92 protein-coding genes and 1 riboswitch (1 of these 93 only partly in view) are annotated in these 115,343 nt (G+C 68.2%); of the genes, 40 read left to right on the top strand and 52 right to left on the bottom strand.

Translation table 11 applies throughout. The annotated features are described in order from the left end of the window. The first annotated feature begins 312 nt into the window (after positions 1–312). Both ACFFGN_RS23445 and ACFFGN_RS23440 read left to right on the top strand, forming a co-directional pair. A complete protein-coding gene (locus tag ACFFGN_RS23445) occupies positions 313–858 on the top strand; it encodes a hypothetical protein (protein ID WP_380051306.1) in 546 nt (181 codons plus the stop codon). Positions 859–1,075: 217 nt separating this feature from the next. Then, positions 1,076–1,306: a hypothetical protein gene (locus ACFFGN_RS23440; protein ID WP_380051304.1), complete on the top strand. Its 231-nt coding sequence runs from the start codon at positions 1,076–1,078 to the stop codon at positions 1,304–1,306. Positions 1,307–1,418: 112 nt separating this feature from the next. Here the strand turns inward: ACFFGN_RS23440 and ACFFGN_RS23435 are convergent, their stop codons facing one another. Together ACFFGN_RS23435 and ACFFGN_RS23430 are read right to left on the bottom strand one after the other, a co-directional pair. Further along, the gene (locus ACFFGN_RS23435) at positions 1,419–2,594 is read right to left on the bottom strand and encodes a S1 family peptidase (RefSeq protein ID WP_380051302.1); all 1,176 of its coding nucleotides are present in this window, start codon (positions 2,592–2,594) and stop codon (positions 1,419–1,421) included. A gap of 206 nt (positions 2,595–2,800) precedes the next feature. After that, positions 2,801–4,141 carry an alpha/beta fold hydrolase gene (locus tag ACFFGN_RS23430; RefSeq protein WP_380051300.1) on the bottom strand — a complete coding sequence of 447 codons (1,341 nt, stop codon included), beginning with the start codon at positions 4,139–4,141 and terminating at the stop codon, positions 2,801–2,803. Positions 4,142–4,473: 332 nt separating this feature from the next. On the opposite strand from ACFFGN_RS23430, the gene ACFFGN_RS23425 reads away from it, so the two are divergent. Further along, positions 4,474–4,803: a DUF3817 domain-containing protein gene (locus ACFFGN_RS23425; RefSeq protein WP_380051298.1), complete on the top strand. Its 330-nt coding sequence runs from the start codon at positions 4,474–4,476 to the stop codon at positions 4,801–4,803. Positions 4,804–5,102: 299 nt separating this feature from the next. Continuing rightward, positions 5,103–5,195, top strand: a riboswitch (glycine riboswitch). Positions 5,196–5,270: 75 nt separating this feature from the next. After that, positions 5,271–6,641 carry an L-serine ammonia-lyase gene (locus ACFFGN_RS23420; RefSeq protein WP_380051296.1) on the top strand — a complete coding sequence of 457 codons (1,371 nt, stop codon included), beginning with the start codon at positions 5,271–5,273 and terminating at the stop codon, positions 6,639–6,641. Positions 6,642–6,768: 127 nt separating this feature from the next. On the opposite strand, the gene ACFFGN_RS23415 is transcribed toward ACFFGN_RS23420, so the two are convergent. The 4 genes from ACFFGN_RS23415 to lysX form a co-directional block, all read right to left on the bottom strand. Further along, positions 6,769–7,128, bottom strand: a complete 360-nt coding sequence (locus ACFFGN_RS23415; RefSeq protein ID WP_380051294.1) for a hypothetical protein — start codon at positions 7,126–7,128, stop codon at positions 6,769–6,771. Continuing rightward, complete coding sequence (locus ACFFGN_RS23410) at positions 7,125–7,718, bottom strand: TetR/AcrR family transcriptional regulator (RefSeq protein ID WP_380051292.1); 594 nt, start codon at positions 7,716–7,718, stop codon at positions 7,125–7,127. Before ACFFGN_RS23410 ends, ACFFGN_RS23415 begins: the two co-directional genes overlap by 4 nt. Positions 7,719–8,201: 483 nt before the next feature. Then, a complete protein-coding gene (locus ACFFGN_RS23405) occupies positions 8,202–9,164 on the bottom strand; it encodes a hypothetical protein (RefSeq protein ID WP_380051290.1) in 963 nt (320 codons plus the stop codon). A gap of 153 nt (positions 9,165–9,317) precedes the next feature. Then, complete coding sequence (gene lysX / locus ACFFGN_RS23400; RefSeq protein ID WP_380051288.1) at positions 9,318–12,656, bottom strand: bifunctional lysylphosphatidylglycerol synthetase/lysine--tRNA ligase LysX; 3,339 nt, start codon at positions 12,654–12,656, stop codon at positions 9,318–9,320. An 82-nt stretch (positions 12,657–12,738) separates the two neighbouring features. Between lysX and ACFFGN_RS23395 the strand changes: the two genes are divergently transcribed. Further along, entirely contained in the window at positions 12,739–13,488 is a 750-nt protein-coding gene (locus tag ACFFGN_RS23395; protein ID WP_380051286.1) for an alpha/beta fold hydrolase, read from the top strand. 20 nt (positions 13,489–13,508) lie between these two features. Here ACFFGN_RS23395 and ACFFGN_RS23390 read toward each other — a convergent pair whose 3' ends face one another. The 4 genes from ACFFGN_RS23390 to ACFFGN_RS23375 form a co-directional block, all read right to left on the bottom strand. Then, complete coding sequence (locus tag ACFFGN_RS23390) at positions 13,509–14,738, bottom strand: ROK family transcriptional regulator (protein WP_380051284.1); 1,230 nt, start codon at positions 14,736–14,738, stop codon at positions 13,509–13,511. Positions 14,739–14,840: 102 nt separating this feature from the next. Further along, positions 14,841–17,750, bottom strand: coding sequence for a helix-turn-helix transcriptional regulator (locus tag ACFFGN_RS23385; RefSeq protein ID WP_380051282.1), 2,910 nt, complete (start codon positions 17,748–17,750; stop codon positions 14,841–14,843). Between the two features lie 142 nt (positions 17,751–17,892). Continuing rightward, positions 17,893–18,141, bottom strand: coding sequence for a hypothetical protein (locus ACFFGN_RS23380; protein WP_380051280.1), 249 nt, complete (start codon positions 18,139–18,141; stop codon positions 17,893–17,895). Further along, positions 18,138–21,041, bottom strand: coding sequence for a type 2 lanthipeptide synthetase LanM family protein (locus ACFFGN_RS23375; protein ID WP_380051278.1), 2,904 nt, complete (start codon positions 21,039–21,041; stop codon positions 18,138–18,140). Before ACFFGN_RS23375 ends, ACFFGN_RS23380 begins: the two co-directional genes overlap by 4 nt. A gap of 430 nt (positions 21,042–21,471) precedes the next feature. On the opposite strand from ACFFGN_RS23375, the gene lanKC (ACFFGN_RS23370) reads away from it, so the two are divergent. The 4 genes from lanKC (ACFFGN_RS23370) to ACFFGN_RS23355 are packed head-to-tail and all read left to right on the top strand — an operon-like array spanning position 21,472 to position 26,992. Further along, entirely contained in the window at positions 21,472–24,015 is a 2,544-nt protein-coding gene (gene lanKC, locus ACFFGN_RS23370; RefSeq protein ID WP_380051276.1) for a class III lanthionine synthetase LanKC, read from the top strand. Further along, a complete protein-coding gene (locus ACFFGN_RS23365) occupies positions 24,005–24,556 on the top strand; it encodes a flavoprotein (protein WP_380051274.1) in 552 nt (183 codons plus the stop codon). Before lanKC (ACFFGN_RS23370) ends, ACFFGN_RS23365 begins: the two co-directional genes overlap by 11 nt. After that, a complete protein-coding gene (locus tag ACFFGN_RS23360) occupies positions 24,553–25,800 on the top strand; it encodes an MFS transporter (RefSeq protein ID WP_380051272.1) in 1,248 nt (415 codons plus the stop codon). The genes ACFFGN_RS23365 and ACFFGN_RS23360 overlap by 4 nt, the downstream gene beginning before the upstream one ends. Beyond that, entirely contained in the window at positions 25,793–26,992 is a 1,200-nt protein-coding gene (locus ACFFGN_RS23355; protein WP_380051270.1) for a JmjC domain-containing protein, read from the top strand. Before ACFFGN_RS23360 ends, ACFFGN_RS23355 begins: the two co-directional genes overlap by 8 nt. A 195-nt stretch (positions 26,993–27,187) precedes the next feature. On the opposite strand, the gene ACFFGN_RS23350 is transcribed toward ACFFGN_RS23355, so the two are convergent. Further along, on the bottom strand, positions 27,188–27,766 hold the full coding sequence (locus tag ACFFGN_RS23350; protein ID WP_380051268.1) for a TetR/AcrR family transcriptional regulator: 579 nt from the start codon (positions 27,764–27,766) through the stop codon (positions 27,188–27,190). A gap of 123 nt (positions 27,767–27,889) precedes the next feature. Between ACFFGN_RS23350 and ACFFGN_RS23345 the strand changes: the two genes are divergently transcribed. The 3 genes from ACFFGN_RS23345 (at position 27,890) to ACFFGN_RS23335 (ending at position 31,419) form a co-directional block, all read left to right on the top strand. Then, positions 27,890–29,419: a carboxylesterase/lipase family protein gene (locus tag ACFFGN_RS23345; RefSeq protein ID WP_380051266.1), complete on the top strand. Its 1,530-nt coding sequence runs from the start codon at positions 27,890–27,892 to the stop codon at positions 29,417–29,419. 113 nt (positions 29,420–29,532) lie between these two features. Beyond that, positions 29,533–29,712: a YegP family protein gene (locus tag ACFFGN_RS23340; protein WP_380051264.1), complete on the top strand. Its 180-nt coding sequence runs from the start codon at positions 29,533–29,535 to the stop codon at positions 29,710–29,712. Positions 29,713–29,961: 249 nt separating this feature from the next. After that, on the top strand, positions 29,962–31,419 hold the full coding sequence (locus tag ACFFGN_RS23335; RefSeq protein WP_380051262.1) for an NAD-dependent succinate-semialdehyde dehydrogenase: 1,458 nt from the start codon (positions 29,962–29,964) through the stop codon (positions 31,417–31,419). A 165-nt stretch (positions 31,420–31,584) separates the two neighbouring features. Here ACFFGN_RS23335 and ACFFGN_RS23330 read toward each other — a convergent pair whose 3' ends face one another. The 9 genes from ACFFGN_RS23330 to ACFFGN_RS23290 form a co-directional block, all read right to left on the bottom strand. Further along, a complete protein-coding gene (locus tag ACFFGN_RS23330) occupies positions 31,585–32,556 on the bottom strand; it encodes a MarR family winged helix-turn-helix transcriptional regulator (RefSeq protein WP_380051260.1) in 972 nt (323 codons plus the stop codon). A 30-nt stretch (positions 32,557–32,586) separates the two neighbouring features. Further along, positions 32,587–33,054, bottom strand: a complete 468-nt coding sequence (locus ACFFGN_RS23325; RefSeq protein ID WP_380051258.1) for a DUF1877 family protein — start codon at positions 33,052–33,054, stop codon at positions 32,587–32,589. A 113-nt stretch (positions 33,055–33,167) separates the two neighbouring features. Further along, positions 33,168–34,376 (bottom strand): glutathionylspermidine synthase family protein, encoded by a 1,209-nt coding sequence (locus ACFFGN_RS23320; RefSeq protein ID WP_380051256.1) that lies wholly within the window; start codon positions 34,374–34,376, stop codon positions 33,168–33,170. Then, entirely contained in the window at positions 34,376–34,804 is a 429-nt protein-coding gene (locus ACFFGN_RS23315; protein ID WP_380051254.1) for a hypothetical protein, read from the bottom strand. Before ACFFGN_RS23315 ends, ACFFGN_RS23320 begins: the two co-directional genes overlap by 1 nt. Next, positions 34,801–36,156: an APC family permease gene (locus ACFFGN_RS23310; RefSeq protein WP_380051252.1), complete on the bottom strand. Its 1,356-nt coding sequence runs from the start codon at positions 36,154–36,156 to the stop codon at positions 34,801–34,803. Before ACFFGN_RS23310 ends, ACFFGN_RS23315 begins: the two co-directional genes overlap by 4 nt. A 31-nt stretch (positions 36,157–36,187) precedes the next feature. Next, entirely contained in the window at positions 36,188–36,868 is a 681-nt protein-coding gene (locus ACFFGN_RS23305; protein ID WP_380051250.1) for a polysaccharide deacetylase family protein, read from the bottom strand. A gap of 349 nt (positions 36,869–37,217) precedes the next feature. After that, on the bottom strand, positions 37,218–37,745 hold the full coding sequence (locus ACFFGN_RS23300; RefSeq protein ID WP_380051248.1) for a GNAT family N-acetyltransferase: 528 nt from the start codon (positions 37,743–37,745) through the stop codon (positions 37,218–37,220). 82 nt (positions 37,746–37,827) lie between these two features. Continuing rightward, on the bottom strand, positions 37,828–40,296 hold the full coding sequence (locus ACFFGN_RS23295; RefSeq protein WP_380051246.1) for a glycoside hydrolase family 2 protein: 2,469 nt from the start codon (positions 40,294–40,296) through the stop codon (positions 37,828–37,830). Positions 40,297–40,420: 124 nt separating this feature from the next. After that, a complete protein-coding gene (locus tag ACFFGN_RS23290) occupies positions 40,421–41,041 on the bottom strand; it encodes an SGNH/GDSL hydrolase family protein (protein WP_380051244.1) in 621 nt (206 codons plus the stop codon). 201 nt (positions 41,042–41,242) lie between these two features. Here ACFFGN_RS23290 and ACFFGN_RS23285 point away from each other — a divergent pair, with 201 nt between their 5' ends. Then, positions 41,243–42,259 (top strand): LacI family DNA-binding transcriptional regulator, encoded by a 1,017-nt coding sequence (locus ACFFGN_RS23285; RefSeq protein WP_380051242.1) that lies wholly within the window; start codon positions 41,243–41,245, stop codon positions 42,257–42,259. 266 nt (positions 42,260–42,525) lie between these two features. On the opposite strand, the gene ACFFGN_RS23280 is transcribed toward ACFFGN_RS23285, so the two are convergent. After that, a complete protein-coding gene (locus ACFFGN_RS23280; protein WP_380051240.1) occupies positions 42,526–44,649 on the bottom strand; it encodes a molybdopterin-dependent oxidoreductase in 2,124 nt (707 codons plus the stop codon). A 66-nt stretch (positions 44,650–44,715) separates the two neighbouring features. Then, positions 44,716–45,321 (bottom strand): TetR/AcrR family transcriptional regulator, encoded by a 606-nt coding sequence (locus ACFFGN_RS23275; RefSeq protein WP_380051238.1) that lies wholly within the window; start codon positions 45,319–45,321, stop codon positions 44,716–44,718. 77 nt (positions 45,322–45,398) lie between these two features. Between ACFFGN_RS23275 and ACFFGN_RS23270 the strand changes: the two genes are divergently transcribed. From ACFFGN_RS23270 to ACFFGN_RS23260, 3 genes are read left to right on the top strand one after another with little or no spacing between them, the layout of a single operon-like run. Next, entirely contained in the window at positions 45,399–45,971 is a 573-nt protein-coding gene (locus ACFFGN_RS23270) for a hypothetical protein (RefSeq protein ID WP_380051236.1), read from the top strand. A 9-nt stretch (positions 45,972–45,980) separates the two neighbouring features. Then, the gene (locus ACFFGN_RS23265) at positions 45,981–46,613 is read left to right on the top strand and encodes a Pr6Pr family membrane protein (RefSeq protein ID WP_380051234.1); all 633 of its coding nucleotides are present in this window, start codon (positions 45,981–45,983) and stop codon (positions 46,611–46,613) included. After that, on the top strand, positions 46,613–47,260 hold the full coding sequence (locus tag ACFFGN_RS23260; protein ID WP_380051232.1) for a class I SAM-dependent methyltransferase: 648 nt from the start codon (positions 46,613–46,615) through the stop codon (positions 47,258–47,260). The genes ACFFGN_RS23265 and ACFFGN_RS23260 overlap by 1 nt, the downstream gene beginning before the upstream one ends. A 103-nt stretch (positions 47,261–47,363) precedes the next feature. Here ACFFGN_RS23260 and ACFFGN_RS23255 read toward each other — a convergent pair whose 3' ends face one another. Further along, positions 47,364–48,035, bottom strand: coding sequence for a transglycosylase family protein (locus ACFFGN_RS23255; protein ID WP_380051230.1), 672 nt, complete (start codon positions 48,033–48,035; stop codon positions 47,364–47,366). A 695-nt stretch (positions 48,036–48,730) separates the two neighbouring features. Between ACFFGN_RS23255 and ACFFGN_RS23250 the strand changes: the two genes are divergently transcribed. Beyond that, the gene (locus ACFFGN_RS23250; protein ID WP_380051228.1) at positions 48,731–49,294 is read left to right on the top strand and encodes a response regulator transcription factor; all 564 of its coding nucleotides are present in this window, start codon (positions 48,731–48,733) and stop codon (positions 49,292–49,294) included. On the opposite strand, the gene ACFFGN_RS23245 is transcribed toward ACFFGN_RS23250, so the two are convergent. The 7 genes from ACFFGN_RS23245 to ACFFGN_RS23215 all read right to left on the bottom strand — a co-directional run bounded on the left by ACFFGN_RS23245 (position 49,273) and on the right by ACFFGN_RS23215 (position 60,221). Then, on the bottom strand, positions 49,273–50,964 hold the full coding sequence (locus tag ACFFGN_RS23245) for an ATP-binding cassette domain-containing protein (RefSeq protein ID WP_380051226.1): 1,692 nt from the start codon (positions 50,962–50,964) through the stop codon (positions 49,273–49,275). The two genes, ACFFGN_RS23250 and ACFFGN_RS23245, sit on opposite strands and share 22 nt — an antisense overlap. Beyond that, positions 50,961–52,571, bottom strand: coding sequence for an ABC transporter ATP-binding protein (locus tag ACFFGN_RS23240; RefSeq protein WP_380051224.1), 1,611 nt, complete (start codon positions 52,569–52,571; stop codon positions 50,961–50,963). Before ACFFGN_RS23240 ends, ACFFGN_RS23245 begins: the two co-directional genes overlap by 4 nt. Next, positions 52,571–54,517, bottom strand: a complete 1,947-nt coding sequence (locus tag ACFFGN_RS23235; protein WP_380051222.1) for a prolyl oligopeptidase family serine peptidase — start codon at positions 54,515–54,517, stop codon at positions 52,571–52,573. Before ACFFGN_RS23235 ends, ACFFGN_RS23240 begins: the two co-directional genes overlap by 1 nt. 85 nt (positions 54,518–54,602) lie before the next feature. Beyond that, entirely contained in the window at positions 54,603–54,734 is a 132-nt protein-coding gene (locus ACFFGN_RS23230) for a SapB/AmfS family lanthipeptide (RefSeq protein ID WP_380051220.1), read from the bottom strand. A 3-nt stretch (positions 54,735–54,737) separates the two neighbouring features. After that, positions 54,738–57,266: a class III lanthionine synthetase LanKC gene (gene lanKC / locus ACFFGN_RS23225; RefSeq protein ID WP_380051218.1), complete on the bottom strand. Its 2,529-nt coding sequence runs from the start codon at positions 57,264–57,266 to the stop codon at positions 54,738–54,740. 1,107 nt (positions 57,267–58,373) lie between these two features. Further along, on the bottom strand, positions 58,374–59,234 hold the full coding sequence (locus ACFFGN_RS23220) for a catalase family protein (protein ID WP_380051216.1): 861 nt from the start codon (positions 59,232–59,234) through the stop codon (positions 58,374–58,376). A gap of 141 nt (positions 59,235–59,375) precedes the next feature. Next, on the bottom strand, positions 59,376–60,221 hold the full coding sequence (locus tag ACFFGN_RS23215; RefSeq protein ID WP_380051214.1) for a class I SAM-dependent methyltransferase: 846 nt from the start codon (positions 60,219–60,221) through the stop codon (positions 59,376–59,378). Between the two features lie 71 nt (positions 60,222–60,292). On the opposite strand from ACFFGN_RS23215, the gene ACFFGN_RS23210 reads away from it, so the two are divergent. Together ACFFGN_RS23210 and ACFFGN_RS23205 are read left to right on the top strand one after the other, a co-directional pair. Continuing rightward, entirely contained in the window at positions 60,293–60,712 is a 420-nt protein-coding gene (locus ACFFGN_RS23210; protein WP_380051212.1) for a LysR family transcriptional regulator, read from the top strand. Between the two features lie 164 nt (positions 60,713–60,876). Beyond that, positions 60,877–61,350, top strand: coding sequence for a LysR substrate-binding domain-containing protein (locus ACFFGN_RS23205; protein ID WP_380051687.1), 474 nt, complete (start codon positions 60,877–60,879; stop codon positions 61,348–61,350). On the opposite strand, the gene ACFFGN_RS23200 is transcribed toward ACFFGN_RS23205, so the two are convergent. The 4 genes from ACFFGN_RS23200 to ACFFGN_RS23185 are packed head-to-tail and all read right to left on the bottom strand — an operon-like array spanning position 61,316 to position 64,353. Further along, a complete protein-coding gene (locus ACFFGN_RS23200; protein ID WP_380051210.1) occupies positions 61,316–62,365 on the bottom strand; it encodes an ABC transporter ATP-binding protein in 1,050 nt (349 codons plus the stop codon). The genes ACFFGN_RS23205 and ACFFGN_RS23200 overlap by 35 nt on opposite strands. Next, entirely contained in the window at positions 62,362–63,174 is an 813-nt protein-coding gene (modB, locus tag ACFFGN_RS23195; RefSeq protein WP_380051208.1) for a molybdate ABC transporter permease subunit, read from the bottom strand. The genes ACFFGN_RS23200 and modB overlap by 4 nt, the downstream gene beginning before the upstream one ends. Next, positions 63,171–63,911: a molybdate ABC transporter substrate-binding protein gene (modA, locus tag ACFFGN_RS23190; protein WP_380051206.1), complete on the bottom strand. Its 741-nt coding sequence runs from the start codon at positions 63,909–63,911 to the stop codon at positions 63,171–63,173. The genes modB and modA overlap by 4 nt, the downstream gene beginning before the upstream one ends. Before the next feature lie 49 nt (positions 63,912–63,960). Next, positions 63,961–64,353 carry a TOBE domain-containing protein gene (locus ACFFGN_RS23185; protein WP_380051204.1) on the bottom strand — a complete coding sequence of 131 codons (393 nt, stop codon included), beginning with the start codon at positions 64,351–64,353 and terminating at the stop codon, positions 63,961–63,963. Positions 64,354–64,627: 274 nt separating this feature from the next. On the opposite strand from ACFFGN_RS23185, the gene ACFFGN_RS23180 reads away from it, so the two are divergent. Both ACFFGN_RS23180 and ACFFGN_RS23175 read left to right on the top strand, forming a co-directional pair. After that, positions 64,628–66,553, top strand: a complete 1,926-nt coding sequence (locus tag ACFFGN_RS23180; RefSeq protein ID WP_380051202.1) for an acyl-CoA dehydrogenase family protein — start codon at positions 64,628–64,630, stop codon at positions 66,551–66,553. Positions 66,554–66,649: 96 nt separating this feature from the next. Further along, positions 66,650–67,270, top strand: coding sequence for a hypothetical protein (locus ACFFGN_RS23175; protein WP_380051200.1), 621 nt, complete (start codon positions 66,650–66,652; stop codon positions 67,268–67,270). A 395-nt stretch (positions 67,271–67,665) separates the two neighbouring features. Here ACFFGN_RS23175 and ACFFGN_RS23170 read toward each other — a convergent pair whose 3' ends face one another. The 4 genes from ACFFGN_RS23170 to ACFFGN_RS23155 form a co-directional block, all read right to left on the bottom strand. Next, positions 67,666–70,215, bottom strand: coding sequence for a bifunctional FO biosynthesis protein CofGH (locus ACFFGN_RS23170; RefSeq protein WP_380051198.1), 2,550 nt, complete (start codon positions 70,213–70,215; stop codon positions 67,666–67,668). Positions 70,216–70,287: 72 nt separating this feature from the next. After that, positions 70,288–70,782: a DUF2867 domain-containing protein gene (locus ACFFGN_RS23165; RefSeq protein WP_380051196.1), complete on the bottom strand. Its 495-nt coding sequence runs from the start codon at positions 70,780–70,782 to the stop codon at positions 70,288–70,290. 161 nt (positions 70,783–70,943) lie between these two features. Next, positions 70,944–71,492 (bottom strand): TetR/AcrR family transcriptional regulator, encoded by a 549-nt coding sequence (locus tag ACFFGN_RS23160; RefSeq protein WP_380051194.1) that lies wholly within the window; start codon positions 71,490–71,492, stop codon positions 70,944–70,946. Positions 71,493–71,856: 364 nt separating this feature from the next. Continuing rightward, entirely contained in the window at positions 71,857–73,488 is a 1,632-nt protein-coding gene (locus ACFFGN_RS23155; protein WP_380051192.1) for a GMC oxidoreductase, read from the bottom strand. Positions 73,489–73,630: 142 nt separating this feature from the next. Between ACFFGN_RS23155 and ACFFGN_RS23150 the strand changes: the two genes are divergently transcribed. The 5 genes from ACFFGN_RS23150 (at position 73,631) to ACFFGN_RS23130 (ending at position 79,573) form a co-directional block, all read left to right on the top strand. Further along, the gene (locus ACFFGN_RS23150) at positions 73,631–74,314 is read left to right on the top strand and encodes a TetR family transcriptional regulator (RefSeq protein ID WP_380051190.1); all 684 of its coding nucleotides are present in this window, start codon (positions 73,631–73,633) and stop codon (positions 74,312–74,314) included. Then, on the top strand, positions 74,311–75,915 hold the full coding sequence (locus ACFFGN_RS23145; RefSeq protein ID WP_380051188.1) for an MFS transporter: 1,605 nt from the start codon (positions 74,311–74,313) through the stop codon (positions 75,913–75,915). Before ACFFGN_RS23150 ends, ACFFGN_RS23145 begins: the two co-directional genes overlap by 4 nt. After that, the gene (locus tag ACFFGN_RS23140) at positions 75,912–76,208 is read left to right on the top strand and encodes an MTH1187 family thiamine-binding protein (RefSeq protein ID WP_380051186.1); all 297 of its coding nucleotides are present in this window, start codon (positions 75,912–75,914) and stop codon (positions 76,206–76,208) included. Before ACFFGN_RS23145 ends, ACFFGN_RS23140 begins: the two co-directional genes overlap by 4 nt. Positions 76,209–76,385: 177 nt before the next feature. Beyond that, the gene (locus tag ACFFGN_RS23135; protein WP_380051184.1) at positions 76,386–78,152 is read left to right on the top strand and encodes a glycoside hydrolase family 3 protein; all 1,767 of its coding nucleotides are present in this window, start codon (positions 76,386–76,388) and stop codon (positions 78,150–78,152) included. Positions 78,153–78,283: 131 nt separating this feature from the next. Then, positions 78,284–79,573, top strand: coding sequence for a ThuA domain-containing protein (locus ACFFGN_RS23130; RefSeq protein ID WP_380051182.1), 1,290 nt, complete (start codon positions 78,284–78,286; stop codon positions 79,571–79,573). An 88-nt stretch (positions 79,574–79,661) separates the two neighbouring features. On the opposite strand, the gene ACFFGN_RS23125 is transcribed toward ACFFGN_RS23130, so the two are convergent. Next, positions 79,662–80,534, bottom strand: a complete 873-nt coding sequence (locus tag ACFFGN_RS23125; protein ID WP_380051180.1) for a bile acid:sodium symporter family protein — start codon at positions 80,532–80,534, stop codon at positions 79,662–79,664. Between the two features lie 115 nt (positions 80,535–80,649). Between ACFFGN_RS23125 and ACFFGN_RS23120 the strand changes: the two genes are divergently transcribed. Continuing rightward, positions 80,650–81,720 (top strand): WD40/YVTN/BNR-like repeat-containing protein, encoded by a 1,071-nt coding sequence (locus ACFFGN_RS23120; RefSeq protein ID WP_380051178.1) that lies wholly within the window; start codon positions 80,650–80,652, stop codon positions 81,718–81,720. A 177-nt stretch (positions 81,721–81,897) separates the two neighbouring features. Continuing rightward, entirely contained in the window at positions 81,898–82,692 is a 795-nt protein-coding gene (locus ACFFGN_RS23115; RefSeq protein WP_380051176.1) for an endonuclease/exonuclease/phosphatase family protein, read from the top strand. 317 nt (positions 82,693–83,009) lie between these two features. Here the strand turns inward: ACFFGN_RS23115 and ACFFGN_RS23110 are convergent, their stop codons facing one another. The 8 genes from ACFFGN_RS23110 to ACFFGN_RS23075 all read right to left on the bottom strand — a co-directional run bounded on the left by ACFFGN_RS23110 (position 83,010) and on the right by ACFFGN_RS23075 (position 92,643). Beyond that, on the bottom strand, positions 83,010–84,260 hold the full coding sequence (locus ACFFGN_RS23110; RefSeq protein WP_380051174.1) for a hypothetical protein: 1,251 nt from the start codon (positions 84,258–84,260) through the stop codon (positions 83,010–83,012). After that, entirely contained in the window at positions 84,257–85,153 is an 897-nt protein-coding gene (locus ACFFGN_RS23105; RefSeq protein ID WP_380051172.1) for a carbohydrate ABC transporter permease, read from the bottom strand. Before ACFFGN_RS23105 ends, ACFFGN_RS23110 begins: the two co-directional genes overlap by 4 nt. 12 nt (positions 85,154–85,165) lie before the next feature. Continuing rightward, the gene (locus ACFFGN_RS23100) at positions 85,166–86,056 is read right to left on the bottom strand and encodes a carbohydrate ABC transporter permease (protein WP_380051170.1); all 891 of its coding nucleotides are present in this window, start codon (positions 86,054–86,056) and stop codon (positions 85,166–85,168) included. Position 86,057: 1 nt separating this feature from the next. Further along, positions 86,058–87,458 (bottom strand): N-acetylglucosamine/diacetylchitobiose ABC transporter substrate-binding protein, encoded by a 1,401-nt coding sequence (ngcE, locus tag ACFFGN_RS23095; RefSeq protein ID WP_380051168.1) that lies wholly within the window; start codon positions 87,456–87,458, stop codon positions 86,058–86,060. An 82-nt stretch (positions 87,459–87,540) separates the two neighbouring features. Continuing rightward, on the bottom strand, positions 87,541–88,224 hold the full coding sequence (locus ACFFGN_RS23090) for an N-acetylmannosamine-6-phosphate 2-epimerase (RefSeq protein WP_380051166.1): 684 nt from the start codon (positions 88,222–88,224) through the stop codon (positions 87,541–87,543). Then, positions 88,221–89,141, bottom strand: a complete 921-nt coding sequence (locus ACFFGN_RS23085) for an N-acetylglucosamine kinase (protein ID WP_380051164.1) — start codon at positions 89,139–89,141, stop codon at positions 88,221–88,223. The genes ACFFGN_RS23090 and ACFFGN_RS23085 overlap by 4 nt, the downstream gene beginning before the upstream one ends. Further along, positions 89,138–91,801, bottom strand: coding sequence for a PLL family lectin (locus ACFFGN_RS23080; RefSeq protein WP_380051162.1), 2,664 nt, complete (start codon positions 91,799–91,801; stop codon positions 89,138–89,140). Before ACFFGN_RS23080 ends, ACFFGN_RS23085 begins: the two co-directional genes overlap by 4 nt. 101 nt (positions 91,802–91,902) lie before the next feature. Further along, complete coding sequence (locus ACFFGN_RS23075; RefSeq protein ID WP_380051160.1) at positions 91,903–92,643, bottom strand: GntR family transcriptional regulator; 741 nt, start codon at positions 92,641–92,643, stop codon at positions 91,903–91,905. Positions 92,644–92,852: 209 nt separating this feature from the next. On the opposite strand from ACFFGN_RS23075, the gene ACFFGN_RS23070 reads away from it, so the two are divergent. Further along, positions 92,853–93,521 carry an SIS domain-containing protein gene (locus ACFFGN_RS23070; protein ID WP_380051158.1) on the top strand — a complete coding sequence of 223 codons (669 nt, stop codon included), beginning with the start codon at positions 92,853–92,855 and terminating at the stop codon, positions 93,519–93,521. A 138-nt stretch (positions 93,522–93,659) separates the two neighbouring features. Next, entirely contained in the window at positions 93,660–96,737 is a 3,078-nt protein-coding gene (locus ACFFGN_RS23065) for a glycoside hydrolase domain-containing protein (RefSeq protein WP_380051156.1), read from the top strand. A 504-nt stretch (positions 96,738–97,241) separates the two neighbouring features. On the opposite strand, the gene ACFFGN_RS23060 is transcribed toward ACFFGN_RS23065, so the two are convergent. Next, positions 97,242–98,567: a glycoside hydrolase family 36 protein gene (locus tag ACFFGN_RS23060; RefSeq protein WP_380051154.1), complete on the bottom strand. Its 1,326-nt coding sequence runs from the start codon at positions 98,565–98,567 to the stop codon at positions 97,242–97,244. A gap of 698 nt (positions 98,568–99,265) precedes the next feature. Here ACFFGN_RS23060 and ACFFGN_RS23055 point away from each other — a divergent pair. The 3 genes from ACFFGN_RS23055 to ACFFGN_RS23045 all read left to right on the top strand — a co-directional run bounded on the left by ACFFGN_RS23055 (position 99,266) and on the right by ACFFGN_RS23045 (position 102,083). Next, a complete protein-coding gene (locus ACFFGN_RS23055) occupies positions 99,266–100,747 on the top strand; it encodes a C40 family peptidase (protein ID WP_380051152.1) in 1,482 nt (493 codons plus the stop codon). A gap of 162 nt (positions 100,748–100,909) precedes the next feature. Next, positions 100,910–101,143: a hypothetical protein gene (locus tag ACFFGN_RS23050; RefSeq protein WP_380051150.1), complete on the top strand. Its 234-nt coding sequence runs from the start codon at positions 100,910–100,912 to the stop codon at positions 101,141–101,143. 73 nt (positions 101,144–101,216) lie between these two features. Further along, on the top strand, positions 101,217–102,083 hold the full coding sequence (locus ACFFGN_RS23045; protein WP_380051148.1) for a GNAT family N-acetyltransferase: 867 nt from the start codon (positions 101,217–101,219) through the stop codon (positions 102,081–102,083). A gap of 165 nt (positions 102,084–102,248) precedes the next feature. On the opposite strand, the gene ACFFGN_RS23040 is transcribed toward ACFFGN_RS23045, so the two are convergent. The 4 genes from ACFFGN_RS23040 to ACFFGN_RS23025 form a co-directional block, all read right to left on the bottom strand. Next, complete coding sequence (locus ACFFGN_RS23040) at positions 102,249–103,706, bottom strand: alpha/beta hydrolase (RefSeq protein ID WP_380051146.1); 1,458 nt, start codon at positions 103,704–103,706, stop codon at positions 102,249–102,251. 348 nt (positions 103,707–104,054) lie between these two features. Further along, positions 104,055–105,071 carry a YdcF family protein gene (locus ACFFGN_RS23035; RefSeq protein WP_380051144.1) on the bottom strand — a complete coding sequence of 339 codons (1,017 nt, stop codon included), beginning with the start codon at positions 105,069–105,071 and terminating at the stop codon, positions 104,055–104,057. Between the two features lie 85 nt (positions 105,072–105,156). Then, positions 105,157–107,085: a zinc metalloprotease gene (locus ACFFGN_RS23030; RefSeq protein ID WP_380051142.1), complete on the bottom strand. Its 1,929-nt coding sequence runs from the start codon at positions 107,083–107,085 to the stop codon at positions 105,157–105,159. 76 nt (positions 107,086–107,161) lie between these two features. Continuing rightward, positions 107,162–107,650 carry an inorganic diphosphatase gene (locus tag ACFFGN_RS23025; RefSeq protein WP_380051140.1) on the bottom strand — a complete coding sequence of 163 codons (489 nt, stop codon included), beginning with the start codon at positions 107,648–107,650 and terminating at the stop codon, positions 107,162–107,164. A gap of 50 nt (positions 107,651–107,700) precedes the next feature. Here ACFFGN_RS23025 and dacB point away from each other — a divergent pair, with 50 nt between their 5' ends. From dacB to ACFFGN_RS22990, 7 genes are all read left to right on the top strand, one after another. Beyond that, entirely contained in the window at positions 107,701–109,068 is a 1,368-nt protein-coding gene (gene dacB / locus ACFFGN_RS23020) for a D-alanyl-D-alanine carboxypeptidase/D-alanyl-D-alanine endopeptidase (RefSeq protein WP_380051138.1), read from the top strand. 112 nt (positions 109,069–109,180) lie between these two features. Continuing rightward, positions 109,181–110,257, top strand: a complete 1,077-nt coding sequence (locus ACFFGN_RS23015) for an Rv3626c family coenzyme F420 biosynthesis-associated protein (RefSeq protein ID WP_380051136.1) — start codon at positions 109,181–109,183, stop codon at positions 110,255–110,257. Positions 110,258–110,327: 70 nt separating this feature from the next. Beyond that, complete coding sequence (gene tilS / locus ACFFGN_RS23010; protein WP_380051134.1) at positions 110,328–111,311, top strand: tRNA lysidine(34) synthetase TilS; 984 nt, start codon at positions 110,328–110,330, stop codon at positions 111,309–111,311. A gap of 4 nt (positions 111,312–111,315) precedes the next feature. Continuing rightward, positions 111,316–111,867, top strand: a complete 552-nt coding sequence (hpt, locus tag ACFFGN_RS23005; protein ID WP_380051132.1) for a hypoxanthine phosphoribosyltransferase — start codon at positions 111,316–111,318, stop codon at positions 111,865–111,867. A 390-nt stretch (positions 111,868–112,257) separates the two neighbouring features. Further along, positions 112,258–114,276 (top strand): ATP-dependent zinc metalloprotease FtsH, encoded by a 2,019-nt coding sequence (gene ftsH, locus ACFFGN_RS23000; protein ID WP_380051685.1) that lies wholly within the window; start codon positions 112,258–112,260, stop codon positions 114,274–114,276. Then, the gene (gene folE, locus ACFFGN_RS22995) at positions 114,277–114,849 is read left to right on the top strand and encodes a GTP cyclohydrolase I FolE (RefSeq protein ID WP_380051130.1); all 573 of its coding nucleotides are present in this window, start codon (positions 114,277–114,279) and stop codon (positions 114,847–114,849) included. A 107-nt stretch (positions 114,850–114,956) separates the two neighbouring features. Further along, positions 114,957–115,343, top strand: the start of a protein-coding gene (locus tag ACFFGN_RS22990; RefSeq protein WP_380051128.1) for a S1 family peptidase. The gene runs 759 nt beyond the window's last position; the window shows 387 of its 1,146 coding nt (coding positions 1–387); its start codon is at positions 114,957–114,959; its stop codon lies off the right edge, out of view.

Here is a 115,343-nt window from a genome sequence, read left to right as displayed (position 1 = left end):
CCGGTCCGGATCCGCCTATCCCCAGCGGATCCGGGCCGGTGACGGCGGACCCCGCCTGCCGTACTGTCACGGTCATGAGCGACCTGCGGTTCATCGGACTCGGGACGCTGATGATCATGATCGGTCCAAAGATCGGCGGCTTCGACGTCTCGCCCGATCCCATCGGCTGGCTCCTGGTGGCCATCGGACTCGGCCGGCTCGCACGCCGGGATGAGGCCTTCCAATCCGCCAAGATGATGACCGGGCCGGCTCTTCTCTTCTCGCTGACGCGATGGAGGTCGGCCGGACCCTGGTGGGCCGTATCGTCATGGGATGAGTGGACTGAAGGTAGCCGGGTTGGGGATGGTGGTCGTCCTGGTGGATTTCCGCTTGGCGGGGTTCGATCTGCTGGCCGACATCGTGGGCTGGATTCTGGTGTACGCCGGCCTGGGGCGCCTGGGTGCCGGGTTCTTCCGGGCCAAGCTGGCTGCCGGGATTGGCGGGGTGGTGTCGCTGGGGCAGTTCGCCCGGTTCGAGGGGAGCTCGGCGCAGCTCTTTTCGATCATCGAGCTGATCGTGGTCACGGCGGTGGTCGTACTGACGTGTACCGCGCTGATGTGGGTGGCGGCGAACGCCGATGACGAGCGGACCGTCACGTCGGCGAGCCAGGTGCGCTCCGCCAATCTGCTCACCACCATGGTCATTCTGGTGGTCGGCTTCTTGTCCGGCGGCCGAACGATCGAGGTCGGTGGCGGCGGGGGCCTGTTCATCGTGCTGCTCGCGGCCGTGGCGTTCGCGGCGTCGCTGTGGTTCATCTTCCTGCTGTGCGGTGCGGCAGACCGGCCCTACCTGCAAAGCCGGCGCCGAGCGGAGCCATGAGGACCTGACCCTGGTCGCCGAACGCGTCCGTAATTTAACGGAAAGTAGTTGCGAACTATTTCCTCAAAAAAGTCGTCACAACTAGTAACGCGAGCGTGCTTCGGCACGATATAGCGAGCGGGGGAGGGTCAAACTCGGCCCGGCGCGTGGCAGTGGGGGGCCGCGGTCCACGCGCCGGCCGGGCTGGCCCCGTTTTCACGACCGGGGGATATTCCAGATGAACCTGCGTGTGCGGGTCGTCCACTGCTCTTGGCTGGGCGACTACCACTGGTATGCCGATATCGACGACGCGGATGATCCGCAGCCCGATGACCCGTTCTGGTACAGCGACGGGTGCGCCAGTCAGGCCGAGGCGCTCGAACTGGCCTGTGCCCAGCTGGCCGAACTGACCGAGCGAGTTGAGCGTGGCGCCCGGCTCGAACGCGTCCTCGAGGCCCAACTCGTCTGACGGGCTGGAACTAGCTCGCGCCCGGAGGATGCTGAGTGGCGGCTCAGAACCCTCGCGGGCGCGAGTGGCTTGCAGTGCCCGGCTGGCTCGCTGGCCAGGGTCGGGCGGGGGATCAGCCCAGGGTCAGGCTGACGCCGTAGTAGTTCGCCGCGTCGACGACGGGCTGGTAGAACGAGTACGACCCGGTCGCGTTGTGGCCCTGGTTGAAGCCACAGTCGTGGCCGTCGTTCGGGCCGCCGGAGGTCATGCCCTGCGCGACGGTGCCGGAGATGTACGCGCCGCCCGAGTCGCCACCCTCGGTGCAGACGGTGGAGCGGGCCAGGCCGCTGGTGCGGGTGATGCTGCCGCCCGCGCCGCCGTAGTTGACGGTCAGGTTGTACTGCGAGATCCGGCCACAGGTCCAGCCCGTGGTGTTGCCGGCCTTGCAGATCGTGGTGCCGACCGGCGCCTTCGACGAACCGGTGACCCGGGTCGTGGTGCCGTTGCGGTTGTCGATGTAGCCGCGGCCGACGTCTTCGGCGTCGATGTCCATCAGACCCATGTCGACGCTGGCCTGGCCGGTACGGAAGCGGGTGGCGATGCCCTTGCCGATGTGCGTGCCGAAGCGGTCCACGATGTCCGGGAAGCCCTCGACGCAGTGGCCGGCGGTCAGCAGCACATTGTTGCCGTTGCGGAAGCCCGGGAAACCGAGCGAGCAGTTGGTGCCGGGCACCAGGTCCATGATCTGGCCGCCGATGACGTCCGCGGTGGCCGTCAGCGTGACCGAGTTGGTGCTGACGTCGACACCCGGGATCGCCTTGAGCTGCTTGACCAGCTTGGCGGTGGCCGGGGTCTGCTTGCCGGGCATCAGCACGACCTGCAGGCGGTCGGTCGGCAGGTCGGCGCCGATCGACTGGACCTGGTTGGACTGGGCGGCGAGCTTCTCGACGCGCGCCTGCAGCTTGGCCAGGGCCTTCTCGCCGCGGGCGACGGTCCGCGGGGTCAGACCGTTCGCACGGGCGACCTTGGCGGCGGCCTCCGAGTGCACGTTCACGACCAGTTGGCGGGCCTCGTTGAAGAAGGCGCCGTCCGTGGCGGTCTTGGCCTTGTCCAGTGCACCGGCGAGCTTGTGCTCGGTGTCAAGGCGGGCCTTCGCCTGGCTGGGGGAGATGCCCCAGTCCTCGGCGAGAACCTCATAGACTCCGTCGACCTTGTCGGCGGGCGGAGCCGCAGTGGCTGCCTGTACGGGCACGAGGGCGGTAAGGCCCAGTCCCAATGACAGGGCTGCGGCTGCGATGGATCTACGCATGGGTCACGTCCGATTCCTCTGGTGGCCTGCCTCAAGGCCACGGTGAGGAAGATGGTTGATGCTACGGATGATGACCACAAGCGAACGGAACGTAATGGTTGCCCTGCTCGGGCCCGGTCAAGGGAAAGCCTTCGCCAACTGCGACCGGGCCGAGCCGAGCGTGAGGGTCACCCTGTGTTCATCAGGAATAAACCTAGGGTGATCCCTCAGCTCGCGGGTTCGACCGCCGGACAGTGCAGGCCGCGCGCAGGCACGACTTGATCGATCAAGTAGTTGTCGATCAAGGCCTTCGAACAAGGGGAGCTGTTGTACGTCCCGTGGCCCCAGCCGTCGTACGTCAGCAGGACGCCGTGGCGCCCGAGCTGACGCGCGACGGCGGTCGCCCAGTTGTACCCGGCAACTGGATCGTGCAGCGCGTTCGTTACCAGCAACGGAATCTCCGTGTGTACGTCGAGCCGATGCTGCGGGTTACCGACCTTGAGGGGACTGCCGAGGCAAGTGGACACGGCGATCAGCCCGCCCGGGTACTTCATTTCCGGCGCGATCCGGGCCATCCGGCGTTGGTGCCGGGCGTACTCGGTATAAGTGCGTACAGGCAGGTTCCAGTCCTGGCAGAACACCAGCATCGGGTTCTGCCCGAGGCCCGCCGGGGTGTTCGGCTCGACTACAGGCGGCTTACTCGTCTCAAGCGCCTGCAGGGCCGAAGCGAGCTGCGGCCATGACGGGTCCTTCAGGAACTTCGTAGCGAGGAAGCTCAATGTGTACGGCGTGAGGGCCTGCTTGGGGTCTCGCGGGTTCGGAAGCTCGCCACGATCCGCACGGGCTAGGAGGTCTGCCCACAGCTTGCGGATGTCGCCCTCGTGCAGGACGCAGGACGTCGTACGGCCGCACCACTTCACGAATTCGTCGAACGAGTCCTGGGCGGACTCGGCCTGCGTATTAAGGAACTCCCGGGTGTTGAGGCTGTGGTCGACCGTTGACTCCAGTACGACCGCGCGAACCTTCTGCGGGTACTCCTCCGCGTACTGCGAGCCAAGCATCGTCCCGTAGGAACTGCCGTGGAAGGTCAGCTTGTCGTCGCCCAGGGCCTTACGGATGGCTTCGAGGTCTCTAACCGTTTGCAGCGAGTCCAAGTGCTCGAAGATCGGCCCAGTGTGTTTGCGGCAGTCCTTCGCGAGAAGCCGGTTGTACGCGATGGTGGCGTCGTACTGGGCCTGGCTCTTGATAATCGGTGAAGGTGCCTTGGCGAGTAGAGCCGCCGAACAGCGCACCGGGTTGCTTCCGGCGACTCCTCGCGGGTCGAAGCTCACGATGTCGAAGTGCCGCCGCAAGTTGTCGCTGAAGCGCCCGACGCCTTCGCGGACTCGGTAGACCCCGGAGTCGCCCGGGCCGCCCGGGCCGAATACCAAGGATCCGACGCGTGCCGCCTTGTCGGTCGTCGTACGACGGGCTAGCTGGAGGCCGAACGTCGGACCGCCGGGGTTGTTCCAGTCGACTGGGACTTCGAGAGTCGCGCATTGGGGTGCGGGGCGGTCGTTCTCGTTCACCGGGCAATCCCGCCAGACCAGCGGGCGTGAATCACGCACGGCGCTAGAGGCCAGGGCGCCGGCGGAGGCCGGGCCGCCGCTGGGGGCGGGGCTGCGGGCTGGGACGGGTATGACGCCGGTGGGCGCGTTCCCGGGCGCGGCGGAGGCTGGAGGGACCAAAACGCCCGCGGCGACCAGGCCAGTGGCGGTCGCGAGGAGGAGGGCTTTCACAGCGGAAATGTCCTTCGATTCGAGGGGGAACGGACCCTCTCGATCCTCGGTGCCGGTGGTCTTCACCACATCCGGGCTGACCCTCGTGGGTCCCTGGCGCCGCCCCGGTAAGGTGCTGGGTGATGACCGAGACAGCGCAAGCCCCGCAGACCACCGGTGCCACCCGGCATGCCACCTGGTTCCGTGCCGTCGCGATCGCCGAGGCGATCTCGTGGACCGGCCTGCTGATCGGCATGCTGTTCAAGTACGTGCTGTCGGACAACGAGATCGGCGTGAAGATCTTCGGCCCGATCCACGGCGGCATCTTCATCGCCTACGTGATCACCGTGCTGGCCGTGCGCCGCCCGCTGCGCTGGAGCTGGCCGATCACCCTGGCCGCGCTCGCCGCCAGCATCCCGCCGCTGTTCACCTGGTTCTTCGAGCTCTGGGCCCGCCGCACCCACCGCCTCTGAACCACCCATCCACCCAGCGGCCAACGCTGCCGGGATCACGGCCCACCTTCTCCTCCCACGAGTGGTCGCGTACGAACGCGTCCACTCGGGTGCGGAGGTCGTTCGCCGTGCACGCCTGAACCAGGCTTCCGCGAGTGGTCGCGTTTGCACGCGTCCACTCGCAGGGTGCTGGGGTGGACCGGCTGGTGAAGGTTGACCCTCGAACCGGTGAAGGGCGGTCCTGGCGGATTGACGCGCCGGTCGGACGCGCCGTACCGTCGCGACAGAATTCCAGTTCGTACAACTGCAAAGCAGCCGCATGAACCCGAGCGGGAGAGACCCGGACCAGATCCGGGCGCCGTAGGAGCAACTCTCCCCGAGAATCTCTCAGGCACCTTCACCGCCCGGGCTAGGCACCTCTGGAGAGCTCCGGCTCGACAGAGCGGGGAGGCACACCGACCGGTCAAAGACGACCAGAAGGAACCTCCGTGGCGATCAGCGTTTTCGACCTTTTCAGCATCGGGATCGGCCCGTCGAGCTCACACACCGTGGGCCCGATGCGAGCCGCCCGCACCTTCGTGGCCGGCCTGACGGCCGACGGCCTGCTCGCCCGGACGTCGGCGGTGGAGTCACAGTTGTTCGGCTCCCTCGGCGCGACCGGGCATGGGCATGGCAGTAACAAGGCGGTGCTGCTCGGCCTGGAGGGGGAAGACCCCGAGACGGTCGACACCACCACCGTCGACGACCGGGTGGCGGCGATCCGCTCGACCGGGCGGTTGCGCCTCGGTGGCGAGCACGAGATCGCCTTCCAGGAGAACCACCTGATCATGCACCGCCGCAAGGCTCTGCCGTACCACCCGAACGGTATGACGTTTCTGGCCCGCGACGCCGCCGGGGAGGTGCTGCGCGAGCGCACGTACTACTCGGTCGGCGGTGGTTTCGTGGTGGACGAGACCGCGGCCGCGGGGGACCGGATCGTGCCGGACCGTACGCCGCTGAAGTACCCGTTCCTGAGTGGCGCCGAACTGCTCCAGCGGTGCCGCGAGTCGCATCTCTCGATCAGCGAGGTGATGCTCGCGAACGAGCTGGCCTGGCGAACGCACGAGGAGATCGAGGCGGGCCTGCTGCGGATTTGGCAGGTGATGCAGGACTGCGTTCGCGAGGGGTGCGAGACCGAGGGGGTTCTGCCGGGCGGGCTGAAGGTGCCGCGCCGGGCGTATGCGCTGCACAAGAAGCTGAGCGATGACCGGTACTCGGTGGATCCGCTCAAGGTGATGGACTGGGTCAATCTGTTCGCCCTTGCGGTCAATGAGCAGAACGCGTCCGGTGGCCGGATCGTGACGGCGCCGACGAATGGTGCCGCGGGCATCATTCCGGCGGTGCTGCACTATTACCGGCGGTTCGTGCCGGGGGCATCGGAGGAGGGCGTGGTCCGGTTCTTGCTGGCCGCGGCGGCGATTGGCGTTCTTTACAAGGAGAACGCCTCGATCTCCGGGGCTGAGGTGGGCTGCCAGGGCGAGGTCGGCTCGGCCTGCTCGATGGCGGCGGCCGGTCTGTGCGAGGTGCTGGGTGGTACGCCGGAACAGGTCGAGAACGCGGCCGAGATCGCGATGGAGCACAACCTGGGTCTGACCTGTGACCCGGTGGGTGGATTGGTCCAGATCCCTTGTATCGAACGGAACGCGATGGCCTCGGTGAAGGCCATCAACGCCGCCCGAATGGCCATGCACGGCGATGGCAAACACGTCGTCACCCTCGACAAGGTCATCAAGACCATGCGCGAGACGGGCGCCGACATGAAGGTCAAGTACAAGGAAACCTCCCGCGGCGGCCTAGCCGTCAACGTCATCGAGTGCTGACCCTCGCGTCGGACGGCGGGGGAACCGTTCAGGTGCGGGCGACCAAACAAGGCACATCGACGCGAACCCACACCTGGCGGCCAACCGGCCATGCGCGGCGGCTACCCGCATACGTGGGCGCTAGCGGCTAGGGCGTTGCAGGGGTGGTTCGGGGGCAGAGGTGGGCTTGGAGGCGGGGGAAGCAGGTCGATCTGAGGTCGGTCCAGGCGAACCAGGCGGCCGCGACGTTGCCTGTTGCGGCAACGGTCCATACGGGAGCGGATGGCAGCCAGTACAGCGGGCTGCTCGTGGGGTCGAAGCCAAGCAGGAGCCCGGCGACGAATGTGCAGTAGGTGAGCAGGTACGCGACCACTCCTAGCGGCAGCGATGCCAGGAGCGTCCAGCCGTAGAGCGATTCGGGCCCGGCGTACGGGGCTGTCGCCATCAGCACGGTGATGGTGACGACGTACAGGCCGCCACCATAAAGCCACGGGCGGGAGGGTTTCATAATCGCTCCTTGGCGGTGCTGCCGATTGTGGTCAGGTAGTAGGACTCCCAGCCACCGGAAGGCGCCGGCTGAGTTCGTTCGGCGGCGATGAGGCCGTGCATGAGCGCCCAAGCGGCCACTGCCGCCTGCTCGTCACCCCCGGAAGCCGCCGCATCCACCTGGCCCGCGCCGGGGCCGTCGGCGCCGGCTCGGGTGGCATTGGTGAGCTGGGTGAGGATGTGGGCGATCGCGTTGCGGCGGAGGGAGTCGTCGATGTCGAGGGTGGACAGCGGGTGCTCGAAGAGCAGGGCGTACGCCGCGGGGTTTCGCTTGGCGAACCGCCGGTACGCCGCCGCTAGGCCGAGCGCCGCGTCGCCGTCGATCGGTTTGGCCTTTGCCAGCGCCGCGGCCAGGCTCGCCTCGGCCTGAGCAAAGACCTCGTGCATCAGCCCGCGGCGGCTACCGAACTTGGTGTAGACGCACATCGTCGAACGGCCGGCCGCCTCGGCCACCCGGCGCACGGTCAGCCCTTCGATCCCGTTCGCCACCAGTACCTCGGCCGCGCCGGTCAGCAGCCGCTCCCGGATATCGGGCCGCTCACTGCGTGGCATTGGACTCCCGTCACGACACGATTCGGTCACGTCCCTTGCGGCCAGGACCCGCTGGACCAAACTATAACGTGCGTTATCCATAACGTACGTTATCAGAGGCAGGGCAGCCGAGATGACTTCGACGCTCTACCGGACTGCGGCGATTGCAGGGTTGCTGAGTGGGCTGGTGCTGACAATCACTTCGGTACGTTGGCGATCGGCCTGAACTTCACCGCGGTGGCGCTGCTGGTTGGCGTCGAGTGCGTGCTCAATCTCGTCGTCCCAGCTCGACGGCGCCACGGTTACCGAGCTTCGCGCCGCGGCCCGCTCGGTATCGCGCTCACCGTCACTTCGCTGCTGTTCTGGTCAGCACCTGGTTGTTCACCGCGTCGATGTAGCACCGCGACGGCCCGCCGGGTGTGGCGCTGGTCCTGTGGTCGGCCGGCGTCGTGCCGGTATCGCGGCGGGCCGGCGGGCCGCTACGTCGCCGAGTTGGGAGCCGAGTTAGAAGGGGTCGACTTTGGTGGTGGAGGCGTTGCCGCCTACGCGGGCTACCAGGCTGATGGTCCAGTGGAAGCCCGCGGTGAAGGGGGCGTCGAACTTCTCGAAGGTGCAGTCCTTGGTGAACTGGTGGCGCTGGTCGTCCCAGTCCTGGCCCGACTTGAAGTAGACGCTGTACGTGCCTTTGGTTCCCCGGTACGTCGCTCGGCTGCGGGCGCGGACGTAGATCATCGCCTGGGGTTTGGTCGGTGCGCCGGTGACCACCGAGATCGCGACATCCTGGGTGTTCAGCGTGTTGTCGATCTCCAGCCGGGCGGATCCGCGCGATCCGCGGCGTTCGACCACCTCGCCGTTCTCGCCGCGCCGTTTACCGGTGGTCGGAGCGGCGGGCAGGAACGTGCCGACCGGAATGCCCTTTGACCGTAAGGCCGCGGCCGACGCGGCGACGGAGTTCTTGGCCAGCAGATCCCGCTCGATCACGTCGCTCAACGCCGGCGCGCCACCGCAGGCGGAGATGCCACGGTAGCCCTCGATGCGCTCGGCCGCGGTCCGCAAGGAGGTGGTCAGGGCCGAATGCTGGGCCGCCACCTGCGGGGGTGGAAAGACCGTCGCGAGGCCATCGGCCTGTTTGCGTAAGGCTTGCACCAGCGCGCGTTGCGCCGCCGTCAGTGCAGGCATCGTGCCCGCGACATGCACCTGCTGCGCGGCAGGACGGATCGCCGCGTCCACCCGGCTGAGCAACGCCCGGTACGCCGGAACGCTCAACGGTGCAGGCGTCTCCGCCGTCGGAACCGTCGTTGGAGCGGTCGTCGGAACCGTCGTTGGTTCGACCACCGGAGTCGATGGGCCTGAGCTGGTCCCAGCGGCGGATGGCCGGCTTTCGGGTTCCGGCGAACCACCGCAGGCGGACAAGGAGAAGACGAGCAGAACGGCGATGTAGGGCAGGGCACGGGCGAGCGGGGGCATATGCCACCTCGACCTTCAGGCTGGGCGAAACCGCTTGTAAACAAGCCTAATCGAGCCCACCGACACTTTCCGGCGCCGCCGTGTTGCGATCAAACGCTCGCTTCCCGCCGGCAAAGCCGCACCCAAAGCCCGCCGCGCCCAAAGCCGGCGCAGCTAGGACCGGTTGCTGGGCCGGACGAACGGGAAGGCCAGAGTGGCCCGGATGTTCTGCCCGGTGAGCAGCATGACCAGCCGGTCGACGCCGATCCCGAGACCGCCAGTCGGAGGCATCGCGTACTCCAGAGCCGACAGGAAGTCCACGTCCAGCGACATCGCCTCGGGATCACCCGCGGCGGCTTTCAGCGATTGCTCGGTCAACCGGCGCCGTTGCTCGACCGGATCCACCAGCTCCGAGTACGCCGTACCGATCTCCGCGCCGAAGGCCACCAGGTCCCAGCGTTCGGCCAGCCGCGGGTCCGTCCGGTGCGTACGAGTCAACGGCGAGGTTTCCAGCGGGAAGTCGGTATAGAACGTCGGCAGGCCCGTCTCCGGCTCGACCAGTTCGTCGTACAGCTCGAGCACCAGCTCGCCCGCGGACTGCCCGAACCCGGCATGTACGCCGTGCTCGGCGCAAACCTCGCGCAGGCGTTCGACGCTGGTACCCGGGTCGATCGCGCTACCGGTCGCCCGGGCGACGGCGTCGTGCACGGTGATGACGGGCCACTCGCCGGAGATGTCGACCTCGCCCTCCGGTCGCAGCACCACGGGTTTGCCGAAGACGGCCGTGGCGGCCTCGATCACCAGTTCGCGGGTCAGCTCGCGCATGTCGGTGTAGTCGGCGTACGGCTGGTAGGCCTCGACCGAGGTGAACTCCGGGTTGTGCGTCGCGTCGGCGCCTTCGTTGCGGAAATTCCGGTTGAGCTCGAAGACCTTGCCGAGGCCACCCACGCTCAGGCGCTTGAGGAACAGCTCGGGCGCGATCCGCAGGAACAGCTCGGTGTCGTAGGCGTTGATGTGGGTGGCGAACGGACGGGCGTTCGCGCCGCCGTGGACCGCCTGCAGCATCGGGGTCTCGACCTCGATGAAACCGCGCGACTCGAACCCGTCCCGCAGCGCGCGTACCGCCGTACTGCGCCAGTGCAGCATGCGCAGAGCGTCCGGGTTCATCACCAGGTCGAGGTGGCGCTGGCGGACCCGGGCCTCCGGATCGGTGAAGCCGTGCCGCTTGTCCGGCAGCGGATGGAGGCACTTGGAGGCCATCATCCACTCGGCCACGTCGATGGTCAGCTCGCCGTGCTTGGTGGTGATCACCTCGCCCGTGACACCGACGTGGTCACCGATGTCGACCAGACGCAACCAGTTGCTCAGGGCAACATCACCGCAGTCGGGCGCCCACAGCATCACCTGCAGGTCGTGGCAGCCGTCGCGCAGATCCGCGAAAACCCGGATCCCGTGGTTGCGCAGGCGCATCACCCGGCCGGTGGTGGAGACCCGTACGCCGGTCCGGTGGTCCGGCGGCAGGCCTTGGTAGACCTCGCGGATCCGGCCGAGGGAATCGGTCGACGGTACGACGGCCGGATAGGCCTCCATGCCGATCGCGGCCAGGCCGTCGAGCTTGCCGCGGCGGACCAGCTCCTGTTCGGTCAGCTTGCGTTCGGGCAGTGCGGGCCGGAGCAGCTGGTCCTCCTGCTCACGAACCGCCGTCGCGAAGTCGGGCCCGTCCGCCGCCGCGATCGCGTGGTGCTGAAAGGCCTGCATGCTGTCCACCCGGGTCCACGGGCGCGGCGCGGGCAGGAAGCCCTCCGCCGTACCGGCCGCGAGCAGGACCTGGGGGAGCGAACCACCGCGGGAGTAGCAGATCAGCCGGGGTGACCAGCGCGGCAGGTACTTCTCGTTCGAGAGGTAGAGGCTTTCCAGTTGCCAGAAACGCGAGGCCGCCGTCAGCGTGGCGTTGGTCAGCCGCAACACCGGTCCGGCGCCAACTCGCTCGGCGTCGCTGAAGATCTCCCGGAACATGGCGAAGTTGAGCGAGATCCGGTGGACGCCGAGATCGCTGCAGGCGTCGATCAGCGCGGTGACCATGAACTCCATCAGGCCGTTCGCCGACTTCGGGTCCCGCCGCATCAGGTCCAGCGAAACACCGCGCACACCCCAGGGCACGAACGACAACAGGCCACGCACCTGGCCTTCGGCATCGCGGGCCACGACCATCACGCAGCGCGAGTCCGCCTCGTCGCCGAGCCGGCCGAGCGCCATCGAGAACCCGCGCTCGGTCCTGGTACCGCGCCACCGGTCGGCCAGTTCGACGTACTCCTGGAGCTCTTGCGGTGACAGCTCGCCATGCCGGACGACGGTCGCGTGGTACCCGGCGCGCTGGACCCGGGTCACGGCCTGGCGGACCGGTCGCATGGTCCGGCCTTCGAGGGTGAAGTCGGCGACGTCGATGACCGCCTCGTCGCCGATCGTGAGCGCGCGCAGTCCGGCCCCGACGTACGCGTGGGCGGCCTCCTCGCTCACCGACAACGCCGCGGGCGTCCAGCCGTACGTACGGGCCTCGGCGAGCCACACCTGGATCGCGCCACGCCAGGCGGCTGGATCGCCGATCGGGTCACCGCTGGCCAGGCTGACGCCACCGATCACCCGGTACGCGATCGCGGCGTCACCGGAGGGCGAAAAGACGACCGCCTTGTCCCGGCGAGTTGCGAAATAGCCGAGCGAGTCGCGTTCGCCGGATTCGAGCAGCAGCTTGCGGACCTTGAGTTCCTCGGCCTGGCTCAGGTAGCGGATCTTGCGCATGGACCGCAGGAAGATCGCGAACGCCAGGGACAGCGTGGTGGCCGAGATCGCGCCGACCACCAGCGCGACCCAGGGATGGCCTTGCTGGCCGGACTCGATCGGGCCGGATCGCCCGATCGCGGCGTTCACCGCCCAGATGATCTTGTGTTTCTGGCCGGTCAGGGTGTTGTCGAAAAGTTCGGTCAGTACCACCGAGACCGTGGCCGACAGCAACAGCCCGGCCACCAGCGTGATCACCGCGAGCTGGCGCGAACCCGGCGTGACCCGGGCGGGGAACTGGGCCCGGGCCTTCCACAGCAGCACGATCAGCGTGCAGGTGACGACCACCTGGGCGACCGCGCCGGCCAGTTCGGCCGAAGAGGTGCGGCCGAACTCGTTGATCAGCTCGGTATCACCGGGCATCACCAGCGTGGTGGTGTCGACAACCAGAATGCCCAGGCCGCCGAGCAGCCAGAGGATCTCCCAGACGCCGATCACCCACAGCAGCGCGGCGCGTTTGCCGCGGACCAGGGCGCTGCCGACGATGGCCAGGTAGACGGCCGAGAAGAAGGTGTGACCGGCCGGAATGCCGAGGAATCCGAAGACCTGGTCGACCTTGGTCACCCAGTCGGGGAACGCAAGGTGCAGCGGGATCGCGACGAACGACCAGAGGGTCGCCAGGATCACGATCCGGGTGAACAATCCCGCGAACCGGGCCTGCCAAGAATGCACCTGCACGCCGTGATCATTCCACTACCGCGCGGACTTGTTGATCCGGTGTGGGAATCTTGGGCCGTGGCGGGGAAGAGTTGAGATCACAATGACACGCGCGCGGCGCTGGATCGTGCTGCCCGGACTCGCCGAAACGGCCGAGGAGTTCGCCGGCGTGATCGACCTGTTGCCCGAGTCGTACGACGTCCAGGTGGTCGATCCGTGGCTGGTTCCGGTGACCGCCTCGGTGGACGAGCTGCGCACCGCCACCGGGGTGGACGGCAGCGAGCCGATCGGCCTGGTCGGCCATTCGATCGGCGGCCTGGCGGCGCTGCGCTGGGCCTTGACCCGGCCCACCGAGGTGGACCGCCTGGTGCTGGTCGACACCAGCCTGGCGGACGAGACGGGCCATCGGTTGCTCTACCCCGGCCGGATCGGCGATCGCCTTGTCCGCAGGGGATTGCGCGCGCTCGGCCATGTCGGACTACCCGCGCTGGTCGGTCCCGTCGTACGAGGCTGGCTGTTGCGGATGAGCACCGAGACCGATCGCGACCCGTTGCACCGGGCAACCGTGCGCGAGCGGTACGGATCACCCGGCTCGTGGGTCCAGTTCTGGGACGAGCTCTCCGCCAGCTGGCCGATGGCCGTCGAGGTCGCGCGCTTGCTCGAGTCCCCGGTGATCGCACCCCCGACGGTTCAACTCGTCGGCGTAGGCCCCCGCTCGGCCCGCTGCCACCTGGGCCCCCAGCGAGTCCTCGCCGCCCGCCTCAAGGCCGCCCTCCGCACCCTCCCCGACTCGGCCCACCTGGTCCACCTGGACCGCCCCGACGCCATCGCCAAAGCCATCCTCGCCCCCTGAAGCCCGCACAGGGCTGTGGCTTAGGGGGTGGCCAGGGCGGGTTGGGGGAGTTTGCGGGCCCAGACGTCGTCTAGGGCCATTCGCATGGCGCCGGTTACTACGGCGTCTTCGGCGAGGGCGGAGAGTTCTAGCTTGGGGTGGTTCAGGGTGAGGCTGCGCAGGTGGTCGTTGATGGCGTCGAGCAGTACGGCGCCGGCGCGGGCCACGCCGCCGCCGATCACCACGGCGGTCGGGTCGAGCACCAGGACGGCGGGCGCGAGGGCCCGGGCGAAGGCGCGGGCCACCTGCTGAACGACGGCCTGGGCCGCCGGGTCGCGATCGGCCGCGGCGGCGAAGACGTCGGCGGTGCCGAGCTGGTGGTCCTTGCCGAGCTCGGCCAGTTTGGAATCGGGATGGGCCTGGACCGCCTGGCGGCCGAGCTGGGCGATCGCCTCGGAGCCGACCGCGCGTTCCAGCGGCCCGCGACTGTCGTCCGGATCGATCACGTCGTCGGGATCGGGCGCGATGAAGCCGATCTCGCCGGCGGCGCCGGTACCGCGATGCAGCCGGCCGTCGATCACGATGCCCGCGCCGAGCCGTTCGCCCCACTGGACGGCGAGCAGGGTGCCGGTGCCACCGCGGGCGGCGGCGATCGCGAGGGCGGCCAGGTTGGCGTCGTTGTCGAGCATCACCGGGCAGTCGAGCAGACTGCGCATGTGCTTGATCAGGTCGATCGCGGACCAGCCGGGCACGCTCGGTACCAGCCGGACGCGGCCGGTGTGCTCGTCCACGATGCCGGGGCTGGCGGCGACGGCGGCGGCGATGTCCTCGGCGGGCACCTCGGCCTCGGCCAGCGCCTCCGCGATCACCTCGGTGATGACGCCGAGCAGTTCCTGCGCGGTCCAGCCGGGGCCGGATCGCCGTACCAGCGCGAGCTTGCGGCCGGCCAGGTCGGAGACGCCGACGGTGACGCGGTGCGGTCCGACGTCCAGCCCGAGCACGGGCGCGGCGCGGCCCCGCAGCGAGACGCGAATGGCCGGGCGGCCGAGAGAGCGGTCCGCGGAATCAGGCCCGTGCTGTTGCAGCCAGCCCGCGTCGAGCAGTTCGTCGACGGCCTGCGCGACGGTCGGCCGGGCCAGGCCGGTGCGTTCCACCAGCTCGGCCACCCGCAGCGGCGCGGGCGCGGAGCGCCGGACGGCGTCGAGCACCGCCGCCACGTTGATCCGGCGCAGCATCGTCGTACCGCCGCCACCTGCGGTTGCTTTGTTCATCTCGGGCCCCTTGCCACTACACAGCTACCGCTCAGCATGCCGCCTCCACCATATATTGAAGCGAGGATTCATAACTGAGAACCGCGCCACGTGCCGGTTGACTCACCCCGCGAGCACCTGGCGAACGAAGCCGCTCAGGGACTCTCGATCATTCTGCTGGGTCTTGGCCATCAAACTCGCCACATGCTTCTCGACGGTGCGGTGTGAGATAAACAACCTTTCCGCGATGGTCTTGTTGCCGATGCGTTCGATCAGCAGCCGGCACACCTCGTACTCGCGGGCGGTGACGCCGAGCTGGCGCAACGCGGGCGGGATCTGGTCCGACCCGGTCCGGCGCTGCTGCACCGACGCGCCGAACTGCCGCAACAGCGCCCGGCACGCACTGGCCACCGGCGCGATATCGGCCGCGTGGAAGTACGTCTCGGCCTCGCGCAGCCACTCGATCGGCGTACCCCAACCGTGCTTTTGCGCCTCCTCGGCGACCAAGCGCCTGCCCAGATGGCGGGCCATCGGAAAGAGATCGGCCGCGTCACCGAGCGCGGCCGACGCCTCGTCCGTACGACCGTCGCGGCCGAGTAGAACGGCATGAGCCAGTTCCACGAACTGGCGGTTCCACCGCATCTTGCTGGCGGCTGTAGTCGTCACGGCTTCGTAGTGCTGCCACCCCGCACGTCCGGCGAGTACGCCGAGTAGGAGGTTGAGGCCGTTCTTCCCGGCGACATGGAAGGTGGTCGGGTTCTCCGCGTCGTACGTCAGGGCTTGAGCGAGTTCGCGGCCTGCGAGGTCCCGGTCTTCCTCGAGCAGGGCACAGAAGGTCCGAGCCAGTCCGTAGGCCAAGGACAACTCGTAGGCGGCACCGGTTCCAGTACGTTCCAGCTCTTCCAGGGCGTCTTCCATAGCCCGGCGGCGGCCTTGGTGGGCTGCGAGCGTCCCCTTCGTCACCAGGATGTACGAGCGGGTCTGGCCGACCTGCATCCGCTCTGCGAGGTCGAGGCTGCTCGCGACCATCTTGGCGGCCACTTCGTAGTTGCCGGTCAAGACGGTCTGCATCGCCATGATCCCATCGGCGATGTACGCCAAGGGCATCGCGCCGATTCGTAGTGCAGCCGTACGGGCCCGATCCATCTCCTCAACCGTCCCGTCGGCCAAGTACGTCGTACCGGCCTTGAGGACGAGCGAGTAGGCCCGGGCGATCGGTAGATGGTGCTCGTCCGCGAACTTCTCCGCTCGCTCGAAGTGGGCGTTGGCCTCTTCAAGGTCCTGCTCCCGCGCAAGTACGCCGAGAAGCTGCCAGGCCTCGCAAGCCACCACAGGCAAGGGAACACGTTCAGCTGCCGCAGCGGCCTTACGGGCGAGAGTGGCCGCGGTATTCAGTCGATCCGGCCCGGGGATGCTCAAAGCGAGGTGAGCCGCAATAGCGTCTACAGGTGCCGCATCCCGGTCCGACGGGTTAGGCCCGAGCAGAGACTTCGCAATGGCCACATGTTTGTTGGCCTCTTCCCAACGGGCTGCGAGATCTCCAATGGCCCCGAGCCGCGCGTGCAGTGCCGACAGCCTGACGCGGGATAGACCCGCAGTGTCGAGTCCGTCGAGTCGTTCGGCCAGGGAGAACGCACGATCGAAGTGACCGGTCTCGCCCAGCGCAAGCAGCAAGGACTCCAGTACGTCGGCACGCTCGTCCGGGTCGGCGTCCTCGGACAGAAGCTGGTCGGCCCGGTCCAGCAGGGTGACGGCCGAGAGCACGGCACCACCGGTTAAAGCTCGTCTACCGGCCATGGCGTACAACTGGCCGGCCCTGGTCGAATCACCCGCGCTTAGGCGGAGTTCCGCTACCAGGGGACACCACTCGTCTGGTAGTTCGGGGTAGAGCTTCTCGATCGCGGCGGCAGCCTGTTCGGACAGGTCTGCCTTCTCCGTCGGCGTGAGGTCCGCGATCAAGGCCTCGGCCGTCAGCGGATGTCGAAACGCGTACCAGTCCGGAGCGGGTTCATCCGGCCCGACGATCTGTGCTGCCATTCCCGCGTGCAAGGTGGCAAGCAGCGTCCGCTCATCCGTACCAGTGGCCTCCCGTACAACCGGCAGGGAGAACCTGTGCCCGACTACGGCCGCAAGCGTGAGTAGACGCGTCGCCTCCGGCCCGAGCTGGCCTGTACGGCTCGAGATGCTCCGAACCACTGCACGCGGTACACCCGTCGCAAGGTCGTCGACGACCTGCCAGCCATCACCGGTCGGAATGAGATGTCCGGAATCGGTCACGTCCTGCAGGAGTTCCTCGACCACAAACGGAACGCCCGCGCTGTCCGTCCAGATGCGCTCGGTCAACGCCTCGGGAACCTCGTCCGGGTTGATCGCGAGACAGGACGAGATCATGACGGCGGTATCAACCCGGTCGAGCCGGCGTAGTTCCAGTACGGCGCCTGCACCGTCCCGGGCGGCCTGATGCGCCATATCGAGGGCGCTGCAGGGTTCGGCCCGCACGGTGCAGACGAGCAGCACCGGCAGTGTGCCGAGGTTGTCGACCAGGTACTCCAGGATGGCCAGTGTTTCCGCGTCGGCCGCGTGCAGGTCCTCCAGCACGAGTAGACAGCCCCGGCCGCGTCCGATCAGCCCGAGTAGCCGCAACAGCGCCTCAGCCAGTACGACGATCGAGGGCGATTCCGCCTCTTCGGCGTCGGTACGCCATTCCGGGATCAGCCGGCCGAGCACATTGCGATACGGCCCGAGATCGTCGATATCGACGAGTTCGCCCCGGCGCAGCAGCGACAGCAACGCCTCGGTCAGCGGCCGGAAGGGCACCATCGGGCCGACGGTTCCGACCCTTCCGCGCAGCGTGACAATGCCGTCGTCGAGGCCGAGGGCCGTGACCGTGTTGGTCAGCCGGGTCTTACCGATACCGGGTTCGCCGACCAGGAAGATCGCGCTGCCCAGACCCGTCCGGGCAGAGCCCAGGGCCAGCCGAAGCTGGTCAAGTTCTCGGTCCCTGCCGACGACCGCCGGTGCTCGGGTACGCATGGCCCCAGACTGTAACGCGGGAGCAGCCACCAGTAACGGGCTAATCGAAAATCATCGGCAAAACGACGCCGAAAATTAAGCCGGGCCGGGAAGCTCATACGGCTTCCCGGCCCGGCCCCTCCCCCCGGGGAGCGTCGGATGGTCAGTGCGCCGGGCAGGCCTTGGCCGCGTCGACGCGGTCGGACGCGACCGGGTCGCAGGTTGTCTGCGGCGCCGCCTGACCCGGCAGCACGCCGGCAGCGATGCCGATGGCCAGCGTGCCGGCGGCGAAACCGGCCAGCGCGCGGGCCCGGCGGCCCCGGGCCTCGGTGCGGCCTACCGTGATCGCGCCGATCGGGCTCTCCTCAATGGCGGCACAGTCGGACTCGGTGGCCTGGAACTTCTCGGTCATGGTGTCTCCCCTTTGACATTCTTCGTGCGCACGGACCTCTGGGCGGTGACCGTGACGTTTGGTGGGTGCATCAGCAGCGCTGACGGGACCTCGGGAAAGCCCAGCCGAAGCAGGCCGTATCCGATCCCGGCCAGGCCGGTGAGCAGACCGGGTGAGGGCACGCCGTCGGGCGTACCGCACCGCGGTCCGTAAAGGTCGATGGCGCCGAGTACCTGACCGGCGGCACGGGCCCGGAGCGTCTCGGCGCTCGGATCGCCCTGGGCGGCCAGCTCGATCAGTGGTTCCAGCGCGCCGAGTTCGCCGTGGCACAGGCTCATGTCCCGCAGTGCGGGCCGGGCCGCCGTGTCCAGCAGGTACGACGTGACGGGTCCCTGCCAGCCGGCGGCGATCGCGGCCACGGTGGTACCGGCCCGGCCCGCGCACCAGCCGAGGTCGGCGTCGGGCAGACCGGCGGCCGGCATCGACTCGACCTGCGCGCCGGCCGCGTGCAGCAAGGCCAGTCCGGCCTCGCGGTACGCGTCTGCGGGCATCCGCAGCAGGGCCCAGCCAACTCCGATCGAGCCGCGCGCGAACCCGGTGGATGGTGGTTCCGCGGTCAGCAGCCGGTCGGCGTACTGGCGGGCCAGCTGCCCGGCGACGGGATGACCGTTGCCGGCCTCGATCGCCAGCATCGCCGCCAGCCCGCCGGCCTCGCCCTCGAAGTACGACGCGTCCGCGGCGGGCAATGCCGAGGCGATCTCGAGTGCAAGGTCGAGCCAGCCACCGAGTTCGGCGTGCTCCGGGTCCAGCGAGATGATCCGGGCCAGCGCGTAGGCGATCCCGCCCAGGCCTTCGTAACCCGGTCCGACGGCTTCCGCGAGATCGGCGTCCGCGGCCATCGCGTCGAGCAGGCGCGGTAGCGGCCGAAGGGCGTCGCGAGCGAGTTCGACGTACCGCTCGGCGCCGGTCATCGCAGCCAGCTGGCTCAGGAACAGCGCCGTACCGGTGTAGCCGCTCGGCAGGCCCGCGCCCATCGGCAGCAGCGCCCAGTTCAGATCGTCGACCAGTTCGAGGCCGAGCCAGTTCGCGCGGCCGTGCCGGTTGATCGAACGGGCCAGGATCTCGTCGGCGATACCAGTCGCCGCGATCAGCAGGCGCTGCGGATCCGGCGGTACGGCGACCGCGGGCATCCGGCGTCCGGCCACTCCGCGGTGCTCGGCGGCGGCCGAACGCGTCGCGAGAGTGGCGCTGATGATCCACTCCTGGGTATGCCGGTCGACCTCACCGAGGCGGGCGATCTTGGCCCGGGTCGAAGCCAGTCCGGACGTTCCGAGCAGACCCGGCAGGCAGCCACCGGTCGCGGTCCAGATCGCCCGCGAACCCGGCTTGGTCGTGAACAGCGGGATATCGCCGGCCCACAGGTCAGCCAGCTCGGCCGGTACCAACTGCCGCCGGACGTCATCCCCGGCCTGGTCGAACAGCAAGCCGAACAGCTCGTCCCGGGTGTCCCCGTCGCGCAAGGCGTCCGGGTGGGTCGACTCGTCCAGCAGCGTCGCGTACATCGAGGTGGCCTGGGCGACCAGGCGGACCTCGTCGTCGGCGCAGGCCTCCAGCAGTGGCCCGGCGAGCTCGTCGCGGTGCTGGGCGATCGCGTTGTAGGCACTGGCGAATCCGGCCAGCAGAGCGCTCTGGTGCTGCCTCGGCTCGCTGGCCTTGCCGGAGAGCATCGGGCGGTTGTTCGAGGCCTTGATCACCGCCGGGCGTCGAACCAGCCGCATGGTGTCGAGGCCGGCGTCCTGCCAGCCCACCACGGTTGTCGGCAGCACGGTGTCGTCGTCCCCGCCCAAGCCGGACATGTCGGCGGCACCCTGGTCACCAAGCATCAGCAGCGGCAGTAGCGCCGTCTGGTGCACCGAGCTGGTCAGAGCCTCCGTAGCCGGGTCGGGCCCGATCATCGACGGCACACTGAGTACGGGGTGGAAGAGCGTCTCCACATCCACAAGCACCGGGTGCTCACCAGAGGCGATCAGGTTCTCGTAGTGCATGTCAGTGCCGTCGAGTACGTACAACAGCGCAAGTAGCGCGCCTTGACGGTGGTAGAAACGGCGAACCGACGAGACATCAGTGCAGGCGTTGTGCTCGACGAACTCGAGCCAGCCGTAGCCCTGCCGCGGGAGCAGCCGCACAGTTCGCAGATCCAGCCGCGCACGCTCGTTGAGCCAGTCGACGATCTCGTTGAAGTGCCCGTGCAGGTCCAGCGACCGCGGACGGTAGACGAGCTTCGCGCCGTTCTCGAACGTCAGGATGGCGACGGCCCGTCCACCACGGTGGGTGTCACCGGAGACGGCTGCAGAGATTAGAAGGCCCGGGTCGGTTCCAGCGAAGAAGGTGTCGACCAGTTCCGCCTTGTCGGTCGCGAGGCGGTCCAGCAGCTCTAGGTGCGAGCTGACCGCTCCACGGCACGCCTGGCTCAGTACTCGCGCAAGGACGGGGTAGCGGCGTAGAAGCGGTACGAGTCCGCCCTGGCTCAGCTGCCGCGTGAAGTGGGTGAACCGGTCAGCAGAGGTTTCACCCGCCAGCTGGTTGTTCTTCCGGGCCTTGTTCAGTTCCAGTACGAGAGTGCGTGCGGCCAGCCGTACGAGCCGTTGGCCGAGGTGCTGCACGAGCTCGTTCGTCAGGCCCGCGTTGTTTACGCCGTCGTACTGCCGGCGCAGCTCCGCACGTACGCCGTCCAGGAGCGGCTGCAGCGCGTCCGCGAGGCCTTCGCCGGTGGAGGTGCTGTACGCGGGTAGGCGGTCGACGTACGCGGCCCAGTCCGGGGTGGAGCCACCCAGCGCGTCGTATTCACGCGGAGCCAGCCCGGCCTGCCACCACGGTGGCGGCGTCCGGGCGACCTCTGGAAGCGCTGAGAACTGGAACACGTGCTCACGATGACACCGGCTGACCGGTCGGTACATGGGGGTAGTGCACCCATATTCGCGTTCCGGGGGGCGGTGGGTGCTCCAGGTGGGTGGTCGCCGCTGAATGTGGGTGCTGACACCCCATGTGGGGGCCGCCGGATCGGAGTTGACTTCAGGTCATCGGAAGACGCCACACCGGCCCTTCCGCCCAAGGACCGGACAGCAAGTCCGGATTCCCGACACCTGAGGAGAAATCATGGCTGAGCTTCTTGACCTGCAGATCCTGACCGACGAGGTCGCCGTGGACGTCGAGATCATCCACACCGACGGCAGCGGCGTCAGCTACAACTGCTGATTTTCGCCCTTACCAGGGCCCGGGGCCCCCAACCCGGGCCCTGGCGCTGTTCAGCCCGTGCAACTGCGAGGGCCGGCGCCAGGAAGAGGAAGCGTGATGATCGACTCGTTCAGGGCCTACACCGTTAGCGACCCGCAGTACTACGACCGCGTCGAGCGGTCCTCCGAGCCGGGTGAGTTCCTCGAGCTGTTGCAGCGCCGGCTGGCCGGTAAGGCCGACACGATCGACGGCGGAGGTGTCTGGGCCCGCTGCCTGGACCGGCCGCTGGCAGACCTGCCGGAATACGGCTGGAAACTGCACATCTCCGCGCGACCGGACGACCTGCGCGCGATCGTCGATGCGGTCATCGACGAGTACGAGGTCGAGGCCTTCAGTTTCAAGTGCGTGCGATCACCCGAGCTCGGGCTGGCCCAGCTCAGCCGGTGGTGGGCGCGCGGCGGCGCGGGCAAGGCCGTCACCGTTTATCCCCTGTCCGAGGCCCACGCGCGGCAGCTGGCCGATCGGCTCTCCGCGCGGTTGCAAGGCTTCCAGGGTTCCCACGTACTGACCGACCGCCGATACCCCGGCAGCGACGTGGTGCAGTATCGCTACGGCACCTTCCGCAAACCTCCGGGTATCGACGACGACGGCCGGCCGAGCAGTGTGGTCACCGGCCCGGACGGCAAGCCGTGGAACGACTCCCGCAGCCCGAGTTTCACCTTGCCTCCTTGGATTTCCGCCGATCCGTTCAGCGACGGATCCGGTACCGGCGACGACCCGACCGGTCTGCTCAAGCGCTACCGCGTGACCTCGGTGCTACGGCATTCCACCGCGGGTGGCGTCTACCTGGCCAAGGGCGAGGACGGCGCCGAGTACATCCTCAAAGAGGCCCGGCCGCACACCGCTTTCGCCCCGGACGGCTCGGATGCACCCACCCGGCTGCAGCGCGAGTACGACTACCTCAAGCAGCTCGAAGGCACCGGGGTCGCTCCGCGCGCGATCGAGATCGCCAAGGTCTGGGAGCACACGTTCCTGGTCCAGAGCAAAGTCCCCGGAATCACCTTCCAGGTCTGGCTCTCCCGCAATCACCCGTTCGCGACCGGCGTACCGGACGAGACGTACGCCGACCGGGTCAAGGTGATCCTCGCGCAGGTCCGGAACGCCCTGACGACCTGTCTCGATCGTGGCGTGGTCTATAGCGACACCTCGCTGACGAACATCCTGATCGACGACACCGACACCGTGCACCTGGTCGACTTCGAGGCCTGCCGCCCGGCCGGATCGGACCCCGCGGCGTATCCCCGGACGAGTGGTTTCGCGCCCGAGCCGGACACCGCGGCCTGGGCCAGCGATGCGGCGTACGTCGCCTACGCGGCGGACGCGGTCGAGGCCGCCACGGTGATGCCGCGCAACGCGCTGCTGGCCTTCCGGCCCGAGGTGTTCCGCCGTGCTCTGGAGACAACCGCTCGCCAGCTCGGTACGCCGCTCGGCGATCTACCCGAACGCCTGGGCCTGCCGATCGCCGCCGCGGGTGATACCGAACTGCTCGCCGAGATCGCCCGGGGCCTGCGCAACGCCGCGACGCCCGACCGGAAGGACCGGCTGTTCCCGGGGCACCCCGAGCAGTTCCGGTCGAACACCCTGTCCATCGCGTACGGCGCCGCCGGCGTGCTCCGGGTGCTGAAGACGCTCGACGGCTGGGTCGATCCCGAGCTCACCCGCTGGCTCACCGCCCGTCTGGACGAGGACCGGCCGCTGCCGATGGGCCTGTACGTCGGCCGGGCGGGTATCGCCACGACTCTGCTGGAACTCGGTATGGACGACCGGGGCCTGCTCGCCTCGGCAACCACGGAAGCCCTCGCCCTCGACAAACCAGCCGGAGTCGCGACCGGGCTCGCGGGAGTCGGGCTGGCCCGGATCAGCGCCTATCGGACGACGGGGGAACAGAGCCATCTCGACCAGGCCCGGACCCTCGCGGACCGCCTGATCGACCGCGCCGCGGACGACGGCACGGGCCTTTGGTGGCCGGTCGAACGCCACCCGCTCGGGTTCTTGTACGGCTCGTCGGGTGTAGCCGTCTTCCTCACCGAACTCGGCTCGCTCCTGGAGGACAAGGCGCTGGTGACGCTTGGCCGCCGCGCGCTGGCCTTCGACCTGTCCCGCGGGCGGATCCGCGCCAACGGCGGTCTCGGCTTCGGCGCGTACGCGGAGGGCATCGCCTTCGAGCCGTACCTGATCCGCGGTGGTTCCGGCGTCGGCATGGCCGTCGCGCACCACTTGCGAATGACCGGCGACGAAAGCCTGGTGAAGCCGCTGCGGTCGATCGTGCGCGGTGTCGCGATGCCGTTCACGGTCAATCCCGGCTTGTTCTCCGGGATGAGCGGGCTGATCGAATTCCTGCTGGACAGCCAGGCGGTACTGCCGGCCGAAGAGGACTTCCTGGACCTGGCGGTGAACCGGCTGTTCGAGCAGGTGCTCGCGCTGCGCTGTGTCGACGAGTCCGGTACCGGCTTCCCCGGTGACGGCTTGATGCGGCAGAGCTGCGACGTCGCGTCGGGCAGCGCCGGCGTCGCGATGATGCTGCACCGGTTGCAGACCGGTGGCGAAACACTCGACGTTCGTTATGGCCGTCCGATGGGGGTGCTGAGTCATGCCGGCTGATCGTCTGGCGGTGGTCTGCACGGGCGCGAGTGCCGCCCTCGACCTGCCGTCCCACCTCGCGCACTGGCGGCAGGAGGTGGGTGGGCCGATGTCGGTGATGCTGACCCACTCGGCGCTCACCTTCGTCCAGCCCTCGGCGGTCGGCCTGATCGCAGACGAGGTCTTCGAACCGGGTGGTCCGGTGGTCAACCCGGTGGCTTTCGCCAACCAGGCAAGGCTCTTTGTGGTCGCACCCTGTACGGCGAACTTCCTGGTCTCGGCCGCGCTGGGGTTGGCCTCGTCGCCGGCGTTGACCGCGATGCTGGCCACGCCCGCGCCGCGGATCTTGTTCCCGCACATGAACCCGCGAATGTGGCAGGCGCCGACCACTCAACAGGCCGTGCGCTCATTGCGGGAGCAGGACGTCATCGTGGTATCGCCCGAGGACACGACCGTACTGACCTTGTGGAGCGGCGAATTCGAGCCCAGCAAGGCGATGCCCGCACCCGCTCGGACCGCGAGCGTGATCGCTCTGCACTGGCGAAACCTGGTCGCGGCATGACCGGACGCGCGGCGTTACTCAGGGACAACCGGGACTTCAGCCGGTTCTGGTGGGGCCAGGCGCTGACCGCGCTCGGCGCGCGGGTGAGCGACATCTGCCTGCCGCTGCTGGTACTGGACCTGACTGGATCGCCTTTGTGGGCGGGCGCTCTCGCCACCGCCCGCCTGGTCGCTCTGAACGTCGCGCGCCTCCCCGCCGGAGCCCTGGCCGATCGATGGAACCGCCGAACCGTGATGATCCGGGTGGACGTCACCAAGGCCGTGCTCTGGGGCACGCTCGCGCTCTTTGTTGCCTTCGGCACCGGTTCGATCTGGCCACTGGTGGTCATCGGCGTTCTCGACGGCCTGGTCAGTTCGGTCTACAACCCGTCCCTGGCAGCGGCCTTGAGGCACCTGGTCCGGCCCGACGAGATCACCAAGGCGGTCTCGCTGAACGAGTCGCGCTCGTATGCCGCGAGCCTGATCGGCCCGGCGATCGGGGGTGGTCTCTACGCGGTCGCGCACTGGATTCCTTTCGCGGTGAACGCGGCCACCTTCCTGCTCTGCGCCGTTCTCGTCGCGCGAATCACCGCCGGCCTTGGTGGCAGCAACGCCTCGACCGCGCGCATCTCGGCCGATATCGCGAGCGGGATTCGCTATGTGTTCCACCAGCCTTTCCTTCGTACGTTGACGATCTGGTCGGCCGTGCTGAACTTCGCGACGGCCGCCGCGTTCTTCGGCATGGTCCCGATGTTGTCGGCGCTCGATACGCCCGCGCCGGTGATCGGTGCGATGTCCGGCGTGATCGCGGCCGGCGCACTGCTTGGTTCGCTGATCGCTCCCCGGATTGTGGCCTCCGGCGCCTACCGTGCCGTGGTGGTGGGTGGTCTGGTGGTTGCCGGCGTCACTTTGGCGGTCGCGGTTGTGCCCGCCATGCCAATGGTGGTTGCCGCCCTTGCGTTGCTGGGGGCAACGGCGCCGGTGCTGATCATCGCGATGACCGCCGAGGTGTACGCGGTGGTCGACGACTCGATGATGGCGCGGGCCCAGAGCACGATGACGCTGGTCGGTTCGCTGTTCTATCCCGTGAGTTTCCTGGCGATGGGCTGGCTGCTGCAGCGGTTCGGCCCGGGCCCGTCGTACGGCGTGCTGGCAGGCGCCCTCGCCGTTTGTGTCGCGTTCACCCTGGCCCGGCCGGTCCGGGCTCAACTGTCACCCGAGATCGCCCGCTCCGAAGTCAGGACGAAGGAGTTACATCATGCGTAGTGAGGCCTTGTCCAGCTTGGTTCCCGACCCCGCGGGCTTTCTCGCGCAACCACCGGCCGAAGCCGCGGTCTGGCGTCAGGCCGCCACGGTGTCCTTCGGTTTGGCCGAGGCGGGGGAGTTGCTCGATCACGGCTCGCTGCAACGGCAGATGGTGAGCCTGGTCAAGAACGGCAAGCGCGTCGCCCCGGCGTCGTACACCTGGGCGGGTCAGCCGATCCAGCCCGGCTTCTCCGACGTTGCCAGGTCCACCAAGATCTCGGCGTACATCGCCGAAGGCGCCACCACCGTGCTGGAATCCCTGCACCGGACGTGGAAGCCGATCGGCGATCTGTGCCGCCGGTTGACCTTCGAAACCGGCGTCCCGGTGAGTGCGAATGCGTACCTCACTCCGTCGGGTAGCCAGGGGTTCGCGCATCACTACGACACGCATTCCGTTCTGATCGTCCAGACGTCCGGAAGTAAGACCTGGCAACTGCACACCCCCGTGTACGACGATCCGCTCGAGCACCAGCCGTGGGACGGGGCCAAGGTCAGCCAGGACGAGTGGGAACGCCTTCGCAACGGCAAGCCGTTCCTCGAGGTGACACTGGAGCCGGGCGACAGCCTGTGGATTCCCCGCGGCTGGATCCACAACGGCTTCGCCACCGACGACCACTCGCTGCACGTCAGCTTCTCGTTCCCGACGCTCACGCCGTACTGGATCGCAAACGAGCTGGTACGGCGACTCGGCTCGGAGCGGGCCTTCCGGACGGAACTGCCGTGGGGGTTCGGGCGGTCGGCGGACATCCGCGCACAGGCGGTCGAGACCACCGCGAAGTTGCTCGCGGAACACTTCGCCGCCTTCGCGCCAACGGCGGCCGAGGACCTGGCGGACGCCTATCGGCGGTACTCCCTGGAGGCCGCGCGACAGCCGATGGACAACTTCCTGCCCGAGCCAACGGCCGACACCGAGGTCCGTACGGTCGCGGAGTCCGCCGTCGGAACCACCTGGACCGCCGACGGCTCGCTGCGGGTCCACCTTGGCGACAGCGTGGTCGTCTTCGAACCCGAAGTGGCCTCGGCCGTGGCGGCCCTGATCGAGGCCGACTCCCCGTGGCCCTGGACCGCCTCCGACCTGGGTCTACCTCACGAGAAGGCCGTCGAGCTGGTTGCGACCTTGCTGCGAACCGGACTGGCCGTTCGCGCCACCTGACCTCCCACGTCCCGGCTCACCCCATTCGATACGGCCGGGGCGTGGGTCCTTCTTCCGCGGGGCCGGATCCTGCCCACCGGTCCCGCGGAACCACCTGTACGGCGCTTGCCGGGCGTGGCGGACCGACCGACATCTGGGGTCGCCGGTCCGCCCCGTCCGGCGAGCGCCGTACTGCAGTTATAGAGGCTGGTGGCGTCAGGCTTTGGCGGCGAGTTTCGCCAACGCCTGCAGGCCTTCCAGTACCTCGTCGGCGGTCGGAGCGTTCGCCGGATCACTGAGGCTCTGGATCATCACGCCGGACATCAGCGCCATCTGAACCGCGCCGAGAGTCCGGACCGAATGCTCGGACACCTCGTCCTCAGGCACGCTCTGCAGAATCGCCGCCATGCCGCGGCGGCCTTCGGTGACACCACCGGCCAGTTGTTCCCGCAGCGTGGGCTGCCGCTGGGCCTGCAGGAACAGCTCGACCGTCGCCACCCAGAGATCCGGGTGCGCGCTGAACTGCTCGATCAGCCCGTTCCACAGCTGCCGGAAACCGTGGGCCGCGTCATCGCCGGCCCCCGGCGCAAGCGCGCGCCCGAGGCTGTCACCCCACTCGTCCAGCAGGTCGAACAGCGCCTTGGTGAGCAACGCCTCCCGCGATCCGTAGTGATAGCCGATGGCGGCCATGCTCACCCCGGCCGCGGTCGCGATATCGCGAACGCTGGTGCGGTCGTAGCCCTTCTCGCGCAGGCACTGCTTGGCGCCCGCGAGCAGGTCTTCCCGGTTTCCCATGGCGGCACCCTAGCAAGGTCCTGGATCGAACGCCTCAGGCGATCGTCTTGCGCGATCGCCTTGATCGATCGCGCAAATCTCGGTTAGGGTCTCGTCTCACCGCTCGAATCGACAGGGAGAGACATGAAGAAGATCGCCGCACTGGGCCTCGGGTTCCTGCTGCTCGCCACATTTGCGCCAAGCGCCCGGGCTGCTCCTGACCCGGCCCTCGTCAAAACCACCGGCGGGGTGGTCCGTGGCGTGGTTGGGCCGGCCGGGCAGATGTTCCAGGGCATTCCGTACGCCGCAGCCGGGCGTTTTGCCGCGCCCAGACCGACGGCCTGGAGCGGCGTACTGGATGCGACGAAGCCCGGAAAGGTCTGCGCGCAGTCGCGCTCGTATCCGATCGGCAAGCCCAGTACGGACGAGGACTGCCTCAACCTGAACGTCACCGTCCCGGCCGGTCAGCGTGCGAAGCGTCCGGTCATCGTGTGGATCCACGGCGGCAGCCTGATGATCGGCATGGGCGATCTGTACGGGCCCGAGCGGCTCGCGGCAGGTGGTGCCGTCGTGGTGTCGATCAACTACCGCCTGGGCGTCACCAGCTTCCTGGCCCACCCGGCGCTGAAGGAGTCGGGCGGGCTGGCCTTGCACGATCAGCGCGCGGCGTTGCGCTGGGTGCGCGACAACATCGCGGCCTTTGGTGGTGATCCCGGCAACGTGACGCTGATGGGCCAGTCCGGTGGCGGCTATGCCGTCTGTGGGCAGCTCGCATCACCCGCGTCCGCCGGACTGTTCCACCGGGCGATCGTGCAGAGCGCGCCCTGCCTCACCCCGGGCAACGCCTCGCGCAACAAGGCGGCGGCCGAAGCCGACAGCGAGCAGGTGATCAAGGACGTGGGCTGCGCGACCGTCGCCGATGTGGCCGCGTGCCTCCGCGCGGTGCCGATCGACGTCCTGCTGACGGCCTACGGCACGCAGCGTGAGCCGCGCCCGATGAGCGGTACCGCCACGCTGCCACTGCCGGTCGAGCAGGCGTTCCGTACCGGTCGCTTCAACCGCGTTCCCGTACTCGTCGGGGTGAACCGCGATGAGGAGAATGGCCGGATCATCGGCCAGGAGCTGGGGGCCGGGAAACCCATGGCCGACGAGGAGTACGAGCCCGCCGTCCGGGCTCAGTTCCGCAAGGACGCGGACGCCGTACTGAAGCGCTACCCACTGGGAGACTCGGCGGGACAGACCCTGGCGAAGGTACGGACCGACTCGGGCTGGGCGGTTCCGAGCCTCGACACCGCTCGCACGCTGTCCCGGTGGACACCCACGCGGATGTACGAGTTCGCCGAGCAGGACACGCCCTGGTACGCGGGCATGCCGATGCCGAGCTTCCCGGTCGCGGCCCAGCACATGGCGGAGCTGCCGTACCTGTTCGACCTCGCCCTGTTCGAGCAGTTGTCCGCCTCGCAGGCGCGGTTGGCCGAACGCCTGATCGGAGCGTGGACCCGCTTCGCGGCCGAAGGCGATCCCAACGGCGGTGGCGAGTCGGTATGGCCCCGGCTGTGCGACAACCGCGGTCCGGCGGGGTGGCACGTGCAGTCGCTCACCAGCGGTACTTGGCGGCGCGCCGACTTCGTCAAGGACCACCAGTACCGCTTCTGGCACCGCATCAACGGCTGAGCGTGGGTGGATCGTGAAGGTGTGCGGGGTGTAGCCGAGGTGTCGCCGAGCGTTCGTGGCGGTGGAGACCTATGGTGCGAGGGAGTAGTTCCATACAGAACGGGAGCGTCGGCATGGCGGGTAAGTTCGAGATCTTCGAGGACAAGTCGGGCAAGTTCCGTTTCCGGCTCAAGGCCGGCAACGGTGAGGTGATCGCCAACGGCGAGGCCTACGAGACCAAGGCGGGCGCCCGGGCCGGCGCCGAGGCGGTTCAGCGCAACGCGGCCGGCGCCAGCATCGTCGACGCCGACTGACACCACAGCAATCACCGCCGGCACACGTACGGCGTAACCCCCGCCGGCACGTACGGCCCCGAACCGCGGCCGGCACGTACGGCGGCGAACCACCGAGACACCCCGCGAGCCTTTGGCCGCGGGGTGTTTCGCGTTGTGCTTAGTGGTCTGCGCCGTGGCTTCTAGGGCGCCACAATCACTCGAATAGGCCACGGCGCAGACCACTAAGGTGGAGCCAGCGACCTGGTCATCGTCGAACCGGAGGTTGGAATGTCCCGCGAGCAGGATGTCGTCGAGGCGTGCCCGCACCAGTTGTTCATCGGTGGCGAGTGGCGATCCGGGGAAGGCGGTAAGACCCTGGCCGTCGAGGACCCCTCGACGGGTACGACGTTGTGCGAGGTGGCTGACGCGAGTCCGGCCGACGGCCTCGCGGCGCTGGACGCGGCCGTCGCGGCGCAGGCGAAGTGGGCGGCGCATCCGCCGCGGGAACGCGGGGAGATCCTGCGCCGGGCGTTCGAGCTGATGACCGAGCGGGCCGACGAGCTGGCGCTGCTGATGACACTGGAGATGGGCAAACCCGTCGCGGAGTCGAAGGCCGAAATCGCCTATGCGGCGGAGTTCTTCCGCTGGTTCGCCGAGGAGGCCGTGCGGATCGAGGGCGGTTACCAGGTCGCGCCGAACGGTAAGGGCCGCTTCGTGGTGATGCGCCAACCGGTCGGGCCCTGCCTGCTGATCACCCCCTGGAACTTCCCGGCCGCGATGGGCGCGCGCAAGATCGGCCCGGCCATCGCCGCGGGCTGCACGATGGTGATCAAGCCCGCCGCGCAGACCCCGCTCTCGATGCTCAAGCTGGCCGAGCTGCTCACCGAGGCCGGCCTGCCGCCCGGCGTACTGAACGTCGTCACGACCAGCGACTCCGGCGGCGTGATGGAGCCGCTGATTCGCGACGGCCGCGCGCGCAAGCTGTCGTTCACCGGATCCACCGAGGTCGGGCGCAAGCTGATCGAACAGGCCGCGGATCAGGTGCTGCGCACCAGCATGGAACTTGGCGGAAACGCTCCGCTGATCGTGTTCGGTGATGCCGATCTCGACCAGGCCGTCGAGGGCGCGATGCTGGCGAAGATGCGTAACGGCGGTGAGGCCTGTACGGCGGCCAACCGGATGTACGTGCACTCCTCGGTGATGGCCGAGTTCGCCGACCGGTTGACCGAGCGGATGTCCAAGCTGACCGTCGGCCGGGGCGTCGACGACGGCGTGGACGTGGGCCCGCTGATCGACGCCAAGCAACGCGGCAAGGTGGCGGAGCTGGTCGACGACGCGGTTGCCAAGGGCGCCGAACTGCGCACCGGTGGAAAGATTGCCGACGGCAACGGCTACTTCTACCCGCCGACCGTGCTCGCGGACGTACCGCGCGAGGCCCGCCTCCAGCAAGAGGAGATCTTCGGCCCGGTCGCCCCGCTCACGCCGTTCGAGACCGAGCAGGAGGTGGTTGCCATGGCCAACGACACCGTCTTCGGCCTCGTCTCGTACCTCTTCACCAACGACCTCACCCGCGCCCTCCGCGTGGCCGAACAGCTCGAGACCGGCATGATCGGCCTCAACCAGGGCATCGTCTCCAACCCGGCCGCGCCCTTCGGCGGCGTCAAGCAATCCGGCCTAGGCCGCGAAGGCGGCTCCGTAGGCATCGACGAATACCTAGAGGTCAAGTACGTCGCCATCTCCCTCTAACCCGACGGCGGCTTCCAGCAGGTCGTCCCCGCCGTCGCGGCGGCCATCGCCACGGCGGAGACCCTCACACCACCACCCCACCACGAGTGGCCGCGTCCTCACCCCACCACGAGTCGCGTCCTTACGTCCCCACTCGTGCTTCGTACGTTCCCGCGAGTGGTCGCGTTATGACGCGTCCACTCGTGAAGGTGTGGAGCGGGACCGGTGCCGACTTTTGGTGCGGGTACCTGGTTGCAACCGGGTAGCGGTGCAACAACTCGGCAGCGGCGTCACCACAACCGGGTAGCCGCGCGAAAGCCCGGCATCCGTGCCCACCTCGCCCGCATCGCCCGCATCGCCCGCATCGGCCGCTCGCCGTGGCGGGTGGTCCCGGTGCCTGAGAGTGGCTGGCCACTCGGAAGGTGGGTTACCACCTGGGATTCCGAGGTGGTAACCCACCTCGCCGATGGCCAGCCACTCCCATGGCGGCCTGCTGAATCGTCTTGGGGAGCCGACGAGGCGGACCGGGGCGAACGAGCGACCTGCAACGAGCAGGCGAGGTGGCCGGCGTGGCGTGGCGTCGTCGGCGTGGGTGGGCGGGCGAGGCGGATGGAGTGGCGTGGCGTCGTCGGCGTGGGGGAGGTGGGCGGCCACGGGCGGAGCCGTCCTCGCTGCCTTCACGTCACTGTGGGGGAGTGCGGCGGGTGGATTTGCGGTTGCGGGGTGGGGTCGTGGTGGGGGGTGGTTTGGACCAGGGGTGTTGAGGTGGTTGATGGCGGTTAGCGCGGCGGTTACCTGGGCGTCGGTCCAATCGGCGATGTCGGTGGCGAAGGCGGTTGCGCTTGCGTCGACGGATTCCCTCAGGGCGCGGCGGCCCGCCACGGTAGGCGCGACCAGGAAGGTTCGGCCGTCGCCCGGGTCGACCGTCAGCGTGACGTGCTCCTCGTCCTCGAGCGCAGCGAGGTGGCGGCTCACCGTGGGAGCGGTCAGGCCTAGTTCGAGCGCGATTTCCCCGGGCCGCACCGGACCTCGAACCACCACCGTCGCGAGCACCTTGAGCCGGACCACGTCCAGCCGCCGGCTGATGCGCCGATGACCCGTATCGACCAGATCCAGCACGGCCATTGCCAACGCCACTCGGTCATTTCGTTCCGCCATGAAACGAAAATACCCTGCTCAGTGATGTCCTTAGCCGCGCCACACGACGATTGCGTCGCCCGATTCCGCTGTCGCGAGCAGAAACGTCCGCAGGCCGTCGAACCACTCGCGCGGCCAGTACAACTGGTCCGGCCGGTGCCAGATCGGCGGATAGACCTCGGCCGCGTCCAGCTCGGCCGGATCCACTTCCGCGATGAGATCGGCGTACGTCGTACCGGCGAGCGTGGCGGCGGCAAGCGCGACGCGATCGGGCGGTAGGTAGCGCGGGAGGCCGCTGAACCACGGCTCGGCTCCGGGCATCTCGCATTCGCCCCGGAAGAGGTCGACCGGGAAGTCCACCCGGGCCAGGAGGAACCGCAACGCGTCCCATGCCTTGTACTTCGAGAAGCGCCTCGAGCGCGGGGAGTCCAGCATGAAGTCTTCTGCCCACGCCGGATCCGCCAAGGCGTGCGCCAGTTCCGCCGGGGTAAGCCGGAGATACTCGACGGTCAAGCTCACGCCGCCACCCAGCTCAGGCTCACTCTGCCACCCAGCTCAGCCGCACCCCGCCAGCCCAGGCCGCGCTCACGCGGCCAGCCAAAGGCCAGCCCAAGGCGAGCCCAAGGCCGGGCTCACTCTGCCAGCCAGGCCTGGATGGTTTCGGGGGACGGGCGGTTCTCCATCGCGATGGCGTGCGGTACGAAGCGGGCGTAGTAGTCGGTGATCGGCCCGTCCGACTCGCGGATCATCATGCCCGCGGCCACACCGTCGATGACCCAGCTACCGATCACCGCCCGGTTTCCCTCGTACGACGGCAGCGGATACCACTGCTGGTAGACGCAATTCTCAGTGTCGTACGGCCCGTCCTGTACGTGCTCGCCGTCATCGGTGTGGATGCGGATGTTGCTGCCCTCACGTCCGTGCAAGGGCTTGGCCACCCACTCGGTCAGATCGCCGGGATGCCCGAAGTACGCCGGCAACAGGTTCGGGTGATCGGGATACAGCTCCCACAGCACCGGCAGAATCGCCTTGGTGGACAGCATCGTCTTCCAGACCGGCTCGATCCACTGCACCGGCTCCTTCTCGATGCCACCGAGGACGTACCGCCCGAACTCCTCGTCGAGCATGTCCTCCCACGGATACAACTTGAACGCCGTGCGCACGGGCCGGCCGCCCCAGTCCACGAACTCCCGGGTGGTGGAGTTCCAGCCGAGCTCCTCGATCACGTGGCCATACGTCTGCAGTCCGGCCATCGCGGCGGTGTCGCGCATGTAGGCGACGGTCATCTCTTCCTCACCGGACGTTTCGGACGCGGAGTTGAAGAAGTGCGCCTCCTTACCCGGGAAGCGCTGCTCGGACCACCACTTGACCAGGCGGTCGTGCACCGAGTTCCACTGGTCCGCGTCGGGAAAGACGTCCTCCAGCCAGTTCCACTGGATCACGGCCGACTCGACCAGCCCGGTCGGGGTATCGCCGTTGATCTCCAGCATCTTCGGCTCGGGCCCGTTCCACGCCAGGTCGAACCGCGCGTACACCGACGGGTCCTCCCGGCGCAGGGACTCCCGCACCAGCGGCAGCGTGCCCGAGGCCAAACCGAGCTGCGAGTCGCTGAACCGGTCGCCGGAGGCCATCACCTCGGCCGCGTGCCGGCACATGCCGTACAGCTCCTCGGTGACCCGTTCGAGGTGCAGTACCTCGTCCATGGTCACCTCGTACCAGGCGCTCTCGTTCCAGTACGGCGTCTCGCTGCCGTCGGGCAGGTCCGTCATCGGAAAGACCAGGCCTTGCTCGATGACGCGCTCTTTCCAGCCGTCACGAGGTTTGATCAGGTGACGCCACATCAGCCGCCGCTCCCGCCCTTACTGGATTTGCCGAACCCGCCCCGGGCGATCGTGCCGATGTCGCCGCCGCGGGTATCGAGGCCGCCGCGCTGCACGCTGACCGGCCGGCCCTTGCTGTTGCGCAGGGTGGACACCGAGTACGTGCCGGCGCTGGGGGAGTATCGCCCGCCGACCGGTGGCACCAGGCCGCCGCCCCGGGTGGCCATGTAGAACCAGAAGAAGCCGCCGCCACCGCCGCCGGAGCCGTTGTACTCGCGCTCGTCGTCGCACTGGTCGTCGTCGACGCGCTCTTCGGTTTGCGGGTTCACGCAGATCGCGGCGTAGTCCTTGGGTTCGTCGTTCGAGCAGCCGGTCAGGGAGGCGGCCACCAGCGCGGTCAGCCCGAGGGTGATACCGGCGCTGCGCATCCGCCGGCGGGATTGGCTCATGCCGGATCTCCTTCCGGAGCGTGCGGTTTCATCGAGAACATGACCGCCGCGCCGACCGCCAGACTGACGGCCACCACGACCAGAGGGCCGACGCCCACATCGAAGGCGGCGAGAACCAGCACGACCGCGAAACAAGCCGCAGCCAACGTCGGTACGACGACCCGCTGCAGCCGTCGTTCGGCCAGCGAGCCCTTGAAATACAGCGGTACGGCGAGCGTGGTCGCCAGGTAGTACAACGAGACCAGGACCGAGATCGCCGCCACGGAGTCCGCGAGTACGGCGTCGGAGGTCAGCACCAGCGCGACATACACCAGCGCGCTGGCGCCCGCGAAGGCCCAGGTGGAAACAGTCGGCGTCTGGTACTTGGCCGAGATCCGGGCGAACTGGCCGGGGAACGCGTCGCGCCGGGCCATCGAGAGCATCGTGCGGGCCGTCGGCAGAATGGTCGTCTGGGTCGAGGCCAGTGCCGAGATCAGCACCGCGCCGATCAGGATCCGGCCACCCGTCGTACCGAGCAGGTCGTCGCTCAAGGTGGCGAAGAAGTCGTCCTCGCCCACGCCGGAGAGGCGGTCGAGACCCGCGTAGGCGACCGCGGCCCAGGCCACCACGAGGTAAACCACGATCAGGGTCGCGTTGGTCAGCAGTGCGCCGATGGCCGGAGTGCGGTTCGGCTCGACGCTCTCCTCGTTGATGCTGAAGGACGAGTCCCAGCCCCAGTAGAGGAAGATCGCGACCAGGAAGGAGCCCGCCCACGAGCCGGAGCCCGTGTCATTCGGCAGCGCCAGGGATCCGGCCGCGGCGAAGGCCTTGACCGCGAAGTAGAGCAGGGCCGCGAGTTCGAGACAGACCAGGACGATCTGCAGCCGGGCCGCGATCCGCACGCCGCGATAGGCGAGGTAGGCCATCACGCCGATCATCGCCGTACCGAGTCCTGCTTGGGCGAGGCGCGATTCGGCCGCGCCGTCGAGCCCGAACAAGGTGTACGTGTAGATGGCGGCCACCTGGGCCAGGTTGCCCATCACCAGGACGCAGGCCATTACCGTGGTCCAGCCGACCATCCGGCCGGTCGCCAGCCCGAAGGCCTTCTCGGTCCACGCGAAGTTGGTGCCGCAGTCGGGTTCGGTCCGGTTCAGCTCGCGGAAGCACAGCGCGACCAGAATGACCGGGATCGCGCTCAGTGCGAGCACGATCGGCGCGGCGCCGCCGGCGAACGCCGCGAGCAGCCCGACCGAGACCGCCAGCGAGTACGCCGGCGCGGTGGAGGCGATACCGATCGCGGTCGAGGACCCGATGCCGATCGAGTTCTCCCGGAGCCGGCGGCCCCGGGATCGTGATGCGGTTGGAGTCGACACGCGATCCGTTCCCCTTATGTCAGCACTCTGGTCAGCCCGGCCGGTCAGACCGCATCAGGTCCGTGACCGTCACCAGCTGGTACCCCTGCGCGCGCAGTTTGCGCACGATCGGCTCGATCGCTTTTCCGGTGAAGGGAGCGTTGTCGCCGCCGTGCATGTGCAGTACGACGATAGAACCTGCCTGGGCGTTCCCTACGACTTGCTCAACGATCGCGCCGGGAGATCGGGCGAATCCGTCGGCTCCGGCGACGTCCAGCTGGACCGCGGTGAGCCCGGCTGGAGCCAGCTCGTGCAGCGCCCGGCCGTCGTAACAACCGCCGGGGAACCGGAACCACCGGGTGGCGTCCGGATCCAGCCGGTCCAGGATCGTCACCGCGCGCCGTACGTCGGTCAGCATGTCGGCCGGTGCCACCGAGGCGAGCGTGTAGCACTTGGCGGTGAAGGCCTTGTGGTCGTAACTGTGCGTGGCCAGTTCGAAGAGGGGATCGGCGGCCAGGTCGCGGGTCTGGTCCGGGTACTGCTCCATCCACAGGCCGGTGAGGAACAGCGTGGCCGGGACGCGGAGGCGGCGCAGGGATTCGATCAGCTCGGCGTTGTAGTACGACTTCACCCGGCCGGAGGTCAGGCGCTTGCGCATCGCGTTGGTCAGGTCCGCGTCGAACGTGAGCGCGATCTTCTTCCGGTCCCGCGGTCCGTGCTGCACCACCGGCATCAGATTGCCGGATGCCGACTCGCCGGGCCGCTTCGACGGCTTCGCGCTCGGCCGATTGGTCGGTGTCGGTTGAGTCGCCTTGGGTGAGGTGGTCGCCCGACCAGAACTGGTTGGTGCCGACGGCGTGGCGTCGGTGCGGGGAGTGTCACCGCAGCTCGTAAGGAAGGCCCCCGCGAGCAGGGCAGTACCGAGCGCGACCAACCGAATCCCCCGACTAAGCATCACGCCGACCGAGTATGCCCGCAGTTGGCGTTCATTCGTCGGAATCCGCCCTCACCCATCGCTCCTCAGCACCGGTCCGCGGAGTTGGAGGGCGGATTCCGACGAAGAACGCAAGGGTGGACCCTGCCTAGGAGACGAGGGACCAGACTTCGAGGTCTTGGCGGCCGGCGGGGGTGGGGAAGGCAGAGCGCAGGGTGCCTTCGAAGCTCATGCCCAGGCGGCGGGCGACGGCCTTGCTCGGTTCGTTGTCCGGGGCACACTTCCACTCGACGCGATACAGCCCGCGTGGCCCGATCGCCCACTCGATCAGAACCTGGCAGGCCCGGCTGACGAGCCCTTGGCCCTGCGCGTGAGCGGCGAGCCAGACACCTATCTCGCAGGTCCCGGCCGCCGGGTCGAACGTCCGGAACAACACCCCGCCGACGAGTTCACCCGCAAGCCAGATGCCGTCGATCCGGCCGCCGTCGGCCGCCTGCCGATCGGCGTACGTCTGCAGGAAACCGCGGGCCGACTCCTCGTCGACGACGATCGCCGCCCACGGGATGTACCGGACGATATCCGCCCGGGCCTTCTCCACATGGGCGAGGAACTCCGCTGCCTGCCACGGCTCCAGCGGGCGCAGTTCGGCGTCGGCGGTGAGCGGTACTGCGTACATGAACGAACCTCCCGGTGGCGCGGGTGAACGCCCCTACTGAACACCCGCGCATCCCGGTGGTTCGATGGATTGCCGGAACCCGTCAGTTCACCAGGTCGTTGACGCTGCGCAGCACCGGTACGTCGAGTGGGCCGTTCGGCGCGACAGCGTTACTCACCCGGAAGGTGTGCGAATCGCCCGCGCTGAGCGTGATCAAACTCGAGTCCACCCGTGCGGCCGGGTCCAGTCGGTCGGGGAACAAGGCCAGGTCCTTGACCAGTGCGTGGGCCTCGACCGTCACCTCGTAACCGCTGTCCGTCGCTTTCACGTTCGCCGTGAAGGCCTGGTCCGGCGGGAGCAGCCGCAGCGTGGTGTCCTCGGCGAAGTACCAGTACGCCGAATGGCCGTCGGTTGTCAGCACCTCCACGTATTCGCCGGCCTCGTCCAGCGACGTGGCGACCGATGACGGCAGCACCACGCTCGTCGCTCCGCGGGCACCCACCGTGATGTCGACCTCCTCGGTCGCCAGCACGTCCGTGCCGGTGGACCGCCTGCGCATCGTCAACCGGGTCGACCAGAGCTCGTCCGAATCGTTGTGCAGGGCAATCACCGGACCAACCGGTCCTGGCTGCACCGTGATCAACCGGTCGGCGTACACCCGGCGAAGCGCGTACCACAAGGGTTTGCGAATGCCGTGACCATCCACGGCGGCCCAGGAGATGACCGGCCAGTTGTCGTTCAGCTGCCACACCATGGAGCCGGTGTTGAGCGGGAACAGGCCGCGGAAGTGCTCGATGCCGTAGGCAACCGCCCGGGCCTGGTTCAGCTGGGTGGACCAGTGCCAGTCGTCGATGTTCGACCAGCGTGGGAGGTGATCCCCAAGTCCGCGCTCGAGCTTGAGATTTCCCTCATGGGCCTTCTGGTGCACGAGCATCTGCTCGCCGTACGGATCGAGTGGCTCGTCGTGAACCACCGAGGTCAGCGTCGACCAGGCCGGTGGGCCTTGGAAGCCGAACTCCGAAACGAACCTGGGCCGGTAGTTCCGGTAGGCCGAGTAGTCGACCTGGTTCCACACGTCCCAGATGTGCATCGTGCCGAACCGCTCGTCGTTCGGGTGGATGAAGTTGCTGTACGAGAACGGGCTACCGGCCGAGTAGGGCGTGCGCGGATCCAGCTCCGCGACGATCTTCGGCAACAAGTCCAGGTAGTAGCCCTCGCCCCAGGTCCGCCCGGCGAGTGGGACCTGCCAGGACCATTCGACGTACCCCCAGATGTTCTCGTTGTTGCCGTTCCAGATCGCGAGGCTGGCGTGCCGGCTCAACCGGGTGACGGCCTGCCGTGCCTCGGCCTCGACCTCGCCGCGCAGCGGTTCCTCCTCGGAGTACGCCGCGCAGGCGAAGAGGAAGTCCTGCCAGACGAGAACGCCCAGCTCGTCGCAGATGTCGTAGAAGTCCTTGGACTCGTAGATGCCGCCACCCCAGACGCGCAGCATGTTCATACCCGCGTCGATCGCGTCGCGGATGCTGCGCTCGTAGGTCTTCCGGTCGAGCCGGGTGACAAAGGCGTCGTCCGGGATCCAGTTGGCACCGCGGATGTAGATCTTGCGCCCGTTCACCGACAGCTCGAACGGGCTGCCGTGCTCGTCCGGCGCCAGCTCCAGCTCCACCGTCCGGAACCCGACCCGGCCTTGCCAATTCGCCGAGCCACTTCCGCCGAGTGCCACCTCGACGTCGTACAACGGCTGGTCGCCGTAGCCGCGCGGCCACCAGCGATCGACGTTCGGCACGGTGTTGCGCAGCACCACGGATTCGGTGCCTGGGGCAACGGTCGCTTCGGCCGAGGTGTCGCCGACCGTGACGGCCACGGTCTGCTCGAGTTCCGCGGTGGGACTCCAGGCGAGATCGACGTGGGTTTCGAGCAGACCGTCGCCATGGGCCAGCGGCCGGACGGCGGCCAGGCGCGCGCCCGACCACGACTCCAGCGCGATCGGCTGCCAGATGCCGACGGTGGCGACGTCCGGTCCCCAGTCCCAGCCGAAGTTGCTCGCCATCTTGCGGATCGCGTTGTAGGGATGCACGTTCGTACCGGGCCGGCGTCCGCCCTCGGCCTCGTCGGACAACCGGTTCGCGGTGTCGACCGGCGCGGCGAACTCGATCACCAGGTCGTTGGTCCCGGCCACCAGGACGGCCGTGACGTCGAACCGGTAGGCGCGATGCTGGTTGCACGTGCGGCCGAGCTCGGTGCCGTTCAGGGTGATCGTCGCGGCGGTGTCGAGGCCGTCGGTAACCAGCTCCTGGACCTCGCGGCCGTCCGGGTCCCAGTCGAAGCTGGTCCGGTAGCTCCACCCGGTCCGGCCGATCCACGCGAGCAGGTGTTCGTTGGCGCCGTCGAACGGATCGTCGATCAGCCCGGCGGCCAGCAGGTCGGTGTGCACCTCGCCGGGCACGGTCGCCGGCGACGGCTCGCTGAACAGGCGTTCCAGCTCGGGCGGTACCGGACCGGTGGTGGCCCGCACGGTCCAGGTACTGCCCGCGGCGCTGCCGAGCGGAACCCTACTCAGGGATGTGGTCACAGAGATTCCTCTTCCGAGAATGCACTGACACGATTTCCGCAGACGCTACTTGACCGGTTCAGTAACGATCAAGGGCAGCCGGGAAATCAATGTCCGGGGACGCTCGGTCGAGAAGTGGTAACGCTCAGCCGCGAAGTACGGTGCTGCGCCAGATCTCGGCGATCAGGCGGTGCCCGAGTGCCGTCGGATGCACGCCGTCGTCCGCGATCGCGATCGGCCCGAGCGACTCCGCCCGGAGGTTCAGCTCGGCGTCGGTCGGGACCAGCACCGCGCCGTACTCCGTGGCGAGGCGGCGGACCACCGCGATCTTCGGATCGAGGTCCTCGCGCCACTCGTGCTGCTCGGGTTTGACCGCCAGCAGGAACGGCTCCATCAGCACGATCCGCGCCCCGGCCGTACGCAGCGGGGCCAGCAGTTGCCGGTACGACGCCTCGTACGCCTCGGTGCTGGTCGGATCGGCCTTGTCGTAGCGGCGCCAGGTGTCGTTGATGCCGATCAGAATGGAGACCACGTCCGGCTGGTGCGCGAGTACGTCGGTCTGCCAGCGCCGGACCAGGTCCACCGCCCGGTTGCCGCTGATGCCGGTGTTCAGTACGCGTGGTGCCGGGCTGCCGAGATCGACGGTCAGTTGCCGTACATACCCATTGCCCAGACCGCGCCGGCGATCGTCACGCCGACCGCAATCGGTCACACTGTCACCGGCGAACACGATGGTCCCCCGCGGATCAAGGATCGCCGTACTCATGCCCGCTCCTCAGTTGTCCAGCCCCCGACGACGAAGAAATCCCGCCGAAACTCCGGACTCTTTGCGGCCCACGCGGCAAGCACCGAAGAACTTACGGCGCAGACCACTTAGGATAAGAACCGGTTCAGCGAGAGATCACCGAACGGTATCCCACCCGCGCGGCGGGAGACGATCGGATGACCACAATCCGGAGGAGTCGTTGTGCCCCGAGTGACCATCAAGGAGATCGCCCGTCGTGCGGGTGTCTCGAAGGGTGCCGTCTCCTACGCGCTGAACGGCCAGCCGGGTGTTTCCGACGCCACCCGGGCCCGGGTGCTGAAGGTGGCCGAGGAGCTCGAGTGGGTGCCGAACCGCGCCGCCCGGATGCTCTCGGCCGCGCGCAGTGAGACCTTCGGCCTGGTGCTGGCCCGAACGGCGAAGACGCTGAGCGAGGAGCCGTTCTACATGGGCTTCATCGGCGGTGTCGAGTCCGTGCTGAGCACAAAGGGCTACGCGCTGACGATCCAGGTGGTGCCGGATCTCGAAACCGAGATGGCGGCGTATCGCAAGTGGTCGGCCGAGCGCCGGGTGGACGCGGTGATCGTGGTCGACCTGCGGGTGGACGATCCCCGCGTCCCGCTGCTGCAGAAGCTGGAACTGCCCGCGCTGGTGGTCGGTGACAAGAGCCTGGCGGGCGGTCTGACCTGCGTCTGGACCGACAGTACGACGGCGATGACCGAGGCCGTCGAGCACATCGCGGAGCTCGGTCACCAGCGAATCGCCCGCGTCGCCGGACCGCCCGAGCACGGGCACGTCTGGATGCGCGGTCAGGCCTTCGCCGCGGCGGCGGACCGGCTCGGTCTCACCGGCACGGTCGTGCACACGGACTTCTCCGGCGACGAGGGCGCGAGCGTGACCCGGCAGTTGATGACGTCCGGACCGGATCGCCCGACCGCGGTCATCTACGACAACGACCTGATGGCCGTCGCAGGGCTGGGCGTGATCCACGAACTCGGCCTGGCCGTACCGGACGACGTCACGATCATCGCCTGGGACGACTCGACCCTGTGCCGCATCACCCATCCCACGCTGTCCGCGATGAGCCACGACGTCGTCGAGTACGGCGGCCGCGTGGCCCACCACCTCTTCGAGCTGCTCGACGGCGCCGAACCCGCCGCCCACCTCAACTCCACCCCCAAACTACAAATCCGCGGCTCCTCCGGCCCCCCACCCGCCTAGCCCTCCCCTCATTCATCGAACCCATCTGACCCGGCGTGTCGCCGTTCATCGGACGCTTGTGACCGGGCGTGTCGCGGTTCATCGGACCCTTGTGACCAGGCGTGTCGCGGTTCGTCGGACTCTCGTGACCAACGAATGCCCCCTGCCGCGGGGCTCTCAGTGTGGTCTGAAGCGTCCGATGAATGCCGACACGCCCGGTCACAAGCGTCCGATGAACGGCGACACGCCGGGTCAGAAGGGTCCGATGAACGGGAATCCGGCGGCGGTTAGGGGCAGGCGGTGACGGTGACGGGGACGCCGTTGAGGGCGGCGGTGCCGGCTACGTCGTCGAGCAGGGCCGGGTCGGTGAGGTCGTTGGCGCTGACGCCGAGAACCTGGTTCGCGACCGACAGCCGGGTGCCTTCCTTGCTGTGGCCGAAGCCGTGCGGCAGGCTCACCACGCCCGGCATCATGTCCTCGGTCGCCGAAACCTCGACGTCGACCGTGCCCGCGGCCGAGGTGATCCGCACGCGCTGCCCGTCGGCCAGGTCGCGGCGGCTCAGATCGGCCGGGTTCATCAGCAGCTGATGCCGGGGCTTGCCCTTCACCAACCGGCTCGAGTTATGCATCCAGGAGTTGTTGCTGCGCAGGTGTCTCCGTCCGATCAGCAACAACCCGGCACCCTCGCGATCGCGGTCCACCAAGGCCTCCTGCGCCCGCGCGAGATCGTCCAGCAGCAACGAAGGCGCCAGGTTGATCCGCTTGTCCCGGGTCTTGAGGCGCTCGGGGAACGACGGCTGGAGCGGGCCCAGGTCGATACCGCCAGCGGACTTCCGCACCTTGCGCAGGCTCAGGCTGTACGGGCCGGTGCGCAAGCCCGCCGCCACGATCTGCTTCGGCTTCAACCGCAACGTCACCAGCGACGGCAACGCCTTCCGCAGCCGAGAAGCCCGAGAAGGTCGGAACGTCGCCTTCGTATAGGCGAAACCCAGCCCACGGAAGATCTCCCAGTCGTGGCGGGCATCGGCCGGCCGGGGCAGTACGGCGTCGTTCCAGCGAGCGGTGTTCCGGACGGCGAGCTGGTGGAACACCAGGTCGTAGTGGTCACGCTCGAGTGGTGGCGTCGGCGGCAGGATCACGTCGGCATGCCGGGTCGTCTCGTTGATGTACGGGTCGATCGCGACCATGAAGTCGAGCGTGCCCAGCGCCTCGTCGAGGCGGCGGCCGTTCGGCGTCGAGAGCACGGGATTACCCGCGATCGTCACCATCGCGCGGATTTGGCCGTCACCGGGCTCGAGGATCTCCTCAGCCATGCTCGCGGCGGGTAGTTCGCCACCGAACTCGGGCAGTCCGCGCACCCGGCTCTTCCACACGCCCGCGTGGCCGCGGCTCATCCCGCGCAGGATGTCGACCGCAGGCCGGGGGACCAGCGTGCCGCCGGGCCGGTCGAGATTGCCCGTCACGATGTTGAGCAACTGGACCGCCCACTGGCAGACCGCGCCGAACCGCTGGGCCGAAACACCAAGCCGTCCGTAACAAGCGGCCCGATCCGCGGCAGCGAACTCCCGGGCGATCCGGCGGATCACCTCCGCGTCGATACCGGTCACGGGGGCCGCTCGTTCCGGGGTCCACCCGGCCAGGGCCGCGCGGAGTTCCGTCAGCCCATCGACGTACGGCGCGAGGTCCTCGGCTTCGTCGGCCAGCACCTGGTGGACCAGCGCGAGCAGGAACGCGGCGTCGGTCCCGGGGCGGATGAAGTGGTGTTCGTCGGCGACGGCGGCGGTCTCGGTCCGGCGTGGATCGATCACGACCACCCGGCCGCCGCGGGCGCGGACCTCCTTCAGCCGCTTGGCGAAACCGGGCGCGGTCATGATGCTGCCGTTGGACGCGAGCGGATTCGCGCCGAGCATCAGCAGGTACGACGTACGGTCGATGTCCGGCACCGGAATCATCAGCTGGTGCCCGTAGAGCAGGTGGGACGCCAGCATGTGCGGGAGCTGATCGACCGAGGTGGCGCTGAAGCGGTTGCGCGTGCGCAGTAGCCGAACCAGCGGCGGCATATGCGTCAGCGCGCCGAGGCTGTGCACGTTCGGATTCCCCAGATAGACGCCGACCGCGTTCTTGCCGTGCTCGGACTGGATCGCGGCCAACCGCCGCGCCACCAGGTCGTACGCAGCCTGCCAGGAGATCTCCTGCCACCCGTCGGCCGTACGTCGTACTGGGCGCTGCAGGCGATCGGGGTCGTCCTGGAGGTCGCGCAGCGCGACGGCCTTCGGGCAGATGTGCCCGCGGGACAACGGATCCGCCTCGTCGCCGCGGATGTCGGTGACCCGGCCGTGCTCGACCGTGACCAGCACTCCGCAGATGGCCTCGCACAGGTTGCAGGATGTCCGCCGTACTGTCGCCGTCATCTGCCCAAACTACCCACAAGTAGCCGAGTCGTCACCAGGTCACCGGCGCGTACGACGAGAGCAACGTCAGGCCGCGCCGAGGTCGTCGAGATGTCGCTGCAGGATCGCGCGAACCCGGGCCGGGGTGGCGCGCTGGTGCTGGGTGGCCGCGTGCAGGGCGAGGCCGTCGATCAACGCGTGCAGGCGGTCGGTTTCCAGGCTGAGATCGAGGTCCGCTCGCAGCGCGCCGGCCTCGGCCAGTCCCTCCAGGACCAACGCGCACAGACCGCGGAGTCCCTCGTGCACCGTAACGACGTGCTCGCGCAGCAAGGTGCTGGCCTCGTTGTCGGCGCCGGCCTGGGCGAGGAAGGCGAGCCAGATGTCGAATTCGGCGATCCGGTCATCGTCGAGCGGCAGGACCTCTTCCAGATAGCGCATCGCCAGGGTGCTCGGTGGACCGGATGGCTGGAGCGCCTGCACGCGTTCGGTGACCCGGCGGGAGACCAGTTCCATCGCGAAGCTGAGCAGCCCGGCCTGATCGGGAAAGTAGTAGCGCACGGCACCCGGCGAACTGCCCGCCTCGGCGGCGACGGTCCGGACCGAGACGGCCGGAATGCCGTCGCGCCGGATGATGCGCCAGAGGGCTTGCGCGATCTCCTCGCGGCGGGCGTCGTGGTCCACGATCTTCGGCATATGCCCTTTTTAGCACAGTCGTGTTATCGTTGGTCACAACACAGTCGTACTAAATATCCGCACGAACGGAGATCGCCGTGTTGCTCGCCATCATCGCCGCCTGTGAAGTCGGCTTCTGGGTGCTGCTGGCCACCGGGCTGGCGGTGCGTTACGCGCTGCGGATGCCGCGGCTCGGCCTGGTGCTGCTGGCCGGGGTGCCGCTGGTGGACGTGGTGATGCTGGTCGCCAGCGTGATCGATCTGCAGCGCGGCGGTGAGCCGTCGTTCAAGCACTCGCTGGCCGCGATCTTCATCGGCGTCAGCGTCGCCTTCGGGCACCAGTCGATCAAGTGGGCGGACCGCTGGGCGGCGTACCGGTTCGCGAGCGGACCGCGCCCGGTGAAGCCGCCGAAGCGCGGTCCGGAGCGGGCCCGCCGCGAGCGCCAGGGCTGGTACCGGCACCTGCTCGCCTGGTCGATCGGTAGCGCCCTGATGCTGGGTGGCGGTCTGCTGTCGGGCGGTCTGGACACGGCGGACGCGCTGCTCGGACCGGCTTGGACGTGGACGATCGTGCTGGTCATCGACGGCTTCGTCTCGTTCAGCTACGGCGGCGACAAGGGGCCGGACGAAAGCGACCGCGAGTCGCGGGCGGCGGCGGTGTCCAGGTCGTAGATTGGCCCCATGGCCACCAAGCAGCAGGTCGGGCGGTCCTGGTTCGCCGGGACCGCCCTAGTAGTTGCCATCGGCATCGTGGTGCAGGTGTTCGCCACCGCGCGCTCGGCCGGTACCGGCTTCTACCCGGACAATCCGGAGCGGGTGCTGAACATCTTTGCCTACTTCACGGTCCAGTCGAATCTGTTGCTCGGGGCCACTACCTTGCTGCTGGCGATCCGGCCGGAACGGACCTCGGTACTGTTCCGCACGTTACGGCTGAACGGTGTGCTCTGCATGGCGGTCACGGGCATCGTCTACCACCTGGTGCTGGCCGGTCTCGACGACCTGTCCGGTGCCGGCGCCGTGGCGAACCTGATCCTGCACACGATCACGCCGCTGCTCGGTCTGATCGGCTGGCTGGTCTTCGGGCCGCGCGGGCAGACCGGTGATCGTGTTGTCGCCTGGTCGATCGTGTTCCCGGTGCTGTGGCTGGTGTTCACCTTGATCCGGGGCTCGTTCACCGGCTTCTATCCGTACCCGTTCGTTGATGTGGACGAGCACGGCATGGCCACGGTCTTGCTGAACTGCCTGCTGGTGGCCCTGTTGTTCCTGGGCCTCGCGGCCGCCAGCACGATGCTCGACCGGCGCCTTCGCCGCTGATGCTGGTCACCTCGCGGTCGTTCGCCGAGTACGAGGCGATGTTCGGCCTGACCGCGTTGCCCGCCTCCGTGCTCGACTGCTGCGCGGGTGGTTCCGGTTTCACCGCCGAGGCCGCGCGTCGTGGCGTTGACGCCGTCGCGGCCGATCCGGCGTACGGACTGCCCGTTGCCGAGCTGGCCGAGGCAGTACGACGCGGTACCACCGCGGGCGGGTCGATCGTCGGCCAGAACGCGGACCACTTCGTCTGGGACTGGTACGGATCACCTGCGGCGCGAGACGACATCCGCGCCGAAGCGGCCAAGGCCTTCCTGGCCGACCGTGAGCTCGCACCCGAGCGGTACGTGGCCGCGAGTCTGCCGGAACTGCCTTTCCCGGACGGGCGGTTCGAGCTGGTTCTTTGCTCACACCTGCTCTTCACCTGGGCCGACGTGTTCGGTCTCGACTGGCATCTGCGCGCGCTGCGCGAGATGGTCCGCGTCTGCGATGGCGAGGTCCGGGTCTTCCCGCTGGTTCACCAGGGCGCGGGTGAACCCGTGGCCTTCCTGCCGGAGCTGCTGGAACGGCTTGCGCTGCCGACCGAGGTCCGCCAAGTGCCCTACGAGTTCCAGCGTGACGCCAACAAGATGCTCGTGATCAGCAAGCTCTAGCGTCCGACTCAGGACACTAGGGGCCGAAACGTCCACGAGCCCCGGCATTGGGGGCCGGGGCTCGTGGGCTGAGGGGTTTTGCTGGTCCGAGGACCGGGTGCGACTACCGCAGGAAGCGGCCGCAGACGGGCCAAGGCTGGCTGCCGCGCTGCGCGTACAGCTTCTTGGCTCGCATGTACTGCTCGGCAGCCGAGGCGTGCGCGGGGTTGCCGGAGCCACCCACACTGCGCCAGGTCTGCTTGTCGAACTGGAAAAGACCGTAGTAACCGGCGGGGTTGACCGCGCGGGGGTTCATGCTGGACTCGCAGTTGGCGACCTTGCGCCAAGCGGCGGTCATCTCGGCGCTGCCGCCGGTGTTGTCCGAACGGTTCTCCGAGCGGTCCCGCGACCGGCTCGTGCGCTCGGTCGTGCGCTTGCGCTCGGCACGCTGCTTCGTGGAGGTGCGCTCCGTCGAGCGCTTCTTGACGATCCGCTCGGACTTCTTCGTGCTCGGCCGAACCGGCGTCGAGGCACGCTTGCTGCCGTCCAGGGTGAGCTGCTGGCCGATCAGAATCAGGTCCGGGTCGGCGAGCTTGTTGACCCGGGCCAGTTCCTGCCAGTCGAGCCCCTGCTGGGCGGCGATCTCCGACAGGGTGTCACCCGGCTTCACGGTGTAGTCGGCCGCGAAGGCGGCTCCGGCTCCGGTGGCGGTGAGACCGGCGCCAAGGCCGGCGATGGACAGGGTCCGCACCACTCGGCGGGTACGCCGGGGCCGGGCATGACGTGCTTTGGACATGGTGTTTCTGCTCCTCACGAGCTGGTTTAGGCAGACGTCTTCCAGCCCGGCCGATACAGCCTTGTGCGCACTTTCCCGAGATCCCGCGAAATCCGCGCGAAAATGCGGCGGAGACGGGACGAAGGTGGTCGTCACCTGGGTGCGTGGGGCTCGGATCGTCGGCGGTTTCCCCAACGGAACCGGCCGTACCGGGCTACGCATTCTGGTGAGGTACCACTCCCTTCCGAACCACAGGGGAAATTGCACCGGAACGAACTCCCGGTGATCACGTAACGGTAACGACGCGACCGACACATCGTGCGCGACGAATCGCCTGAAAACAAGTCGTGCGTGATCTTGATCGCACCAAATTCCAGTCAAGGAACGCAAAGTGATCGATTTCCAGTGCGCTGTGAAGGAACGTTTCACGGTCTGCGATCGGGCCGGCACGGTCGGGGCTGCACTCCGCAACGTTGTGATCCGGCTCCGAGTGTGGCGTCGCTCGGAATGGGTACCGGGCTCGACCGACCGGAGGGCGGCCCGGTTGGCGGTTACGGAGCGGTGACGATCGTTAACACAAGATCACACTGACGGTGACTGATTTGAGATAGGTCCGGTACTATGAGTAACTGGCGGTCTCGAAATCAGGTGACTTGAGTCGCCAGGGGGGCGGGGGCGGGGTGATCCGGGTAGCGATCGGGCACCGAGGCAATCTGGTGCGAGGCGCACTGGCCGCGGTGCTCTCCAGAGAGACGGACCTGACCGTGGTGGCGGAGCTCGAGCGCGCCGATGACGTGCTGACCAGCAACCGCGGTCCACATGTGGTGATTCTCGATCCGCTGCTGCCGGGTGACATCGGCATCGAGGAGCTGTGCCGGCGATTGGCCGGCCCGGGGGTACTGATTCTGCTCGAGCGCGATGAGGCGTCGAGCCCGCTGGCCCTGGCTCTGCTCCGGCAAGCGCCCAGAGTGGGTCTGCTGGCGACGGACGCGACGCCGGACGACCTGGTCGAGGCCGTTCGGCAGGTGGCGACGGGCAAGCCGGTGCTCGATATCGAGCTGGCGATGGCCGCGCTGCGAGCCGGTGACAACCCGCTCACCGACCGCGAGGCCGAGGTGCTGCGCATGGTCCGGACCGGTGCCACCGCGCCGGAGATCGCCCGGGCCCTCTGTCTCAGCGCCGGCACGGTGCGCAACTACCTGTCCCGGATCCTGTCGAAGACCGGCGCGCGCAGCCGGATCGACGCGATCCGCAAGGCTCAGGACGCGGGCTGGATCTGATCGCCGTCCTGCCAGTGCCCGACCAGCTCGCGGTACAGCTGCGACTCACGCAGCAGGCCCTGGTGCGTACCGACAGCGGGGTGACGCCCGTCCAGCACGAGCACCCGGCGGGCCCGGAGCGCGGAACTGACCCGGTGGGCGATCACCACCAGGCTGCCCTGGCGCGCCGCGAAGGCCTCCTCAGCCTGTCGTTCGGCCTCTGGATCGAGGTGACAGGTGGCCTCATCGAGAATGACCAGTGGTGCCGGTGACAGGTATGCCCTGGTCAACGCGATGAGCTGGCGTTCGCCGGGGGAGAGCGGGCCGGGACGGACCCGCGCGGCGAGCCCGCCCAGGCGTCGTACCAGGGCGGTGGCGCCGACAGCCTCGATGGCGGCCTCGACCTCGGCCAGGGTGGCGGAGCGGTGCAGGTAGGTCAGGTTGTCGAGCACCGTGCCGGAGAAGACGTACGCCTCCTGGGGGATCAGCACGCGCGTCTTTGGACCGGCCTGTACGGCGGGTACGCCGCCGAGCTGGATCCGGCCGCCGGTCGGTGGCAGCAGCCCGCAGATCAGGGCGGCGAGGGTGGATTTGCCGATGCCACTCGGGCCGACGACGGCCAGGTGGTCGTTTTCCGGAATGACCAGGTCGAGCTTGTCCAGCACCGGTTCGGCCTCCGGGCCGTAGGCGAACGACACCTTGCTGAGGCGCACGACGTGCCCGCGAGGCGGCTCGTGCGCGGGTTCTTCCGCGGACGGGGTGGCGCTGGTGTCGAGGATGCGGCCGAGCGTTACGACGTACCGCAGGCCGCTGTCGCCGAGGGCCGACAGCATCGTGCCGAGGGCCGGCTGCAGTCCGAGCAGTACGTAGGTCAGTCCGCCCAGCAGGGTGCCCGTGCTGACGCCGCGATCGATCAGCCAGGGCGCCGCCCCCAGTAGGACGAGCAGGGGCAGCCAGCCGCCGACGGCGAAGCAGAGCGTGCGCAGGGCGGCGACCTTGGCGAGGTTCCGTTCGGCCCGGGCGTGTGCCTCGATCGGCAGGCCGACCAGACCGGCGGCGTAGTCCCCGGCGCCGGCTGCCGTCACGTCCCGAATGCCCGCGAAGGTCATGCCCGCGGTCACCGCGAGGTCCTCGTCGGCCCGGATGGAGGCCCTGATCCGGCCGGCGGCGAGGCCGAGAATGGCCAGCGACAACCCGAAGCCGAGCAAGAACGGTGGCAGCACGAACACCGCGATGACCGGCGCGAGCGACAGGAGACCGGTCACGACGCCAGTGACCGTCACCAGGAAGTTCCGCACCACGAGAATCAGCCCGGCGTAGGTATCGCGGACCAGCTCGACCTGCCGGTTGAGCCGGGCCACCGCGCCGTCGTCCCGCGCGCCGCGAATGCCGTTGGCAAGCGCGCCGTCGACCACTCGCTGGACCAGCGTGTCGCGGAACGGTTCGACCAGCTCGCCGAGTCGCCGGTAAACCTGGCTGGCGCCGATCGCCCCAAGGCCCGCGGCAGCGATCAGGCCGCCCAGCCAGGCGAGGCCGAGCGTCGTACGGCCGGCGAGGAAGGCGTCCGTGGCGTGGGCGACGGCCAGGCCGAAGAACAGCGTGGGCAGCACCTCGGGCACCGACCAGGCCGCGAGTACCGCGGTCGGGCGGCGGCGCATCGCCCGGAGTCCGAAGGTCAGTTCCCGGTTCACCGGAAGGCCTTTCGATAGGCCGGGTCCTGCCACAACCGCTCGTGCGGGGCGAATCCGCGCACCCGGCCGCGGTGCAACCACAGCACCAGGTCCGCCCGGGCGGCGGTGGCGGCGCGATGCGTCACCACCAGCTTGGTACGACGTGCCGGGTCGTTCGCAAGGGCCTGGTTGATCTTGAGTTCGGTGGCGGTGTCGAGGCTCGAGGTGGCGTCGTCCAGGACCAGCAGGCGCTCGGCCCGCCAGGCCCGGGCCAGCCCGAGTCGTTGCCGTTCACCTCCAGACATAGGTGCTTCCAGCAACGGAGTTCCGTACCCGGCGGGCAGCCGGCTGATGAAGTCGTGGGCCCGGGTCGCGTGCGTGGCGGCGAGAGTCCGCACCGGATTGACGGACCCCGAGGAGATCGCCTCACCTACCGTCGCACCAACCAGCGTAGGCCGCTCGAAAGCGCAGCCCACGGCGGCGCGCAAAGCCTGGGAACTCAACGCCTGCAGGGGAATTCCGTCCAGCAGGATCTGTCCTTCCTTCGGATCACGCAGTCGTGCGGCCAGCTCGGCGAACACGGATTTGCCCGCGCCACCGGATCCAACCACCGCCACGGTCGAGCCGCCCTGGATCTCCAGCTCGATCCGCAGCCCCTCCGCCGCCACCTTGTCGAACGTCAGCCGGCCCGGTCCCGGCGGCAGTGAAAGCGTGCCATGGGCAACAGGTTCGATACCGAGATCAATGCGACGCAAACCCGCCTTGGCCCGGGCCAGCTCACCGAGTACGCCGGTCAGACTGCCAAGGCCCGCGCCGAGTACGGCGTACTGCGCGGCGGCGAACAGGTCGCCCGGGGTGATTCGCCCAGCGGCAAGTTGCAGCCCACCGACGGCCAGCACGGACACGAGCACGAGCGGCCCGACGACGGCGGCCTGGGCGCCGGACCGGGCCAGCACGCGCCACGTTTCCAGGCCCTGGCGATGCAACTCGGGCAGTAAATAGAGGACGCGGCGCTTCTCGGCCGAGGCCGTGCCCGCGGCGGCGATCGTCCGGATACCCGCGAGGGCCTCGGTCAGTACGGAGGCGATCCGGCCCTGGGTCTCGGCGTAGGCGAGGCTGACCGCCGCCGTCCGGCGCGCGAACAGCCACAGCACCGCGATGACCAGCAGAACACCGATGAAGAAGGCCGCCGCCAGCCAAGGATCGATCAGCGCCAGCAGCACGAGACTGCCCGCGGGCGGAATGGCCGCCGCGAACGCCGTCACCTTGGCGGGACCGGCGCGGGCGGCGTCGACGGCGCTGCCCGAGACCCGGCTGACCAGGTCGCCGGTGTCGTGCTCGCGCACCCCGTCGGGACCACCCGCCAGAACGCGTCGTACCAGCTGGTGGCGCAGGCGGGCCGCCGTACCGGCGACGGCTGCGGTGGTGGCGAAGGAGTCCACCAGGTCGCAGGCGATACCGAGCAGGACCAGACCGCCCGCGATCGTCAGCCAGGTGGCGATGTTGTCCTTGGCAACGATCGTGTCGACGGTTCGGCCCAGTACGGACGGCAGCGCCAGTGCCACCCCGCTGCCGAGCAGGGCGGTGAGTCCGATCAGCGGCAGCCAGCCGCGGCCGTGCCCGGGCATCAGGTCAGCCCGGTATGGGCGCCGAGAAACGCCAGCATGTCCGCCGCCAAGCCGACGCCGCGGCTGACCGCGCCACCGGCGTGACCGGTTCCGCTCTCGGCCCGGAGCAGAATCGGCCGCGAGCTGCTGGTGGCCTCCTGAAGCGCCGCGCACATCTTCCGAGCATGCATCGGATCGACCCGGGTGTCACCTTCGAACACGGTGAACAGCACGGCCGGATAGGCAGTGCCCGCAGCAACCCGGTGGTACGGCGAGTAGGCCAGCAGGTGCGCGAACTGCGCGGGATCGCCGGCGGTGCCGTATTCCGGGACCCACGACGGCCCAAGGCCGGACAGCTCGTAGCGCAGCATGTCGAGTACCGGCGCCGAGCACACCGCCGCCGCGAACAGGTCCGGCCGTTGCGTGATCGCCGCGCCGACGAGCAGACCACCGTTCGACTCACCGCACAACGCGAGCTGCCGCGAGGTTGTCCAGCCTTCGTTGATCAGGGTCTTGGCCGCCGCGAGGAAGTCGTCGATGACGTTCTGCTTGTGCTCGCGAGTGCCCGCCTGATGCCACTGCTCGCCCTCTTCGCCCCCGCCACGCAGGTTGGCCGTCACGAACACCCCGCCGGCCTCCACCCAGGCCAGGGTGAAGGCCGAGTACGACGGAGTCAGCGACAGCCCGAATCCGCCGTACCCGTAGAGGATCGTCGGTCTCGGCTCGGTTCCCGGCTTGGCCAGCACCACCATCCGGACGGTGGTCCCGTCCTTCGAGGTGAACGAGATCTGGTGGGACTCGACCCCCTCGATCGGACTGGGGGTGCCGTCCCACAGCTCGACCACGCCCGAGCGAGCGTCGTACCGGTAGACGGCACCCGGCGTGACGCTGTCGGTATAGCTGAACCAGGCCTCGCACCCACCCGACGGCCGGGTGGTGAGCCCGCCGACCGAGCCGAGCCCCGGCAACGGCACCTCGCCGAGACGCTTGCCGGTCTCCCGATCATGTATGCCGAGTTCGCTCAGCGCATGCCGGCTCCGCCCGACCAGTAGTACGTCGTCGAGCACGGCCAATTCGGTCAACGGCGCGCCGGGCTCTTCCGCGATCAACTCCTGCCAGTGCTCCGGCTCAGGGTGGAACGGGTTGCCGACGCAAACCCGCCCGCTCGGCGCGTCCTGCGTAGTGGCGACGTACAACCGGCCGTCCGGGCCGACCGTCATCGCGCTGACCGCGTCCACGCCGACCTGTACGGCGCGAAGGTGATGTCCCGGCTCGGCCAGATCCACCAGCCACAGGTCGTTGCGCGAACCCAGGGCGGCCGAAATCGTCAGCCACCGGCCATCCGAACTGATCTCCAGCCCGTACGACGCCTCGGTGGCACAGACGATCAAGTCGTCGCGCTCGCCGAGGTGGTGCAGCCGGACCTGGCGGGCCCGCACGAAGTAGAAGGCGCGACTGTCCGGCAGCCAGGCGACAGGGGAGTAGCGGCAGTCGTCGATCGGCTCGTCGGCCGGTTCACCGCTGGTGACGTCGAGCATGTGCAGGGTGGATCGCTCGTCGCCGCCGCAGGAGATCTGGTAGGCCAGCAACAACCCGTTCGGCGAAGGCGTCCAGTGGTCCAAGGTGGTCTGTCCGCTGGGATCCAGGTGCATCGGATCGACCAGCGCCCGTTCGACCCCCGCGTGTACGACGTACAGCACCGGGTGGTCCTGGCCCGCGCGGCGGCGCAGGAAGAAGTGCCGATCTCCGCGCCAGACCGGCGGCGAGACCATGCCGGTGCGGGTGCGTGCGGCGACCTTGGCCCGGAACGAGTACCGCCCGGGCAGTTTCGCGGCGTACGCGCGCCAGCGTTCGTCCTGGTCGGCCTGCCAGGCGGCGGTATCGGGATCGCGAGGATCTTCGAGCCATCGGTACGGGTCCGCGACGGCATGACCGTGCAGCACCTCGACGACATCGGATCGCCTCACCGGCCGGCCTCCGGGGTCTGGACGTGGGAGCGGTCCTGGGCGGGGATGAGGTGTCCCGCCCAGGACCTCACTGGATCCGGATGGATCAGTGGCAGAGCACGAGGCTCAGGTTGCTCGGGCGTCCCGAAGCACAACCAAGCACGGTCAGGGTGCTACCACCACCGCCGCCTCCACCACCGGTCGGGGCCTGAAGGCCCTGCAGGTCGAGAAGTGCCATTGTCTACACCTCCTTCGATTCCTTTTTGGGCTCGGATCGCTGGGGTGATCCGAGGTACGGAAGGCCGACCGGCTGCGGGTGCAGCGCGGAGCCCATGGCCAGCAAGACGCCGGCCGAACCGGTCGCCAGATCCATTGACAGGCGTAGGAGCTGGTTACCGGGGAATGTGAGGCCCGCGTCGGCCGGCATCGCGTGCCAGCCGAGACCGCGGACGAGTTGGTCCTTCGCTTGCTGGTCGGTTGCCGCCAGCAAGATTCCGGCGCGGCCCATGAACAGGCCGGGCTGCACGAAGAACTCGCTGTGGGTGACCTTACGCAGGGCGTCCCGCGCGGCGGCCAGTTCGTCGTCGGCCCGATGCCGCAGGTACTGGTCGATGACCAGGCTGATACCGGCCGAACCTTCTTCCAGATAAGGCAGCAACCGCCAGCCCTGGTTGACCTGCAACATGCCGGCGGCATCCGTCGTGCAGCGGCGAAGGTCCTGTTGCAGTGCGATCTTGGCGAGATCGAGCAAGCCGGAGTCGCCGAGCCGCTCGTAGGCGTGAATGAAGAGCAAGGCCGGGCCGGACGAGCCGAACAGCAGCCCGGCGCGCGGATTGCCCTCGCCGCTGAGTTCGGGAACGTCGTCCGGTCCACCAAGCCGATCCGCGACCTGGTCGAGCACTCGCAGTGCCGCCGCCTCGCCGGTGTCGCCGGCGAAGTGCAGCAGGTTGAGGCCGATACCGGCCAGGCCGGAATGCAGCCCGAGCTCCAGTTCGGTTTGTGGCTCAAGGCAATGTCCGACCAGCGCCAGGGCCCGCTCCCGATGCCCGAGCTGGTCGAGCACATACGCCACCCCGTGCAGGCCGTCGTACAGGCCCGGGCCGACCTCGATCGAGGCCAGCGTGCGCTGCCAGAGCCACTCCTCGTACTCAGGGAACTGCCCCGCCCCGGTGCGGGCCAGCGCGTAGAGCACCCCGGCCGCGCCGTACGAGAGGTTGATGCCGCCGCCCGGCTCGAACTGGGCGATATCGCCGGGGAACAAGCGGTCCTCGCGTTCGGGGGTCGCACTGGCCACGATGGCCTTCGCGATCGCGGTCCGGACGACGGGCCAGTCGGTCAGCTCCGGCATCGGCTCGGCCGGCACGTGCCCGGCGATGGTCTGCACGGCCTGGTCGATTGTTGCCCTGGGCACCGGAAACGCCTCAGTGATCAGGTCGGCCAGGTGGTGGGCCTTGGCCGGGTTGAGCTGCAGCAGCATGGTGGTCTGCGGCGCGAACATGCCGAGCACCAGACAGGCCAGCGCATATCGGTCGACGTCCACGCCCTGGCGATCGCCCGGCGCGGCGTAGCCCGGATGTGCGAGCACCGAACGGGCCCGCTCGGTGACCAGGGTCGCGACCTCGAAGTCGATCAGCACCATGCGATCGCCGTGCCCGATCAGCACGTTGTCCGGATGCAGGTCGTTGAAGACCACGCCACGCTCGTGCAACGCCCCGACGGCCCGGGTGACCTGGCCGATCATGCCGAGCGCCCAGTCGACGTACTCCGCGCGCTCTTCGTCGGTCACGTCCGGCCGGGTCAGCGGATATTTATTGACGATCAAACGCTGAAGCGGATTCGCGTCGACGAATTCCTGCACGAGGAAGTGGTGGTCCCCGAGCGTGAAGTAGTCGTGCAGCGCCGGCACGACGTCGAGGCCGGCCAGCCGTTCGAGCATGTCCCGCTCATGGGCGATCCGGGCCACGGCATCCCGGCTGGCGACGTCCAGCCCGGCGAGCGGACGGCCCTCCTTGAGAACGACCCGCTCCTTCGACTCCAGGTGATGGCCGAGGTAGACGCCGCCACCGTTCGAGAACTGGATCACGCTCTCGATCGCGTAGGCCAGTTCGTTCGTGGTGACGGAGTTGCGGGCCTCGAGATGTGGTTCCAGGAACGAGGGCAGCGACACCCAGGCCGGTACGGCGAAGATCGGGCCGCGCACGTCCGGAACCAGCCGGCCTTCGCTGTCTTCCAGCGCGAGCACGCGTTCGCCGGTGTCGTTGAGGCAGTACCGGGTGGCGAAACCGCCGTACCGCACGAACAGCGGGCCCTTGCCGAAGCGCAGGTCGCTGAGAATGTACGGGCCGTCGATACCGTCGAGCAGGTCGTCGAGCTCCTTCAGCACCAGTTCGAGCTGGGCCTCGTCAGCCGGGTAGATCGTGACGAGCTTGCCGCTCGAACCACGCGCCGCCGACTTCGAGTTCAGCATCACCATCACCGGCTCGTTGCGCAGGAACTTGAAGGCGATACCTCGCGGCACGCAGTAGTCCCAGACGACGGCCAGCGTGCGCTCGGCGTCGGCCAGGCACGACGAGACGTGGATCTTCCAGCCCTGCGGCGGCAGTTCCAGCCCGGCGGGGGCGTAGTTCATCCACACCTCGCCGGCGTGATGCTCCCAGCCGGCCGGAACCGGCAGCGTGCTCTGGGGAAAGTCGGGATGCTCGGCGCCACGGTTCACCGGGGAGTCGTAGAAGCGCCGATCGGCCAGACAGTAGAGCTCGTACTGCGCCATTCCCGCACCCCCTTGCTCGTCGGTGATGCGGACATCTTGTGTCGTTCCAACGAGTCGCTGTAGTGCCGGGCGTCACCACTGCCATATGAGGAATTCACACCCTACGGGTGGGTACGTCATGTTGCCCGATGTCACCAAACGGTCGCTTATGGTGATCAAACGATCACTTGGGGCCCCGAATCGATCACCTGCCGGAGCGGTTCTGCATGCGGTGGTCAGCGGGCGCCCGTCCCCCGAGCGGTCGCGATTGTCAGGTCGGTTCGGGCCGCGTCAAGGGTTGGAATCACCTGCGGTGACGCTGCGCGCCCTTGACCCGACCCGAACCGACCAAGGCGGCCGGCTATCAGCGGGACGGGCGAGGTATAGCCGTTCGCCCGAGTGGTTCCCGCACCTTGCCCGAGTGGTTCCGTCCGTTGCGCGCCGAGTCTGGCCGGGTGGCGCGCGCACCCTTTCCCTCACGGTCGGACGCGAAATGCGGGCTTCGCCGTGGTCGGACGCGGGATGCGGGCTTCGCCACGGTCGGACGTGGAGTGCGGGCTTTCCCATGGTCGGACGTGGAGTGCGGGCTTTCCCATGGTCGGACGTGGAGTGCGGGCTTTGCCACGGTCGGACGTGGAATGCGGCGATCGAGACGGGTCGGCTGCGGGATGCGGGCTCTCCCATGGTCGGACGTGGAGTGCGGGCTTTGCCGTGGTCGGACGTGGAGTGCGGGCTTTGCCACGGTCGGACGCGGGATGCGGCGATCGAGACGGGTCGGCTGCCGGGTTTTCGTACGACTACCTGGCTGCAACCGGGTAGTGGCCCAACAACTCGGTAGCGGCCCTGCAACAACCCGGCATCCGCGCAACAACCCGGCATCCGCGCAACAACCCGGCATCCGCGCAACAACCCGGCATCCGCGCAACAACCCGGCAGCCGGACCCAGCTCGTCGCGGCGAGCCGGGCCCAGACGCCTCCGCGCCCTGATCGCCTGGGGACGCGGGGTTGACCGGCGAAATCGGGGCTCGACTCGTCAAATCTCGAACGTCAACCCCCCAACTCGCAGGTCAACTCCCGCGATTCCGGGCGATTGGTTATCGGTGGGTCAGGTTTGGGGGCAACCTTCGATTACTTGGCGGCGCGGTTTTGCTGGCTCGCGAAGTAGGCCACCTTGCGGGCTCGCATGACCTCTCCGAGCGGGCGGTGCTCGACCAGCGCGTTCCACGGATCGAAGCGGGCGGCCTCGACCTCGGCGTCGAAGGCGTCGTCCCGCTGCTGCGCCGGAATGTTGAGCCGGGCAACCGTCAGGTACGGCGTCGGCCAGTCGACGGAGGCGTCCTCGATCGGCGTGCTGGCCTCGTCGGTGAAGAACTGGAGCTGGACCTCGTGGCTGAGCGGCAGTCGCGCGTACACGTCGGCGGCCCAGTCCTCGTTCGCCTCGGGCCGGGGCTGATCGGAGGCCTTCAAGACTCTGACCCGAACGGCGTACGGGCCGCAGGCGATCGGGGCCGCGCTGTGGAAGTCGTGCGTCGCGAACCCGTCGAACGGCGCCTTCAACGCACCCGCGACCGCCACGACCTTCGGCACCAGCCGTGGTTCGCGGACAACGCGTCGCAGGATCTCGCCCGGACCGCTCGCGCCGGCGGTGACCACCTTGGTGAAGACGTCACTGGTTGGCGAACTGAACTTCGAGTGATTGATCAGCGCGAAGTCCTGCGACGGCGCCGTGCCACCGAGCGCGCCCCGGCCGGTCACCCCGAGCACCTTGATCGAAAAGCCCCGGATATCCGGCACTTTGTCCGGCGCCGAGTTGAACCCGCCGTTCGACAGCCGAACCCACGCGTCGTACTTCTGCGGTACGCCGAACAGCCCGTGCCGCGCCTCGGCCGGCAGCTCCGGCAACACCTCGAACGTGGCCCGCAGACCCGTCAGCTGTTTGCGATGCAACGCGCGCCCGGTCCCGTACTTCTCGTTCTTCCGATTCTGCATCGCCACGAACTGTGCGGCCTGCTGTTCGTGCCGTGCCGCCTCATCGCTCCCGACAACTTCCCGCCACTCGGTGCTCGGCTCCATCAGCTTTCCCATCCGTCGTCGAACCCCCATCCGATCGTAGGCGCCCACTCGCCACGCTCAGATGGGGGTCACCGCGAGGGCGATGGCGTCGTTGGCGCGGCGCCAGATGATGTCGGCGTGGGCGTAGCCGGCGCGGCGGAGCTGGTCGAGGTGCCAGTCGGCTGGTTGGAGTAGGTCGCCGATCCAGTGGGAGAGCCTGCGCCGGCGTTCTTCCCAGAGGCCGGCATAGTCGGGCTGGGCGTAGGCGCGGTGGTACCAGTCGTCGCAGGATTCGGCGCCGTGGGTGAAAGCGTCGCACAGGCGCTGGGCGTGTAGGTCGTCGGCGGCTTGGCGTAGTACCGGGTCGGCCAGGGGCATGTGGTCGGCGTTCGCGAATACGCCGCCAGGGCGGAGCAGCCGGGCGGCGCCCGCGTAGACCCAGGCCAGCGCCTCGGGCGGCAGCCAGTGCATCGCCGTCGACGTCAGTACCGCGTCGAAGCCGGCCCCGCGCCCGCCAGCAAGCCCGCCATGAAGCCCGCGCTGAAGCCCGTCCCGGAGCCCGCCCTCAAGCCTGCCCTGGCGTCCGACTGCGCCGGCCTTGTCGCGCAGCTTCTCGTGCCAGTGCGGATCGAACAGCTGGATCTCGCGGACGTCCACGCGGGGGTCACCTTCGAAGGCGGTGCGGGCCAGGTCGAGCAGTAGCGGGTCGATGTCGATGGCAACGACCTCGGCGAAGGGGAAGCGCTGCAGTACCCGGCGGGTGATCGAGCCAGGGCCGCAGGCGAGGTCGAGGACGCGGGCCGGACGTCCGGCGAGCTGCTCGACGTGGTCCAGCATCAGCTGGAAGCGCAGCTCGCGGTCAGGCGCGTGAATGGATTGCTGGGATTCCCAGCTGCCGCGCAGTTCTTCGGAGAGTGTGGTCATGATGTTCACAGTCGGGCCGAGGTGGGTCCGGCGTCCAAGACACATTCCCGCTAGCGCCACAGGATCTGGTTATGGATGTCGATCTGCGGTTGGTCCGGTACTTCCTGGTGATGGCCGAAGAACTGCACTTCACGGCTGCGGCCCGCCGGTTGTACGTGTCCCAGCCCGCGCTGAGCAACCAGATCCGCCGGCTGGAGGCCCAGCTCGGCTTTCCGCTGTTCGACCGTACGTCGCGGGGCGTGGCCTTGACCGCCGAAGGCGCGGCGTTCGTTCCGCACGCGCAGGAGGCCCTCGCGGCGATTCGTGCGGGGATCGCGGACGCGGCCGCAGCGGGTGGACGGAGCGACCTGCTGCGCATCGACGTGCTGGAGTCGGCCCTCGCCACCCCGCAGGCGGTATTGACCCGGCTGCGCGAGCGGTTCCCCGCGATGCGGCTGGAGGTGAGCAGTCGCGGTAGCGCCGAGCAGGACCGTCGCCTCCTAGTGTCCTGAGTCGGAAGTTCGTGCACATCTCCGGCGCCCAGGCACGCACCTCGCGGCGTTGGAGAAGCGGCCACGATGCTAGAGCATCGCGACCGCTTCTCCGCCTTGCGATGCACGCACCTGGACACCGGAGCTGAAGCACGAACTTCCGACTCAGGACACTAGCGGGCGAGCTGGACCTTGGCCTGTGCGGATCCACCGCGGCTCGTTCGGAAGGCCTGGACCAGGCCGTCGTACAGCGCGAGCCGCTTGGTGTCGCCGTACCGGTCGGGCATCGGTTGGCCGCGGCCGAGGCGGTTTGGTTGAAGGAGTTGGCCGGGGAGTCGCACTACCTGCCGCGGGACGACTTTGCGCCGGAGTGGAACGCGCTGGTGGTCGCGCGGTGCCAGGCAGCCGGTTTCGACCCGCGGCGGCATCCGGCGAGTACGGACGGTACGGGCGCCGCGCTGGAGTTGGTCCGCGCGGGCGAATGCGTCGCACTCGGGTTGTTGTCGACGCCTTGCCCGGATGGCGTGGTGGTTCAGCCTTTGCGCGACGACGTTCCGCCGTACGAGTGGGTGGTCCGCTGGCGCGAACCCGGCACGCAGCGGACTCGCGAGGTGGTGGAGGCGCTCAGCTCGGATACGTCTGGATCTCCGTCGCTTTGAGCGTGGCCCAGAGAGCTTGGCCTGGTTGCAGCCGGAGGTCCGCCACGGCGGCCGGGGTCACGTCCGCGAGCAGCGTGGGTGGCCCGTCGAGCCGGACCCGGACGGTATGAGCGTGCTGCTCGACCGTGCTGACGGTGACCGGCCAGGTGTTTCGGGGACTGCCCGAGGGCCGTTCGGCGTACAGACTGATCGCCGTCGGTGGAAACGCGACGTGCACCGGGCCGAGGGCCGGTTCGGCGATCGTGAGGCTGCCGCCGTCCGCGAGGGCGACCGTGGTTCCGTCGGCACTGCCGCGATAGAGGTTGAGCCCGACGAGCTGGGCCACGTAGTCGGTCCGCGGTCGCCGGGCGATCTCCCCGGGCGGCCCGTCCTGCACCACTCGGCCGTTCTCGATGATGACGAGCCGGTCGGCCAGCACCATCGCGTCCAGCGGATCGTGGGTGACCAGTAACGTCCGGCCCTCGAACCGCGCGAGGTGCTGACCGAGTTCGGCCCGGACGCGCAGGGTGGTCCCGGCGTCGAGGGCCGCGAGTGGCTCGTCCAGTAGGAGCAGCTCGGGCCTGGTTGCGAGCGCCCGGGCCAACGCCACTCGCTGGGCCTGGCCGCCGGAAAGCGAGCGCGGTCGCTGGCGCGCGTACTCCGTGAGGCCCATCGTGTCGAGCCAGCGCGAGGCCTCCGCACGGGCAGTGGTCCGGTCGGTACCGCGGGCGCGCAGGCCGAAGGCGACGTTCTCCAACGCGGAAAGGTGGCTGAACAACAAGTAGTCCTGGAAAACCACCCCGAGTGGGCGTTTGTCGGCGGGCCGGAAGATCTTGGGTGGTTCGTCCCACACATCGTCGTCGAGCCGGATTCGACCACGGGACAACGGCAACAACCCCGCCAGCGCCCGGACCGCAGTGGTCTTACCGGCGCCGTTCGGCCCCAACAGCGCGACCACCTCGCCGGGTGCGATGGCCAGCTCGAGGTCGAGTTCGAAGGAGCCCCGGGTGATCCGCAGTTTGGCGTCGAGCGTCATCGCAGCCCGCCGATCCAGCGTTCGCGCAGGCAGGCCAGCACGATCACCGAAACCGCGAGCAGTACGACGCTGAGCACGATCGCCACGTCCGGATCCGTTTCCAGCGCCAGGTAGACGGCCAGTGGCATCGTCGTCGTACGCCCGGGCAGATTGCCCGCGAAGGTGATCGTGGCCCCGAACTCCCCGAGCGCGCGAGCCCAGCACAGTACCGCGCCCGCGACCACACCCGGCGCGATCGACGGCAGGGTCACCCGGCGAAACGTCAGCCATCGCGAGGCCCCAAGCGTCGCGGCAGCCTCCTCGTACCGGCGATCGGCCGCGCGCAACGCGCCTTCCACCGCGATCACCAGGAACGGCATGGCCACAAAGGCCTCCGCGACGATCACCCCGGCCGTTGTGAAGGGCAACGAATACCCGAACCACAGGTCGATCCGCTCACCGATCAGCCCGCGCCGCCCGAGCACCAGCAACAACGCCACCCCGCCAACCACGGGTGGCAATACCAACGGGACCGTCACCAAGGCCCGTACGACGCCACGCCCGGGCAGATCCGCCCGCGCCAACACCCAGGCGAGCGGTACGCCGAGCACCAGGCAGATCAGCGTCGCCGCGGACGCGCACAGCAGCGATAACCTCAGGGCCTGTCCGACCTCCACGCTGAACAGGCGTTCCGGTAATGTCGACCAAGGGGCCTCAAGCAACAAACCAAGCAGCGGTACGACGAGAAAGGCCAGTCCGAGCAACGCCGGAACGACCAAGATCAAGGGCAATCGGCCGCCCGTCCGGCGTCGTACCGCGTCGGCTTTCATGGGACTTCGAAACCGGCCGCAGTCAGCACCTGCCGGCCACGATCCGATCGGACCAGGTCCACAAACGCCTTCGCGCCGGTCGCGTTGGGCGCTTCGCGAAGCGCGGCGATCGGGTAGTCGTTGACAGCCTGATCCGCCTCGGCGAACGCGATGCCCTCAACCTCGCCCGCGGCGGCCTTCACATCCGTGCGATAGACCAGCGCGGCATCGACCTCGCCCAGGCGGACCTTGGTCAGCGCGGCCTTCACGTCTTGTTCCAGGCTGTCGGGCTGGGCCTCGATTCCGGCCGATTCGAAGACCTTGGCCGCGGCAGCGCCGCACGGCACCTGCTCGGCGCACAACGCGATCTTGTTGCCCGGCTTCGCGAAGTCGGCCAGGCCGGTCACCTTGGCCGGATTGCCTTTGGGTACGGCGATCTCCAGCTTGTTACGCGCGAAGGTGACGGGCGATACCGCGTCGGTTACCTGGCTCAGGTTCTTCGGCGCGGCCGAGGCGAAAACGTCCGCCGGAGCACCCGAGGTGATCTGCTTTGCGAGGGCGGAACTACCCGCGAAGTTGAAGCTGACCTTCACCCCGGGATGCGCCGCCTCGAAGTCCTTACCGAGCTGGGTGAACGTCCCGCTCAACGAGGCGGCCGCGAATACCGTCACCGTGCCGGACAGGCCGTCGCCGCTCGCCTTCACCTCGCCCCCGCAGGCCGTCGCCACGAGCGCGACTGTCGCCGTCAACAGCCCCACGCCCGTACGCCGTCGGGCAGGTTGCCGAGCCGGGGTGATCGCGGTCACGTCAGGCCTCCGGGATCTCGACGACGACGTGGGTGGACTTGATCGACGCGACTGCCAGGCTGCCCGGCTCCAGGCCGAGCTCGTCGGCGGCCTCCCGGCTCATCAGCGACACCACCCGGAACGGCCCGGCCTGCAGTTCGACCTGGGCCATCACGCCGTCCTTGACCACGCGGGTGACGATGCCGCGCAGCCGGTTCCGGGCGCTCGCCTTGTTCGCGCCGGACTCGGGATTGTCGGCCAGTTCCTGCGCGAACGCGGCCAGCGCCTTGCCTTCGATCGCCATCCGCCCCTGCGCGGTGACCGACGGCAACCGGCCCTGATCGATCCACCGCCGCACGGTGTCATCGCTGACTCCGAGCAGAGAAGCAGCCTCGCTGATCCGCAAATTCGGCACAATCACCACCTTACCTCCGCATCTGCGGTGCCACCCCTGCACTCCTCGGCCGCACCCGCCTGCTCGCCGGGCCGGCCCGAGCCCGGTGCCTCATTCCGAGGGTCGACCGTCGGAATCGGGGGTAGACCCGTCAGATTTGGCGCGTCGCCCCCCGGCTTCAAAGGTCGGCCCGGCAACCAGATGCGGGAGAAGCCGAGCCCGGGCACGCGGAACCGCGCGGCGCGATAGCTGTACGGGACCACTCGCGGGAGAGGGGACCGGCTAGTTTGGGCACATGGGCGATTCGGGGCTGCGGGACTATCTGGATGGGCCGTACAAGGCGGCGCGGGATCAGGCGCGAGTGGGGCTGGCGGAACACGCCGCCCTGCTGAGCGAGGCGCTGGAGTTACCGCGCGAGGCGTACCGCGACCGGGTGCTGGAGGTGCTGCGGTCCGCGACGGCCGACGGGCAGACGGCCCAGGGCTTTCCGAAGGAGTTCGGCGGCGGGGGTGATCTCGGCGGGTTCATCGCCGGGTTCGAGACCCTCGCGTACGGCGATCTGTCGCTGCTGATCAAGGCGGGCGTGCAGTTCGGCCTGTTCGCCGGCGCCATCCTGCATCTCGGCACCACCCGCCACCACGAGGCGTACCTGCCCGACGCGCTGAACGCCCACCTGCTCGGCTGCTTCGCGATGACCGAGACGGGCCACGGTTCGAACGTGCAGGCCCTGCGCACCACCGCGACGTACGACGCCGAGGCGGGCGAGTTCATCGTGCACACGCCGGACGTGCACGCGCGCAAGGACTACATCGGCAACGCGGCCCGTCACGGCCGGATGGCGGCGGTCTTCGCGCAGCTGATCGTCGGCGGCGAAACCCATGGTGTGCACTGCCTGCTGGTCCCGATCCGCGACGCGGACGGCGATGCGATGCCCGGCGTGACGATCGGCGACTGCGGCCAGAAGCTCGGCCTGAACGGCGTGGACAACGGGCGGCTCACGTTCGACCACGTGCGCGTACCGCGGGAGGCGCTGCTCGACCGGTATGCCCAGGTGGATGCCGACGGCAACTACCACAGCGAGATCGAGAATCCCGATCGCCGGTTCTTCACCATGCTCGGCACGTTGGTCCAGGGCCGGGTCTCCGTTGGTGGCGCGGGAATCAACGCCAGCAAGGTGGCCCTCACGCTTGCCGTTCGGTATGGCTCGCAGCGGCGGCAGTTCGGTGCGCCGGGTGCTGCCGACGAGGCCTTGCTGCTGGACTACCGGATGCACCAGCGCCGGTTGTTGCCGCTGCTCGCCCGTACGTACGCTCTGCACTTCGCCCAGGCCGAGCTGGTCGGCGAGTTCGTGCGGATCTTTGGCGCCGATGAACCCGACACGGTCAGCGAGCACGATCGCCGCGCGCTGGAGGCCCAGGCCGCCGAGCTCAAGGCCCTCGGCACGTGGCACGCGACCGAGACGATCCAGACCTGCCGCGAGGCCTGCGGTGGCGCCGGCTATCTGGCCGAGAACCGGTTCGCCACGTTGAAGGCCGACACGGATGTGTTCACCACCTTCGAGGGCGACAACACGGTCCTGCTGCAGCTGGTCGCGAAGGGCCTGCTGACGGGGTACCGCGAATCCTTCGGCAAGCTCGATCCGCTTGGAGTTGCGAAGTTCGTGACGGCCCAGGCGGTCGAGATCGCGGTGGAGAAGACGGCCGTGCGCCAGCTGATCGAGCGCCTGCGCGACGCCGTACCGAACCGGGCCGACGACAATGACAGCGATGCGGGTCTACGCGACGACACGTACCACGACGGCATGCTGCGGTTCCGCGAACAGCACATGCTCGCCGGAGTGGCCCGTCGGTTGAAGCGCGGTATCGACGATGGGATCGAGCCGTTCGAGGTGTTCAACCGGTGCCAGGATCACGTCATCGCCGCCGGCCGGGCGCATGTCGAGCGGATCGTGCTGGAGGCGTTCGTCACCGCCGTGCAGCGCTCGCCCGAAGGCCCGGTGCGGGAGACCCTGAAGCTGCTGTACGACCTGCACGCGCTTGTCACCATCGAGAACGAGCGAGCCTGGTACATCGAGCACGGCCGCCTGTCCGGAGCCCGTTCGAAGGCCATCACGTCGCTGGTGAACGAGCTCGCGGCGCTGGTCCGGCCCGAGGCCCTCGAGCTGGTTGAGGCGTTCGGTATCCCCGAGGCGTTGGTCGACGTACCGATGCTGGCGCACTGACCGCGACCCGCGTCCGGAGCGCCGCGGCACAGACCTGGTGGGCCGACGGCGGACCGGGTGCGGCGAGCCGGTGGGGTGAGGTTGTAGCGTCGTCGTATGAGTGAGCCGAGGGAGGCCGCATCGGCCGCCGTTGCCGCCCGGGAACTGGCGAGGATCCTGATCGAGCAGGCCGACGCGCTGGACCTGCATGATCTGCGCGCGACGGTCGCGATCGAGCAGGTGCGGGTGCAGGCCCGCGTGCTCGCGGACGCCGTACATGAGCGCGGCTGGGGTGACCTGTTCCTCGGCATCGACTCCTACGAGCCGGGCGACTTCGACGACCCGACGCTGACGCCGGACGACTTCGAGGAGCCGGAGGACTATCGCGAGTTCGCCGCCGGTGATCTCGACGACGATCTGCCGGACCTGCCGCTGGTGCCCGAGCACGGCATGCGGCTGTCGTACCAGGCTCGTTACGACTTCGTGGTGACCGATCCCGAGGCCTTCGTGGCGTATGCGCAGCAGCTGGCCGAGAGCGCGAACAACGATGACGTGGTGCACGAGATCCACGATGTCGTGTCCGCGTTCGAGCTGGTCGGCTTCCTGCACGGCATCGGTTCGCGCGATTACGACGAGGTCGGGCTGACGCCGGCCGGTGGCGAGGAGTCACACAAAGTGGTCGATTTCTCGCTCTGGGATCTTGATCCGACTCGGCGGGACGACACTTTCCCTTACTAAGAGTGCCGGTTCTTAACGCTGCGGTCCGGACATAGCAAATAGTCACCGAATGACTGCATTTAGTCATTGATCAAATCCATGCAAATGTTTGATCCGCACCATCGCGGGGAAGCGGCCGCGCATGGAAGTCTTTCGTTGTCGGCGACGGACGGGTCGCCGGCCCGGCCTCCCGCTCCAGGCGTTGCGGGAAGCCACCAGCTACAAAAGGGCTCGTTTCCAGCCCATGTTGTCGTGGTCGCGGTCGCCGGTGAGGTGGTGACCGCCACCACGACACAGCTGTTTCTGGGCCTATTCGGCCATTCTCTTGAGCGTTCATTCGCCGCAAGCGCCTTCTGGCCGCCGCGAACCCGTGCAGATTCGCGATAGTTCGCCGGCGCTTTGCGACGAATGAACGCTCAGGCCAGTTCGAGCAGGCCGGCCGGGCGGGTTGGGACCTCGCCGTAGGTGGTGGTGCGCTGCCGCGCCGGACGACCGGCGGCGGTGGCCATCCGGGTCAGCTCCTCGACGGACTTGCGCGACCCGTGCTGCGAACCGGCCATCCGGCTGATGGTCTCCTCCATCAAGGTGCCGCCGATGTCGTTGACGCCACCGTTCAGCACGGCGACACAACCCTCCTCGCCGAGCTTCACCCACGAGCACTGGATGTTGTCGATCCGCCCGTGCAGCATGATCCGCGCCATCGCGTGCACGGCCCGGTTCTCGTCGTACGTCGGACCCGGCCGCGCCACGCCCGCCAGGTAGATCGGCGAGTTGGTGTGAATGAACGGCAGCAGTACGAACTCGGTGAAACCACCCGTTTCGTCCTGGACCGCCGTGATCGTGCGCAGATGCTGGACCCAGTGATGTGGCGAGTCCACGTGGCCGTACATCATCGTCGAACTCGACGGCAGGCCGACCTTGTGCGCGGTGCTGACGATCTCGATCCAGCTTGCCGTCGGCAACTTTCCCTTGGTCAGGATCCAGCGCACGTCGTCGTCGAGAATCTCCGCCGCGGTTCCCGGAATGCTGTCCAGCCCGGCCTCCTTGACCGAGATCAGGAACTCCTCCACCGACAGGCCGGTCCGGACCGTACCGTTCACGATCTCCATCGGTGAGAAGGCGTGCACGTGCATCTGCGGTACCCGCTGCTTCACCGCCCGGACCAGGTCCGCGTACGCCGTACCGGGCAGATCCGGGTGGATGCCGCCCTGCATGCAGACCTCGGTCGCACCGATCACCCAGGCCTCTTCGGCCCGCTGGGCGACCTCGTCCATAGACAGCGAGTACGCGTCGGCGTCGGTCCGCCGCTGGGCGAACGCGCAGAACCGGCAGCCGGTGTAGCAGACGTTGGTGAAGTTGATGTTGCGGTTCACCACGTACGTCACGTCATCGCCGACGACCTGTTTGCGCAGGTCGTCCGCGATCTTCGCGAGGTGGTCCAGCGCCGGGCCCGTGGCGGTCATCAACGTGAGGGCCTGGTTGTCGGTCAGCCCGGCCGGATCGCGTTCGGCGGCCGCGAGGGCCTCCTTCACGTCTCCGTCGATCCGCTCCGGCGCGGCCCGGTTCGCGACGTCCTCGCGCAGTACGTCCCAGTCGCCGTACGCCGCGTCGAAGTCGGACCGCGTCTCGGTACGACGTCCCTCGGTGTCGATCGCCGTGTGCAGGTCGGTCCGGCCCACGCTGTCCCAACCACCGTCGGGCTCCTGCCACGGCAGGCCCTTCGGGTACGCGTCCTCGTTGGCCAGACCGGTTTCGGGATCGGCCAACGCCTCGACGTGCTTGATCAGGCGCGGGTCGAGCCAGGGCTCGCGCAAGTACTCGGGATGAGCCGTTAGCCGTTCTTTCAGCGTGAAACCAGCGTCGGCGGTGAGCTTCGCCAGGTCGTCGATCTGCGGCCAGGGCCGTTCGGGATTGACGTGATCCGGCGTCAGCGGCGAAACCCCGCCGAAGTCGTCCACGCCCGCGTCGAGCAACAACCGGCACTCGGCCAGATCGACCAGGTTCGGCGGGGCCTGCACGCGCATCCGCGATCCCAGCACGATCCGGGTGACGGCGATCGCGGCGAGCCACTGCTCCAGCGGAACGTCGTCGTCATTGCGCATCGCGGTATCCGGCTTCACCCGGAACCCCTGGATGATCACCTCCTGGATACCGCCGTACTGGCGGGCGATCCGGCGCAACGCGAAGATCGAGTCGGCCCGTTCGGCCAGGTTCTCGCCGATTCCGATCAGCAGGCCCGTCGTGAACGGCACGTTCGACCGGCCGGCGTCTTCGAGTACCCGCAGCCGGATCGCCGGGTCCTTGTCGGGGGAGCCGTAGTGCGGCTGGCCCTTCTCCTCGAACAACCGCCGCGAGGTGGTCTCCAGCATCACGCCCATACTCGGCGCGACCGGCTTCAGCCGCTGCAGGTCCTGCCACGACATCACGCCGGGGTTGAGGTGCGGCAGCAGGCCCGTCTCCTCGAGCACCCGAATGGCCATTGCGCGCACGTAGTCCAGGGTGGAGTCGTACCCGGCCTCGTCGAGCCAGGTCCGCGCCGCCTCCCACCGGTCCTCCGGCGCGTCCCCGAGGGTGAAGAGCGCCTCCTTACAACCGAGGGCGGCACCCTGGCGGGCGATCTCCAGCACCTCGTCGGGACTGAGGTACGGCGCGTGCACCCGGCCGGGCGTGGTCGCGAAAGTGCAGTAGTGGCACCGATCGCGGCATAGCCGGGTCAACGGGATGAAGACCTTCTTGGAGTACGTGATGATGCCGGGGCGTCCCGCGTTCTCCAGGCCTTGATCCCGGACCCGGGCGGCCGTCGCCATCAGAGTGGTCAAAGCCTCGCCGGTGGCCGTGAGCAGTACCTCGACCTCGGCCGGGTCGAGCGTCTTGCCGTCGTCGGCGCGTTTCAGCGCCCGGCGCATCGCCGTACTGATGGGGGTGGACTGTGGAGCCGGGCCGGTCTGCTCTACGTGATCCGTCACGAACCTGAGCCTATGCCGGACCTATGCACACGCAAGCACCCGGTCTCGGCCCTGGAGGAATCGGTCCCTCCGCTAGCCCCGTGCGCCGGCCTGCACCATGCCGGTCACGATCAGATGGTGGAACGGCTTGATCACCTGGTAGTACGCCCGGCCGGCCTTGCGGTGGTACTTCACCATCGTGACCAGGCTCAGCCGGTTGCTGCGCTCACCCGGCTCCACCGTCAACGCCAGATACCCGGTCAGGTGGTTGTCGGCAGCCTCCAGCAGGAGGTACCGGCCTTCCTCGGCCCGGACAACCGTGAAGAACGAGATCCGGCTGCCGGGGGTGAAGTCCATGCCCTCCGGCGTCGGCCGCGCGTTCATCGAAACAGCGGGCTTGTCCAGGCGAAGCATCGCCGCGAACACGACCCGTACGCCGAACAAGGCCTTCACCCAGGCCGGGGACCAACCCAAGGCGCCTGCGGCGAATTCGCGCAGTTCCACCTCACCGAAGGCCGTCTTCACGTCGAACTCGTCCGCCGTACTGAGCACCTCGCCCAGTTCCGCGGCATACGCCACCTCACCCACGGCATCCTCCACATTCTTCGGTTGTACGGATCTCTCGCGCTATTCGCCCTGCTTCGCCCGGGCCGGTTGCCCGGTTGGATCGGGTTGCTTGGGGGTCCGGCGGTCGCTCGGGCCGGTCCGGTTGCCCGGGTGGATCAGGTTGCTTGGGGTTCGGGTGGTCGTCAGAGGGTGGTTTCGCCGATGGCCAGGCGCAGGGTCATCGCGTAGATCGCCCGCAGCTCGTCCCGCGGTACGCCGGGCACGACCTGCCCGGCGCCAATGAGGATCAGGTACAACAATCGAGCCAGGTGCGCCGAGTCGACGTCCTTCTCGATCTCGCGGCACAACTCTTCGAGGTACTCGGTCCGCGTCCGGTCCACCCGCTCCTGCGCCGCGCGAACCTCCTCGTCCTGCAAGGCCCAGGCGCGGATCGCGATCTCGAGGTCATACCCCCGGGAGTCGTCGAGGACCAGCCCGAGCAGCCGGTGCAGTTTGACCACGCCCGGTGCCGTCGGGTCCTGCTCGACGGTGTCCATCAACTGACGGGTGTTCTGGCTTTCGAAGTACTCCAGCAGTGCCGTCTTGAATCCGCCGGCGCCTTTGAAGTGGTGGTAGAACGACCCCTTGCTGACCCCCAACTCCCCGGTCAACCGCTCAATCGTCACCGCCGGCGCCCCCTCCCGCGCCAGCACCCCCAACCCAACCCTGACCCAATCCGCCCGCGCCACCATCCCGCCACCATACCATACCGTCTGGTACGCCCGAGATCGTCTGGGCGCGCCGATATCCCGTTCATCGGACTCTTGTGACGCGGCGTGTCGGCGTTCATCGGACCCTTGTGACGAAAGGGGCGTGGGTCCGCCGGTTTTGCATTCATTCGTCGGAACCGCCATTCATCCCGCCGCGAACCGGCGCGGGTCGCCTACCGGGTGGGCGGATTCCGACGAATGAATGCAAGGGGGAAGGTGTCCGGCGGATGTCGTGGGGGAGTCGGGTGTGCCCGGGGTCGGAAGCGTCCGATGAACGGCGACACGCCGCGTCACAAGGGTCCGATGAACGGCGACACGCCGCCTCCTGTGTTCGTCGGGGCGAGGGCTAGGGGAGGGTGGGGAGGTGGCGGGCGATGTTGCGTTCGGCTAGGGCGGTGATGGTGAGGAAGGGGTTGACGCCGATGGAGCCTGGGATGAGGGAGCCGTCGGTGACGTAGAGGTTGCGGTAGCCCTTGACCCGGCCGTGGTTGTCCGTGGCTTGGCCTAGTACGCAGCCACCTAGTGGGTGGTAGCAGAAGTCCGCGGCGAAGCGTTCGTTGTTGCCGAACAGGTCGTGGCGGTACGTCGTACCCGTGCTGCGGTTGATCTTGTCGAAGAGGGCCTTCGCGGACTGGATGGCCGGGTTGCTCTGACCGGATCCCCAGAGCAGTTTCGCCTTGTTGTGCACGTGATCGAACACCATGCGGCCGCGTTCGGGGTTGGCGGTGATCGCCAGATAAAGGCTGGCCCAGGTTTCGAGGCCGACCGGCAATGGCGCGATCTCGGCGAAGGCCGGGTGGATCGGATCGTGCCAGTTGTCGACTGCAACGGTCGGGATGGTGGACTGCAACGGGCCGGTCCAGTCCCACAGGTGGTTGGCGCGGGCCGTCATCACGTTGCCGTTCGGGCCCCAGCCGCGGCCGATGGCGGCCGGCAGGTTCGGCAGTGCGCCGGTTTCCCTTGCCCGTAGCAACAACTCGGTCGTACCGAGACTGCCCGCGCCGAGGAAGAGGTGGCGGCAACCGAGTTCGCCACGCCAGACGACCTTGCCCCACGGGTCGATCCGCTCGAGCGTCAGCACGTAGTCGTCGCGCTCTCGGCGAATGGCGAGCACCTTCGTCAATGTGCGGATGGTGACCTTGCCCGTGCCGACGGCATCCGCCAGGTAGTTCTTGTCCAGGCTCTGCTTGCCGTGATTGTTGCCGTAGAGCACCTCGCCCGCGAGGGCTGAACGCGGTACCTGCCGGCGCTCTTCTCGTTGCAGGTAACGAAAATCGTAGACGTTCGGAATCGTGGTGGTCCGGAAGCCCGCCTGCTGCGCGAGCTTGCGGGAGACCCGCGCGTACCGGTAGGCGGGCGTCTTCTCCAGATAGCGCGGGTCGATCGAGTTGACCCCGAGCATGCGCCGGGCCAACGGGAAGTACCTGCGGTACATCTGGTCCGCGTCGACCCGCGGCAGCATCCGTTCGAAGTACGCGCGCTCGGGTGTCGGGGCCATGCCGCCGTTGACCAGTGATCCACCACCCACGCCGCGGCCGACGTACACGCCCATGTTGTCGAAGTCGACCCGGTCCAGTACGCCGGCGTACGGGCGGCCGAGATCGCGGTTCACCACGTCGAGCCAGAGGAACGTCGACAGCGGCGCCTCGGTCCGGCGGGCGAACCACATCGAGCGGTGATCCGGGTTCAGGGTGGAACAGAAGACCTTGCCGTCGCGGCCCGGCTTGGTCCAGAGCTGGCCCATTTCCAGCATGGTCGTGGCGATCCCGGCCTCGCCGAGGCGTAGCGCGGTCACGGCCGATCCGTAGCCGGTGCCGACCACGACGGCCGGGACGAACTCGCGTCCCCGGCTCGCGTCGGCCGATCGGGCGGTCGCCACTTGGGTGAGGCCAAGGGCGGCGGCGGAGGAGAAGGCGGCCAGGCCGGCGAAACGACGTCTCGAGATTGCGGACGGGGGAGTCTCGATTTGCTCGGTCATCCGCGCACAGTAGTCGCCTGACTCCACTTCGTAGCAAGAGCAGTGATCAGCGTCACAGGAAGTGAAGAATCTTTCTGCAGTCCTGCAAACTTGCACGGAATATCATTTTGCACTGCATGCAAGTTTCGCTACCGTTGAGACCATGAGCGAAACAGGCGCGACCGGGCCGACCGAGGTCAACGAGGTGGCTGCGGACGTGCCGGGCCGTCGGGAGCGCAAGAAGCGCGAGACCCGGGCGGCGCTGATGGCGGCGGCTCTCCGGCTTGCGCTGGAGCGCGGGCCGGACAACGTCACCGTCGAGGAGATCGCCGAGGCCGCGGATGTTTCGGTGCGGACGTTCTTCAACTACTTCCCGCACAAGGAGCACGCGATCCTCGGCCGCGATCCGGAGGCGACCGAGCGCGCGCTCCGGCAGCTTCGCGAAGCCCCGGCCGGCTGGTCGCCGCTGACCGTGCTGCGGGCGCTGATCGGTGAGGTGCTCGGCGATCTGGTCGATACCGAAAGCGAGAAGTGGAAGCGGTTCGACCTGATCGGCAAGTCGCCGGCCCTGCTGTCCCACTTCGTCGCCCTCGGCACCGAGGACGAGCGGGTGCTCGCGGCGGCGCTGGCCGAGCGGATGGCGTTGCCAGCCGAGGCGATCCTGCCGCAGCTGATGGTCGGCTCGATGAGTACGGCGGTACGCATCGCCGTCGAGCGGCAGCGCCAGGATCCCGATCGGCATGCGCTGCCGGACCTGGTCGACGAGACCTTCGCTCTGCTGGCCGGCGGGCTCGACCCCGCCTACCAGCCTGTGCAGAAAACCATTAACGGGGAGGAAAACCTATGACGGCCACTGCGCCGGCGCCCGCGGAGCAATCCGCCGCCAAACTCAGCCCGCGGCAGGTCACGCAGGCGATCACCGGCCTGATGATGGGCATGCTGGTCGCCGTACTGGCCGGCACCATCGTGTCCACCGCGCTGCCACGCATCGTCGCCGATCTGAACGGCAGCCAGTCCGTCTACACCTGGGTCATCACCATCGAGTTGCTCGCGATGACCGCGACCGTGCCGCTGTGGGGCAAGCTCGCCGACCTCTACAACACCATGCTGCTCGTCCAGCTTTCGCTGGCGTTCTTTTTCGTCGGATCGCTGGTCGCCGGACTCACCCCGAACGTCGAGGTACTGCTGGCCAGCCGCGCCGTACAGGGCATCGGCGCCGGCGGTCTGACCGCGCTGGTGCAGATCGTGCTGGCGGCGATCGTGCCGCCGCGTGAGCTCGGCCGCTACGCCGGTGTCTTCGGTGGCATCTTCGGCCTGGCGACGGTCGGTGGCCCGCTGCTCGGCGGTTTCCTGGTCGACTCCCCGCTGGGCTGGCGTTCGTGCTTCCTGATCGGGGTTCCGTTCAGTCTGCTCGCGATCCTGATTCTGCAGCGCACGCTGAAGGTGCCGACGATTCGCCGCGAGGTGAAGATCGACTGGTGGGGCGCGTTGCTGATCACCACGGCGGTGAGCACGTTGCTGGTCTGGTCGACGTTCGCCGGCAACAAGTTCGACTGGGCCTCGGGCTGGTCGTTCGGCCTGCTGGCCTTCGTCGCGGTGACCGTCGCGATCGCCCTGCGAGTCGAGTCGCGTCACCCGGAGCCGATCATCCCGCTGGACCTGTTTCGCAACCGCACGGTGACTCTGGCGATCGTGGCCAGCGCGCTGGTCGGCCTGGCGATGTTCGCCGGTTCGGTCTTCCTGTCGCAGTACTTCCAGATCTCCCAGGGGCGTACGCCGACCGCGGCCGGCCTGATGAGCCTGCCGATGATCCTCGGCATGCTGCTCTCGTCCACGATCGCCGGTGGCCTGATCACGAAGTACGGCAAGTGGAAGGTGTTCGTGATCATCGGGGCCGTCTTGATGCCGCTCGGCCTCGGACTGCTCGGCACGATCGACGCGAACACCAGCACGTTCCTGCTGTCGGTCTACATGGTGGTTCTGGGTGTCGGCGTCGGTCTGGTCATGCAGAACCTGGTGCTCGCCGCGCAGAACGACGTACCGGCCCGTGAGCTCGGTACGGCGACCTCGGCCGTGAGCTTCTTCCGCAGCCTCGGTGGCACCATCGGCGTCAGCGCTCTCGGTGCCGTGCTGGCCAACCGGGTCGCGTCCTCACTCGGTACGTCGGGCGGCGGCGGTGGTTCGGTACCGGACCTCTCGAAGCTGCCGGAGCCGGCGAGGATCGCGGTCCAGGAGGCGTACGGTGCGGCGACGGCCGACATGTTCATGGTGTCGGTGCCGATCGCGGTACTGGCGTTGATCGCGGTGCTCTTCATCAAGGAGAAGCCGCTGCTGACCACCACCGCCACCGAGCGGATGGCGGCCGAGGCCGCTGAGATCCCGACCGGCGAGGCGGGGACTGGCGAGGCTGAGACCGGCGAGGCGCGGACTGGCAAAGTGGACGCATGATCGTTGCCTTCAGTATCAGTCCGGCCGTCGGTGATGAGACCGGCGGCGTCAGCGAGGCCGTCGCCGAGGCGGTCCGGGTGGTCCGGGAATCCGGCCTGCCGAACGAGACCAACGCGATGTTCACCAATATCGAGGGGGAGTGGGATGAGGTGATGGCGGTGGTGAAACAGGCCGTCGAGGTCGTCGCCGCGAAGTCGCCCCGGGTCGGGCTGGTGCTCAAGGCCGACATCCGGCCCGGCCATACCGGTCAGCTCACCGCCAAGGTCGAGCGGCTGGAGTCCCACCTCAGCTGAGATCGCTTGGTACCGCAAAGCGCCCTGCCGGAGCAGATCCGGGCAGGGCGCTTTTGCTGTCGGGACGGAAGTTCCGCAACGGAAAAGGCTTGCCGAGCCATTGCACCCAGTTCTTTCCTAAGTTAATTTAACGCCTGAAATTTCCCTCCGTGATCATTCGGTGACAAGGGGTCGTTCATGCGCTTACGAACCAGGATCGTCGCCGGGCTGCTGACCGGCGCGCTCGCCATCGGTCATCCCGCCAGTCCCGGTGGGGGACCAGTAGAGGGCGTCGCGGCACAGGCCTCAGCCCGGCCGGCGTACCTCGATGCCTGGCGCCCGGTCCCGCAGCGCGTGCGGGACCTGATGGGCCGGATGAGGCTTGACGAGAAACTCGGCCAGATGATTCAGGCCGAGCGGCTCGGCATCACCGATCCCGCCGACATCACGACGTACGGCGTAGGGTCGTTGCTCTCGGGCGGTAGTTCGCAGCCGACGCCGAACAACCCGCAGACCTGGGCCGACATGTACGACGGGTTCCAGCGCCAGGCCCTGGCCTCGCGGCTCGGGATTCCGCTGATCTACGGCGTCGACGCGGTGCACGGGCACAACGGCGTGTACGGCGCGACGGTCTTCCCGCACAACATCGGGCTCGGCGCCACCCGGAACCCACGCCTGGCCGAGCGAATCGGCGCGGTCACGGCCACGGAGGTCGCCGGCACGGGCATCGACTGGAACTTCGCGCCCTGCCTGTGTGTGGCCCGCAACGACCGCTGGGGTCGCACGTACGAGTCGTTCGGGGAGGTCCCGCAGCTCGCGTCCTCGCTGAGCACGATCGTCACTGGAATGCAGGGTCGTCGCCTGAGTGACCCCGCATCGGTACTCGCGACCGCGAAGCACTATGTCGGCGACGGTGGCACGCTCGACGGCAAGGACCAGGGTGAGACCAACATCAGCGAAGCCGAACTGCGGGCGATCCACCTGGCACCCTTCCGGACGGCCATTCGCAAGGGCGTTGGTTCGGTGATGATCTCGTACTCCAGCTTCAATGGGGTCAAGCTGCACGCCAACTCGTACCTCATCAACGATGTGCTCAAGGGTGAACTCGGTTTCACCGGCATCGTCGTTTCGGACTACAACGGGATCGACAAGATCGACGGCCAGCCCGGGTTCACGCCCGCGGAGGTCACCGCCTCGATCAACGCCGGCATGGACATGGTGATGGTCCCGTTCGCGTGGAAGGCCTTCATCGACACCATGCGCACGGAGGTTCAGGCCGGGCGCATCGCGATGTCGCGGATCGATGACGCGAACCGGCGGATCCTCACCAAGAAGTTCGAGCTCGGCCTGTTCGAGAAGCCCTTCACGGACCGGCGGTTGACCGCGACGATCGGCAGCAAGCCGCACCGCGAACTGGCTCGTCAGGCCGTGCGGGAATCCCAGGTCCTGTTGAAGAACAGCGGCGGAGTGTTGCCGTTGGCAAAGAAGAACAACCGGATCTTTGTGGCAGGCAAGAACGCTGATGACATCGGCAACCAGTCCGGCGGCTGGACCGTCGGCTGGCAGGGCGCAAGTGGCCCCACCACGATCGGAACCACCATCCTGCAGGGCATCCGGCAGGCCGCACGCCCGTCGAGCACTGTTGCCTATAGCAAGGATGGCAATGGCATCGACAGCTCGTACGACGTGGCCGTCGCGGTGATCGGGGAGACGCCGTACGCCGAGGGCCGGGGCGATCGCCCGCAGGGCATGGGGTTGGACCAGGCGGATCTGGACACGCTTGCCCGGCTGGAGGCGAGTGGCGTACCGGTCGTGGTGGTTCTTGTCTCGGGCCGGCCGTTGGACATCGCGGCGCACCTGCCGAAGTGGGCCGGGCTCGTCGCGGCCTGGCTACCGGGCACGGAAGGCCATGGCGTCGCGGACGTGCTGTTCGGGGATACAACCCGACCGGACGGTTGCCGGTGACCTGGATGCGCGAGGTCGCCCAGCAGCCCATCAACGCCGGTGACGGGCAGACGCCGTTGTTCGGCCTCGGTTTCGGACTTCGCTATCGGTTCTAGCTTTTCAGCTGTATCCGCCCCAGGAAGGATCCGCCCATGCTCGCCGCCCGTAAGAGCCTGATCGCCCGAATCCTCGCCCTACTCGTCGTGTGCGGTTGCCTCGTCACCGGCAACGCCTTTGCCCGGGACAACCGGGCCGAGGCACCCGCGTTCAACGTGATCGCCTTCTATCACGGCACTTTTGATGCCGCGCACATCGATTTTGTGAAGGAGGCGAATCAGAAATTCCCGCAGTTGGCCGCGCAGCACAACTTCACCTACACGCCGACGACGAACTGGGACCTGCTGAACAACCTCAGTCCGTCGCAGTACCAGGTGGTGCTGTTCCTGGACGACTCGCCGGACACCGCGGCGCAACGGGCCGGCTTCCAGCGTTATATGGACAGCGGCGGCGGTTTCCTCGGATTCCACGTCGCGGCCTTCAATACCAGTAGTGGCAACTGGCCGTGGTACTTCAGCACGTTGCTCGGCACCGGGACCTTCCGCAACAACACCTGGGGCCCGACCGCTGTCAACTTGAAGGTGGAGAACCGCCCGCACGCGTCGACCGCCAACCTGCCGAACACGTTCCGCTCGTCGGTGAGCGAGTGGTACAGCTGGAACAACGACCTGCGTAACAACCCGAATATCAGCATTCTGGCGTCCATCGACAACTCGAGTTTCCCGGTCGGAACCGATCCGAATCAGACCTGGTACAACGGCTACTACCCGATCATCTGGACCAACAAGAACTTCAAGATGATCTACGCGAACTTCGGGCACAACGCGATGAACTACCAGACGAATACCCGGCTGTCGTCGACGTTCGAAAGCCCGGCGCAGAACCAGTTCCTCGTCGATGCGCTCAAGTGGCTCGGTGGTGCTGGCGGTAGCGTGCCGCCGGTCGAGCAGCCGAATCCCGCCGCTTGGTATTCCGTTGCGAACAAGGCGAACAGCAAGTGTGTGGACGCCCGTGCGGCCGGGACCGCGAACGGCACGGTCATCCAGCAGTACGCCTGCAACGCGTCCACCGCGCAGCAGTTCCAGTTTGCGACGACCTCGGACGGGTTCACCCGAGTAAACAACCGGAACGACGCTACGAAGGTCGTTGATGTCAGTGGCGTCTCTACGAGCGATAACGCGGGCCTACAGCTGTGGGCCTACGGAGGCGGCAACAACCAGCAGTGGAAGGCCGTGCCCGAAGGAGACGGCTACTTCCACTTCGTGGCTCGGCACAGCAACAAGTGCCTGACGGTCCCCAACGGCTCGACCGCTGACAGCGTGCAGTTGGTCCAGCTCACCTGCAACGGCGGCGCGAGTCAGTCGTTCCGCCTGACGCAGGCATAAAGCCCTTGCGTCCGGGGAAGACCTCAACTTCCCCGGACGCAGGAGGGTTTTAGTTGTTCTTTAGGCGCTTGTTCCGGCTCAGGCCGGATCAGGCGATGACGGCTTGGCGGCTGCGGCCGAGGGCGTAGGCGAAGGCGGCGGTCGGGAAGAACATGACGATGCCGTAGACCGCTACCGGGATGGACATCTCGCTGTTGTTCAGCAGGCTGGGGCTGAGCGCGATGGTCAGCGCCAGCGTCGCGTTGTGGATACCGATCTCCATGGAGCATGCGATGGCCTGAGGCTCGCCGAGCCGCGCCAGTCGCGGTATGGCGTACCCGATGCCGAGGCTGAGTACGTTGAGCAGCAAGGCCGCAAGGCCCACCTGGGCCAGGTAGTCCAGGAAGTTCGCCCGCTCTGTGTAGATCGCCGCGAAGATCACCAGCGCCAGTACGACGGCCGAGCCGATCTTGACTGGCTTGGCCATCCGCTCGGCGAAACCTGGTTGCCGTCGGCGTAGCCACATCCCAATACCTACAGGGATTAAGACGATCGCAAAGACCTGCAGCATCTTGGCCGGCTGCAGCCCGATCTGGCCGTCGCCGAGGAAGTGAGCGAGGGACAAGTTCACCACGATCGGCAAGGTGATGACGGCCAGTACGGAGTTCACGGCGGTCAGAGTGACGTTGAGCGCCACATCCCCGCCAGCGAGGTGGCTGAACAAGTTCGCGGTCGTACCACCGGGGGAAGCGACTAGCAGCATCATGCCGACTGCGAGGGCCGGAGCCAGCCCGAGCACCTTGACCATGCCGAAGCAAATCAGCGGCAGCAGGATCACCTGGGTGCCAAGGGCGATCGCAACGGCCTTTGGCATCCTCGCAACGCGTGCGAAGTCGGCCACGGTGAGTGACAGACCCAGCCCGAGCATGATGATCGCCAGTGCTATCGGCAATAACACCGAGGTGAGAACGGAGTCGGACAAGGCTCAGCTCCTGGTATTCGACCCCCGAGTTGGTCGGACGACCAAGAGTGGCAGGGGCGGTCACTCTCCGCAATAGGTCTGTCGAATGTCGATGCTCTGTATTACCTTGCCGGGCATGAGGAACCTGCGCGCCACCGCCCTAGCGGCCGGAGTTCTGTTGACAGCCAGTCTGACCGTACCGGCCCACGCCGGCCACGGTCCGTCGTACGAGTGGAAGCTCACACCCACCGGCAGTACGTCGCAGTTCCGCGGGCTTGCCGCGGTCAGCGCGGACGTGGCCTGGGTTGCCGGTAGCAAGGGGCAGATCTTGCGCACGGTGAACGGCGGCAAGGCCTGGGAGAACGTCAGCCCGGCTGGAGCCGACAAGCTGCTCTTCCGCGACATCGAGGCCTTCGACGCGCAGCGCGCGGTGGCCCTGTCGATCGGGCCGGGGGAGGACTCCCGGGTGCTGCGCACGGCCGACGGCGGTAAGACCTGGACGGAGACCTTCAAGAACCCGGACCCGGTCGCGTTCTACGACTGCCTCGACTTCAACGACAGCCGGCACGGCCTCGCGCTGAGTGACCCGGTCGACGGCAAGTTCCGCATCCTCGAGACGCACGACGGCGGCAAGAAGTGGTCCGTGCAGTCCACCAAGGGAATGCCGGCTGCCCTGCCGGGCGAGTTCGCCTTCGCGGCGAGCGGGACCTGCCTCGTCGCGGGCCCGGGCCGGATGGCCTGGTTCGCCACCGGCGGCGGCGACCGCCCGCGCGTCTTCACAACGTACGACGGTGGGCGGCACTGGAAGGTGACGGACTCCCCGATGGCGAGTGGCGCCGCGGCCGGCATCTTCTCGCTGGCGCTGCGCGGGCCGTTGCACGCGGTGGCAGTCGGCGGCGACTTCGAGAAGCCCGACCAGGCGGTGAAGGCGGCTGCGGTTACGCGCGACGGTGGTAAGACCTGGAAGCTCGTGCCGGACGACCAGGCGCCTGCGGGCTATCGCTCGGGCTCAGCCTTCGTGCCGCACACGGGTCAGACTGTCGTGGCCGTTGGGCCTTCAGGCAGTGACGTCAGCTATGACGGTGGCTGGAGCTGGCACCAGTTCGACGACGGCAGCTTCGACAGTGTCGAGTGCGCTCGTACCGGCTGGCGGACCGCCTGCTGGGCCTCGGGCGTCAACGGCCGGGTTGCCAAGCTGGTTCGCTGATCGGCTCAGGTCGCGGCAGGCTCTCCTGCCGCGACACGGTTTCGTGGTGCGGCAGGGTTTCCTTCCGCGACACGTTTTCGTGGTGCCGGGTTCGCTCGCCCGGCCAACGATGGGCCGATGCGCAGATTCCCTTATTTTGCAGGGCCTACCGCTTTTGCGAGGCCTAACGTCCTTGCGGTGCCGTCTGTTGTTGCGATGGTGGCCGCCTTGCTGATGATCGTGCCGACGACCGCGTCGGCCGGGGTGCGGTCGATCCGCGTGATGACGTACAACATCCATCACGCCCAGGGCGTCGACGGCGTACTCGATCTCGAACGCATCGCCAAGGTGATCGAGGACTCCGGCGCCGAGGTGATCGGCCTGCAGGAGGTCGACCGGCACTGGAGCGAACGCAGTGAATGGGTCGACCAGGCCGCCTGGCTGGCCCGACGCCTGCACATGCACGTCCGGTACGCCGCGAACCTGGACCTCGATCCGCTCACCCCGGGCGCACCGCGTCGCCAGTACGGTACGGCGATCCTGTCGCGCTATCCGATCAAGGCGTCGGGCAATTCGTTGCTGCCGAAGTACCCGGGGCAGGAACAGCGCGGGTTGCTTGAGGCAACGATTCGCGTGCGCGGGCGGGATATCCGCTTCGCCAACACGCATCTGACCCACAACAACGACGCCGAACGCCAGGAGCAGGCGGATCGTATCGCCGCGCTGGTCGGTTCATCGGATCAGCCGACGCTGCTGGTGGGCGACCTCAACGCCGTACCGACGGCGCGTCCGATCACCACCCTGACGTCGATCCTGCGCGACACCTGGGTCGAGGTCGGGGTTGGGCCCGGCTACACCATCTCAGCGGAAAACCCGACCAAGCGGATCGACTACCTCCTGCACAGTCCCACCCTTCACCCCCGAACCGCCGCCGTCCTCCCCACTCTCGCCTCCGACCACCTCCCGGTAGTCGCGACCTACACCCTCCACTAGCCGCCCCATCCAGGCCGCCTGCCGTCTCGCGACACCGGCCTCCGGCAGCGGCGGGCGGTCTGGGTGCGAAGGAGGTGGTCGGGCGCCACGACTTACCTGCCGGCGCCCGCCATCGGCATCCGGGGACGGATTGCGACATCTGACTGAGTCCGCCGGTGGTTTTGCCCGACGCCGTGGTCGTATCCACCTGCTTGGCCGTTGAATGCCGGCGCCACGGACGAGTATCGAGCCGTACGGCGCCCCGGAACGCCGGCTCCCGGAACTGATATTGACGGGAACAGCGGTCATCGGTGCTGCGCTGGGGCCTCGGACCTGTGTCAGCCGTCTTGCTGGTTGTGCAGGAGAGCGAGGATCTGGTCGAGGAGATGCTCGGTCGCCGCGGTGTCGAAGTAGGTGATGAGCGCCTCGTAGAACCCGTTGCGTTCGGCTTCGGCATCGACGAGGTAACCGAAGTAGCCGTCGGTGTAGCCGATCAGTCGGGTGACGGGGTACGGGCTAGCTGCCTGAAGCTGCAGAGCGTGGGCGGCGAATGGCTCGAGCGGCAGGTGGACCCAGGCCACCGGACCGAGCGTCACCACGCTTACGGGCAGCTCGAGTTTCGCGGGCAGGTCCGCGGCGACCATCGCCACCTGCCCGCGGGCACCGTCCAAGCGGGTCTGGGTCGCCCGCGCGGCGGGTCCTTCACCCTGCATCACGTCCGCCTCCGCAACGGCGAGGAGCGCAGCCGCCTCGTCCACCGGCGGCAATCGGCGCCTAGCGACGGCGATCCTCGTCCGTCGGACGCGCGGTGCGACGGCGGGCAGGGGCTGACCTTCGCCGGCTAGCGCGCGGGTGACGACCTGGGCGAGCAGGCCGCCGAGCCTGCTGACCTCTGCGGCGCCGCGCCCGGTCCGGGTGTACCGGGTGCTGATGTCGCCGGCCGATCCCTGGAGAAAGCCGACGACCGGGACGGCCAGCCGGTCCCGCGCAGCGCCTGGCCAGTCCGCCGACCAGCGGAGGTGCTCCGGCCCGTGCACGGTCGGGTGGCAGGCGAAGTCCAGCAGGACGGCGGCCCGTGAGCCGTTGAGGTCGTCGAAGGCGAGGATTCCCGCGGTGGCGTCGTGTGGTCCGTCGACACGGTGCCGATTGGTACCTAGGCCGTCCACCCGGGCCGAGTGCCAGGAAGCGGTCACGGGGCGGCGGTTCAGCCGACAGCTCTCGACCGCCGAAACAAGAGCACCGGCCAGGGCGGGGTCATGCTCGGCGGGAAGTACCGGATGAATCGTTCCGGACCAGCCGGTTGGACCGGAGTGCGTGTGCGAGGCACACACCAAGACCCGATCGGCCGGGATGCCAGCAGCCACGCCCGCGGCGGCCGCCAGCTCGGCGGTCAGCTCGGCGCTGACGGCGACGGCGTCCAGGCTCAGCCACAACACTCCCGGATCGTCGGCCGTGCCGAGCCAGACGATGGTCGCCAGCAGCGGGTCGGCCGTACCGGTCGCCGGGTCCGAGCGACCGGCGTAACCGTCCATCGGGTGGCCTGGTGGCGGCGTCACGTCCAGACTGGCCGCGGCGAGCAACAAGGTCATTTGAGCGCTCCGGTGGTCATCCCGGTGCTGATCTGCCGGTGGAACAGCAAGTAGACCGCGAGCACCGGGAGGATCGAGATGGTGAGGCCGGCGAAGAGGCCGGAGAAGTCGCTGTGGTAGCCCTGGGTTACCGCGATGTTGGCCAGCCCCTGGGTCAGCACGTACTGCTTCTCCTCGGTATTCAGGACCAGCGGCAGCAGATACTCGTTCCACATGCCGAGGAACTGGAAGATCCCGATACTGACCAGGCCCGGTCGCGCCAGTGGCAACATGATCCGCCATAGCACGCCCCAGTGCGAGCAGCCGTCGACGAGGGCGGCCTCGGCCAGTTCCTTGGACTGCGTGCGGAAGAAGGCGGTGAGGAAGAACACGGAGAACGACATGCCGTGCGTCGCGTAGACCAGGATCAGCCCCGGATAGGTGTTGAGCAGGCCGAGGCCCTGGACCACGAAGAACAGCGGCACCAGGGCGAGAAAGCCCGGAAAGACCATGCCGCCGACGAACATGAAGTAAAGGATCCGGCTGCCGGGAAAGTCGAAACGGGCGATCGCGTAGGCGACCGCGGACGACAGCAGCAAGGTGAGCAGCACCGCGCTGCAGACCACGATGACACTGTTCATGAAGTACCGGCCGACGTTCGCTTCCTGCCAGGCGCGAACGAAGTTGTCGAAGCGCCAAACGGCGGGCAATCCCCAGGGGCTGGTGAAGATCTCCGCATCGGTCTTGAGTGAGCTGAGCACTGCCCACAGCAACGGGAACACCACCATCGCCGCCCAGACGGCGAGAAAGCCCTGCGAGGCCCCTCGGAGCAAACGGACGCGGTGCCTGGGGCCGGCCGGATGCTCCGGCGGGGCCACCACGGGGGCGGGACGGGTCTGCAGGATGGCGGTCATCTGGTGCTCCGGTCAGTACTCGACCCGCTCCCGGCGCGACAGCCGGAAGACGAGCAGGGTGAGGACGAGGGTCAGGAAGAACAGGGTGACGCCGATCGCGGAGGCGTAGCCGAACTGGCCGTAGGTGAAGGCGCTCTCGTACATGTAGAGCGAGATGACCTGGGTCGAGTTGTCCGGGCCACCCGGACCAACCGAGAGGATCTTCACCAGCGCGAACATGTCCATCGCGCCGATCATCAGGTACGCCAGCGCAACCTGCACCGTGCCCCAGATCAACGGCAGGGTCAGTCGCCAGAACGCCTGCCAGGGCCCGGCACCGTCCAGTAGCGCCGCCTCGTAGATCTCCCGCGGGATCGAACTCATCGCGGCGGTGAACAGCACGACGTAGAAGCCGACCCCACCCCAGACGACGACGGCGGTGATCGCGCCCAGCGCGACCTCTTTGTCCCCGAGCCAGACCTGTTCCAGTCCTTCCAGGCCGACTGAGCCCAGCAGACCGTTCAACAGCCCGTTGCGGGGCTCGTACACGAACTGCCACAGCACCGAGACGACCGCGATCGACAGTACGCCCGGGAAGAAGTAGACCACCTTGTAGAACCCGGAGCCACGGACGCCGCCGCGGTAGTTCAGCAACGCCGAGAAGCCCAGGGCGAGCGTCACCACGATGACCGGGATGGTGAGGACCAGAAAAGCGTTGTGCCGCAGCGCGATCCAGAAGACCGGGTCCTCGAACAGCGCGCCGAAGTTGTCGAAACCGATATAGCGGTACGCGGCCGACATGCCTTGCCAGTCGGTCAGCGAGATCGAGAAGGCTTGCAGGTAGGGCGAGATCACGAAGACCGCGTACAGAGCCAGCGGGACGAGCAGCAGGCTGCCGAGGAACCGGTACTTACCGTGGTGCATATCAGCGGCTGAACTTCTTGACCGACGCGTCCTTCGCGGTCCTGTCCGCAGCGTCCTGCATCCGCTTGCTCCATTGCTGCGGGGTCAGCTCCCGGGCCATCAGCGCACCGGTCGCGTCATCGGATGCCTTGAGCAGCTTCTTGTACCAGGTCCGGAACGACCAGTCGGGATACACGTGCGAGCCGGCCGCGTTGATCACCTGCCGCATCGAGGTCAGGGCCGGTGACAGGTCCAACCCGTCCGCGGCGCCGCTCACCACGGTGAGCGACTTGGTCAGCCGGGTGAAGTTCTGCATCGACTGCTTGGACAGGATGATCCGTAGCAGCTCCAGCGCGCCCTGTGGGTTCTTCGCCTTGGCCGCTACGAGGAGCTCCCCGCCGGGACCGCCGCTGATCGCCTCGAACGGCAACTTGTCGGCCGCCGACAGGCCCTGGGCCGGGGCTGCCGTCATCCCGAAGTCCTTCGGTACGACAGCTCCGAGTTCGTTCTCCAGCCACGACCCGCACGGGATGAAGACGGCCTTGCCCTGGGCCCAGTAGGTCTGCGCCTGGGTGTGCGACAGTCCGGTCGTGCCGTCCAACAGGTACCCCTTCGCGGCGACCTCGTGGTAGCGCGTCGCCGCCTCGACCAGAGCCTCGTGGCGCCAGGCGTTCGGCTCGAGGTTGTCGACCGCGACCGCGACTTGCGGACCGGCGGCTTTCAGCGCGCTCATCAGCAGCGGCACCGTCAGATACCCGGGGAACTTCCCCTGGTATGTCCACGGCGCGAGTCCGGCCGCCTTGATCCGGGCACAGAGTGCGATCATCTCGTCCCAGGTCTTCGGGTACTGCCAGCCGTGCTTATCGAGCAGGGGCTTGCTGTACCAGATGCCAGACAGGTTGTACGTGTACGGCATCGCGAACTTCTTGCCGTCGTACCGGCCAGCGTCCGCCGCACCGGGCAGGAGCGTGGCCGCGACCGTCTTGCCCGGTGTGTCCCAGGCCGGTGCCCCGAGCAACGACTCGAGCTCCAGAACCTGGTTCTGGCCGACCAGCGACGCCGTGTCGAGGCCGACGTTCTCGATCAGGTCCGGCGGGTTGCCCTGTACGAACCGCGGCTGCAGCTGTTGCGGAAGTTGCTGACCGCTGGTCAGCTTCACAGCCGCCTGCGGGTACTTCTGCCGGTACAGGTCGAGTGGCAGGTTGGTCCACTCCTTACCGAAGCCGCCGTCGAAGTTGAAGAACTCCAGCGGCGCGTCCCCGCGCACGGTCGCGGAGATCGCGGTGGTCGGCGCTCCGGCGGCGTCACCGGCCGGTTTCGCACACCCAGCCGCCGTCAGCCCGGCGACGGGCCCGGCGAGGGCGAGGCGGAGCAACGTGCGACGCTCGACGGGCCGTCCGGTAAAAGGCTGCTGTGCGCTCATGGTGGTGATCCCTTGCTCCTGGTTGGTGGGTCATACGATGACCGACGGGCCCGGCCGGGAAAAGTGCCCCGGAGCAAGCTCGCTAGACCACTTCCCGGTCCGGGATCGCCTGGACCATCCGGGCCGTGATGTCCATCGGGTTGGTGATCGCATAACCGACGACGACGGCGTACGCCCCTGCTTCGCAGGCCGCCCGAACGTGGTCCGGGGTCCGGATCCGCCCTTCGGCGATGACCGGGCAGTCGACCTTGCCGGCCAGCAGCCGGACCAGGTCCAAGTCGGGCCCGCCCGGGACCTCCCCGCCGGTGTAGCCGGACAACGTGGTGGCCACCAGGTCGGCGCCGGCTTCCCGCGCGGCCAGGCCGGCCCGTAGGTCGTCGACGTCGGCGATGACCCCGACGCCCAGTTCCTCGTGGATCCCACGAATCTGCTCGGCCAGCGTCCGGCTGTCCGGGCGTGGCCGGCGGGTGCCGTCGACCGCCACGAGATCGGCGCCCGCGCGAACGATGGCGGCCGCGTCGTCGAGGGTGGGCGTGATGAATACCCCGGCCGGGTCGCCCCGCTTGTGGATGCCGATGATCGGCAGATCGGTCACGGACCGGATCGCGACGATATCGCGAGGCCCGTTCGCCCGGATCCCTCCGGCGCCGCCGGCTGCCGCGGCCCGGGCCATCAGCGCCATGGCGGCCGGATCCGCCAAGGGATTACCCGGCTGGGCCTGACAGGACACCACCAGGTTGCCGGGCGCAAGCACAGGGTTCATCATGGCTCTCTCGAAGTCGAGGTGGGATCGGCGTCGAAGTGGTACACATCAATCAGTCCGGCGTATTGCCGCGCCTCACCGTCGGTCAGTCGCTGCGCTCCGTCGAGTGAGGCCCCCGCGGGTGGCGTCAGCAACGCGCGGGAGTCGAGGGCGCTGCGCAACGGCCCGAGCAGTTGCTCGCCCGCTGCGAACAGGCCGCCCACGCACGCGACCGGCACCCGGTCGGTTCCGCGCAACGCACGCACCCCGGTGGAGATCGTCTCGGCGAGGTCTGCGACCGCGCCGGCGACGATGCCTTGGGCAACGATGTCGCCCAGGGCCGCACAGCGCAGGACGACTGGAGCGAAGCGTGCCACGTCAGCCACGACGGTGGTCGAGGTGTAGAGCTTCGCCGGGCTCGCGCTCACCTCCGCCAGGGTGGTCACCGTTGCCCGGCCGTCCCGGGCACGCTGGGCCGCGACGATCCCGGCCCGGCCGATCGCGAACGCGCTGCCCGCATCGCCGAACAGGTAGCCGTGCCCGTCGACCTGGTGCCACGATCCGTCGCGATCGACTGCGAGGCAGACGGTGCCGGTTCCGGCAGCCACAACGACTCCGTACCCGGCGGGCAACGCACCCGCGTGTGCGGTGACCATGTCTCCACAGAGCCGAACTTCGTTGGCGTGCAGGACTCGTGCCAAGCCGTTTGCCAGGGTCTGTCTGGCCGCCGCGTCACCTGGATACCCGGTGAGGCCCAGTGTGGCGATCGCGACCGGGCGGCCGTCGAGGCCGGCCTGATCGGCGGCTCGGCGGACGGCGTCGACAATGGCCTGAACGCCGTTCCGGCCGTGCACGTAGCCCGGGCCCCAACCCGTCACACCGTCCGGCAAGATCTTCAGGCGCAGCGACGACTGACCTCCGTCGACCGCCACGGTGATCACGCGGTGATCCAGGTGGAGTGGTCCTGCCACGGAACATGCCAGCGGTTCGCCTTGATGGTCCGCCTTTCCCGGCCGGCGGTGCACCGTGCCGTCAAGCGCACCGTGCGGAGCTCCTCGTCGTAGCGGACCGCGGGCGATGCGGTGAACCGCAGGTCACCGACCGGCTCCCAGGGGGTGTGACCGCCGCGGACGTCGATCATCGACGTGTGGTGGATCAGGCCGTCTGTGCCGAGGGCGTAGACCTCGACCTCCATGGCGCCGGGGTTGTAGACAACGGAGGGATCGTCCGCGATCCGCAGTTCCCCCACCTGTTGCCAGCGGCCCTGACCGAGCCGGCGGTCGAGATAGCTGTGGTGAAGGTGGCCGTCCGCGCCCCGGGCGTAGACCTCCACCGTGCCGTCGGCCGGATTGTCCACCCAGACCGGTGGGCCCGCGGCGATCAGCCCTCCGAGCACCGTGGCCACTCCGCCCTGGGTGCGGATGATCGCGCCGTCCGCACGACGCTGCAACGTCGGCTCGGTCCACTGGCCGGCGGCGATCGCCGCGAACTCGGCTCGGACGGTAGCAACGGGTTCGGGTGCGCTCGTCACGGGGGGAAAGAAGTCCGCACCGGTCAGCTGCAGCATCGCGCCGATCAGCGTGGGCGCGTGCGACCAGCCGGTCTCGACGCAGTACGGACCCCATCCGACGTCGGCGTTGCTGCCGTAGTACTCCCACGCGTCCAGGTCGAACGCGCGCATCCACGTGCCGTCCAGCCGCGGTTCGCCGTCGTTGATCTGGATCCGGCTCAGGTAGTCCAGGATGCCGGTGGCGAGATCCCCGAACATCGCCTCGCCAGTCACTCGGTGCGCGATCGGCAACGACAGGGCCGCGAAGCCCGAGGCGTAGAGCTGGTCGGTGACGCGATCCCCGTTCGCGGCGAAGATCGCCGCCTCGTCGACGCCGTACGCCTCGTTGCTCGCCGGGCACTTGCCGTCCCACTCGACGAAGCCGCCATTGCTGTCCTGCTTGCTCGCCAGGTATCGGCCGATCTTCCGCAAAGTCTCCAGGTACAACGGATTCCCGGTGTAGTGGTAGCCGCCGGCCAGCGGCAGGATGAACCGGATCGCTTCGCAGGTCCGACTCGTCTCCAGCCTGGTGCGCGGGAATGCCGCCGCTTGGTGGTCCAGCCCGCGGCAGGCGACGTCGAGGTACCGCGGATCGCCGGTCGTGCCGTAGCCGACCAGGTAGGCCGACAGGGCCGAACTCTGCCAGTGGGAGGACAGGTCGAGGCCGTTCTCGATCGGTGTCCGGGCGAGTTCGTCCCAGCCCTGGACCAGCATCGTCGACGGCGTCCGCCACGGGTCTGGCTGGAGCCCCAGCGCGGTATTCGCCGTGCGGAGCAACGACTCGATCCCACGCAGACCGGACAGCGTTCGGCCCGTCAGCAACGCGAACAGCGACATCCAGCCGTTGTCGTCGGCGAAGAGGTTGTTCGTCCCGGTCAGGTCGGTGCGCGGCCCGCGGGGTTCGAAGGAGCCGTAGAGGGGGTTCAGGTCGGTGAGCTGCATCCGGTCCTCGACGACTGCCATCAGGTTGCCGGCAATCAGCGCGTGCCCCGGTTGTCCGGTGAGCTGGGCGTACTGGCCGAAGGCGTACGCGACCTGCACGTATCCGTCACCGCGGTGCACCGGGCGGATCTGCGGCCGGCCGTCCGGACCGAGTTCGCCCGACAACCCCTCGGCGACGCCGGCCGAGCCGTCTGGCGCGCCGAAGAACAACCCGGCCCGGTGGAACCAGTCGATACCGCGATCGACCATGCGGCGGTACCGCTCCGCGCGCGGTCCGACGGTCAGCACGGCGCTGGTGTCACCGATCTCGAACGAGTGATCACCGTCGGGCAGGATCATGGGCTCGGACACGTAGCGCCCGGGCTCCTCCGCGGTCAGCGGCAGATCCGATTCCGGCGGCGTACTCGATCGGACCACCAGCCGCACCGGTTCACCGCTCGCGACCCAGACCCGCGGCTCGGTGAACACCTCGATCGTTTCCCGCGGCAGCCGGCCGCTCAAGGAACCGAGCACCCCTTGGATCAAAGCCCGCCACCTCAGGGCCGGCCGGTAACGCCCGTGTTCCCAGCAACTCAACGCCGTCGAGGCGTACAGGAGCCGGCCGGTGCCCACGGGCAGCTCGAGCAAGGCCGGCCAGCTCTCCTCTGGTGGCCCGAACAGCGCCCGATGCGTGCCCGCTACTTTCCCATAGGTGAGCAACTCGGTCGCGTCCACGGGCCTGCCGACCGGCAGCATCTTCGCCGAGCGCGGGTCGAGGATGGACAGCGGCTCGAGGCCGAGCGACAGGCTGGCGGCCCCGAAGATCCGGTCGAAGCGGACGTCTCGGACCGGGCCGACGGCCGCGGGCAGCAGACCGGCGCCGTCGACCGCGTACTCGACATACGCCGTGCCGCCGGCTTGGAGCCATGCCGTCAGCGCACCGGCAGCGGCATCGTCCAGACGGACCGGGTCGGCACCGCCGTCGGCCAGGACCAGCACAGCGTCGTACCGCTCGAGGCCGGTACCGGCGAGATCCTCGCACAGTTCGTGCGGAATCTCGGCACGGGCCAGCTCGGCGGTGAAGGCTCCAGGGGAGCCGAAGACCGCCCACACACCACTCGGGATCGCCACCATCGGACTGTGCTGACCTCGCTTCGTTGAGACGTCGCGTGCCGCTACTGTCCCGGAGCCGGCGTCTGCCCGTAAAGCGAGCCGGGTAGACCACTTCCCTGTCAGCCGCCGCGCCTGGACAACCTCGTCGGTGTGGGCATCCGCAACTCCGCCGTGAAGGCGTACCGGTCGCCGCGGTACACGGCCGTGGTGAACTCGAAGAGGTGGTCCTGCCGATCGAAGCTCACCCCGTGCAGCGCGAAGCACGGCTGGGTGGTCGGGATGCCGAGCCACCCGGCAGTCCTGCTGTCGGGCGTCGCCGGCTCCAGCCTCAAGGTGCCGCTGACCAGCTCAATCCCGTACCGCTGGTCCAGCAGCTCGTACAGCGATCCGCCGAGATCGGTTGCCGCGAGCCCTGGAACGTACGCGCCGGGAAGGGCGGTCCGCTCCACCACCATCGGCACGTCGTCGGCGAGCCGCAACCGGGTGAACGTGACGATGGGGTCGCCCACCGGAATCCGTAGCCGACGGGCGACGGCGCGTTCCGACCGCACCTGCCGGAACTCCAGCACCTGGGTGCCGGGGCTCATCCCGCGCCGGCGGATCACCTCGGAGAACGACATCATGCCGAGCCACTTGGCGACCTTGGGCCGCGACGTGTATGTGCCGCTGCCATGCCGGCGTACCAGCAACTCCTCGACCACCAGTTCGTCCATCGCCCGGCGCAGCGTCATCCGCGCCACCTGCCAGCGCTCGGCCAGCTCGCGCTCAGGCGGCAGCGCGGCTCCCTCCGGCAGGGAGCCGATCAGGTTCAGCAGCTGAGCCCGGATCTCAGCCGCCTTGCTGGGCAGCGAACTTCGCATGGCTTCTCTTTAGCACCGGCCGAGTCCGAGGTCCATCCTTTCAGGTCTCGTCGAAGCGTTTTCACCGGTTGGTGCACCGCCAGTGGTCTACTGCAAGTTGCGCCGCTGCTTGCCGTCCATGGTTGCTCCTCCGTCTACTGGCCCTTCTCCCGGTCCGGTGGACGTGCGCCGCCCGGGCGCCGTCGTACAGCCGATCCGAAGGAGCAGAAGTGAGCGCCGGAACATACATCGAAGTCACTCTCCGAATCGTCGAACGGGTTGTCGCCAGTCAGCGGCTCCACCTGGAAGCCGCCGGGGCGATGGTCGCGGACGCGCTGGGCAACGGTCATCGGTTGTGGGCATTCGGAACCGGGCATTCGCACCTCCTCGCCGAGGAGCTCTACGAGCGCGCCGGCGGTCTTGCCGAGGTCCACGCGGTGCTCGAACCCGCCCTCATGCTGCACGAGGGCGCCCGGAAGAGCTCGGCCCTCGAACGGCTGCCCGGTCTGGCGGGGATCCTGCTCGACCATCACCCGATCGCGGCCGGCGACGTCGTCGTCATCGCGTCCAACTCCGGACGCAACGCCGTACCGGTCGAGTTCGCCGCCGGCAGTCGCGCCCGCGGCGCAAAGGTGATTGCTGTTACGTCGCGAGCCCACTCGGCGTCGGTACCGTCGCGTGCACCGGGCGGCCGGCGCCTGTACGACGTCGCCGATGTGGTGATCGACAACTGCGGGGTGCCGGGCGATGCCGCACTCGAAGGCGATCCCCCGTACGGGGCGACCTCGACGGTCACCGGAGCTTTGATCGTCCAGGCGATCGTGTGCGAGGCGATCTCACGGATGACCGACCCTCACATCCTGCGCAGCTTCAACGTCGACGGCCCGCGAGCAAGCTGACCACCGGGCGACGACGGTTCCTGGTCAGTGGTCTAGGCGGCTTCATGGACCGCCTGGCGGGGGCAGTCCATGGTGGTCGCATCGAGGTGGCCGCCGCACCGCCGGTGTCAGGTCGCGCTGCCCCTGGAAGGAGCTGTCATGCGATCTGTCATCAGACTCGTGCTTGCCGCCGCGCTGGTGTCCACCGTGACACCGGTCGCCGACGCCGCCCGGGCACCCACGAGCCCGGTCTCGATCCGTGCCCAGGCGCTGCCCGGTGTGGATCATTGGACCGAGCCATCCAGTACGAGCGTCTTTCGGAACTCCCTGCCCACCAAGGAGTCCGGCCGCAGGATCACGCTGGATGCGGCCCGCAACGAAGAGGAAAGCGCTCAGGTCGTGCTCCGCTCGGCGGCCGCGTTCAGCATCGACGCGGTCAGCTTCTCGCCGCTGACCGGCGGAACCACGTCGATCCCCGCGGCGAACCTCTCGTACACCTTCCTCGGCTACAAGTACCTGAACCGCAACACCCGGTTCGCGGGGCAGGAGCTCTACCCGGTGGTGCGTAAGGCCCCCGGCGACTTCCCGGATCCACTGTCCAATGCCCGCAGTATGGCGGTCCCCGCCCGCACCAGCCAGTCGATCTGGCTCACGGTGGCCGTGCCGAAGGAGCTTCCGGCGGGTGTCTACGCTGGGCACGCGAAGATCGCGACGAGCAAGGGCGAACTGCTGGTTCCGTTCTCGGTGGACGTTCGCGCGGTGACGCTTCCAGATCCCAAAGACGGCGTGTTCGAGACATCTTTGTGGCACACGTTCGCCGGCGAGTTGTCCTGGAAGCCGAACGGCCAGACCATCGAGGAGACGTACCAGTACCAGCGCTTCACCCCGCAGTGGCGGGAGCTGATGGAGAAGCTCGCCGTACAGATGAAGCGGCACCGGACCAACACGATCACCCTGCCACTGGTCGGCTTGTTGCTCGACGGCAATACCACAGTCACGGACAACACCTCGGCCACCGGGCGATACCAGTTCGACTGGAGCCGGTTCGATGAAGTGGTGCAGATCTTCGTCGCCGCCGGCGTTGGCAAGCGCCTGGAGGGGTTCTGGGTTTCCGCCGACACCGACAACTGGGGGCGGCCCTTCGACAGCGTTCGCGAGGTGGAGATCATCGACCGCCCGAGTGGTTCTGGCCGGGGACAACGCAACTACGCGAACTGGGACTCCCCCAAGGCCAGGAACTTCATCGACCAGTTCATTCCCGCGCTGCGCGAGCACCTTGCGGCCAAACGCTGGACGGACGAACTCAAGTACTGGATGCACATCGGGGACGAGCCGCATGGCGACAACGAGGAGACCGCCTGGCGGGGCATCGCCGCCCGTGTCCGCAGCCACTGGCCCGACGTCCGGCTGGGTGACGCGACGTTCCACGAGCCGTGGGCCAGCCGGCTGGCGCCGGAGATGTCGGTGATGGTGCCGAACATGCTCAACTACGACGCCAACCGGGCCCACTGGGACGGTTTACGGGCCCAGGGCAAGGATCTCTACCTCTACAACTGCAATATTCCGGTCGCCAACTACCTCAACCGCTTCATCGACCAGCCACAGTTCAACCAGCGGCTGACCGGCTGGTACGCCTACTCCCGCGGCGCCAACGGCTACCTGCACTACTCGATGAACGGCTGGCTGGCGAACCTCGACGAAGTCAACGAGAAGGGCGATCACTACATCGTCTGGCCCGACAAGGAGAACAACACGATCCAGTCGTCGATCCGCTACGAGTCACTGCGGGACGGGATCGAGGACTACGAGACGCTGGCTTTGCTCGGCCGGATGAACCCAGGGCTGGCCCGGGACCTGGCCACGTCCCTCACCGAGACAGCCGACAAGTACAGCCCGGACACGCAGTACCAGGCGAGGATCCGCAAACTGGTCCTTGACGCCGCCGCCGGCCGGCCGATCGCGCCGGACCTGGCCCGCAACACCAGCACCAGCGCGTCGAGTTCGACGCCCGGCAGCGAGCCGGCCAAGGCGGTCGACGGCGACGCCACCACCGCGTGGCGGCCGGCCGGCACCGGGGCTCAGTGGCTGCAACTCGACCTCGGCAGGCAGACACAGCTCGACGGCGTGAAGCTCAACTGGTCCACGCAGTACGCCGGCACGTACCAGATCCTCACGTCGTACGACGGCGCCCGCTGGACAACCGCGGCCACGACCAGTGGCGGCAACGGCAGTGACGACTTCGTCGGACTCAACGCGAAGGCCCGGCTGATCCGGATCCAGATCGGTGCCACCGGTTCCACCTACGGGCTGGACAGCGTCGAGGTGGCCGGTGCGCCGCTGACGAAGGTGAACCTGCTCGGTGGCCGGAGCTACACCGTTTCACCGGCACCGTCGAACCAGCCGGACAGCGGCTTCGAGTCGACCGATGGGGTGCTGGCCGACGCCTGGAGCGACGGTCGCACCTACGGCTTCGGCGCCGGTCAGACCACTGCCACGGTCACGGTGGATCTCGGCGCCAGCCGAGTCGTGGACAATGCCCGGATTCACGCCTACGAAGAGTATCCAGGGTACCGTCCGGACCAGGTCACGGTGTCCACAAGTACCGATGGAACCACCTACCACCAGCGCGGGTGGTTGCCGGGGACAACCAATGATCAAGCGGGCATCTGGTACGACCTGGACTTCCCGCCGACGGCTGCCCGGTATGTCCGGATCACCTTCCACAAGACCTATACCAGCACCGCGTCGGTGATGCTGGTGGACGAGATCGAGGTCTACGCGAGCACCGGGCCGGCCAACCTGGCGAGCGCGGCGCCGTACACGAAGGCACCGGCACCGCACGTGTGGTATCCCGACTCCGGGAACCGGGAATCGACGGACGGAATCATCGCAGGGCGCCACGACGACGGCCTCAGTCACGGATACCGTTTCGACGTCGGCTCGACCGGCACGGCGCGGGTCACCATCGACCTCGGGACGGCGAAACCACTGACCAAGGTGATGATCCGAGACAACTTCGACAATGCGACGAAGTACTCGCCCGACACCGTGCGGGTGCTGGCCGGGAACTCCCCGACGGCGCTGACCCCGGTCGGGACGGCGGGCGTCTCATCGGCGCAGTGGTTCCGGATCGACGTACAGCCGGTGACCGCCCGGTATGTGCAGGTCGAGTACGAGAAGTACGCGGTCGGCACCGCGGCCGACTGGGTCTTCGTCGACGAGATCGCTGTCTACTGACCTCGTCGACCACCCGGGCCAAGCTCTGGTTGTCGCGCTGATCGGCGGCCGGCCGTAACGGTCGGCCGCCGATTCGTTGGGTGGACCAGCGCGGTCAGGCGGCGAGGCGACGCTCGAGCTAGCTGGTCGAGTTGGCGGTGACCGAGTCGGGACGATAGTGGTGCACCCGTCGGCATACTCGCGAACCGCCAGGTCGTCCGCCGATCGGGCGTAGGCCGACTCGGTCCAGTGGCCGGTTGCCGGCACAGCCGCCGGAGCTGGTGAGCCCTGGGCCAACGGCGGCACAGTCAGACCGAGCAGGCCGGCGGACACGAGCCCGATGAGTAGCTTTTGGAGAAAGACACGAATTCTCCTGGTGAGCGGTGATCTCTCATCGTGACCGCGTGACACCAGACCGGAAAGCAGGTGACCTAGACCACTGAGGATCGGTCCGGCGCACGGCCGAAGCCGGATGCCGAGATCAGGTTCGCCGATGGTCGCGTCAGCAGTACCGTCGGCAGCACGTCACGACTCGAACGGGACTGGCGGTGGTACCGAAGCGAGGGCGGTCCGAGTGGTGTGCAGTCCCCAGGGATCCAGGTCGGCGATCCGGTCGGAGCTGCAGCGCAGGCCGCCGTAGCGCCGTACGACATCCGCCCACTCCGTGCGGCGCTCCATCTCGGGGCGTGCGATCAGGCAGTCCGGATCGTTCACCCAGAAGCGCCCGTGCTGCCAAGCCCGCCCGACGGTGCTCAGGGTGGCCGTCGCCTGCGAGTAGGACGACCAGTCATCGACCAGCGGTTCGTAGTGCGGGGCTATGTCCGGTCCCACCCGCATCGCGTCGACCAATCCGATGCTTGGCAGGATCGGAGCGCCGCAACCGACGACATAAGACTCACCGACGGCCTCGCGGATCCGCGTCATGGCCTCGCGGTAAAGGTCGATTCCGGACAACGCACCCGCGAACAGATAGTCGAGCTTGAAGTAGTCGACGTGCTCTGCAAGTGCGCCGAATACCTCGATCAGAGCGGGCAGCGCGGCTGGATGGCGCAGGTCCAATCCATGGATCTGCTGGTTCCACCCGCTCCCGACCGGCAGCCCGACCCACTCCGGGTGCCGCCGGGCCAGATCGCTGCCGGACCCGACGATGAAGGGCGCTACCCACAGCCCGGGGCGCCGCCCCGCCGCGCGGATCGCCCGGCTGATCCGGCTCAGCCCGCCGAGCCCTCCGCCGCCCGTGCCTTCGGGGGCGAACCGTGGCGACATCCGGAGCCAGTCGCCGATGCCCGCCTGCCAGCCGTCGTCCAGCTGGATCACGTCCACCGGCAAGTCGTTGCGACCGACGCCGTCCAGGTTTTCCATGAGGTCGGCCTCTGTGACGTCGGCGTAGTACTGATACCACGAGCACCACCCGGTCGGCGCCGCGCGGATTGTTGCGCCGGCAGGGGCGAAACCGCTGGCCCAGTGACCGAGTGCGTCGTACAGCGGCCGGTGGACGACGTGGTGCTCGACCGGACCGTCTGCTTCCACTGTCAGCGTGGACCGGTGCAGGCGCGCCCGGATCGAGGGCACGGTGCCGGTTCCGGGCGTCGCGAACACATGCGTCAGCCCGGGCTCACACGACACCGCGAGGAGTCCCTCGCCCTGGAAACCGGTCGGGGACAGCTCGACGCCAGGGCGGTACCCCATTGTCTGCGCCTCCGGCGACGACGGCCGGTGCCCATTCGCCGTGACCGGGTGGTCCGTACTGGGACTCCAGCTCTGCCAGCCGTGCTCGTAGACCCGCGCTGACGCGAGGTCCACCTCCAGCTCCGCGATTCGAGCCCTGGCCGGTCCGACGCTCGCGCTCACAGCACCTCCGCAGGCAACCTCGAACATCGCTCGACGACAAACGACAGGCCGGCCTGGAAGGCCACCCCGCAGGGCGCTCCGACTCTCACTGCGCTCCTCCCATCGGCCTCGCGGCAACCCGATAGCGGGCGTGATCGCCCGGCCCGATGGGTAGTCAGTAGATCGGCCGCGGTGCTGCGATCGCAAGGGGCCTGGTACTTCCCGGCTAGACCACCTACCTGGCAGGTCCTGCTGCATGGAATGGGCGCTCCCAGGAACCCGCGGCGAAGCTCGGCGTCGACAGCGTCACGATCCGGCGTGACTCCGCCCAGCACGACGCCGCCGGACTGCTGGCGTGGACATACTCGCGCGACGCGGCGCACCCCGGCCTGACGCGGCTGTTCCCGTCCGCCGTGCGGCGCTTACGCGTCCATCGTTCTGTACGGCAGTCAGGCCCTGGCGTGGTGTTGGGAGGTTGTTGCGTGGGGCAAGGGGGTGGTTGCGGAGGGCAAGAGGGTGGTTGCTGGGGGCATCGGGTTGAAGGGTCGGGAATTACATTGATGTAATTGTCAAGGTGACACACCGAGACACGCGTGTTAATTATGGGGAAAGTGTTCCCATTGGGGCTGAGGGCAACTAGTGTCGCGTATGTGGTTGATGAGCACCAAAAGATCGCGAACCCTGGGGAAGGGGTTCGTGACCGGCGAAGGGTGAGCGGCATGCGTACGGTCACGGGGGCCAGCACGGGCGGTAGTTCGGGCAGGATCGGCAGACATGTGCTCGCGGGAGTTCTCGCGATCTCGATGACGGGGTCGATCGCCCTGGTGGCGGTCCCGGCGTACGGCGATCCAACGCCGCCGGTTATCCCCTCCCAGAACGAGGTGGACGCGGCGAAACGGGCCGCTGCCGCCAAGGCCGCGCAGGTGGCCACGATCGAGAAGCGGTTGGCCGGGGCAACGGATCGGCTCGAGCTGCTGGGCCAGGTGGCCGGGCGGGCCGCCGAGGCGTACAACGGGGCCGTCTACAAGCTGGGCCTCGCCAAGGTGGAGGCTAAGGCTGCCGCCGAGCGGGCTGAGAAGGCCGAGCGGACGCTCGCCGACCAGCGCCGGCACATCGGTCGTTTCGCCGCTGCGTCGTACCAAGGCGGTGGGGACCTCGCGCAGGTCGCGCCGCTGTTCAGCGTGGATGGACCGCAGGAGCTGCTCGACTCGGCTGGTGCGTCTCGCTCGATCTCCTCCGCGATGCAGGCCTCATTCCTGCGGTACACGGCTACACAGCTCGTACGTAACGCCTTCCGGCTGCAGTCCGAGCAGGCGCTGAAGCGGGTTACCGCGGCCACCAAGGCGGCAGCGATCGCGAAGACTCAGGCGGCGGCTGCGCAGCGTTCGCAGGCTGCCGCGGTGGCGGCGATGGGTGCGGAGCGCAGGGCGCAGATCACCCAGCTAGCCACCTTGCGCCAGACGTCGTACCAGGTGGCCGAGCAGCGCCAGAACGGTCTCGAGGAACTCGCCCGCCAGCGTGCTGCCGCCGAGGCCGCGCGTAAGGCGGAGGAACTACGCCTGCGTGCCGCGGCGAAGGCGGCTGCTGAGGCGGCCCAGCGCGCCGCGGAACAGGCGGCGAAGCGGGCCAGCCGGGCCAAGGCCGAGCGCGCCCGCAAGGCGGCCGAACGAGCCGAGCAGGCGGCGAAGAGGGCACGCGAGGCAAAGACCCGGGCCGAGCGCGAGAAGGCCGCGCGCGAAGCCGAGGAAGCCGCCCGCGAAGCGGAGAAGGAAGCCGGTCGCGGCGGTAAGGGCGGCGGCAAGAAGGACGACGGCAACGACAACGTGCCTGGTCGTTCGGGTGTCGCCGGCGTGATCGACTTCGCCCGCGAACAGCTTGGCGAGCCGTATGTCTGGGGTGCCGAAGGCCCTGACGCCTGGGACTGCTCGGGTCTGACGATGAAGGCATGGGCGCGTGCGGGGGTGCGACTGCCGCACTACAGCGTCGCGCAGTACGAGCAGGTGCGGAAGATCGCCGAGGACGACCTTCGCCCCGGCGACCTGATCTTCTGGTCGCAGGACGCGGAGGACCCCGGCACGATCTTCCACGTCGGCCTCTACATCGGTGAGGGCCGAATGATCCACGCCCCCCGCACCGGCCGCCCAGTCCGGATCGACAGCGTCTACTACTGGGAAACCCCCGACTTCTTCGGCCGCCCCTAACCGCTAGAGAGCTCCCAGGTCCAGTCCACCCGCCGCGCCGTAAAGTGCGGCGGGTGGAGTTTCGGGAGGTGGTTCGCCGGCGGCGGATGGTGCGGGAGTTCGCGGACCCTGGTACTGCTGTCGGCTGTTGACGAAGGGCTCGGCGCCTTCTTCTTCTGGATCATGCCGGCTGCCCGCGAGGACCGGCCCGACAGTGAGATCCCCGCGCACGTACGGCGGTTTTGCGCGGAGTTCGGCATTCCGGCCGAGTACGAACCGCTCGGCGCGATCGCGATCGGGTATCGCGCGGACGGCGCCAAGCCGCAGAACCCGAATCTCGTCGCTCGCCGCAGGAGTCCGGAGCAACTAGTTCACGGTGGGCGGTGGGGACGCCCGTTCTTCGAGGAGCAGGCCTAGCGAACGCAGTGGGCGCGGAACTGGCTGAGTAAACCAGGTGCGGCCGGTCGCGCCGATGGGATGAGATGCGGGCATGACAATCGTTCTGAACGAGGTCGGTGTCGACGGGTTGACCGGGGCTGTGGATGCCCTCCGTTCATGGCAGGACGACCGTACGCCGCTGCAACTTCATCCGGGCGACCTCGGCTGGGCCTGGGCGCTGGGCGCCGAGAGGCTGGCCGCGGCCGTCCGCACCTGGAGCGTGGACGGACGGATCATTGCCGTTGGATTCCTGGACGACCCTGATCTGCTGCGCCTGACGACCGCGCCGGACCTGCGACAGGACGGTGATCTGGCGCGCCAGCTGCTTGCGGACCTCAACGATCCGGAGCGCGGGGTCCTGCCGGCCGGCAAGGTCGGCCTCGAAATTCCCAGCGACGCCCTGCTCCGCGAGGTCCTCTTGGAGGCGGGCTGGATTCTGGACGAGCCGTGGACGCCGCTGCGCCACGACCTTTCCGAGCCGGTGAAGGACTCCGGCCTGCGGATCGAAATAGCCGGTCCGGAGACGGCGGGGGTGCGGACCGCAGTGCACCGCTCGGCGTTCGGCAGCGAGAGGTTCACCGAGGAGATCTGGCACGTCCTCGCGGCCGGGCCGGTCTACGCCGACGCCCGCTGCCTGATCGGCTACGACGATCAGGACAACGCGGTGGCCGCGGCGACGGTCTGGTCCGCCGGACCCGGCAAGCCCGGACTGCTGGAGCCGATGGGCGTGGACGCCGACCATCGCGGCCGCGGCTACGGGACGGCAATCAGCGTCGCCGCCGCGGCGGCCCTGCGTGAACTGGGTGCATCAAGCGCACTCGTCACCGCCCCGAACTCGAACGCTGCCGCCGTCGCCACCTACGTTGCGGCTGGATACGAGCCGTCGGCCGAACGGTTCGACGTCAGCCGACCCGCCTGAAACGCTCAGCCGACCCGCCTGGAAATGATCGGCCGAGCCGCCTGGAAATGATCGGCCGAGCCGCCTGGAAATGATCGGCCGAGCCGCCTGGAAATGATCAGGCGTCGGTAGCCGACAGCCCGCGTCGGCCGCAACGGCTTGAGGTGTACGCACGCCCCGCTGGTGCTACCAGCGGGTGGTTAGTTCGGGGTTGGTCGTGGTTCGCGTCGTGGTGAGGGCGGGGTTGGTGGCAGGGCATCGGGTGCCGTCGGGCGGGGTGATCAGGTGCACGAGGTAGTTGTCCACGGCTGCACGGGTGCAGGTGTTGCGGGTGTACGCGACGTGGCCGGCGCCTTCGTAGGTGACGAGCACGGCGGTGGAGCCTAGTTGGCGTTTGACGTTCAGGGCCCAGGCGTAGCCCGTCGCGGGGTCGTGGAGGCCGTTGAGCATCAGGATTTTGGGCGCGCCGATTACGCGTAGCGGGTGTTGGGGGTTGTTGACCTTGCCGGGGCGGCCGATGCATTGGGTGGAGGAGGCCAGGGCGATCACCGAGGCTCGCATGTTCGGGGCTGCCTTGAGCGCGGCTTGGTAGACCTGGTTGAGCTCGGCGTAGGTGCTGATTGGTACGGCCCAGTCCTGGCAGAACTGGGGGCGCACGTCCTCGACCAGCTCCGCGCTCTTTGACGACGCGACGCCCGCCTTCGTGACGGCGGCTTTCGTGGCAGCGGCCTTCGGCGCGTCGGCCGCGCGCGTGGTGGCGAGGGCCCTTGACCACTGGGTGGCGTTTGCGTTGGCAACTGGGACGCCGGTGTTCAGGGTGGCTAGGAGTTTGCCTAGTTCCACCCAGCGGGGGCGGTTGAAGTAGAACTGCGTCACGTCAAGGAGATCCCAGTTGCTGATCAGGGTTCCGTCGGCGGGGTCGAGCAGCTTGCCTTCGTCGGCCCGGCGCAGTAGATCGGCGAAGATCGCCTTCACGTTCTGGCCGTGCAGCTTGCAGTTGGCGGATTGGTTGCACCAGGCAACAAACTGCTCGAAGGAATCCTCGGCGAAGGCGCTGTCCGAGCGGATGAAGCGATCGATGCCGAGGCTGTGGTCCATGTTGCCGTCGTTCACCATGGCGCGGATCCGGCCCGGGAACAGCTCGGCGTACATCTGGCCCATCAAGGTGCCGTAGGAAGCGCCGTACCAGTTGAGTTTCGGGGCACCGAGCGCGGCGCGGACGGCGTCGACATCGCGAGCGACCGAGCGGGAGTCGACGTGGTCGAACAAGGGACCGGTCTCGCGACGGCAGTCGGCCGCTAGCTGGCGGTTGAAGGCGACGAGTTCGGCGAATTGCGCTTCGCTGGTGGGCAGCACGCGGTTGCCTGGCCGGTTCATCGCGGCGGCCGTGCACACCACCGGGTGGCTGCGAGCCACTCCGCGTGGGTCGAAGCCGATGATGTCGAAGTTCTGCAGCAGGACTGGGCTGAACCGGGCTGGGGCTTGCAGTGCCATCGAGACACCGGAACCGCCTGGGCCGCCGGGATTGATGAAGAGCGGGCCTTTGCTCACGCCGGTTGCCGCGCGCCGCGCCAGCGCGAGGTCGAAGGTCGGTCCGCCCGGTCTCGACCAGTCCACTGGCAGCTTGATGGTGCCGCACTGCACGGTCGCATCCTCAGGACAAGGCTGCCAGCTGATCACCCGCGGTCCAACGGCCGCGAAACCACCCACCGCCGAAGAACCACCCGCCGCAAAAGAACCCGCCGAAGTAGAAGCACCCGCCGAAGTAGAAGCAGCAGCCGAAGAAGAAGCACCCGCCGAAGAAGCAGCAGCCGCAGGAGAGGCGGTGAGAAGGGCGGGACAGAGCACTGCCGCCGCCAGAGCCGAACCGATTCGTCGCATGATCAGAACCTCAATCCCCCAGTAGAAGCCGACGGATCGAACCATAACCACGACCTAGGACAATTTCCCACGCCGGCCGCAAACCTGCAGCAACCTGCAGTAACCGGCGGCTCACAGCAGCGGCAGCACCCCGAGCGCGGCGATCAGCGCGCAGATGGTGAGGTGGATCCACTTGTGCTCGACCAGGATCGCCACGAACTCCCGGATCGTCGCGCTCGGCCAGAAGTACCGCGCGGTCGGTGCGCCGATGACCTGCCCGTTCACGCCGGCCTTACGTGCCATCAGGGCCGCCCGCATCACGTGGAAGTTGTTCGTCACCACCAGGCAGCGGTAATCCGGCCGCAGCTCGGCCATGATCTCCCGGCTGAACGTGAGATTCTCCGTCGTCGTGGTCGACTTGTCCTCGCGCAATACCCGGTCCGCCGGAATCTGCCGGGCGATCAGGTAGTCGGCCATCGCGACCGCCTCGGGTACGTCCTCGCCCGGGCCTTGACCACCCGAGGTGATGACGGTGGGCCGCCGCCCGCGTGACTCCTCCACGTCGTACGCCTTGTGAGCGCGGTCGAGGCGGCTCGCCAGCAGGGGCGGTACACGCGAGCCGCGAAGGCCTGAGCCGAGTACCACGATGAAGTCGACGGCCTGGCGGTGCGGGATGCGCCCGTACACGATCGAGTAGAGCAGGAAGCAGAAGAAGACCACGGTGAGATAGCCGAAGACGGCGGTCGCGATCGAGTTGAGAACCACCAGTGGTTCCCAGTTGAGCCAGGTCACCAGCACGCTGAAGACGAACAAGCCGATCATCAGTAGACCTGCAGCCAGCGAGAGCAGGTTCGCGGGGCGGCGGCCCTCGCGACGCAACATCTGAACGCCGTTCGCGACCAGCAGCAGCGGGAGGGCCAGTACGGCGAGCATCACCGCCAGCACGCCGAAGATGACCAGGGCCGCGGTGGCCTCGCGGGAGATGTTGCCGAGCGCAACGAGTACGCCGATACCGGTGAAGGCCAGCGTGATGGCGAGATAGAAACCGTTGCGCAGCAGCCGCCGGTCGCGGCGGAAACTCCGGGCGAAAATCAGCAGCCAGACCGCCGCGATGGCGAAGGCGATGACGGCGGGAAGCACGCCGGTCATCCAACCACGACAGGTCCGGCCCGGAGGCTAACCGGGCCGGACCTGTCGTCAGGTCAGCTCAAGCCGTGATCGGCCCGAGCGGAAATCACCGCAGACCGCGCGGGCCTTCGAGGGTGTCGATGAACAGGCCCTCGGTGTGCGCGGGCGCGGCCGCCCGAGCCGCCTGGGCGCTCTTGCGAACCACCTCGTTCGAGGCCTTCACGTCCACGCCGGCTTCCTCGGCGCCTTCGGCCGCGGCCGCGTAGGCCTGACCGGCGAGAACGCGCGCGAGGCTGTACTCGTGCTTGGCGAAGGCCAGCTTGGTCAGGCCGATCAGCACGTCCGCGCGCCGCAGTTCGTCGTACGCGCGAGCGGCGTTCGGGGCGGCGAGCGCCTCACCGGCGAGACGGTTGGCCGCCTCGTTCAGCGCGGCGGCCTGGAACCGCTCCATGTTGTCCCGGTCGAACTGGCTGAAGTCCCAGTTGAGATCGATGTAGCTCATCATCGAGTTCGACTGGTCGCCGAGCCACGCGAAGTACGTGTCACCGGACGGGCCGAAGTCCTTGCCCGAAGTGCTGTCCCAGCCGTCATGCGGGTGGGACAACCCGAGGTGGTGGCCGACCTCGTGAATGATCGTGGTGGTCAGGCCGTAACCGGACGCCACCACGTCGGGGGAGATGAAGTTGAACACGTAGCTCTGGGTGCCGTCGACGTAGTTGTCGTCCGCGAAACCAAGAGCCGGTACGTCGACACCCGGGCCGACCGCGTAGTTGAAGATCGGCAGCTCGTAGTCCACCTTGCCCTGGTCATCCTGCGTCCGGGCCAGGTCGCGCTTGTTCTGCAGGTACAGGTTTGCGAACGGCGGATAGCCCGTCTCCGGGAAACAGGAGACACCCGAGAGCAGGCCTTCGTAACAGGTCTTGGCGTCGCCCGTGTACGGCAGATCCTGGTCGTCGTAGCTCAGCTTGTTGTTCCGGACCAGCTCACCGAGCTCGGCCTGGATCAGCGGCGCCTTGATGTAGGTCTTGTTGGCGTCGACGCCCGGCCAGCCCTCGTAGGTGTTGCTGTCCAGGTTGACCGTCTTGGCCGGCTCATCCGTCGGCAGTTCCACCGGGTACAACGGAGAACTCGTGAAGAGTAGATCCAGCGCCACGTAGCGGACGATCTTCGCCAGGTCACCACTCAGCTCGGACGGCTTGCGATAGCCGTTGGCGGCGTACTCCCAGGCGACCGGGATGCGGTAGTCGGGTTCGCCGTCGTCATCGATATCGGCGTCGTCGACGTTCCAGCTGCCGGTGGAAGCGTTGGGCCCGGCGGACAGGTCGTGGAACCAGACCCGGCGCGTGCTGCCGAGGCCGTTCTCCTCGTCGTCGGCCGTCGTACCGCCCCAGGCGACCAGCTTGCGGCTGGCGCGGACCTGACCGAAGTTGTAGCCGGTGTCCGGGTCGGGCTCGTTCGTCTTCGTGTAGACGTGGTACTTGAAGTCGGCCCGGCCGTACCAGTTGATCAGGAAGACCGTGTTGCGCCGGGTGTCCACGCCCGCGGGCGGGTTCAGCGCGAGCCACTTCTCCACCGTCGGGGCGTCGATCTCGTGGTTGGACGTGACGTCGCGAACGTTCTTGTTCTGGTCGTTGTAGTCCTGCTGGAACGAGTTCACCGGCGCGGGCTTGGCCAGCTTCGCGAGCTTGGCGAAGAACTTGTTCTCGTACGACCGGTCCGCGACCTTGATCCGGTAGTCGTAGTCGTAACGGATACCGAGCTTCTCGGTGACGCCGTAGGCGAGCCGGGAGCGGACCACCGGCTCGTACTTCTTCGGCAGGCCCTGGCTGAAGGCCTTCGGGTTCACCTGGCCCTTGCCATAACCCAGGAATACGACGTTGACCGGCAGCTTCTCGATCAGCTTTGGCTGACCTCCGGGCTGCAGGTGCCGAAACGGCGGCGGTGGCGCGCTGCTGGCGGTGGTGGCGGGCACCAGGCCCGCGGCCACGACCGCGACGGCGACACCAACGAGACCGGTTAGACGGATCCGTCTCATCAAAAACCCCTCCTCACGAGTTGAGCGCGATCCTGCCAGGGATCGGGCCCTCGCGGGGAGGGGTTTTGACAACAGTTCAGTGCTGGTGCGTCTTCAGCCGTTCGAACGACGCGGTGATCTCGGTCTCGGCGTCGGTCCGGCCGACCCACTTGGCGCCCTCGACCGACTTGCCCGGCTCGAGGTCCTTGTAGACCTCGAAGAAGTGCTGGATCTCCAGCCGGTCGAACTCCGGCAGGTGGTGGATGTCGCGCAGGTGCTCTTGGCGCGGGTCGCCCGCCGGCACGCAGATGACCTTGTCGTCCGGACCCTTTTCGTCGGTCATCCGGAACATGCCGACCGCACGGGCCTTGATCAGGCAACCCGGGAACGTCGGCTCGGGTAACAGTACGAGCGCGTCCAGCGGATCACCGTCCTGACCGAGGGTCTCCTCGATAAAGCCGTAATCAGCCGGATACTGGGTCGAGGTGAACAAGGTCCGGTCGAGCCGGATCCGGTTCGTCTCGTGGTCCAGCTCGTACTTGTTGCGGCAGCCCTTGGGGATCTCGATGAAGACGTCGAACTCCATGCGGAAGATACTGTCACGGTTCCGGCCCGACGATTGACAGGAGATGCCCGGTGAACCGCTCCCACCGTGCGGCGTACGTCACCCTCGCGGGTTGTCTCGCGCTCGCGATGGTGCCGGGGGCACACGCGGTTCCTTCCTCGTCACGCACCGCGACCGCGCCTGCGGCCGCGGTGAAGGCCGTGCCGGTGCTGCCGGCTGCGAAGACCGAAGGCGTCGCGACGACGCCCGCAGGCGTGCAGAAGGCCCTCGCCGCGGCGCTGGGCCATCCGTCGCTGGGGAACCACCCGGGCGCGATCGTGTACGACGTGTCCCGTGGGCGCCAGCTGTACGCGAAGGGCGCGGGTACGACGTACGTGCCTGCCTCGACGTTGAAGGTGCTGACGACGCTGGGGTCGCTCGCCGCGCTGGGCCCGGATCACAAGTTCACGACCAAGGTGGTCAGCACGGGCGGTACCTCGCTCGTCCTGGTTGGCGGCGGCGACCCGCTGCTGGTCTCGCGCCGGCCGAAGGCGCCGGGCTATCCCAAGCTCGCGAACCTGCCCGACCTGGCCAGTGCGACCGCGAAGGCGCTGAAGGCCAAGAAGGTCGCCTCGGTCACCGTGGGGTACGACGCCTCGCTCTTCTCCGGGCCGGCGATCAACCACAAATGGCAGCCCAACTACGTGCCCGAGGGCATCGCGGGCCCGACCTCGGCCCTCTGGGTCGACCAGGGCCGGAACACGCCGGGCCTCGCGAAGCGGGCGGCGTCGCCGTCGCAGGCGGCCGCGCGGAAGTTCGTCGCCGCACTGCTTCAGCTCGGTATCAAGGCCAACCTCGGCAAGCCGGTCAAGGCCCCGGCCACGGCTTCGCTGGTGGCGCAGGTCCAGTCGCCGCCGCTGTCGGCCGTCGCGGGGTACGTGAACCTGCACAGCGACAACGACGGCGCCGAGGTGCTCCTGCGGCATATCGGCCTCGGCATTCGCAGTGACGGCTCGTACCAGGGCGGTATCGCCGCGCTGCGAACCACGCTGACCCGCCTGGGCCTGACGCTGGGCGCGGCCCGGATCGAGGACGGCAGCGGCCTGTCCCGGACGAACGCCGTACCGCTGTCCCTGCTGGCCGGCGCGCTCCGGCTCGCGGCGGATCCGGCTCATCCCGAGCTGCGGTCGTTGCTGCCGGGGCTGCCCGTGGCCGCCTTCAACGGCAGCCTGGCGGAACGGTTCATCACGGCCGGTACGGCGGCGGGCCAGGGCTACGTGCGGGCCAAGACCGGCACGCTCACCGGAGTGCATTCGCTCGCGGGGTTCGTCCGGACCAGGTCGGGCACGATGCTGGCCTTCGTCGTGGCCACCGATTCGGTGCAACCGTCGAACGCCCTCGAAGCCAGGGCCGCGCTGGACCGGGCCGCGGCCGCGCTGGCCGCATGCGGCTGCGCCTGAGCCTTTTGAGGGTATTACCGGGGTCGTTTCCGGGTTGGGCGATTTGTGGTCGTCGGCAATGCTGAAAGAGCAGGTCGGACAGATGACCACAGAACGCGATTAAGGTCGTGACATGGCAGACATGGTGGACTGGCAGCTCGCTACCAACGTGGCGCGCAAACTGATGCGGCCGGGCCCGCGGGTGACCCGTGCCGAGGCCGACCAGGTGGTGGCCGACCTGCGCCGTTTCGCGGCCGAGTCCGAGCAGCACGTGCGTGAGTTCACCGGACTGCAGGCCACTTCGGCCACGGCGCCGGTCATCGTGGTGGACCGGATCGGCTGGGTGCAGGCGAACGCGGACGGCTTCCGCACGGTGCTCAAGCCGCTGACCGACAAACTGCAGGAGAAGGCCGCGGCCAAGCCGGGCGGAGCGGTCTCGACGGCCGTCGGCTCGCGGGTCAGCGCGGTCGAGGCCGGCGCGCTGCTGGCGTTCCTGTCGACGAAGGTGCTCGGCCAGTTCGATCCCTTCTATCCCGCGCAGCCGGATCCGGACCAGCCCGGTCTGACCGGCCGCCTGCTGCTCGTCGCGCCGAACGTCGTACACGTGGAGACCGAGCTTCAGGTCGATCCGCGCGACTTCCGGCTCTGGGTCTGCCTGCACGAGGAGACCCACCGGGTGCAGTTCACCGCGGTGCCCTGGCTGCGGGACCACCTGCGTGCGGAGATCTCGCTGTTCCTGGATCAGGCCGAGCTCGAACCGTCGGCCTACGCGGCGATGTTCCGCGAGGCGATCCAGAAGCTGGCCCGGTCGGCCCGAGGCGAGGAAGAGGTCTCGCTGGTCGACCTGCTCCAGTCGCCCGAACAGAAGGCCGTACTCGATCGCCTGACCGCGGTGATGTCGCTGCTGGAGGGCCACGCCGATTTCGTGATGGACGGTGTCGGGCCGGCGGTCATTCCGACCGTGGACGTGATCCGCGGCAAGTTCAACGGCCGTCGCGCCGGCGGCGGCCTGCTCGACCAGTTGCTGCGCCGCCTGCTCGGGCTCGACGCCAAGATGCGCCAGTACCGCGACGGCGCCGCCTTCGTGCGGCGGGTGGTCGACCGCGTCGGCATGGAGGGCTTCAACCGCGTCTGGACCGGCCCGAACACGCTGCCCACCAAGGCCGAGATCGCCGACCCGGATGCCTGGATCACCCGAGTCCACGGCTGACCCCTCGGGCCCGGCCGCTGTTGAACCGTCTGGGGCGGTGGGAGAGCGGCGGGGGCGGTTGCATCCTGCGGTGGCGCGGGTGCGTGAGGCCGTCCGGCAGTCGTTGGCCGAGCTCCCGCGTGGTACCACCGTCCTAGTCGCCTGCTCGGGTGGTGCCGACTCGCTCGCGCTCGCAGCCGCGACGGCCTTCGAGGCGCCCAAGCTCGGTCTGACCGCTGGTGCCGTCGTTGTCGACCACAACCTTCAGGAAGGCTCTACCGACATCGCCCGTAAGGCGGCCGAGCAGTGCCACTCGCTTGGATTGAACCCGGTCCAGCAGGTGCAGGTGGAAGTCTCGGGCCCAGGTGGTCCCGAGGCCGCGGCGCGTTCTGCCCGCTATGGCGCGCTAACCCGGGCGGCCGAGGAACTAGGCGCCGACGTGATTCTGTTGGCCCACACCCGCGACGACCAGGCCGAGACCGTACTGCTGGGCCTGGCCCGTGGATCAGGCTCTCGCTCACTAGCCGGGATGGCGCCGATCAGTGGCCCGTTGCGAAGGCCCTTGCTCGAGGTCTCCCGCAGTACGACGGTCGCGGCGTGCCTCGCGTCGGGCCTCACCCCGTGGCATGACCCGCACAACGACGATCCGGCGTACACGCGGGTCCGGGTCCGCCACGAGGTCCTACCCGTCCTCACCGAAGCCCTCGGCCCGGGCGTGATCGAGGCCCTGGCCCGTACGGCGTCGCTCGTGCGGGCCGACGCCGACGCCCTGGACGCTCTCGCCGCCGAACTCACGGCCACCGCGGTCCGCCGTACCAGCCTGGATAGCGGCATGGAGGTGCAGATCGAGATCGGTGCTCTCGAATCGGAGCACCTGGCGCTGCGCAGCCGGGTACTACGGCAGGCGGCGATCGAGGCGGGCTGCCGGCCGACGGACCTGAGCGCGGGACACATCGCGGCGGTGGACGAGCTGATCACCGGCTGGCGCGGGCAGCGCTGGATCGACCTGCCGCAAGGGCTTCGCGCCGTTCGGCGGGCCGGTGCCATCGTGATCGGACGGGGTGTGACAGGCTGACGGTGTGGACGCGTCTGACATCGACAAAGACCTGACCGAAATCCTCGTCACCGAGGAGCAGATCCTCACCCGGCTGCGCGAGATGGCCGAGGAGATCGAGCGCGACTACGAGGGCAAGGACCTGCTGGTCGTGGGGGTGCTCAAGGGCGCCGTGATGGTGATGGCCGATCTGGCCCGCTCGTTCAGCCGGCACGTGGAGATGGACTGGATGGCCGTCTCGTCGTACGGCTCCGGTACCAAGTCCTCCGGCGTGGTCCGGATCCTCAAGGACCTCGACACCGACATCAGCAACCGGCACGTGCTGATCGTCGAGGACATCATCGACACCGGTCTGACCCTGACCTGGCTGGTCAGCAACCTGCAGTCGCGCAAACCCGCCTCGGTCGAGATCTGCACCGCCTTCCGCAAGCCCGACGCGGCCAAGATGGCGGTCCCGGTCAAGTACATCGGCTTCGACATTCCCGACGAGTTCGTCGTCGGCTACGGCCTCGACTTCGCCGAGAAGTACCGCAACCTGCGCTGCGTCGCCACCCTTGCCCCGCACGTCTACTCCTAACGCCGCCGCAGCCCTCACCGGCGGCGCGTAGCCATCGACGACGCCCCGCCCACCGACGGCGCTGGGCGCCCGCGCGAGTTCGCTCGCATTACCCGTTCCGCCCGCGCGATTCCATCGTGCGGGCGGATTTGTGGATAACCCCGCCGCGAGGTGCCTCCTTGTGTTCCCTGGCCCCGTAGACCCTGACCGGGCAGGAAAGTTATGCACAGATGGCCGCCGGGAGGCGATTGTGGGCCGGAGTTGGTGACAGGCTGTAGACAGGGTCGTACCGTCGATCGGTGACCCTCGTGGTGGGCAGGCTTGCCCGACACGAGACACTTAGAGCGGTGTTACCGTCTCAAGCCCGTTCGCCGGGCCTGCTGAGCTAGGAGGGACGGGGCGAAAGCCTCGATCATGGACGTGAAGCGAATCTTCCGCGGACCCCTGTTCTGGATCGTGGTCGCCTTCTTCGGCGTACTGGTGATCGGCCAGGTCCTGACCGGCTCATCCGGGTACAAGTCAGTTCCGACCGGCGAGGTCGTGCAGACCATCACCGCCGGCTCGGGCATCAAATCGATCACGCTGATCGATCCCGACCAGGAGATCCGGGTCGAGAAGACCGACGGGACGAAGGTCCGGGCGCACTGGGTCGACGGTCAGGCCGCGAGCCTGAACACCGCGATCCAGAAGCTCTACACGGACAAGAAGATCGAGCGGTACGACGTGGAGAACCCGAAGCCGAGCTTCATCGGCCAGGTGTTCTCGACGCTGATCCCGTTCCTGCTGATCGCCGTCGTGTTCATCTTCTTGATGAACTCCATGCAGGGCGGCGGATCGCGGGTGATGAGCTTCGCGAAGTCCAAGGCCAAGCTGATCACCAAGGACACCCCGAAGACCACCTTCGCGGACGTGGCCGGCTGTGACGAGGCGATCGAGGAACTCGGCGAGATCAAGGAGTTCCTCCAGGAGCCGGGCAAGTTCCAGGCCGTCGGCGCGAAGATCCCCAAGGGCGTCCTGCTGTACGGCCAGCCGGGTACGGGTAAGACCCTGCTCGCCCGCGCCGTCGCCGGTGAGGCCGGCGTGCCGTTCTACTCGATCTCCGGTTCGGACTTCGTCGAGATGTTCGTCGGTGTCGGTGCCTCCCGGGTCCGCGACCTGTTCGAGCAGGCCAAGACCAACGCGCCCGCCATCGTCTTCATCGACGAGATCGACGCCGTCGGCCGGCACCGGGGCGCGGGCCTCGGTGGTGGGCACGACGAGCGCGAGCAGACGCTGAACCAGCTGCTGGTCGAGATGGACGGCTTCGACGTGCGCGGCGGCGTCATCCTGATCGCCGCCACCAACCGGCCCGACGTGCTGGACCCGGCGCTGCTGCGCCCGGGCCGGTTCGACCGCCAGATCGCCGTGGACGCGCCGGACCTGCCGGGCCGCGAGCAGATCCTCAAGGTGCACTCCCGCGGCAAACCGATGTCGGAGGACGCCGACCTGCGCGCCGTCGCCCGTCGTACGCCGGGCTTCACCGGTGCCGACCTGGCCAACGTGCTGAACGAGGCGGCCCTGCTGACCGCCCGGCTGAACCGCACCCAGATCGACAAGAACTCGCTGGACGAGGCGATCGACCGCGTGATCGCCGGACCGCAGCGCCGGACCCGGTTGATGAGCGACAAGGAGAAGGTGCTCACGGCGTACCACGAGGGTGGTCACGCCCTGGTCGCCGCGGCCCTGCCGCACTCGGACCCGGTGCACAAGGTGACGATCCTGCCGCGCGGCCGCGCCCTCGGTTACACGATGGTGCTGCCGGACGAGGACAAGTACTCGACCACCCGGTCGGAGATGCTGGACAAGCTGGCCTACATGCTCGGTGGCCGCGCGGCGGAGGAGATGGTCTTCCACGACCCGACCACCGGCGCCAGCAACGACATCGAGAAGGCGACCGCGCTGGCCCGCGCCATGGTCACGCAGTACGGCATGACCGAGCGGCTCGGTGCGATCAAGTTCGGCGAGGACTCCGGTGAGCCCTTCCTGGGCCGCGACCTGGGCAGCAAGCGCAACTACTCCGAGGAGATCGCCGCGGCGGTCGACGAAGAGGTCGGCAAGCTGATCCTGAACGCGCACCAGGAGGCCTTCGACATCCTGGTCGAGAACCGCGCCGTGCTGGATCACCTGGTCGAGGAGCTGCTCGAGAAGGAGACCCTGGACAAGGCCGAGGTCGCCCGGGTCTTCGAGCCGATCGTGAAACGCGAGCCGCGTCCGGCCTGGACCGGTTCCGCCACCCGGGTGCCGTCGCAGCAGCCGCCGGTGATGCCGCTGCCCAGCCGGGGCGAGCAGAACGGCTCGCTGTCCGATGTGATCCCCGGTGGATCGATCGGTCCCGACGAGGCCGTCCGGCCGCCGAACTACGGCAGCGGACCGACCCCGCCGGCGGAGTAGATGAGCAAACCCGAGTTCGACCACGCGCGGGCCGAGCGGGCTGTTCGTGAGCTGCTGTTCGCGATCGGGGAGGACCCCGATCGCGAAGGCCTCAAGGAAACGCCCGCCCGGGTCGCCCGGTCGTACGCCGAGATCACCGCGGGTCTCGGCATGCAGGCCTCGGACGTGCTCACCACCACGTTCGAGCTCGGCCACGACGAGATGATCCTGGTCAAGGACATCGAGGTCTGGTCCATGTGCGAGCACCACCTGGTGCCGTTCACCGGCGTCGCCCACGTCGGCTATATCCCTGGTACGGATGGCCGGATCACCGGTCTGTCGAAGCTCGCCCGCCTCGTCGACGTGTACTCCAAGCGCCCGCAGGTGCAGGAGCGACTCACCACCCAGGTCGCGGAATCCCTGGTGGAACTGCTGAAACCACGCGGCGTGATCGTCGTCATCGAGTGTGAGCACCTGTGCATGACGATGCGTGGCGTGCGCAAGCCCGGGGCCAAGACGATCACGTCCGCGGTTCGCGGACAGTTGCGCAATCCGGTCACCAGGGCCGAAGCTATGAGCCTGATCGTCGGCTGACGAAGCCCTGGCGTCGAAGGAAATCTCCCGCTACCATCCATAGACATTCTGTGGCGAAACGAATACTTTCCGTAGCGGCGCTTGTGCGTCATCGTGAGGAGGAAGGTATGACAGTGCGCTCTCAGCGCCTGCGGTTCGGTGCCATCTCGTTCGCTGGAATCGTTGCTCTGGTCTCCGCTGGACTAGTGGTGGCCAACGGAGCTCAGGCGAACCAGACCGCCGACCCGGTCGTCCCGTCGATTCCCGGCGTGGACAAGCTGCAACAGCGCACCCTGCGGGCCGTCGGCCTGGAGAAGCAGCTCGGCGGCAAGACCCTAGGCAGTTACATCGACAAGTCAACCGGCCGCATCGTGGTCGCGGTTTCGGACGCCGCCAGCGCCGATACCGTGCGCCGGGCCGGTGCCGTGCCCAAGCTCGTGAAGTACACCGCCGCCCAACTGGGCTCGGTGAAGACCAGGCTCGACCGGCTGGCGACGACCAGCAATCCCGGTCAG

Origin of the sequence: Kribbella deserti (assembly GCF_042434725.1) — a bacterium.
GTDB lineage: Bacteria > Actinomycetota > Actinomycetes > Propionibacteriales > Kribbellaceae > Kribbella > Kribbella deserti.
The sequence above is the reverse complement of the archived record's forward strand: the minus strand, read 5'-3'. Positions and strand labels throughout refer to the sequence as shown.

Coding starts and splice junctions, on each gene's coding strand:
- ACFFGN_RS23445 (WP_380051306.1), top strand. CDS start 313: ATGAGTGGACTGAAGGTAGCCGGGTTGGGGATGGTGGTCGTCCTGGTG.
- ACFFGN_RS23440 (WP_380051304.1), top strand. CDS start 1,076: ATGAACCTGCGTGTGCGGGTCGTCCACTGCTCTTGGCTGGGCGACTAC.
- ACFFGN_RS23435 (WP_380051302.1), bottom strand. CDS start 2,594: ATGCGTAGATCCATCGCAGCCGCAGCCCTGTCATTGGGACTGGGCCTT.
- ACFFGN_RS23425 (WP_380051298.1), top strand. CDS start 4,474: ATGACCGAGACAGCGCAAGCCCCGCAGACCACCGGTGCCACCCGGCAT.
- ACFFGN_RS23415 (WP_380051294.1), bottom strand. CDS start 7,128: ATGAAACCCTCCCGCCCGTGGCTTTATGGTGGCGGCCTGTACGTCGTC.
- ACFFGN_RS23410 (WP_380051292.1), bottom strand. CDS start 7,718: ATGCCACGCAGTGAGCGGCCCGATATCCGGGAGCGGCTGCTGACCGGC.
- ACFFGN_RS23405 (WP_380051290.1), bottom strand. CDS start 9,164: ATGCCCCCGCTCGCCCGTGCCCTGCCCTACATCGCCGTTCTGCTCGTC.
- ACFFGN_RS23395 (WP_380051286.1), top strand. CDS start 12,739: ATGACACGCGCGCGGCGCTGGATCGTGCTGCCCGGACTCGCCGAAACG.
- ACFFGN_RS23390 (WP_380051284.1), bottom strand. CDS start 14,738: ATGAACAAAGCAACCGCAGGTGGCGGCGGTACGACGATGCTGCGCCGG.
- ACFFGN_RS23385 (WP_380051282.1), bottom strand. CDS start 17,750: ATGCGTACCCGAGCACCGGCGGTCGTCGGCAGGGACCGAGAACTTGAC.
- ACFFGN_RS23380 (WP_380051280.1), bottom strand. CDS start 18,141: ATGACCGAGAAGTTCCAGGCCACCGAGTCCGACTGTGCCGCCATTGAG.
- lanKC (WP_380051276.1), top strand. CDS start 21,472: ATGATCGACTCGTTCAGGGCCTACACCGTTAGCGACCCGCAGTACTAC.
- ACFFGN_RS23365 (WP_380051274.1), top strand. CDS start 24,005: ATGCCGGCTGATCGTCTGGCGGTGGTCTGCACGGGCGCGAGTGCCGCC.
- ACFFGN_RS23360 (WP_380051272.1), top strand. CDS start 24,553: ATGACCGGACGCGCGGCGTTACTCAGGGACAACCGGGACTTCAGCCGG.
- ACFFGN_RS23355 (WP_380051270.1), top strand. CDS start 25,793: ATGCGTAGTGAGGCCTTGTCCAGCTTGGTTCCCGACCCCGCGGGCTTT.
- ACFFGN_RS23350 (WP_380051268.1), bottom strand. CDS start 27,766: ATGGGAAACCGGGAAGACCTGCTCGCGGGCGCCAAGCAGTGCCTGCGC.
- ACFFGN_RS23345 (WP_380051266.1), top strand. CDS start 27,890: ATGAAGAAGATCGCCGCACTGGGCCTCGGGTTCCTGCTGCTCGCCACA.
- ACFFGN_RS23340 (WP_380051264.1), top strand. CDS start 29,533: ATGGCGGGTAAGTTCGAGATCTTCGAGGACAAGTCGGGCAAGTTCCGT.
- ACFFGN_RS23335 (WP_380051262.1), top strand. CDS start 29,962: ATGTCCCGCGAGCAGGATGTCGTCGAGGCGTGCCCGCACCAGTTGTTC.
- ACFFGN_RS23330 (WP_380051260.1), bottom strand. CDS start 32,556: ATGGCGGAACGAAATGACCGAGTGGCGTTGGCAATGGCCGTGCTGGAT.
- ACFFGN_RS23320 (WP_380051256.1), bottom strand. CDS start 34,376: ATGTGGCGTCACCTGATCAAACCTCGTGACGGCTGGAAAGAGCGCGTC.
- ACFFGN_RS23315 (WP_380051254.1), bottom strand. CDS start 34,804: ATGAGCCAATCCCGCCGGCGGATGCGCAGCGCCGGTATCACCCTCGGG.
- ACFFGN_RS23305 (WP_380051250.1), bottom strand. CDS start 36,868: ATGCCGGTGGTGCAGCACGGACCGCGGGACCGGAAGAAGATCGCGCTC.
- ACFFGN_RS23300 (WP_380051248.1), bottom strand. CDS start 37,745: ATGTACGCAGTACCGCTCACCGCCGACGCCGAACTGCGCCCGCTGGAG.
- ACFFGN_RS23290 (WP_380051244.1), bottom strand. CDS start 41,041: ATGAGTACGGCGATCCTTGATCCGCGGGGGACCATCGTGTTCGCCGGT.
- ACFFGN_RS23280 (WP_380051240.1), bottom strand. CDS start 44,649: ATGACGGCGACAGTACGGCGGACATCCTGCAACCTGTGCGAGGCCATC.
- ACFFGN_RS23275 (WP_380051238.1), bottom strand. CDS start 45,321: ATGCCGAAGATCGTGGACCACGACGCCCGCCGCGAGGAGATCGCGCAA.
- ACFFGN_RS23265 (WP_380051234.1), top strand. CDS start 45,981: ATGGCCACCAAGCAGCAGGTCGGGCGGTCCTGGTTCGCCGGGACCGCC.
- ACFFGN_RS23260 (WP_380051232.1), top strand. CDS start 46,613: ATGCTGGTCACCTCGCGGTCGTTCGCCGAGTACGAGGCGATGTTCGGC.
- ACFFGN_RS23255 (WP_380051230.1), bottom strand. CDS start 48,035: ATGTCCAAAGCACGTCATGCCCGGCCCCGGCGTACCCGCCGAGTGGTG.
- ACFFGN_RS23240 (WP_380051224.1), bottom strand. CDS start 52,571: ATGCCCGGGCACGGCCGCGGCTGGCTGCCGCTGATCGGACTCACCGCC.
- ACFFGN_RS23230 (WP_380051220.1), bottom strand. CDS start 54,734: ATGGCACTTCTCGACCTGCAGGGCCTTCAGGCCCCGACCGGTGGTGGA.
- lanKC (WP_380051218.1), bottom strand. CDS start 57,266: ATGGCGCAGTACGAGCTCTACTGTCTGGCCGATCGGCGCTTCTACGAC.
- ACFFGN_RS23220 (WP_380051216.1), bottom strand. CDS start 59,234: ATGCAGAATCGGAAGAACGAGAAGTACGGGACCGGGCGCGCGTTGCAT.
- ACFFGN_RS23215 (WP_380051214.1), bottom strand. CDS start 60,221: ATGACCACACTCTCCGAAGAACTGCGCGGCAGCTGGGAATCCCAGCAA.
- ACFFGN_RS23210 (WP_380051212.1), top strand. CDS start 60,293: ATGGATGTCGATCTGCGGTTGGTCCGGTACTTCCTGGTGATGGCCGAA.
- ACFFGN_RS23200 (WP_380051210.1), bottom strand. CDS start 62,365: ATGACGCTCGACGCCAAACTGCGGATCACCCGGGGCTCCTTCGAACTC.
- modB (WP_380051208.1), bottom strand. CDS start 63,174: ATGAAAGCCGACGCGGTACGACGCCGGACGGGCGGCCGATTGCCCTTG.
- ACFFGN_RS23180 (WP_380051202.1), top strand. CDS start 64,628: ATGGGCGATTCGGGGCTGCGGGACTATCTGGATGGGCCGTACAAGGCG.
- ACFFGN_RS23175 (WP_380051200.1), top strand. CDS start 66,650: ATGAGTGAGCCGAGGGAGGCCGCATCGGCCGCCGTTGCCGCCCGGGAA.
- ACFFGN_RS23160 (WP_380051194.1), bottom strand. CDS start 71,492: ATGGTGGCGCGGGCGGATTGGGTCAGGGTTGGGTTGGGGGTGCTGGCG.
- ACFFGN_RS23155 (WP_380051192.1), bottom strand. CDS start 73,488: ATGACCGAGCAAATCGAGACTCCCCCGTCCGCAATCTCGAGACGTCGT.
- ACFFGN_RS23150 (WP_380051190.1), top strand. CDS start 73,631: ATGAGCGAAACAGGCGCGACCGGGCCGACCGAGGTCAACGAGGTGGCT.
- ACFFGN_RS23145 (WP_380051188.1), top strand. CDS start 74,311: ATGACGGCCACTGCGCCGGCGCCCGCGGAGCAATCCGCCGCCAAACTC.
- ACFFGN_RS23140 (WP_380051186.1), top strand. CDS start 75,912: ATGATCGTTGCCTTCAGTATCAGTCCGGCCGTCGGTGATGAGACCGGC.
- ACFFGN_RS23135 (WP_380051184.1), top strand. CDS start 76,386: ATGCGCTTACGAACCAGGATCGTCGCCGGGCTGCTGACCGGCGCGCTC.
- ACFFGN_RS23130 (WP_380051182.1), top strand. CDS start 78,284: ATGCTCGCCGCCCGTAAGAGCCTGATCGCCCGAATCCTCGCCCTACTC.
- ACFFGN_RS23120 (WP_380051178.1), top strand. CDS start 80,650: ATGAGGAACCTGCGCGCCACCGCCCTAGCGGCCGGAGTTCTGTTGACA.
- ACFFGN_RS23110 (WP_380051174.1), bottom strand. CDS start 84,260: ATGACCTTGTTGCTCGCCGCGGCCAGTCTGGACGTGACGCCGCCACCA.
- ACFFGN_RS23105 (WP_380051172.1), bottom strand. CDS start 85,153: ATGACCGCCATCCTGCAGACCCGTCCCGCCCCCGTGGTGGCCCCGCCG.
- ACFFGN_RS23100 (WP_380051170.1), bottom strand. CDS start 86,056: ATGCACCACGGTAAGTACCGGTTCCTCGGCAGCCTGCTGCTCGTCCCG.
- ngcE (WP_380051168.1), bottom strand. CDS start 87,458: ATGAGCGCACAGCAGCCTTTTACCGGACGGCCCGTCGAGCGTCGCACG.
- ACFFGN_RS23090 (WP_380051166.1), bottom strand. CDS start 88,224: ATGATGAACCCTGTGCTTGCGCCCGGCAACCTGGTGGTGTCCTGTCAG.
- ACFFGN_RS23075 (WP_380051160.1), bottom strand. CDS start 92,643: ATGCGAAGTTCGCTGCCCAGCAAGGCGGCTGAGATCCGGGCTCAGCTG.
- ACFFGN_RS23065 (WP_380051156.1), top strand. CDS start 93,660: ATGCGATCTGTCATCAGACTCGTGCTTGCCGCCGCGCTGGTGTCCACC.
- ACFFGN_RS23055 (WP_380051152.1), top strand. CDS start 99,266: ATGCGTACGGTCACGGGGGCCAGCACGGGCGGTAGTTCGGGCAGGATC.
- ACFFGN_RS23050 (WP_380051150.1), top strand. CDS start 100,910: ATGCCGGCTGCCCGCGAGGACCGGCCCGACAGTGAGATCCCCGCGCAC.
- ACFFGN_RS23045 (WP_380051148.1), top strand. CDS start 101,217: ATGACAATCGTTCTGAACGAGGTCGGTGTCGACGGGTTGACCGGGGCT.
- ACFFGN_RS23035 (WP_380051144.1), bottom strand. CDS start 105,071: ATGACCGGCGTGCTTCCCGCCGTCATCGCCTTCGCCATCGCGGCGGTC.
- ACFFGN_RS23030 (WP_380051142.1), bottom strand. CDS start 107,085: ATGAGACGGATCCGTCTAACCGGTCTCGTTGGTGTCGCCGTCGCGGTC.
- ACFFGN_RS23025 (WP_380051140.1), bottom strand. CDS start 107,650: ATGGAGTTCGACGTCTTCATCGAGATCCCCAAGGGCTGCCGCAACAAG.
- ACFFGN_RS23015 (WP_380051136.1), top strand. CDS start 109,181: ATGGCAGACATGGTGGACTGGCAGCTCGCTACCAACGTGGCGCGCAAA.
- folE (WP_380051130.1), top strand. CDS start 114,277: ATGAGCAAACCCGAGTTCGACCACGCGCGGGCCGAGCGGGCTGTTCGT.